Origin of the sequence: Agrobacterium fabrum str. C58 (assembly GCF_000092025.1) — a bacterium.
In the GTDB taxonomy this organism is placed as follows: Bacteria; Pseudomonadota; Alphaproteobacteria; order Rhizobiales; family Rhizobiaceae; genus Agrobacterium; species Agrobacterium fabrum.
In genome coordinates this window covers 796,315-906,503 of sequence record NC_003062.2, presented here as the reverse complement: position 1 = coordinate 906,503, position 110,189 = coordinate 796,315, and the positions used below count along the sequence as shown (strand labels likewise).

Here is a 110,189-nt window from a genome sequence, read left to right as displayed (position 1 = left end):
AAGCGGCAGCAGGATGCGATGAGCCGAAGCGGTCTGGGCGTTTTTCAGTTCATTCATCCCTTCCTCCTTTCATCACGCTGAAAATGCCGACGACAAGCCGCTCCAGCACGGCGACGAACTCATCAAAGGCCGGCTCGTCACGCCGGTCCTCGACCACCTGGCAGGCATGGCCCACCGTCGTTCTGTCCCGGCCAAAACAGGGGCCGATATCCGACATGGGGATGCCGAGCGCGACATGGCAGACATACATCGCGATCTGACGGATGTGGCATTCGATGCGTCGGCGGTCGCGACGCGCCGCAAAGCGATCACCCGTCAATTGCACCATCTCCCCGGTGAGCTGCCGCACCAGACGGCAAAGACGGGCAATCTCCTCCCGTCCGGCAACCGGCGGCCAGTGACGGAAAGGGCGATCGACAGCCTGCATGCGAGGCCGCGCGGCGGCAGACAGAAGCAATGTATCCGACGGCATATGCAACTCCTCTACGAATAGGAATTAATTCATACACCTGTGGACGGATGCGGGGAAGTAAGAATTTGCCCCCGCAAATATACCAATTGATTTCACATCATTTTTTGGATCGCGGCAGCGCCAGAGAAGGATTTTTTTCCTCTATTGAAATTCCGCGCGGCAATAAAAAAGCCGGTCGATGGACCGGCTGGACATTTTCATACGGGAAGAAACGGCCTCGAAGACAGCCAATCCGGGTGAGCGGATGAACCCTGCCGCCTTCTCCCCGCCGGGGAGAAGAACAGACCGGAGCGTCGTGACAATCAGCGGCTGGCCTTGCGGCGCTGGCCGAGACCCATTTCCTTGGCGAGCCGCGAGCGGGCTTCGGCATAGGCGGGAGCAACCATCGGATAGTCGACCGGCAGATCCCATTTTTCGCGATATTCTTCCGGCGTCATGCTGTGATGCGTCGTGAGATGCCGCTTCAGCGACTTGAACGAGCCGCCACATTCCAAACAGACGATGTGATCGTCCTGAACCGACTTGCGGACCGAGACGGCAGGCTTCTGCTTTTCAACATTGACCGCCACCGATGCCGGTGCCGATGTTCCGCTGAGCGCCGTGTGAACATCCGAAATAAGGCCGGGAAGCTCTGTGACCGGAACGACGTGGTTGCTAACATAGGCAGCCACAATATCCGCCGTCAGTTCGACCAGCAGATCCTGGGCGTTACCGTATGCAGTTTCCGTCATTTAAGTATCTCCTGTTTATTGATCCCCTGACGCGGGCGAACGCCGCGTCGAGCGATGTGAAGTTACCCGGTGCCCCACCTTCGCTTTGTTGAAACCAACGTGAAATCTACCCCTAGATTTCAAGCGAAAACCGGAAACGAATTAATCCGAGATTCAACTTACGGCCTGCGACATGGGCAGCAATGGTCCGATGGGCCATAGATTAGACATTAATAAAATGCCCATGCCGACTATGAAGAGGCTAGATGCAAATCGCGATAAGCAACTTTACACTTAATTTGGATAACAGCAAAACAGCAAAAGTCAAATTCCTAGTGTCAATTTTTCAGTTCAAAACAGTCTAATTCGAATACAAAAAATTACGGGTAATAAAATACTATGCCTAGTGGTAATTGAAAATGAATACCCCCCATTATTAGGGGGATTTTCAACTTCACATTTTCTTGAGGTCATCAACTACCGATTTATCGGCCAGCGGATAACCTGCCTTGTGCGCCGCCATCGCAAGAAGATGCGCAGAGACCGGTGCAGTGAGAATGAAGAATAAAAAACCGGCCAGCGCACGCGCCAGCGTCGACAGTTCCATGGAATGGATGCCCACCGCCAGAAGCAACAGGCCGGACCCCACCGTTCCCGCCTTGGAAGCGGCATGCATGCGGGTATAGACGTCAGGCAGGCGATTAAGCCCGATGGCCGCAATCAGCGAAAAGAGGGCGCCGGAGAGCGTCAGCGCCGCAACGAGAATTGCCACGATCCAGCCCATCATCGCCTGCCCCTCCCCTTTTTGCCGCGCGCATCGTTTTCCATAGGTTTTTCAATTACTTCAGATGCCCTGTCCCCATCGAGAACCGTCGCTCTCCTGCGTCGATCGTCGGGACCACGCGACAGCACGAAACGGGCAAAGGCAACCGTCGCCAGAAAACCGACCAGCCCGAGCGCAATGGCGATATCGACATAAAGGGTAAAGCCGGTGCGGATGGCGATAACAGCGATGAAGCCGATGGCGATACCCACCAGCATGTCGAGCGCAACGATGCGATCCGGCAGGGTCGGGCCAACGACGACACGATAGACTGTCAGCAAGAAGGCAGCCGACAATACAACCGTTGCAAGTATAGTTGCGAATGAAACTGTGAGTTCCGGCGTCATATCTGGAACGCCTCCATGATCTTTCTTTCGAAGCCGTTTCGGATGTCGTTTTTCGTGGCTTCGATATCGCTGCAGTCGATCGCGTGCACGTAGAGCGTCTTTCTATCCGCGGAAACATCGACGGAGAGCGTGCCCGGCGTGAGCGTGATGAGATTGGCAAGCAGCGTGATTTCGAAATCCGTCGTCACCGTCAGCGGATAGGCGAAAATGCCGGGCTGCACGTCAAGCTTCGGCCGCGTCACCAGCACCGCCACTTTCCAGGCCGAGAGCGCCAATTCCTTGAAGAACAGCAGCACCAGCGACAGCACGCGGAAAAGCCTGAGCCAGTGGCTGCGCCCGCCCGGAAGCTGGTGGCGGATCAGCCCGAGCGCCAGTGTCGAAACGATGAGGGCGAAGACAATATTCGCCAGCGTGAGGCTGCCCGTCACGGCGAGCCAGACGGCAATAAACACCAATTGCACGGTGTAGAGGCTCATGGCTTTCCCCCTTGCGGAAAGACCGACTGAATATAGGCCTGCGGATTACCAAGACCAGCCGCCGCCTGCTGGCTGAGATTGAGCAGGCTTTCCGGGAACAGGCCGAAGAACACCACCAGCAAAGTCAGCCCCACCAGTGGCGCGACAGACGGGGCCGGCGGACGTGCGGCGGGCTGCAAGGCAGGCTGGCCGGCGGACGTCGTTACTGGGCGCCAGAAACAGAGCAGGAATACCCGTCCGAAGGCGATGGTGGCGATGAAACCGGAGACGAGAATGGCGGCGGCGAGCCACCAGGCGCCGATATCGATGGCCGACTTGACCAGAACCGCCTTCGGCCAGAAGCCGGAAAAAGGTGGCAGGCCGGAACCGGCGAAAAACAGCGCAAGCGCCAGTGCCGAAAACCACGGGGCCTGCCGGTAAAGGTCGCCAAGCGACGTGAGGCTGAAACCGCCGCCGAGGCGGGCGGCATGGCCGGCGGCGAGATAAAGCGCCGTCATCAGGACCATGGAATGCAGGGCATAAAAGATGGCGCCCGATACGCCTGACGGCGTGCCGATGGCGATGCCGGCCATCATGTAGCCGATGCCCGAGATGACGATGTAACCGAGCATGCGGCGGATATCGTTCTGGGCGAGTGCGCCCATGGCGCCCAGCACCATGGTGAGTGCGGCGGAAATGGCGATGACGATGCTCAGTTCTTCCCGCTCGACCGGAAACAGCATGACCATGACGCGCAGCAGCGAATAGATGCCGACCTTGGTGAGCAGGCCACCAAAGAGCGCGGAAACGACGATGCGCGGCGTGTGATAAGAGGCGGGCAGCCAGAAATTCACCGGAAAGGCGGCGGCCTTCATGGCGAAGGCGAGCGCGAAGAGGCTGGCGAGCGTCATCAACGGCGCGGTGCCACGCAGCTCCGTTGCCTTGAGCGCAATATCGGCCATGTTGAGCGTGCCGAAGATGGCATAAAGATATCCGACCGTGATCAGGAACAGGGTCGTGCCGATGAGGTTCAGGATGGCGTATTTCAGTGCGCCATCGATCTGCTCGCGCGTGGAACCGAGCACGATGAGGCCGAAGGACGAGATCAGCAGCACCTCGAACCAGACATAGAGGTTGAAGAGATCACCGGTCAGGAAAGCGCCGGTGACGCCCGCCATCAGCAACATCAGGAAAGGATAGAAGCCATAACGCCTGCCGCTGGCATCGATATCCGCGCCAGCATGGATGGCGCCGGCAAGCGCGACGATGGCGGCGGCGAGCGACAGGAGCGCGCCGGTGAGATCGGCGGTGAAGGCAATGCCGAAGGGCGGCAGCCAGCGGCCCATGACCATGGTGAACGGGCCTTGCGTGGCAACCTTCCAGAGCAGTGCTGCATTAAGGATCACCAGCAAAGAAAGTGCGGCAATGGCGACTGCGGCATGGTGGCGGATGGCGTGGCGCATCATCATCAGCACGGCCCCTGCGCCGATGCACAGCGCGATGGGCAGGATGATCAGCCAGTCGGCAAGCGGCACGGGCGCCATCACAAGCGCTGCGGAAAGATCGGTCACGGTTGATGTGGTGGAGGAAGCCATGTCGTCTCTGCCTCGCCGCTCAATAACCGAGCGGCGGCAAGGGCTCGCCGGCGGGTTCTGCGGTGCGCATTTCGTCCGTATCGTCGGTCTGCAATTCCTGGAAAGCGCGCCAGGTCAGAACCAGAAGGAAACAGAAGAAGGAAAAGGAAATCACGATCGCCGTCAGGATAAGCGCCTGCGGCAGCGGATTGGCGGCACCTGCGGGCAGCGTGTCCATGCCCGCCGGAATGATCGGCGGCACGTCCCGCGTCAACCGGCCGGCGGTGAACAGCAAAAGGTTGACCGCATTGCCGAGAATGGCGATGCCGAGCAGCATGCGGATGCTGTGGCGCGACAGCATGAGATAGATCGCCACCGAAAAAAAGATGCCGACGAGAATGGAGAAAACCGCTTCCATCAGTCGCTTTCCCTTTCTTCCAGCGCCAGTGCAATGGAGGTGATGGCACCAACAACGACGAGATACACCCCGATATCGAAGGACATGACGGTGGAGAGCGGCACCTCGACGCCGAACAGGCTCGGATAGACCCAGAGGCCGGTCATGAAAGGCACGCCTGATGCCATGGAGACGAGGCCTGACAGCATGGCCAGAAGCAGCCCTGCCCCGGCAATCGAGAGCGGATGAAAGACGATGGCGCGCCGGACCGCCGTCACGCCATAGGCGATGCCGTAGATCGAGAGTGCGGAGACGGCAATCAACCCGCCGATAAATCCACCGCCCGGCTCGTTATGGCCCCGCAGCAGAACGAAGATGGAAAACAGCACCATGAGGCTGGTCACGACAGGCGCGACCGTGCGCAGGATGAGCGTGTTCATGTCCGCGCTCCCTTCTTTTTCACCGTCTTCGCCGGCCCCTTGAGGACGGCGGCGGGGCGGATGCGGATGAGCGCGAGGATGGCAAGACCGGTTATCATCACGACGGCGATTTCGCCGAGCGTATCCGTGCCGCGGAAATCGACGATGATGACATTCACCACATTCGCGCCGTGGGCGATGACCTTGGAATAGGTATTGTAGAAGTCGGTCAGGCGGTTGTCGAAGCTCGCTTGCGTCGCCCGCATCAGGAACAGGGCAAAGCCGGTTCCGCAGGCAATGGCGATGGTGCTATCGAGCAGTTTCTGGCCAAGCCCGCGATGGTCCGACGGGGACAGGCGCAGCCGCGTCATGACGAGCGTCAGGATGACCACCGAGAGCGTCTCGACCATGAATTGCGTGAAGGAGAGATCAGGCGCGCCGAACAGCAGGAAGATGACCGCCACCGCAAAACCCTGTATGCCGAGCGCGATGATGGCCGTCAGCCGGCTCGATGCCGTCAGCACCGCGAGGAGACCGGCCACCGCGATGACGATGAAGGTCAGCTCATGGATGGGCATATCATGCGGCCAGGCCGGGATCGACGGCAGTTCGTCATAGAGGAACAGCGGCACCAGCAGTACGGCGGCGATGACGGCGAAGGTGGCGGTGACGTAAAACTCCAGCCGGCCGGGCTGGATAAGCCGCGTGACGTGGAAGGACATCCTCACCAGCGTTTCGATGAAGACGTCAAAGCCCCTGTCCGGCCCGGCCCCGAGCGCCTTGAAGCTGCGGTCCATCAGGCTGCGCACCCTTGAAAGCTGGGTGTAAAGGGTAATGCCGAGCGCGATCGTCAGCAGCGACAGGCCAAGCGGCACGCCGATATGGGGAATGAGCGAGATTTCCACCGGGCGCGGCTCACCCGCAATCGCGCTTGCCATGGGGGTGGAGATGTAAAAATGCGCGATGCCGGCAAAGAGCGCTATGGTGAACCCCTTCAGCGCCAAAAGCGCCGGACCGAGCCAGAGCAGCAGCGGTCCCTCATGCGCGTTTTTCGGCGTTTTCACCGGCTTGCCGAGGAAGGGTTTCAAGCCCACGGCGAAGGCGACGGCGAACATCAGCCCGTTGCCGAGAATGGCAATGCCGGTGAACAGCACGGCGCGCGGATTGCCATGCGCCAGCGCATAATAAATCTCTTCCTTGGCGAGGAAGCCGAAAAATGGCGGCAGGCCGGCCATGGAGATGGCCGCGGCAAGTGCGGCGGCGAAGGTGATGGGCATGGCCTTGCGCAAGCCGGCGAGCTTCGTGACATCGCGGGTGCCGGTCTCGTGATCGATGATGCCAGCGACCATGAACAAGGCGCCCTTGAACAGCGAATGCGCCACCAGATAAAGCACCGCCGCCTCGATGGCGTGGTCCGAGCCGAAGCCCGTGAGCATGACGAGCAGGCCGAGCGAGGAGACGGTGGTATAGGCAAGCATCAGCTTCAGATCGGTCTGGCGCACGGCGAGCAGCGCGCCGGTGAGCATGGTCAGGCCGCCGAAGAAGGGCAGCAGGATCTGCCAGGCGGCAGTATCGCCGAGAACCGGGTTGAGCCTCATCAGGAGATAGACGCCGGCCTTAACCATGGTTGCCGAATGCAGATAGGCCGAGACCGGCGTGGGCGCTTCCATGGCGTTGGGTAGCCAGAAATGGAAGGGAAACTGCGCCGATTTGGTGAAGGCACCGCCAAGGACCAGAAGCAGCGCCGCCAGATAAAACGGGCTGTCGCGCAGAATATCGCCGCCGCGCACCAGCATCGACAATTGCGTCAAACCACTGATGTCCCAGATGAAGATCAGCCCAGCAAGCAGCAGCAGCCCACCACCGCCCGTCACCACCAGCGCCTGTAGCGCAGCCCGGCGCGAGGCGGCGCGCTCGTGGTCGAAGCCGATCAGCAGGAAGGACGTGATTGAGGTGAGTTCCCAGAACACGAACAGCATCAGCACGCTGTCGGAGACGACGACGCCCAGCATCGCGCCCATGAACAGCAGCAGGAAGGACAGGAACCGGCCCTGCTGCGGATGCCCCTTCATGTAACCGCCGGCATAAAGCACGATCAGCACGCCAATGCCTGTTATCAGCAACGCGAAGGTGAGCGACAGGCCATCGATGAACCAGGAGAAGCTGAGATTGAAGCTCGGCACCCAGGCATAACCGCCCGTCACCACGCCGCCCGCCGCAATCTGCGGCAGCATCAGCGCGAAATGCACGAAGGCGAAAGCCGGCGCGATCGCGATGATCCATGCGGCATTATGGCCGAACCTTTTCACGAGGGCCGGCGCGGCAAGCGCTGCCAGAAACGGCAGAAACAGCGACAGGAATGTCAGCGCCGTGACATCTGATGTCATTCACATCTCCTGGGATGTCCCCCATCCCCGCGCGCCAATGAACGGCGTCTTTTTCAAATCGATTTTTCAGTTAAGGCATAGGCACGGTCATCTCAACCCAAATCGGTACTTTCGCCCCATAACGAACGCGTTATGACGCCTCGCCCCTTTCAATCGGCGGCGGCGATGATTATTTGAGGCGGGAACAGAAAGGATCATTCCATGAGCGATCTGACATCCCCCAAAGTCAACAAGAGCGATGCCGACTGGCGTGAACAGCTGACGCCGGAACAATATCACATCCTGCGCGAACACGGCACCGAGCGCCCTTTCACCGGTCCCTACTGGAACTCGACCGAGAAAGGCCTCTACCGCTGCGCCGCCTGTGACGAGCCGCTGTTCCTCTCCGACACGAAATTCGATGCCGGCTGCGGCTGGCCGAGCTATTTCGAGCCCGTGAAGCCAGGTGCCGTAACGGAGCATCGCGATTCGACCCACGGCATGGTGCGCACTGAAATCCGCTGCGCCAATTGCGGCGGCCATCTCGGCCACGTCTTCCCCGACGGCCCGCCTCCCACCGGCCTGCGTTATTGCATCAACGGCCATTCGATGGTGTTCGAGCCGGTTTGAGCGGCAAGACCGTGCCGCGAATTCTTCTCCCCGCCGGGGAGAAGAAACAAGCGGCATAAGCCCGATCCGGAGATGGCGTTAAGCTTTCAGCCCAGCTTCAGCTCCATACAGGTCAAATCCAGCCAGCGGCCGAACTTGGTGCCGACTTCCGAAAATCTTCCGACGACCCTGAAACCGAGGCTTTCATGCAGGCGGATGGAGGCAGTGTTTTCCGCCTCGATGGCGGCGATCAGCACATGGACGTCATTGCCGCCGGCATGGTCGATCAGCGCCTGCATCAGCCGCTTGCCGATGCCGTGCCCGCGGGCATCCTTGTGCACATAGACCGAATGTTCGCGGGTGTGGCGATAGCCGTCAAAGGCGCGCCAGTCGCCGTAGGATGCATAACCGGCAACCTTGCCGTCGAGAATGGCGACGATGACCGGGAAACCGCGTGACGTGCGGGCGGCGAACCAATCCTTGCGGTTCTCCAGATCGACCACGACCTCGTTCCAGATCGCCGTCGTGTTCACCACCGCATCGTTATAAATCTCCATGATGCCGGAGAGATCGTCCACGGTCGCGTCGCGTAGTTCCACGCTCATATTGCTTCGCCCTCATATTTCTAAATGAGCGGCTCCTGAAAGGCGGCGGCTCTGCGACGAGCCTTAAGCGATGACGCGGAGCGATGTCCAGTGCGCCGGTCGTTATGATGCGAGCGGAACGAGGCTGAAGGCGGTGACCACGGCGAAATAATGGACGGCGGCGGCGGAGACGACGAAACCGTGCCAGATGGCGTTCTGGAAGCGTAGCTTTTCCCAGACGTGGAAGATCACGCCGAGCGAATAGATGACACCGCCGGCGACGATGAGCCAGAGCGTGACGGGAGCGAGATGCGACGACAAGGGTTCCACCACCATGATGCCGCTCCAGCCCATGGCGAGATAAAGGCCGATGGCCACCCGGTCGTAGCGGCCGGGAAACAGGCATTTGAGGAGGATGCCGCAGATGGCGGCAAGCCAGATCAGCCCCAGCATCACGGCGATCAGCGGATCGTGAATGCCGCGCATCAGAAACGGTGTATAGGTGGCGGCGATGAGAATGAAGATCGCCGAATGATCGAGCCGGCGCAGGAACCATTTCACCCTGGAATGCGGCCAGATATTGTAGGTGAAGGACACGGAAAGACAGGCGACGAGGCCCAGACCATAAATCCATGCGGCCGCAATCGCACTCAGGCTGCCCCAAGCCATCGCGTAAAAAATCAGCGCCGTCGCGCCGATGAGCGCAAATACAATGCCAACACCGTGGACGATGCCATCGGCGACGATCTCATAAAAATCATATTGGCGCCCGAACCGCCACAAATCACTCATAGTCCAATCCCGTCTGCGTGCTTTCACCAAAGCATGAAGGCAATATTAGACAGGAACAAGACAGCGGCCGGTTAACGGCGATCAAATTGCGTTCGAGGTTGTAGTGAAAGGAGAGGTTTCATTTCGCTTGAGCCATCCAGCGCCGGTATAACGAGTGGTCGCTGCTTGTTTCTTATCCCGGCGGAGAGAAGAAACGGGAGGCGACCTCGCACTCCGGAATTACCCTCACAAAGCCGCAGCGCATTCCTGGCAAAACGGCGTGTAAGGCACCGCCTTCAGCCGATCCTCCGAAATCCTCTTGCCGCATTTGACGCAGGTGCCGAAAGTTCCGCTCGCGATCCGGGCAAGCGCGGCATCGATGGCGCGCAGCTCGTCCTGGCCCACCTGCCCCAGCTCGTCCAGCACCTCGTCATTGCTGCGTTCGCTGGCGCGATCCTCGTCATCGGGATTGCGCGGCTCTTCGAAATCGGCCTCGATTTTGTGCAGGCGGCGATAAAGCTCGCGCTGGCGGTCACGCAGGATTTTTTCGTAACTTTCGACATTCATGGACTTTCCTCCAGCCAATCTTCTTGTTTTGTCGCATTTCCAGGAAAACCGGCTTCCACTTTTCCTGGAAATGCTTGGGGGGGGGGCGGGAAAACCGCCTGCAACCCTAAAACGTCAAACTCTTACCGATCCACCAGCACCGAGCACTTGGCGTGGCGCACCACGCGGTCGGCGGTGGCGCCGATGAAATAATTGCTGAAGTCAGGCGTGTGCGACGCGATAATGATGAGATCCGCCTTGTGTTCCTCGGCGGCGGCGATGATCTCGCGTGCGGGGGCGCCGCTTCTGATTTCCTGACTGCCCTTGAAACCGGCCTTGGTCTTGAGGTCTGAAAGCTTCGCCTTGGCGTCCTTGATGGCGTTTTCGATAAGGTCGACAGGCAGGTCGATCGCCATATACCCCGGCAGTTCCTCCACCACGTTGATGAGAACGATCTCGCCGTCGGGGTCCAGCAGCGCCTTGGCCTTTTCGAGGATCTTTTCCCCCTTGTCGGTGGCGCTGAGGTCTACCGGTACGATGATCTTCTTGTACATGGCTGTCTCCTTTGGCTTGATCCGCCATTTCGCGTGTCGGGTTAGGCTCATATTTCTCCGGCGGCGCCACCTTTGCCTTGATCGAAGTCAAAGCCGCAGCGGCGCCAGCGGGTGATGTTGTCAACGAATAATGAACAGTCAATCGTCGCAATGCGATCTTTGCTGAACGACGAAACCAGCCCATATTCGGCTCTAACAAACGCCGCAAAGCGGCGTCGGCCGATAGCATCGGCGACCGATCCGCCCCTTGGCGCTTCGGATTCAATATGGAGATCAAGATGAGTGAAATCAAACAATTCGCCCTGACGCGGCCGGCCTATGTCGGTCAGGCGCATCTCGTTGTTCACGATCTGCCGCGCGTTTCGGATTTCTACCAGAAGATCATCGGTCTTTCCGTTCTCGAAAAGAACCCGAGCGGCGAAGTGCTTGGCGTAAACGGCCAGCCGTTGCTGACGCTCTCCACCTCCGACACGGCGGAACGTGCGCCGCGCAATGCCGCCGGCTTGTTCCACACCGCCTTCCTGATGCCGAGCCGCAACGATCTCGCCCATTGGCTGGCGCATGCCACCCATCACAATATCCAGCTTCAGGGCGCATCCGACCATCTGGTCAGCGAGGCGATCTATCTCGCCGACCCGGAAGGCAATGGTATCGAGGTCTATCGCGACCGTTCGCCCGACGAATGGAGCTACCAGCCTGACGGCACGGTGGAGATGGCGACGATCGGCCTCAACCTGCAGGCGCTTTACGACAGCGCCCCGAAGACGGCCTTTACCGGTGCGGCTGATGGCACCGCCATCGGCCACATTCATCTGCAGGTCGGCAATATTCCACAGGCGGATGAGTTTTATCAGGATGTGCTGGGGCTTAAGATCATGGCGCGGTATCCGGGTGCGAGCTTCTTCGGCTCGGGGGCCTATCACCATCATGTCGCCGCCAATATCTGGAACAGCCGCGGTGCCTCGACCCGCAAGGACAGCATGACGGGCCTTGCCGGCTATTCGCTGAAGTTCAACGAGAAGGCGGCGCTCGACACGGCGATCGCGGCCCTCGACCGGCTGGAAATCGCCACCGAAAGACAAAGCGATGGCATCGTCCTCAAAGACCCCTGGGGCATCGGCCTGAAGCTCTCGGCGTGAGTTAAAACGGGGCGGCGGAAATTTGCGCCGCCCCGGAACCGCCTGAGGTGTCGGACGTTAAATGCCCTATTGGGGGATAGTCCGATGAATAAGAATGCAAAGCCGGATTTGGCCGGCACGGCGGCCTTGGCGCTAGACAAGGGCGATCCACTTTTGACACCGGCCTCGGTTTCGCAGCGGGATGACGCGCGCAGCCAGCAACCGCTCGGGCGGGAGGCGTTGGATGTCTTCGTTGCCTGGTCGATCATCGGCATTTTCCTGATCATGTCCATGGCGGTCATCCATGAACTGTCGATGATCCTGATGCCAGTGGTCATGGCGGTGGTTGTCGGCATGATCCTCGGGATTTCGGCTGAGAAGCTGGCCTCCTACGGCATTCCGGGCGCAGGTGTCGCCCTCATCCTGTCCACGCTCGTCGCCGCCGTGATCTTTTTCGTGGTGAACTCGCTGATCGACCCCGTGTCGCAGCTTGCAACCGAAGGTCCTGCCCTGATCGAACGCAGTATCGATCGCTTCCTGCCCTATGTCCAAAACCTGCGATGGCTGAATATTTCCGCAGCGACGTTCAGCATGGGTTCGATGTCGATGGAATCGCTGATTTCGCGTAGCGGCGAAATCATCACGCTGCTCGGCGCGAACGTCACGCCTGCGATCGTCCAGGGGCTGATCTTCCTTGCGGCTCTCCTGATGTTTCTCTACAGCCGCCTGCGGCTGCGCAAGGCCCTCATCATGGTCTTCCCTGCGCGCCACCAGCGGCTGAGAACCATCCGCATCATCGGCTCGGTGGAAAAAGTGCTCGGCACCTATTTCGCCACGGCAAGCCTCATCTACGCCGCGCTGGGTGTCACCATGATCGTGATCGCTTATGTTGGCGGCCTTTCCATGCCGCTTCTGTGGGGGCTCTTTGCCTTCCTTTCGAGCTTCGTGCCCTTTCTCGGCATCACCCTCATGACCATATCGCTCACCATCGCCGGCATCATCGCCCATGACAACATGATCCTTGCGCTGCTGCCGGCGGGTGTTTTCTTCACCATTCACCTGTTGATGGAAAATCTCGCCTTCCCGGCAGTCGTCGGCCGCAACATGGAAATCAACCCCTTCCTCGTCTTCGTGATGATCATTTTCTGGACGTGGATGTGGGGCGCGGCCGGTGCCATGCTGGCACTGCCGCTGTCACTGATCGCCATGACGGTGACGCGGGAACTGTTTCCCTCACGCCGGGTGGTGCCCAAGCTGCCGGATTAGATGCCGGGTTTCCGGTGGGAAATGCGAAACCAATCCGCTTGTGGGTTTTAGGGGGCGTATGTCGACGGCAGACGGAGGGCGCGTGTGGTTTTACCCCCCTCTGCCCTGCCGGGCATCTCCCCCTCAAGGGGGGAGATCGGCAGGAGGCCCTTTCGTCGCTTCATCCTCAAAGGTTGAGATGGGCGAAACCTTGCCGCAGATCGATCTCCCCCCTTGAGGGGGAGATGCCCGGCAGGGCAGAGGGGGGGTAAGCCCCACCCACGCCGCTCAACTAAGTGAACGACCTACTCAAACCCAACGGCCAGGCCGCTCAGGAAGCGAGCGGCATTCCCAGCATCTGCCCCCGCGCCATGCGGCGCTCATGCTCAATCAGCCATTTCTTGCGCCACAGCCCGCCACCATACCCCGTCAGACTGCCATCCGCACCGAGCACCCGATGGCAGGGAACGACAATCGCAAGCTGGTTGGCGCCATTGGCGCGGGCAACCGCCCGCACGGCGGTAGGCCTCTCCATCGCGGTTGCGAGCGAGGAATAGCTGACGATCTCACCCGCCGGGATTTCCCGCAGGTTCCGCCAGACATCGCGCTCGAAGGGCGTGCCGTGGCCGGCGAGCCGGGTTTCGAAACTGCCCGAACGGCCGGCGAAATAGGCCGCAAGTTCCGCGGCGATCTGGCCGGTGACCGCGGTGCGGCCCAGCACCATATCCGCGCCGGTGCGGGCCTTCAGCCGTTTCAGCTCGGCGGGAAGAGCCGGCCGGTCGGCGAATTCGAGGAGATGCAGGGCGTGGTCGTCGGCAACGGCCAGCATCGGGCCAATCGGCGTGTCGATCCAGTCGCCCTTCAGGAACCCCCTGCCCTTCATGGCGGCGGGAGAGGTGCCGAACAACTGGTTGATGGCCGAGCGAAAGCCGCTGCCGGATTCATAACCGGCATCGATCTGCGCGCCGATCACCGCCTCGCCGGAGGCAAGGCTTTCCGCCGCGTCCCCCACCCGCCGCAGCCGGGCGATTTCCAGAAAGCTCATGCCGAAACGGCGCTTGAAGCTGCGCCGCACGGTGGAGGGATCATGGCCGAGCGCCACCACATCCTCCTCGCGCCAGCGCCGCGCCGGTTCGTTTTCCAGCGCTGTCAGGAGCGCAGTAACGGTCCCGTCGGGCGTGCCGTAAGACAACATCGGCTTGCAACGCTTGCAAGGGCGAAAACCCGCCTCCAGGCATTCGGTGATGGTCTCCCGGAACCGGCAGTTCTCGATCTTCGGCTTGCGCGCCGTGCAGGTGAAGCGGCAGAAAATCTTCGTGGATGTCACGCAGACATAGGCCACGCCTTCATAGGCGGGATCCTTGTTCACAAGGGCGAAATAGAGTGTTTCAGTGTCGGGGCGTTTGAACAGCATCATGGGAGGGATGCTAGCGCAATTTTGAGAGGCATGCCGCCGAAAAACGGGCATGGATGTGGCTCACGACCTCATTCCTGTGCTTGTCACAGGAATCCAGCAAGCCCAAGTCCTTGGGTTGAAAGGACTCTCTCCGTCGCGCAGACGCGCGTCGACTGGATTCCTGTGACAAGCACAGGAATGAGGAAAGATCTGTCCCCGTTTCAATTCCCCGGTGGCGCGAAGGACGGGTCGTCCAGCCGGGCGAAGATGACGCCGCGGGCTTTCAGCGCCAGAAGGCCTTTCACCACACCCTCGCCCGCCTCATGGGTGGGCTGGTTGATGTGGGAAATGATGACATCGCCATTCTTGGCGGCAGCGATGTGTTTTGCCGTCATGGCTGCACCGAGCAGCGAGCCGCCATCGCCGTTGACGGAATAACCCGCCACCCGCATGCCGAGGCGGTTGATGGTGGCCATGGAGGATGCTGTGTATTTGGCCGTCGCCCCACGAAACCATTGCGGCTGGAGACCGGTGGCCGCGACGATCGCCTGACGACCACCTTCGACTTCCTGCACGACCGCCGCTTCCGATCCGGCAGCCGCGATGCCATAGATGGCAACGGGCTTATCCACCGCCGGCACATGGTTTTCGCCGTGGTTTTCGATCTCGAAGAGGTCAGGATGGGCCATCAGAACCGCCAGCGCCTCGCCATTATGCTTCAGCCAGCGGGCGGTGACGAAGATCGTGGCAGGGATGCGCTCGCGCACCAGCGTATCGAGGATGCGGTGATCGGTCTTGCCCATGCAGGCATCGAGCGTCATCGCCACCCGAACCTTGCCGTCATGCTGCGGCGTCATTTTCAGCGACGGCTCGACCAGGCCGTTCCCCGCAAAGGCGATGGAGGCGGCAGAGGCAAACAGGGCAGCAAGCAGGAGGCGACGCATCATTTTCATTTTCCGCAGTGTCATGCAGTGTATTCCCGTGGCAATCCGCCCGCAAAGCGCCCGAATTATGGCGCGGTTTCTAGCGCGGATAGTGCCTCCAGCGCCTCTTCCACCCGCTGGCGCTCCGCGCTGGTGAGCGGCAGGATCGGCCGGGGTGGTTCGCTGACCGTCAGCGACAGGATGTTGGCGGCGGCATAGATCACGCGGATACTGCCGAATTCCTTAAACAGCGCCCAGAGCGGCTGGAAGGTCGCATCGAGCCTTTTTGCCTCCTCCGCATTGCCGGCCTGAGCCGCCCGCATCAGTTGCAACGCCGGAACCGGGAGCAGACCGGCAACCACGCTGTACCAGGTGTCACCGCCGGCAAGTGTGGCGTCAGTGCAGCCCCAGTCACCACTGTAACCAATGGCGAAATCGTCCGACAGCTTGGGGCGCAGACGTGCAAGCTCGCCGGCATAATCGGCATCGGCCGGCAGCGGCATCTTGATGGCGCGGATATTCGGGATATAGGCCAGCCGCACGAGAAGCTCGTCGCTGAAGGTGAAGCGGGTGGTCGTCGGGTTGTTGTAGATGGCGAGCGGCAGGGCCGTTGCGCCCGCGACGGCGGCGAAGTGGTGATAGGCCTCTTCCTGCGTCAGCGGCGTGTAGGAGACGGGTGCGAGCAGCAGCGCGTCCGCACCGGCTGCTTCAGCGTCTTTCGCCAGCGCCACGGCTTCATCGGTGCGCAACGCGCCGATGCCTGCCATCAGCGTGCGCCTGCCCCTGAGGATCGTGGCGGCTGCCTCGATGGCGCGGCGTCTCTCCTCACGCGTGAGATACATATAGATGCCGGTGCTGCCGAGGATGCCGACGGAATCGACCTCCGCCGCGTCCAGCCGCGCGATCAGGGCGGAGAAGGCCTCAATATCGACTCGCCCGGCCTCGTCAGCCGGCGTGATCGGAAAAGCCGAAAGTCCCTTGAATCGTGTCGCCATGTCCGTCTCCCTCGCTTTGATCGGCAAGCAGGGTTACAGAGCCACTGGCGGAGCGGCAAGAAAAGCGGGGCTAAACTTCCTCAAGACGCCGAAAATTTCGGCGGTCAGTCATAAAGATACAACTTCTTCCACTGCTCTTCGGGAATCTTGTCGCCGACACGGTAATCGAAGGACTGGATGGAGAGGCTGTCGCTTTTCAGCTGGCACTTGTATTTGAGCTTGTACCATTCACCGGCGCTTCTGAAGACTGCACCCGACGCCTTGATCGAATTCTTGCCAACCTCGGGATCACCGAAAGTATAGGCAATGACCTTATCCGGCTTCATACCTTTCTGCTCGGTCGCGATCCGCTCCATCGCCTCTATATCGCAACGCTGCTCCAGACGCTCCTCGGGGGCGAGCACGTTCAGCTGCCTCATGACGTTGGCGTCTATTGCGAAAGCGGGTGTAAAGGCCTGTAAGGCAAGGAAAAACGCAGAAAGAGCAGCGGGAAGGAACTTTCGCATGGGATCCTGTCAGTTTTCGTTTGTTCTTATCGATGGACGGCAGGCCGGTGGCAGGCGCGCATCATCGCTGATTTGCCGGATATTGCCAAAATGTGATCGAAAACTGACGAAATTGTGCCCAAGCCTCATTTCCCCTGTTGAGATTTGAAACTTGATCGGGCGTGAGGGGCACTCTACATCTTGGTCCCGCCCATCGATTTTTCATAGTAAAGCGAGTTTCCCTTGCCTATTTTCAAGAACCTGCCCGCCGCTCCGACCGCCGAAAAACGGCCCGTCCAGGACACGCATCACGGCATCACCCGCACCGACGACTACGCATGGTTCCGGGCCGATAACTGGCAGGCCATGTTCAAGGACCCCACCCTGCTCGACCCGGCCATTCGCGCCCATCTGGAGGCGGAGAATGCCTATATGGAAGCCGCCATGGGCGACACCAGGGCGCTTCAGGAAAAGCTGTTCGAGGAGATGAAGGGCCGCATCAAGCAGGACGATTCCTCCGTTCCGGTCAATGATGGGCCTTATGCCTACGGCACGCTGTTCGTGACCGGCGGCGAGCAGCCGCATTATTTCCGCACCCCGCGTGATGGCGGCGACAAGCATGTGCTGCTGGATGGTGACAAGGAAGCGCAAGGCAAGGATTATTTCCGTCTTGCCGGCCTCAACCAGTCGTCCGATCACAGTCACGGCATCTGGGGTTATGACGACAAGGGTTCGGAATATTTCACACTGCGCATCCGCAACCTCGAAACCGGTGAAGACCTTGCCGATGTCGTGGAAAATACCGGGGGCGGCGGTGCCTGGGCGCCTGACGGCAAGAGCTTCTTCTATACGCTGCAGGACGAGAACCACCGTCCGTCGAAAGTCTTCCACCATATCATCGGCGAGCCGCAATCCGCCGACCGGCTGGTCTATGAGGAAAAGGACCCGGGTTTCTTCATGGGCGTCGGAGCTTCTGTCCTCGACGATTTCATCTTCATCGATATTCACGACCATGAAACCAGCGAATACCGCATTCTTTCCACCAAAGACCTGACGGCTGAGCCAAAGGTGGTGGCGGAGCGCGAAGAGGGCATCGAATATTCGATGTGTGAAGGCGGCGACGTCTTCTTCATCCTTACCAATGATGGTGACGCCAAGGATTTCCGCATCATGGAGGCGCCGGTTACCGCGCCGGGCAAGGAAAACTGGAAAGAGGTGGTACCGCATGAGCCGGGCCGCCTCATTCTTTCCGTCGATGCCTATGCCCGCCATCTGATCTGGCTGGAACGCCGCGACGGCCTGCCGCGCATCGTCATCCGCGATCGCCGCACAGGCGAGGAACATTCCATCGCCTTTGCCGAAGAGGCCTATTCGCTTGGCCTGCACGGCGCGGCGGAATACGACACCGATGTCATCCGCTTCTCCTATTCCTCGATGACGACACCGAGCCAGCTGTTCGATTACAACATGGTGACGCGCGACCGCACGCTTCTGAAGACGCAGGAAGTACCATCAGGCCACAATCCTGATGACTACATCACCCGCCGCATCATGGCCCCTGCCCATGATGGCGAGCTGGTGCCGGTGTCCCTGCTCTACCGCAAGGATGTGCCGCTCGACGGTTCCGCTCCCTGCCTGCTTTATGGTTATGGCGCTTACGGCATCACCATTCCCGCCTCCTTCTCCACCACGACGCTATCTTTGGCCGACCGAGGTTTCATCTATGCCATCGCCCATATTCGCGGCGGCAAGGACAAGGGTTTCGAATGGTACGAAACCGGCAAGATGGAAAACAAGCAGAACACGTTCAAGGATTTCATCGCGGCTGCCGATCATCTGGTTCAGGAGGGTTTCACTTCCTATGAGGGCATCATCGCGGAAGGCGGTTCGGCGGGCGGCATGCTGATGGGTGCCGTCGCCAATATGGCGCCAGAGAAATTCGCTGGCATCATCGCCGCCGTTCCCTTCGTGGACGTGCTGACGACCATGCTCGATGACACGCTGCCGCTCACCCCGCCGGAATGGCCGGAATGGGGCAATCCGCTGGAATCGGAAGAGGAATATGGCTGGATCGCTGCCTACAGCCCCTATGACAATGTCGGGGAAAAATCCTATCCGCCGCTGCTTGCGCTTTCCGGCCTCACAGACCCGCGCGTGACCTATTGGGAGCCGACCAAATGGGTGGCGAAGCTACGCGAGAAGACGACGGGGGAAGCCCCCATCCTGCTCAAGACCAACATGGCGGCTGGCCATGGTGGCAAGTCGGGCCGTTTCCAGCGGCTGGAGGAAGTCGCCTTCGAATATGCCTTCGCCCTGAAGGTCGCGGGCAAGGACGCCGTGTGACACGCTGAATGCAGAAACGGGCGGCGATCCAATCGTCGCCCGATCTTATTTTGGACGAAAATACCTGCAAAAATCTCGTTTCTGAATATTTTTTCCACAAATTATCAACTGCATCTTTTATTTAAATACCATCTTTGCGGCCAGTGAATTTTTATTTTCAGTTGCTGCAACTCAGAATATATCTTGCACAAATACAAATATAGCTCATGTATTATGCGACCGGAAAAAATGTTCCAGAAATCGAATGCATGGCTGCGTTGCGCCGTTTCGCGTTGCAATATCACTTTTTGGCCGTATTATCCGGGCCGTTGACATATTCATGCGCCTTTTCGCCGCCTTTCTCGCGGCAATCCTGCAGCACGTCTTGCGGATAATCTTCTCGCCGGATTTTTTCGGCTTTTCCATGCGCCATGTCAGTCCGCCCTTGGCAATCCGGGCTTTGCAGTGCTCCCGCTTTGCCAAATGAAAACACTGCATCAGACTTGGAGGTCTCCACATGAAGAAACTCCTGGCCTCGACCATTCTCGTAACGGGCTTTATCACCGCTGCCGGTGCAGCAAATTCCGCCAATGCCGCAGAGACATGCGGCAACATCACCATCGCCGAAATGAACTGGGCATCGGCCGGTGTCGCGGCTTACGTCGACAAGTTCATCATGGAAAACGGCTATGATTGCACGGTCAACGTCATCAGTGGCGACACCACTCCGACATTCACCTCGATGAACGAAAAGGGCCAACCGGATATGGCGCCCGAAATGTGGGTGAACACACTTGGCACCCCCTATGAGGAAGCCGTCAAGAAGGGCAACCTCATCCAGGAAGTCAAAATCCTGAGCGAGGGCGGCGTCGAAGGCTGGTGGATTCCCAAATATCTTGCCGACGAACATCCTGACATCAAGACGGTTGAGGATGCACTCAAGCATCCCGAGCTTTTCCCGGCACCTGAAGATGCCAGCAAGGGTGCCGTTTTCGGCTGCCCGCCGGGCTGGGGCTGCCAGCCGACGACCGCCAACCTGTTCAAGGCACGCAAGGCTGACGAAAAAGGGTTCGCCCTGATCGACACCGGCTCCGCGGCGGGCCTCGATGGCTCGATTTCCAATGCCTACGAGAAGAAGCAGGGCTGGCTCGGCTATTACTGGTCTCCGACAGCCATTCTCGGCAAATATGACATGGTGAAGCTGGACGATGGCGTGGCACTCGACCGCGAGGCCTACGACACTTGCATCGCCAAGCCGGATTGCGCCGATCCCAAGCCAAACGCCTATCCGGTAGCCGAGGTGTTCACTGTTGTGACCAAGGACTTTGCGGAAAAGGCCGGTCCGTCCATCGACTATATCCGCAAGCGGCAGTGGGACAACGCCACGGTTGCCGGGGTTCTGGCCTGGATGGATGACAACCAGGGCACCAACGAGGATGGCGCCGAGTATTTCCTCGAGAACCACGAGGATATCTGGACGAAGTGGGTTTCGCCCGAGGTGGCGGAGAAGATCAAGGCTTCGATGTGATTGATCGGGGGCGTCGGCGCCAGCGTCGATACCCCCCTCTGCCCTGCCGGGCATCTCCCCCACAAGGAGGGAGATCGGCTGGGCGCACCCTCCTCACAAATCTGCGACATGCGTGATGGGCGGATCTCTCGCCGCTCGTCGATCTCCCCCCTTGTGGGGGAGATGTCCGGCGGGACAGAGGGGGGTGCCCGCGCACTCGAACCTCGCGCCCATCCCATAACCCAAAGGGAAAACAACAATAATGGCCCTCTGCAATTACCTGCCGGACCTGCTCTGCAAGTTCCCGGCCATCGACAACTCCACGATGCGTGTGGCACGCAAGACCATCGATGACGGTTTTCGCGACATCGTGCGCAATTACGGCGATGCGATCGATGTGATCGTGCATCCGCTGCAACTCTTCCTCAACGCCTCGGAGCGGCTGTTCATCGAGACGCCGTGGATCATCACGATGCTCGTCATTCTGGCCATCGTGCATCTGGCCGGGCGCAGCTTCAAGATCACCGGTGGCACCGCAATCTCCCTCTTCATGATCGGCGCCGTTGGCCTGTGGCGCGACGCCATGACGACGCTGTCCATCGTCACCATCGCCACGCTGATCGCCATCGTCATCGGCCTGCCGCTTGGCATCCTGATGGGTCGTTCCGAACGCCTGCAACGCCTCATCAATCCCGTGCTCGACGTGATGCAGACCCTGCCAAGCTTCGTTTATCTCATCCCCGTGGTGGTGATTTTCGGCATCGGCAAGGTACCGGGCCTGATCGCAGTGGTGATCTACGCCATTCCGCCCGTCATTCGCCTGACGAGCCTCGGCATCCGCCTGGTGGACCGGGAAGTGCTGGAAGCGGCGGATGCCTTCGGTTCCTCCAACGGCCAGAAGCTGTTCAACGTGCAGCTGCCGCTGGCGCTGCCCACCATCATGACCGGCATCAACCAGACCATCATGATGGCGCTCGCCATGGTCGTCGTCGCCTCGATGGTCGGCGTCGGTGGTCTCGGCAAGAATGTGCTGCAGGCCATCAACAACCAGTTTTTCACGGTGGGCTTCCTGAACGGTTTCGCTCTGGTCGCCATCGCCATCATGTTTGATCGGGCAAGCCAGGCTTTCGGCAAGCGCCTGCAGAAATACCGCGAGGTCTCCCATGGCTAAAAGCATCGAAATCAAGAATCTTTACAAGATCTTCGGCAAGCATCCCGAGAAATACCTCGAGGCGGTGCGGTCGGGCATGGACAAGGTCGAACTGAACGACAAACACAACCATGTACTTGGCCTCAACAACATCAACATCACCATGCCGGGCGGCAAGATCACGGTCGTCATGGGATTGTCCGGCTCCGGCAAATCGACGCTGATTCGCCACATCAACCGGCTGATCGACCCGACAGCCGGCGAAGTTCTCTATGACGGCGAGGACATTTGCGGCATGAGCACCTCGGCGCTCCGTAAATTCCGCCGCCACAAGACGGCGATGGTGTTCCAGAAATTCGGCCTCTTGCCGCATCGCACAGTGCTCGAAAACAGCGTCTACGGTCTCGACATCCAGGGCGTGCCGCGCAAGGAAAGCGAAACAAAGGGCCGTTACTGGCTCAATCGTGTCGGCCTTGACGGCTACGAGGATTATTATCCGAACCAGCTTTCCGGCGGCATGCAGCAGCGCGTCGGCCTTGCCCGGGCACTTGCCAATGACGCCGATATTCTGCTGATGGACGAGGCCTATTCGGCGCTCGATCCGCTGATCCGCGTCGATATGCAGACGATGCTGCTCGATCTTCAGCAGGAACTGAAAAAGACCGTGGTGTTCATCACCCACGATCTGGACGAGGCTTTGCGGCTCGGGGACCATATCGCCATCCTCAAAGACGGCGAAGTGGTGCAGCAGGGCGACGGCCAGAGCATCATCCTTTCCCCTGCGGATGGTTACGTCACCGACTTCGTTCGCGACGTGAACCGCAGCCGCGTGTTGCAGGCGACCACTGTCATGGAACCGCTGGACAGCAAGCCGGAAGGCATGTCCGTGCCTGAGAACGCCACGCTCGAAACCATTGCCCGCGACATGTCCGAGGCCAATGAAACCCAGGCCCATGTGGTGGATGAGGACGGCAAGCCGGTCGGCAGCATCGGTCTCGACACGCTGGTGGCTGCCATGGTGACGCCTGCGCCGCAGGAGGCGGTGGCGACAGTTGAGGTGGAGGAGGAAATGCGGGAGCCCGTTGCTCCGGCTGAGAAGGAAACGGCGTGATCCGGGCATTTAAAATGACGGAAACATCGCCTCCGTCATTCCCGGGCTTGTCCCACTGCAGTCCGGTTTAGATTTTCATTAAGGCTGCAATGTCCTTGAGACTGGTTCGAAGGGTAAACATGCCCCCGGCGTCATCCTCGGCCCTGTGCCGAGGATCTAATCACGTCGAATAAAATCAATCTGTTGCACATAACAGGGACAAGCCCGAGGATGACGTCGAATGAGGGTGCAGTCGGCGATCCAATATCACCCGCCCCGCCCCTCCATGCAAAAACGAAGCACTACTTCGCCGACTGTCAACCCTCGACCGTCATTGCAGCGCAGCAGACGCAAGCTTCAGACAAGTCGCCGCCGTTAACTATTCGTTAACTTTTGAACGCGGAATCACCCAAATGCAGATCGAAAGCAATATTGGCGGATATAATTATCAGGGTCGCATCCGCGACCTCGAAAAAGCTGGCAGCGCGCAAAGCACGCCGGAGGAGCAGGCCGTAAAACGCGGTCCCGGCAACCCGACCGTTTCCAGCACCATTCTTTCCCAGTCACTGGCCAATGTGCTGTGGGCTGTTGGCAATGGCAGCGCCCCCGCCTATCAGGATACGCCGGCCGCCTCCGCCGAAGACAAGGCGGAAGCACAGGCAGAATGGGTGCGTGGCGCCTATTCGGAATATACCGAATAGGCGAGTCCCATTAGGCACTTGCCGGGCTGACTTCCACTGTCACATGCGACAGTTCATGTATGGCGGCAAGTTTCTGTTTATAAAAGGCCGGCGCTTTCGGCGCCTGCGAATGGATCGCGACGATGGCCGCATGGTGGCCGGGGCCAACCTGCCAGACATGCAGATCGGTGATGCGATCTTCTTCCGTTTCCACCGTATCACGGATTTCCTGCGGCAGGTCGTCCGTCAGCGGCACCGCATCGACCAGCGTCGTTGCCGTGGAGCGAATGAGCCCCCATGACCAGCGGGCGATGACCAGACCGCCGACGATGCCCATCAACGGGTCGAGAAAGTTCCAGCCGTTCCACTTGCCGAGCAGCAACGCGACGATGGCAAGGACCGAGGTCAGCGCATCCGCCAGCACATGCAGATAGGCGGCGCGCAGATTATTGTCCCGCCCGCCCTTTGCGCCGTGCTGTGCATGCGAACCGTGATCGTGGTGGGCATGGCTGCCGTGGCCGTGATGGGCATGCGAAGCGTGACCATGGCCGTGGCCGTGGCCACGGTCGTGGTGATGGTCATCCTTCAGCAGCACGGCGCTGACGAGATTGACGACAAGGCCGATGACTGCAACGAGAATAGCCTGGTTGAAATCGATCTGGACGGGGCTGACGAGGCGCAAGCCACTTTCTACCGCAATGAGCAGCGCCACCACGGCAAGCACGACGGCACTGGCAAAACCGGCGAGATCACCGAACTTGCCGGTGCCGAAGCTGAAGCGGGGATTGCGCGCCTCGCGCCTTGCATAGAGATAGGCGAGCGCCGAAATCAGCATCGCGCCCGCATGGGTGGACATGTGCCATCCGTCAGCCGTCAGCGCCATGGAGCCGAACCAGTGGCCGGCGACGATCTCTGCCACCATCATGACGGTGGTCAATGCAATGACCATCCAGACACGCCTTTCATTGCGCTCATGATTCTGGCCGAGATAAATATGGTGATGCTCCGCCGCGGCGAAAGGTTCGGAAGTCGTCGTCATGTCGCTCAATCCTCTCTCGAATTTACCGGCCCTTCTCAACTCTGCGGGCTTCTTTCCATTCTGCTGGCCTGCATTGACCTACCGGATGTAGGTCTTCAGCACCTGGGCCAGCTCTTCTGCCGCCCGCGCCCGCTCGTCTTCATTTTCGGCATGGACCACGTGTTCGTGCAGATGCTCCTGCATCACCTCCCCCGTCAGGCCTGAAAGCGCGCCGCGCACGGAGGCGAGCAATTGCAGCACCTCGCCGCAGGGCTTGGCATCGTCCAATGCGCGTTCCACCGCCTCCATCTGCCCTTTCAGGCGGCGGATGCGGGTCAGCAGCTTGTCCTTGTTGCGGATCGTGTGGGACATGTGCACCTCATATACTATAGGGGGGTATACTATATTGCAGTTATTTTTTGCACAAGGCGTGCATGACGCAATCCTCGCGAATGTTTCGGACCTTAAAAATGCTCCATCAGAACTAGGGGATTCACAGTCATGACGACTATCGCAGCAACCAGCAGCATCAATTTCGCCTCTCCGGTCCGCGGCATCGCGCCTGCGCACAGCCGGGAGAGCCAGTCCACCACCGAGGCTTTGCAGGAGCTGACGCGGGCGGCCCATCGCGCCATTTCGGTGGCAGGCAATGTCGCCACAGCCGTCGCTCCGCTGGCCGGTGCCTCCGCCAGCCTGGCCGCTGCTCTCTGGGACATGAACAGCAGCGCTTCCGCCTCCACTGGCGCCAATGCTGACGTGGTCGCTTCCGCCCAGCCGGATATGGCAAGCCTCGAATCGCAGGTTCTGAAGGCACTGGCCCAGGCGCTTGGCGTCAACGATGCCGCTTGAGGCCATTGAATCGGTCGTGAAAAAGCCATATCTCTAGAGACTGGAGATATGGAGAAAGCCATGCTGTCCATCGGTGAACTGTCGAAACGCACCGGCGTGAAGGTGCCGACGATCCGCTATTACGAGCAGATGGGCCTCATCCGCGAGGCGGACCGTTCGGACGGCAACCAGCGCCGTTACGAAAAATCCGACCTCGAAAGGCTGGCCTTCATCCGCCATGCGCGCGATCTCGGCCTGAATATCGAGGCCATCCGCGAGCTGCTTGCGCTCAGCCAGCACCGGCAGATGCCTTGCGAAGGTGCCGACCGCATCGCCGCCGAGCATCTTGCCCATGTGCGCGAAAAGATTGCCAGCCTGAAGAAGCTGGAACACGAGCTGGAACGCATCGTCTCCCATTGCCACGGCCATTCGATCGAGGATTGTTACGTCATCCGCGCGCTTTCCAACCACGGTATGTGCGAGGGCGAGCATTGAACCGCTAAAGCGGGCTTGACAGAATATGGATTCGGGCGCATTGCATTCCCCATGATCAACGAACGCGCACCCATCTCCTGCTCGTATTTTTGGGCCTTCCTTTAAGGGCGGCTCGACAGATCATATTGTCAACAAGCCGCCGTCAGGCGGCTTTGTTGTTTTCAAACGTCCTGACGGCACCGATAAGACCAAAGGACCGAAAAAATGACCGAAGATAGCTCCCTTACACTGGAAAGACCCCCCGTCGTCATCATCCGCGGCGCGCGCAAGACCGATCTGCCCGAGCTCAACGAGATGATCACCCTGCTTGCCTCCTACCACGGCGATGCGGCGGCCATCACGCCGGCCAAGCTGGAGCGCGACCTGTTCGGCCCGCTCCCCTGGGTGCATGGGCTGGTGGCCGAAGCCGATGACGCGCTGATCGGTTACGCCCTGCTTTTGCCGCTCTACAGGGCGCAGGAAGGCCGGCGCGGCCTGGAGCTGCATCATCTCTTCGTGCGTGACGGTCATCGCGGCCATGGCACCGGCCAGCATCTGGTGTCCCGTGCGCGGGATATCGCCAAGCGCCTTGGTTGTGACTATCTTTCCGTCAGCGCCACGACCGGCAATGTGGCGGCGCATCGTTTCTACGAAAACATGGATTTCGCGCCGCGGCCGGTCACCGGCATGCGCTACATGCAGTCCATCGCCTGATTAAAACCCACGGAGACGGCCATGACACGGATCGCCATTGCGCTCGCGCAGGATTTTGCGGACTGGGAACCGGCGCTGCTTGCGGCGGCAGCGCGCAGCTATCTCGGTGTCGAGATCGTGCACGCCACGCCTGATGGCATGCCCGTGACCTCGATGGGCGGGCTGAAGGTGACGCCGGACACATCCTATGACGCGCTCGATCCCGTTGACATCGATGCGCTCGTCATTCCCGGCGGTCTCAGCTGGGAAAAGGGAACGGCTGCCGATCTTGGCGGGCTGGTCAAGCGGTTTCGCGACAGGGACCGGCTGGTCGCCGGCATCTGCGCGGCGGCAAGCGCGCTCGGCGGCACGGGTGTGCTCAACGATGTCGCCCATACCGGCAATGCGCTGGCATCGCACAAGGCGTATCCGGCCTATCGCGGTGAGGCTCATTATCGCGATCAGCCGAGGGCGGTCAGCGATGGCGGCGTCGTCACTGCGGCCGGCAGCGCGCCGGTCAGTTTCGCGGTGGAAATTCTGAAAAGCCTCGGCCTCTTTGGTCCGGAAGCCGAGGCGGAACTTCAGATTTTTGCGGCTGAGCATCGCTGAGGCGTACGCGAATATTGTCGGCCGCTAAGCCCAACACCCTCATTCCTGTGCTTGTCACAGGAATGAGGTAGTGCAAAATACGGACGTCTTTGCACTCTCACTCATTACCCCCGATCCAGCAACCGGCAGACACGCGCAGCAGGCTCCTCACCCTCACCTGAAATCGCACGGCGAATATCGCGGCTGTTTAGATGCAGGCTGCGGCCGGCGGGCAAATTTGCGCGCTTTATCTTGCTGAGCGCCGCAGCGATAAAAGCAGCTTCGTGTTCATGAAAACAGGCGAGAGCCGCCTCGCGCTCCGGGGTTGCCCCAAGAACTGCCTTGAAGGCAAGGCGGTGCACGGCGCAAGGCGCACCGTGACCGGGAACGGCAAAACGCAGCGCATCGAGTTCCTCACTCCACTCCGCTGCGTCCTGCATGGGCTTATGCCTGCTGGAAACGCTTCAGGAAAAACGCGCTCAACGTGCCGATTAGCGCCCAGAAGACGAAGCTGGTGATGGTGGCGGCGACGATGAACTGACGCTCCAGCGGCAACGGTGCCAGCGCGTGTTCGCCTTCCGGCGGCAGGGGTGCGCCGATCACATGCGGCGCGACGATCAACACCAGCGCCAAAAGCACCGCCCAAGGTTCGCGGCGGAAGGCGATCAACGCAATGCCGCCTGCGGTTGCGGCGACGGTCGCGAGCCACCAGATCTGCCGCGCCTCAAGTGCGGCGGCCGGGCTTCCCGGCAGTTCCGGCGGCAGGCCGATCATCGGGGCGAGCATAACGGCGGCAAAGCCGGCGACGCCCCAGAGAAGCCCCTCACGCCAGCCGGTATTGGTGCCACGCAGCGAAATGAGGCCCGTCAGCACCAGCGCGTAGCCGATGGCGGTCAGCACATTGGCGGCGACGGTATAGGCCGTGCGCTCGAAACCATCGGCCGGAGCCCAGGCCTCGTCATTGTGCTCATGGGCGGGAACGGCAGCACCGGGTGCCGGTGCATCATGGCTGTGGGGCGCTTCGCCGGCGCTTTCAAAGGTTTCCGCCTGCAGGATAAGCGGCGTGGTGCCAAAAGCCTGCATGGCAGACACGGCGAAACCGCCGAGAATGCCGACGAGAATGGCGGTGAAGACGATATTGCGAAAAAATGACATGCCGTTTCCCCTCAATGGCAGGGGAAGGCATTGGCATGGCGCGTATCATGCGCGGCATTGTGAACGGCTTCCACATGGGAAAAGCCGACAAAACCGACGACGAACAGGCCAAGCACGATCGCTGTCAGCGACTGCGCGACGCTGGCTGTTTTTACGGAAACGGCTGAATTGGCCGTATTCAGGTTGGTGGACATGGTGACCCCTCTCCCGGCGCGACCCCGCGCCTTTAGACGCGGCCGAACGGCAAACACCGCAGGACCGCATACGATATACTTCACCACGGGGATACGAGACTGATACAGGGAGGCATGATTGCGCCACCCTGAAATTCCGCTCTTCCGGACACCCCGCCGGCATGGATATTTCCGTGATGGCAGGTCTCCTGGCTTACGGGTCAAAACCTGAAACACCTTCCCGGCATTGCCTTCCCCCTTGATGGAGGCGAGATGGCTTGCCAGTGGCATTTCGTTTCAGGCTCTCCGCTCACAGTTGCGGGGGCAGCCACGAATGAGGATTTGTCCCTATCGTGTTCCCTTTTCACCTTCCGGAACGCCCGGAAGGAACCATCACGGACATGTTATCCGTCGGGCAGATGCAGGAGTCAATGGCAGGCCTGCTTTCGACCCGCGTGCCTTGCCTCGGCTGAGGGCTATCGTGCCGGAATGGCCTTGAGATAGGCGGCGATCGCATCACGGTCTTCGGTGGTCAGATGCGCCATGTTCTGCTGCACCTTGACCATGGAGCCGCCGACGCTGTCAAATTCCGGCGTGAAGCCGGTTTCGAGATAGCTGGCAATATCGGCTTCGGCCCAGCTTCCGATGCTTTGCGAACCGGGGGTGATGTCGGGAATACGGCCCTCGCCTTCCGGGTTGGGGCCACCGGCCAGCCATTTATCGGCAAGGAAACCACCGAGCGCGTCGCGGGGCGTATGGCATTCGCCGCAATGGCCCGGCCCTTCCACCAGATATTGGCCGCGCAGCAATTCGGCATTGGCATTGGCGAGTTCGACGCGTGGCGGTGCGGCGGGATCGAAATAAAGGAATTTCCAGCCGCCCAGCGCCATGCGCAGGTTGAAGGGGAAAGGCAGCTCGTGATCCGGCGCATCATTCTGGCTGGCGGGCAGGACCTTCAGATAACCGAAGAGATCGTTGATGTCCTTCTGCGTCATGCGGGCATAGGAAGCATAGGGAAAGGACGGGTAAAGATGTTCGCCGTTCTTGGCGACGCCGCGCGTCATCGCATCGCCGAATTCCGCCAGCGTCCAGCCGCCGATGCCGTGCTGCGGATCAGAGGAAATATTGGGAACGTGAAAGGTGCCGAAAGGGCTTTTCAGCGCCTGCCCGCCGGAAAGCGTCAGCAGCCCCTCGCCCTTGGCATCGGGTGCGGCGTGACAGCTTGCGCAGCCGCCGGCCCAGAACAGGGTTTCGCCATTGGCGAGATCCGGCTCACCGAGGCTCACCCAATGGCTCGGCGCCTGACGTTCTGGTGCGGTAACCCAGGCAAAAATTCCGTAGCCCGCAATGGCCGCAACCACTGCCCCGCCAACAAGCTTCGTCCAGATGGAGGACATACCCCTCTCCCCATTCTCACCTGACCCGGTCAGATGCCTTTCGTGCCGAAAAACGCCGCCGATGGGCGGCGTTTTCAGAGGCTTCGATTATTTTTTCAGACGATAGGTCTGGTGGCAGGTGCCGCAATCGGCGCCGAGCGTCTTCATGGCGGTGGCGACGCCGGCCTGATCGGTGGGGAGATTGGCGAGAACCGCGTCGGCATCCGTTCCGAGCTTCGCGGCCTTGGCCTTGAAGTCGTCGAAGTTTTCCCAGATGGCGGGAGCAGCCGCGCTGCCTGTCTCTGAGCCGACGGGGAACTGGTCGGGGAAAGCCTTGGCATTGGTGCTGATGGTCGTCACGGCAGCCTTGACGGCGGCAGCGTCAAAGGGCTTTTCGCCCTTGGAGATGGCGGCAAGCGCACCCATGGAGCCGCCGATCTGCTTCATCATGCCTTCACGTTTTTCGACTTCGCCGGCAGCATAAACAGCTCCGGCGCAAAGACAGCCGAACAGCATGGCCGCCGTGATGGTTTTCAGTTTCATGCACACTCTCCTTGATTCCGGCATGGACACCGGCGCTTTATCGAACCGGGCGAGGATGCCCTTTCCGGATGGCGAAAAGAAGTCACATTGCGGTGAATTCCGCCGTGAAAACAGAAGTCTAGACGAGGCTCCGGTGCGGGGCCGGGATTGGCTTTATGGCACGTATCTGACGGCTGGCTGAAATTGCGCGACATCCTCAATCATTCGCCCATGCTCCAGGAAAATGCCTCCCAAAAAGTCAAGAGGGCGGCGGCAATCAGCAGAAAGCCTGCGGCGCGGCCGATGAAAATCGTGGCAGCGGGCGAGGAGATAAGCCAGGCGCGGCTTCTGTCGGCCGTCAGGGCCACGGTTCCATAGACGGCAAACTGCGTCACGGCCACCATTGCCCCCATCACCAACCCCTGCATCCAGATCGGCCCGAAGCCGGGTTTGATGAATTGCGGATAGACCGCCATCATGAAAAGATAGGCTTTGGGATTGGAAAGGCAGGTAATCACCGCCCTCCAGAATGCCTTTCTGGCAGAGGTGCTTGCCTGCGCCTCATCGCCATTGACGGTGATGGCGCTGCGCATCAGGCCGAAGCCGATCCAGACCATACAGGCAGCCCCGCCGACAAGAAGCGGCAGAAACAGAGATGGCAGCCAGGTGGCGAGCAACCCGACACCGGCGGCTCCATAAAGAGAATGCACCATGCCGCCAGCACTCATGCCGCTTGCCGCAGAAAGCCCCGTTTTCCTGCCGCCGGTCAGCGCGCTTGCCAGCACAAACATCATGTCCATGCCCGGCAGGATGATGATGCCGAACAGGAGCAGGAAGAAAAGCCAGAGATTTTCAGCGTAATTCATGTCAGGATCCCTTAAAGAAGATGATGACACATTCGGGAAAGCATTTGTTTCTCAATGTGTTTTTCCGCTTATAAAAAATGCCAACTGACAACGTTGTGTCAGTTGTGTCGCCCTATCACATGGAAATGTACAATATGCGCAAGGCGTCGAGACTGTTCGAGATCATCCAGATCCTGCGGCTGGCGCGCCGCCCGGTGACCGCGCAGACAATTGCTGACATGCTGGAGGTGACCGCGCGCTCGGTCTATCGCGATATCGCCGCGCTTCAGACCATGCGTGTGCCGATCGAAGGCGAGCGCGGCGTCGGTTACATCCTGCGTCCCGGCTTCAACCTGCCACCGCTGATGTTTTCCATCGAGGAGACGGAGGCGATCGTGCTGGCGCTCGCCATGGTCGACCGCTCCGGTGACGCGGAATTGCGCCAGGCGGCGAAAAAGGTCAGCGACAAGATCGCCGCCTCCCTGCCCGAACCGCTGTCGAAGACACTTTCCGCCAATGCCCTGCACGCCTGGGGCAGCATCGCCCCCGCGCCCGCCGGCATCGACCTTGCAACGGTCAGGCGGGCGGTGCGCGATGAAGAGCGGCTGGACCTGTGCTATAGCGACGAAAGCGGCGTGGAAACGCAGCGGCGAATCCGGCCGATTGCGGTGATCTATTATTCCGAGACGGTGAATATCGTCGCCTGGTGCGAATTGCGCCACGCCATCCGCAATTTCCGTTCGGACCGGGTGCTTGATTGTGCCGCGACGGGCAGCTTCTTCAAGATGGAAGGCGAGAAGCTGCGGCGATTGTGGATGAGCGGCTGGCAGAGCGGCCAGCCGGGTGGAGAGTTGGGGCGGCCGATCTCAGGCGTCACTTTACCGTAAGTACTGCAACACCCGATCCTCCTCGCGTCCAAAACCGCGAATCGCGATCCGATCGGCGAAGACATCGGCGATGGCAAAGGTGTTCTGGTCGGGCGTATCCACCATGCCCTTGAAATTGACGAAGTGGGTGGTGCCGAGCGTCCCGTAATTACCCTCGTGATTATGGCCGTTGAACCATGCGGCAACGGAGGAGTGAGAACCGAGAAGATCAAGGATGCGCGGCGCATCCCACATGTTGTGGGCGTTTTCCGGATAGACGGGATAGTGGCACAGCACGATTACTCTTTCGCCGGCCGCATCCGCCTGTTGCAGAATGGTGCGCAACCATTCGAATTGCTTGTCACTGAGTGAGGCGTTCCAGTCCTGCGCATTGATCGCATCGACATCCCAGAGGCGCTTCAACCGCTCCTGCGCGACCAGGCGGCGCGGATCATCAGGTGGCGGGGCGAAGAGGCTGACATCGTTGCCGTCAAGCACGACGAAGCGGATGCCGCTCATGGCAAAATCATGCCAGGGGGCCTTCATGCCGAGGCGGGCGTGGATGGCGGAAAGATGCTCGGGGGCGACGGCGAAATCGTGATTGCCCGGCAGCAGCACCGAGGGGTGGCGAAGCGCGTCATAAACGCTGAGGATCGCATCGAAATTTTCAAAGCCGCGATCGATGATATCGCCGAGCGTCACCACGAAGGCGAGGTCCTCGCTGTTGAAGACATTGATCGCCTCAGCCAGCTTTTTCGGGCTTTCGGCATAATAACGGCCCATATCCGGGCGGGGATCGGCGTCGGCATATTGGGGATCGGCGACAATGCCGAAGGAGAAGAGGGGTGTGCTTTTTTCAGTCATGATGCGCCGCGATAAACCCGGCTGATGACAGGCTTGTGACACCGCGCGACATGCCAAAAGCAGAACACCCGGCACGAAGGCCGGGTGTTCGAAAAATTCCGTTCGCCAAGCCTTACTTGGCAGCGGCTTCGTAACGCTCCAGGACGTAGTCCCAGTTGATGAGGTTATCAACGAAGGCTTCGAGGTACTTCGGACGCAGGTTGCGGTAGTCGATGTAATAGGAGTGTTCCCATACGTCGACGCCGAGGATCGGATCTGCGCCGTGAACCAGCGGGTTTTCACCGTTCGGGGTCTTGGAGATTTCAAGCTTGCCGTTCTTGACGGAGAGCCATGCCCAGCCGGAGCCGAACTGCGTGGTGCCGGCAGCGATGAAATCTGCCTTGAACTTGTCGTAGCCGCCGAGATCGGAAGCGAATGCCTGTTCCAGCTTGCCCGGCAGCTTGTTGCCGCCGCCGTCCTTCTTCATCCACTTCCAGAAATGGACGTGGTTGTAGTGCTGGGCAGCATTGTTGAAGAGGCCGGCATTGGTGCCAAACGACTTCTTCACGACTTCTTCGAGCGACAGGTCGGAAAGACCGGCTTCTGCAGCCAGCTTGTTGCCGTTGTCGACATAAGCCTTGTGGTGCTTGTCGTGATGGAACTCGAGCGTCTCGCGCGACATGTAAGGTGCAAGCGCGTCATAGTCGTAGGGGAGTTCAGGAAGTTCGAAGGCCATGGTTTTTACTCCTTTTTGCAGCGGGTTACCGCTCCTAGAAACCGTGTGAGCGGACCATAGGAGCGAACCTCTGTTTGGGCAACCTGTGAAATATCAAAATGTTCCGACAAAAGAGAAAATTCCTCTCAAGCCAGCCGCCACCACATTTGTTTCACAACCCTGGCGTACCGTTTTCCACCCTATCGGTTCGCTTTTGATGACATTGCAGGAAGGAAATTCCATGACCCGCGCTTTGATCCGTCCCCTTATCCTTGCCGCCGCCCTCTCCTCCCTCGCCCTGCCGGCCGCCGCATCGTCGGATGATGCCTGGAAGGAATTCGTGGCGGATGTGCAGACGGCCTGCCTTACAGGGGCCAAGGATATGCTCGAGGATGCCAAGGCGGTGGTCGATCCTGTCGGCAGCGAAAATTACGGTCTCGCCATCCTCACCGGTAAAACGAAGGGTGCCGATGCGACGGTCAGCCATATCTGCGTCTACGACAAGAAGACCAAGGCCGTGGAGCTGGGCAGCGAGCTTGCCGGCGACACGCTGAAGGTGGAAATCCCCGGCTCCACAAAGCCCTGAAAGACTTAGAAACGCGGCGTGGTATCGCCCTCGCCCAAGGCCCGCTGCATCAGCACCGTATTCAGCCATTGGCCATGTTTCCAGCCGATGGATTTGAAGGTGCCGACAAGTTCGAAACCGGCAGCGCGGTGCACGCCGACCGAAGCCGCATTGGCGCTATCGCCGATGACGGCGATCATCTGCCGGAAGCCACGCGCGGTGGCTTCCGCGATCAGCGCATCGAGCAGTTTGCGGCCGATGCCCGTGCCCTTCATGGCCGGATCGATATAAACGGAATCCTCGACTGTCGCGCCATAGGCCGGGCGGGCGCGATAGGCGCCGGCATAGGCATATCCGGCTACCTTGCCATCGTGTTCGGCGACGAGATAGGGGTAATTGCCCTCCACCAGCAGGCGGCGGCGCTCGGCCATGGTCGCCACATCAGGCGGATCGATCTCGAAGCTGGCGCGGCCATGCAAAACGGCATCCCGGTAAATTTCGGTAATGGCTGGAATATCCGCCTCCTCACAGGGGCGGATTAAAAGGCTGGAAACGGTGGAAAGGGTCATTCTCTTGTCCTGCGGATCATTCACGCCCTCATTGTGCATTGCGGCGCAGCCAAAATAAAGATTATCTGTCTTATACAAACGATAAGGTTTTCTTTGATGATCGACCTCGATCTCAGGCAGATGCGCAGTTTCATGGATGTGGCCGATCTCGGCAGTTTTTCCGCCGCCGCCGACAAGGCCGGGCTGACGCAGCCGGCCGTCAGCCTGCATATAAGGCTTCTGGAAAAGCAGCTGGGTGTGCGGCTGATCGAGAGGGTCGGCAGGCGCGCGCAGCCAACGGCGGCAGGGAGGGATTTTCTCATCCACGCAAGGCGCATATCCGAAGAGGTGGCGCATGCGATCGAAACGGTTGCGCCGCACCGCAGCGGGGCGACGGGAAGCCTGCGCATTGGCACCGGCGCCACCGCCTGTATCTATCTGCTGCCGCCGGTGCTTGGCCGCATCCGGCAGGCGATGCCGGGCATCGACATCGTCGTGCAAACAGGCAATACCCACGATATATTGCGGCTTCTGGAGGCCAATACGATCGACGCGGCGGTGGTGGCCCTGCCCGCCAGCGGCCGCAGCCTCGATATCCGCGACATCCATCTCGACGAACTCGTCGCGGTGTTTCCGCGCGGCGCCGTGCCGGCCAGAACCACGCTGACTGCCGAAACGCTGTCGACGCGATCTCTGCTGCTTTACGAGGGCGGCAATACGCGCAAGCTGGTGGACCAATGGTTTTCGGCCAGCGGTCGCACCGTGCAGCCCGCCATGGAACTGGGCAGCGTCGAGGCCATCAAGAAACTGGCGGGCGCGGGTCTTGGCCTTGCCGTCGTGCCGCGCATGGCCGTGGAACATGAAGGAGCCGCATCCGGGCTTGAATGGCGCTCGCTCGAACCGCCGCTCGAACGGCGGATTGCGCTGGCGATGAGGCGTGACAAGCACATGACTGCGCCGCTCAGGGCGCTGGCCGGTGCGTTACCGGATGTGCGGAAAGGGTGAAGTGGAGTGCAGATTTTAGATAAAGGCCAGGCCATCGAAACTGATGGCGAATGATGCGCATTTTCTCGACGGCATCCTTGGGCTTGTCCCAAGGATCTAAACACGCCACCAAAATCAATCGTTTGCAGATCCTCGGGACAAGCCTGAGGATGACGTTGCGGGTGGAGAAAGCCTCGTTAACAACGTAGCCCGCGCCATTCGATGACGCGGGCGTAGCTTCCGAACCTCAGAACTCCGTCCAGTCATCACCCTTCACGGCTAGCGCCGCGTTGCCGCGCGTGGCAACGGGACGGGCCCGTGGCGGTGCTGCGACGGGTGCGGCCGGAGCGCGCGAAGGGTTTGCGACGCGTTGCATATGCCGTGCCGTCTCCCGCAATGCCGAGGCCTGCTGGCCGAGCTGGAACTGCGCAAGCAGGGCCTGGAGATTGGCGCATTCCTGCGCGAGACCGGCACCGGCCGCATTCATTTCCTCGACCATGGCGGCGTTCTGCTGCGTGGCCTGATCCATGTGGTTGACGGCGGTATTGACCTCGGAGAGACCGGCAGACTGTTCCTGCGCCGCCGTGGCGATGGCGTCCATATGGCTGTTGACGGACAGCACCAGCTGCTCGATTTCGGAAAGCCCGACGCCGGTATCGGCAACCAGCTTCACGCCCTCACCTACCGCAACGGCTGAGGTGTTGATGAGCTGCTTGATTTCCTTCGCCGCATTGGCGGAACGCTGCGCCAGTTCGCGAACTTCCTGCGCAACGACGGCAAAGCCCTTGCCGGCATCGCCCGCCCTTGCCGCCTCGACGCCCGCATTCAGCGCCAGAAGGTTGGTCTGGAAGGCGATTTCGTCGATGACGCCGATGATCTGGCCGATCTGGCGCGAGGAATGTTCGATGCGTTCCATGGCGGCGACAGCATCGCGCACCACCTTGCCGGAAAGATCGGCCTTGGTCCTTGCTTCCCGCACCGTGTCCCGGGCCTCGCCAGCCCGCTTGGAGGTGGCGGAGACATTGGCGGTGATCTCTTCCAGTGCCGCCGCAGTCTCTTCAAGCGAAGCGGCCTGCTGTTCGGTGCGGCGGGAAAGATCGTCGGAGGCCGAGGAAACCTCGTGGGCGCCGCCATTCACCGTCTGCACGGACTGGCCGACACTCGTCAGCGCCTCACGCAGCTGATGCACGGAGCTGTTGAAATCGTGCCGCAGCGCTTCGAATTGCGGTGCGAACGGCGTGGCGATCTCGCAGACCATGTCACCGGAGGCGAGACGGCGAAGACCGCCCGCCAGCGAACCCGTGGCCTGGTTGAGCCGTTCTTCGGCCTCGGCCTCAGCGCGCTGCTGCAGCTCGATGCGGTCGCGTTCGGCCTGCTCCCGGTTGGCGACGGCGTCCGCCTCCAGCTGCCGGTTGCGGATGGCCGCCTCGCGGAAGACTTCCACGGCACGGGCCATCTCGCCGATCTCGTCGCCGCGCTTTGCGCCGGCGATATCGATTGCAAGATTGCCGCCCGAAAGCGCCATCATCGCATTGGTCAGGCGGCTGATCGGCCGGGTGACGCGGCCGACGATGACGGCGAGCGAGACAATGCAGAGCGCCAGTGTGGCTATGAAGACCGCCAGATAGACCACCGAACCGATAAAGGCGTCCTGTTTTGCCTTTTCGGCATTGGCATCGAGGACATCCATGGCGGCAGAGGCGATCTTGGCAATCGTGCCGAGATTTTCCGTAACGGTGGTGCGCCAGCTGTCCAAGGTAAAGGTCGGCGTGCGGCCATTGTTGAGGTCTTCGATGAGCTTGGTGCGCTGAGTGTTGAAATCGCCCTTGAAATAGGTCTTGTCCGCAGTGGCGTAGATGTCCTTGAGCGATTGCGGCGTTGATTCATGCGCGACGAGATCACCCGTCGCCTTCCACGCAAATGCCGCGCCGGCATCGAAGGCACCGAGCTGCTGCATTTCCTGGGCGGTGAGCGGCCGGTTCTGCGCCACGGCGGCGTTGAGGACAACGGTGGCGCTGCCGCCAAGCGCACGGGCGGACCAGCCGTAAGAGCGCAGCTGGATGAGACCGGTCTGGCCCTGATCGAGAGAGCGGACAGCCCCCTCCAGCGCCGTCGAACCCGCTTCCAGCGAGGCGAGGAAATCGCCACCGAGCGTCATGACGGTCTTGTCGAGACCGCCCTCGCGCCGGTCGAGCGGCTGCGAGACATTGGCGTCGACCTTCTTTCGCAGTTCAACGAACTGTGCGTAGACATCCTTTACGCGTTTGAGCGGCCCTTGCAGCCTGGCATCTTCAAGCGACGAAGACTGTGTGAGGAATGCCGTCATGGCGGCATCCACCTTCTGGCGTGCCGCCGCAACACTGGCGATGCTGCCAGCCGACTTCGATGGATCGAGCGTCAGCGCCGTGGCGCTGTCGCCACGTTCACTGCGGAAATTCAGGAGTGCGTTGAAAAGAAGCTTGTCCAGCGAGACGAGCTGCGCGACCTCGGAAAAGGCGCTGGCGCGATTGACCGAGCGCCACGATTGCGTGCCGACGAAACCGGCAAGTGCAAGGCTGATGGTGAGGAAAAAACCAACAAGTATATTACGAATGCTGAAAGACATCTGGCGGCCCCCGCTAGCCGGAAATGAAGATGCCGCAAACTAAAATAAGCTTGTCTAAAATTGGATTAAACTCCCCCATCTTTTTGGGGATTTTTTTGCGCCGCAACAAAAACGGCCATGACCGGACGAATGCCTGCCATGGCCGCGTTTAACGCAATGTATGCGGATTTCAGACGTCTGCGCCGAGACGTGCCCAATCCATATAGAGATCAAGCGCCTTGCGCGCGACCGGGCCCGCCTGCAATTCGCGGTCATCCAGCTTCACGACAGGCGAAACCTTGGAATAGTTGCCCGAGCAGAAGATTTCATCAGCCTCGTTGAAATCCTCGACCGACAGCGTGGCTTCCCGAACGTCGAAACCGGCCTGACGCAGAAGACCGATCACACGCGAACGGGTGATGCCGGCAAGAAAGGTGCGGTTGGGCACCGGCGTGAAGACGACACCGTCCTTGACCATGAAGATGTTGGCCGAGGCGGATTCGGCGACATTGCCGTTCATGTCGCGCATCAGGGCATTGTCGAAACCGCGTGCGCGGGCTTCCAGAATGGCGCGGCCGCTATTGGGATAAAGACTGCCAGCCTTGGCGTCGGTCATCGCGGTTTCCGGCGACGGACGACGCAGCGGCGAGACGGTGAGCGTCAGCGGCTTGCCGGCGTCCATCGGCGCTTCGAACAGGCAGAGCGCAAAACGGGTGGAGCTGGCATCCGGCGCGACAACGCTGCCGGGCATGCCGTGTTCGGCCCAATACATCGGCTTGATGTAGATCGCCATCCTGCCGTCGAATTTCCTCACACCCTCAAGCGCAAGCGTCTCGATCTCTTCCGCCGTCATGGTCGGCTTCATGCCCATGTTGGTGGCTGAGCGATTGACACGCTGGCAATGCAGATCGAGATCGGGTGCCACGCCATCAAACCAGCGTGCGCCGTCAAATACCGTGGAGGCCAGCCACATGGCATGCGAGGTCGGGCCGATGAGCGGCGGATTGCCGGGCAGCCATTGACCGTCAACATAGGTCCAGGTGGTTGATCGGGGTGCGGTATCGACGCTCATAACGGTCTCCTGTGTCAAACATTTCCGCCTGGCGAAAACGCTCCGTCTTTTGTCTTGATGCATTTCCGGACGCAAAACGTTTCGCGTTCTTAACCGGCATGTGCTGGAAATCGGCCGGAGTGAATGCCTCTCGCCCAGACAGGTCAAGTTTTAATTGCCGCCATATTTGATTTTGATGGAAAATAACAAATGCAGGCCCTGACAAAGACGTTTTGTGAGGCGAAACAAAAGGTTGATGAATAGAATCATCACAATAATTCATTGATCCGATGATGGCGGGGCCGTTTCGGCTATGCGATGCTGACGATCTGACGGCAGTCCGCAGGAGGAAATCATGGCGTGGTCCGCGCAACAATATCTGAAATTCGAAGACGAACGGACGCGCCCCGCGCGGGATCTTCTGGCCCAGGTGCCGCTGGAGCGCGTGCTGAATGGTTATGACCTCGGCTGCGGCCCGGGCAATTCCACCGAGCTTCTGACCGACCGTTACGGCGTCAACGTCATCACCGGCATCGACAGCGACGACGACATGCTGGAAAAGGCGGCGGACCGGCTACCGAATACCAATTTCGGCAAGGCCGACCTTGCGACGTGGAAACCGGCGCAGAAGGCGGACCTGCTTTACGCCAATGCCGTTTTCCAGTGGGTGCCGGACCATCTTGCCGTTCTGTCACAACTGATGGACCAGCTGGAAAGCGGCGGTGTTCTCGCCGTGCAGATGCCTGACAATCTGCAGGAGCCGACGCATATCGCGATGCATGAAACGGCCGACGGGGGACCGTGGAAGGACGCTTTTTCCGGTGGCGGCCTGCGTCGCAAACCTCTTCCCCCACCCTCGGACTATTTTAATGCGCTTTCGCCGAAATCCTCGCGGGTGGATGTCTGGCACACCGTCTATAATCACCCGATGAAGGATGCGGACAGCATTGTCGAATGGGTGAAGGGCACGGGGCTGCGCCCCTATCTCGCCGCCGCAGGCGAGGAAAACCGCGAAGCCTTCCTCGCCGATTATACGCGACGCATCGCGGCGGCCTATCCTCCCATGGCGGACGGCCGGTTGCTGCTGCGTTTTCCCCGGCTTTTCGTGGTGGCGGTGAAGAAATAGGGTTATCAACCCGCGAAGGCATAGACCCGGAGGCGGTGGCTGTCTGGGTCGGCGGCCGTGAAGGTATAACCGAACTCCATTTTCGCGGGCTGCTGCAGCATGGCGACACCACTTGCCTTCCACCCGGCGAAAGTCTCATCCACCTGCGCGTCGTTTTCGACACGGAAAGCAAGCTCTCCGCCACCGCCCGTCACGGAGGCCTTCGGCTCCACGGTGTGCCGTGACCAGAGGCCGAGCTTCATGCCGTTGGCAAGGACGAAGAGGGAAAAAGTCGGGGAGGATTCGACGGGATCGACACCCAGTAGCGCCTTGTAGAACTGCGTGCTGGCCGGCGGGTTGTCGACATAGAGGATGGTGAAATCGGGGTGGGTCATGGTCGTTCTCCTGTGTTGCGGATGAACGGTTTCTAGACCCGCCTGTTGTCAGTTTTTGTCAGCATGATTGCGTCGCCGCTGTTTCTCCCGCTCGCGCCATTCTTTCATCAGCGCCTGGCGGCGGCGCGGGTAACGGTTGTCGAGAGGACGGAAGCTTTCGATGCGGTCAGCCCGGAAGCTGCGGAAATCCTGCCGGGTTTCGCACCATGCCAGCACCACGCGCACCAGATCGAAAAAAGCGAGCGCAAAGGGCCAGATGACCCGCTCCGTCAGGTCTCCCTTCTCATCACGATAGGTCATCACCGCCTTGCTCTCTTTCCTGATGGTTTCGCGAATGGCGGCCAGATCGACACGGATGGCGGCAAGGCCCTGCCCCGGGCCGACAAGCAGGGTGGAATTATCGAGTTCCTCACGCAGTGCATCGGGCAGAACGGCAGCGATCTTGACGAGTGCGGCACGCGCGGCCTCGGCCAGCCCGGCATCGGCGCGGCCCGCCACCCAGCGTGAACCCAGCACCAGCGCCTCGATTTCCTGCTGCGAAAACATCAGCGGCGGCAACAGGAAACCGGGACGCAGCACGTAACCCACGCCTGCCTCACCCTCGATATCCGCGCCCTGCGCCTGCAGCGTCGCTATATCGCGGTAGAGCGTGCGCAGGCTGACGCCGGTCTCGGCGGCAAGCGCCGCACCGCTGACCGGCATGCGGTGGGAGCGGAGGATCTGCAGGAGATCGAGAAGCCGTTGTGAGCGTGACACGCGAGATTTCCTTCCATCCCTGTCGCCCGACCTGCGCGTTGGCTTTGCGGACATTCAGAGGCGTAGCGCCGTCCGTTATCCCGTGCAACCGCTCAGAGGGGACGGGCAGCCCATGCCGTCGTCCAGATGAGAACTATATACCGATATGATATCTGCCTGCGGTTGAAACCGATCGCGCCGACACCAGTTAAAGAAAGACTGCTTCCCCTAACCGGCCTCTTCCGCCGGCCATGTTTTCAGCAAACAGGAGAGACACCCATGTACGACGTCAGCGCGAATGGCGCGAATATTCCCGCCCTCGGTTTCGGCACCTTCCGCATTCCGGAAGACGATGTCAGGCGCATTCTGCCGGAAGCGCTGAAACTTGGTTTCCGCCATGTCGATACCGCCCAGATCTACAAGAACGAGGGTGCCGTCGGCGAGGTTATCGCGCAATCGGGCATTTCCCGGCACGATATCTTTCTCACCACCAAAGTCTGGGTGGACCGCTACCGCCATGACGATTTTCTCGCCTCCGTCGATGAAAGCCTTGCGAAACTGAAGACCGACTATTTCGACCTGCTGCTTCTGCACTGGCCGAAAAGTGACGTGCCGCTTGCCGAGCGCATGGGCGCGTTGAATGCGGTGCGCAAGGCCGGCAAGGCCCGCAATATCGGCATTTCCAACTTCAACGTGGCGCTGACCGAAGAAGCGGTGAAACTTTCCGACACGCCGCTTGCCACCAACCAGATCGAATATCACCCCTATCTCGACCAGACGAAGGTGATTTCGGCGGCCCGTAAACACGGCATGTCGGTGACGGCCTATTATCTGATGGCCGATGGCAAGGTGCCGAACGATCCCGTTCTCAAGGATATCGGCGCGAAACACGGCAAGACCGCCGCACAGGTGACCCTGCGCTGGGCCGTGCAGCAGCCGGATATCGTGGCGCTTTCCAAGACGGCGACGGAAAGCCGCCTCAAGGAGAATTTCGACATTTTCGATTTTGCGCTCTCGGAAGAGGAAATGCAGGCGATCCATGCGCTTGCCAAGCCGAATGGCCGCATCGTCAGCCCCGGCCACCTCGCGCCCGATTGGGACGACTGAGGCGGCCGGCCATCCGGTCCGGTCTCAACGCTCGGTAAAGGCGAGCTTCGCCCCCAGCGCCACGAAAGCGGCGGCGAAGCTGCGCCTCAACCATGCGAGAACCGCTGGACGCGACACGACCTGCCGCCGGACCGAGGCGGCAAAACAGCCGTAAAGCGCAAATACCAGAAACGTCAGGGCCATGAAGATCAGCCCGAGATCGATCATGCGCCATGTCGGTGATAGCTCGCCGGGCGCGATGAACTGCGGCAGGAAGGCAAAAAAGAAGATCGACAGTTTCGGGTTCAGCAGATTGATGAGGATCGCCTCACCGATGACGCGGGCGGGTTTTTGCGGTTGCCTCGTCTCATCGATCTTCAGCGCGCCATTCTCCCGCAGCGTGTTCCACGCCATGTAGAGCAGATAGGCGACCCCCAGATATTTGACGATGCCGAAGGCCAGCGCACTGGTGTGCAGAATGGCGGCAAGGCCGGTGATGGCGGCCAACAGATGCGGCACGATGCCGAGCGTGCAGCCGAAAGCCGCGATGATGCTCGCCTTTGCCCCCTGCGAAAGACCGGCGGCCAGCGTGTAGACCACGCCAGTTCCGGGAGAAGCGGCGACGATGAAGGATGTGATGAGGAATTCGGGTGTCATGGTGTGGGTCTGTCCTCTTGGGATTGAGGACGAGAGCATGATGATGCGTGGAGTGGGTGTCTTGGATGAAATTGCGGCATTGGTGCTCGGAGGCCATCGCCGAAGCAACGGGCTACGGTGCCGGCCCCTCTCTTCCAGCCTAGCCCACTCCCCTCATTCCTGTGCTTGTCACAGGAATCCAGTCGACGCGCGTCTGCGCGGCGAAATTAGTCCTTTCAGCCCAAGGACTTGGGCTGGCTGGATTCCTGTGACAAGCACAGGAATGAGGGAAGAGAGTGCGGCCTACGCTCCGCAGAACACCAAGGCCGCCGCATAAGGCCATTCCCCATTTGCGCTAACATACCTTACGAAAGTGCCGCCCGGTAAACAGCGGGCGTCACGCCGAATTGGCGCACGAAGAACCGGTTGAGATGGCTCTGGTCGACAAAACCGGCGATGACGGCGGCCTCGGCGGGCCGTGTGCCGTCGGCCAACGCGTGCCGTGCCAGATGGACGCGGCGCTGGAGAAGATAGCTGTGCGGGGTCAGGCCCGTGGCCTTCGCAAAAGCCCGCAGGAAGCGGAACTGGCTCATGCCGGCCTCCTTTGCCAGATCGGCAAGGCGGAACGGTCGGGCGGGGTCATCATCGATGCTGCTTTTCGCGCGCTTAATGGTGTCGGGCGCCGCCACGACAGGCGGGTTGGCCGCCGTCTCCATGGCATCCGCCAGAAACATCAGCAGGGTCTCGTCACTATCAAGGGTTTCGCCCGGTCGTTCCTTCGCAGTGACGGCGGAAAAGACAGCGTTGAACCGCTTCGCCAGAGGTCTCGTATCAACGGGATAAGCGAATTCGAAGGTGCCGCGATCCTTTTCGCTGATATCGGCGATGGCGTCGCGGACGATCTCGATATCGAGATAGAGCATCCGCCACGCGCGGCCGCCCTCTCCGAGCGGAATGCCGTCATGCACCTCACCCGGATTGACGGTGATGACATGACCGGCGCCGGCCTCCACCATGCCGCGGCCGGAGAGCGATTTCTGCGCGCCGCGGGCGATGAGACCGATGCCGAATTGATCATGCATGTGGCGTGGAAAGGAGCGATCGCTATCCGCCACCACGGCGGCAACACCGGGCAGAACCGTCTTCGGCATCAGGAACTGGGCTTGGCCCATGAAAGCGCACGCTCCGCGGATAAGAGCGCGACGCTATCACAGGATGTCCTTGCAAAACAAACGTTGCGCTGTTTACGGGTGCATATGGTTGATCATGGCGAAGACCTGATCGAAATTGCCGTTCTGCGCGGCGAAACGCAGCGGCTTGCAGCGTTCCACCACCACTTCCTTCTCATCCGGGCGGTTCTTGAGAATATCCATCACTTCGGAAATGAAGGCCTCAAGCGGCATGGCCCTTTCGTCATTGGCCTGCCCTTCGCCCATCAGCGTCGTCTGCACATAAGGCGGCACGATTTCGATGACCTCCACGGACGTTTCCTTCAGTTGCTCGCGTAGCGCAACCGAATAGGCATGGATGGCCGATTTGGTGGCGCTGTAAGTGGGGGTCAGCACCATGGGCACGAAAGCGAGGCCGGAGGAGACCGTCAGCACCGTGGCGGCCGGCTGCTTGAGGAAATGCGGCAAAAGCGCCGCCGTCAGACGGATGGGGGCAAGGAGGTTGGTCGCAATGGTTTCTTCCGCCGTGTCGAGATAGTCAGGCGCGGCGGCGATTTCTTCCGGGCGCATGATGCCGGCATTGTTGATGACGGCATTGAGGGTGGGATGGGCCTTTACCAGCGCCTCGGCAAAAGCGCGGATGCCTTCGGCATCGCCGGCATCCATGACCATTGAGGCCATGCCGGGATTGGCGGCCGTTACCTCATCGAGCACAGCCTGACGGCGGCCGGAAATGATGACCCTGTTGCCGGCCTGATGAAACGCTTCCGCCAGCGCCCTACCGATGCCGGAGCCGCCGCCGGTGATGAGAATGGTATTGCCGGTGATTTTCATTGGAACATCCTTTGCTTGTTGGCTGAAAGGAAGTTAGCTATGATACTCTCCAATCGAAAGTAGGCACCCAAAAGATTTATACTTACCCAAAGGAGAGTGTAAGATGAAACGGCACGCCGCCGACCCGGCCATCGAGAGCCGGCGCAAGGTTCCGCCGCCCACGGATACCCATCCGGCGATTGAGGCGCTGGTTCAGGATATCATTGCGAAGGTGGCCGACAAATGGACGATGCTCATTCTGGAAGTGCTGGAAGAGCATGGGACGCAGCGCTTCACGCAGATCGGCAAACATGTGGGCAATATCAGCCAGAAGATGCTGACGAAAACGCTGCGGCAGATGGAAAGCGACGGGCTGGTGCGCCGCACGGTGCACCCCGTCATTCCGCCGCATGTGGATTATGGTCTGACGACCCTTGGCCGCACACTCGGCAGCGCCTTTTGCGGCGTGTGGATCTGGGCGGAGACGCACCATGCCGAAATAGAAGAGGCGCGGCGGCGGTTCAACGAACAGCCGCCGCGCCCTGCGATGGAGTAAACTCGCCTCAAGCGAACTGGCTGAGGCCCGGCACCGAGGCGATCACCTGATCGACGGTCTCATCACCCGCATGCTGGCGGGCAACGGCGATGGTTTCCTTGGCGAGCGTGGAAATCTCGCTCATGCCGAGGCCTTGGCTCATCAGCTGCTGGCCGAGGCCCATGATGCCGCCGCCGCCGAGCGCGCTCATCAGTCCGCCAAGCAGACCGCCGCCGCCACCGGTGCCTTCGCCATTATACTGGGCAACCAGATCGCTGGCGCCGGGAATGGCTTCGATCATCCGGGCGATCGGGCCGTCTTCCGCCTCGCGCTGGAGAAAACCGAGAATCATGCCAATGGCCTTTTCAGCCAGTTCAGGGTCGATCCCCGCCTTTGCGGCGATCTGATCCACGACTTCGTTCATTCTTGCCTCCTGTTGAAAAACGACGCCAACATCGAATAACTGACGTTAACGTCAACGTAAAACAATCCAGTGCCGCATTCAAGCGGCCATGAATGGTGCGGCAACTTTCATCAAGCGGTTTTTCTTCATCGCCATCAAGCAGTTGTTGCGCCTTGAAACTGCCCTTATAAGATCATCACAACCAGACTATGAAAAGGCCGCTTTCGCGAGGAACGGCCAAAGCATGCCAGTTACGCATTCATTCGGACATGACTTTTTACAAAATCCGCGTTGATTTTTAAGGGTCGTGCATCAGCCGCAGGAGAAAATGGTCGATGTTGCAGGACGGACAGCTCTATATCGGCACCAGCCGCAATCCGGACGACAGCCTGAACAAGGGCGAATATCTGGAACTGAAATTCGGCAACCGCCACGGCCTCATCACCGGCGCGACGGGAACGGGTAAGACCGTGACCCTGCAGGTGCTCGCCGAAGGTTTTTCCAAGGCAGGCGTGCCGGTCTTCTGCGCCGATATCAAGGGTGACCTTTCCGGTATCGCACTGGAAGGCGAAGCAAAAGACTGGGTGCAGAAACGCGCCGAACAGATCGGTTTCACCGATTTTTCCTATAGCAAATCGCCCGTGATCTTCTGGGATCTCTACGGTGAAAAAGGCCATCGCGTGCGCGCCACTATCGCCGAAATGGGACCGCTTTTGCTCGCCCGGCTGATGGACGCCTCGGAAGCGCAGGAAGGCGTGCTCAACATCGCCTTCAAGATCGCCGATCAGGGTGGGTTGCCGCTGCTCGATCTGAAAGACCTGCAATCGCTCTTGAACTATATGGGCGAAAACGCAACGGCGCTTTCCAACCAGTTCGGCCTGATTTCCAAGGCCTCGGTCGGTTCGCTGCAGCGTGGGCTACTCGTTCTCGAACAGCAGGGCGCGGCCAACTTCTTCGGCGAACCGGCGCTGAAGATCGCCGACATCATGCGCGTCGGCGCGGATGGGCGCGGCACGGTTTCGGTTCTCGCCGCCGACAAGCTGATGATGAACCCGCGCCTTTACGCCACCTTCCTGCTCTGGATGCTGTCGGAACTGTTCGAGGAACTGCCTGAAGTGGGTGACCCGGAAAAACCGCGCCTGGTGTTCTTCTTCGATGAAGCGCATCTGCTGTTCAACGATGCCCCGCGGGTGCTGGTGGAACGCGTGGAACAGGTCGTGCGTCTTATCCGCTCCAAGGGCGTTGGCGTCTATTTCGTCACGCAGAACCCGCTCGACGTGCCGGAAACCGTTCTTGCCCAGCTCGGCAACCGCGTGCAGCATGCGCTGCGCGCCTATACGCCGCGCGAACAGAAGGCAGTGCGCACCGCCGCCGATACATTCCGCCAGAACCCCGCTTTCAGCACGGCCGATACCATCACCACGCTCGGCACGGGTGAAGCGCTGATCTCCACCCTGCATGACAAGGGTGCGCCTTCCATCGTCGAGCGCACGCTCGTGCGCCCGCCCTCCGGCCGCGTCGGGCCGTTGACTGATTCGGAGCGCAAGTCGCTGATCGATCTCAGCCCCGTCTCCGGCCAGTATGACAAGGATATCGACCGGGAATCGGCCTTTGAAATCCTTAACGCCCGCGCCCAGAAGGCGGCGGAAGCAGAAGCCGCCAAACGCGCCGAGGAAGAAAATGCCGCCAACCAGTCCGACAACGCCTCGGGGCGCTGGCGCCTGCCCGGCTTCGGTGATGAGGAGCCCAAACAGGCCTCGACCACCGGCGCTCGCAAGACGAGCGGTTATCAGCGCGAAACGGTGATCGAGGCAGCAATGAAAAGCGCTGCCCGCTCGGTTGCGACTTCGGTCGGACGCGCCATCGTGCGCGGGATTTTGGGAAGCCTTAAGCGCTAGAAACAAGCGCGCCGCCTACCCGCTCGATGGGCGGGCGGCGCTTTAACGTCGCGGCGGTTACTTCTGACGATAGAAGATCATGCCGCCGTGATGGAGCACATCATCGACGAATTCGCCATCGGCCGTGAAGCCGGTATCGTCCCAATAGTCGATGTGGTTTCCCTTCACCTCATAACGTCCCTGATAGGCGCTTTTGCGTTTGCCCCGCGCCTCGTCATAACGGCCATTGGGCAGAAGTTCCTGACGAATGTGGCCATCGCCGGTGACCCACATGCCGACATAAGGGTGGTTCTCTATTTGAGCCGTCTCCGTCATGTTCACTTCCGTGGCGTTGCTAGATTTGCGGTTCTCTACTTCGGCGGAAGCCGCCGCAAGCAGAAGCGCAACCGATGTCGATACGATGTTCATTTTCTTTCCACTCCCGTTGCGGCATTCGCGCGGCGTTCCTCGAACAGTTCCGCAAGCGTGCGTGATGCGGCGATAGCCTTAGGGAAGCCGGCGGGAACGGTGATGAGATAGATCATCTCCTTCAGTTCCTCGTCGGTTGCGCCCACATTCAGCGCATAACCGGCATGGACCTTCATCAGATCACGCTCACCAAGGGCCGCCATGACAGCAACGGCGGCCAGCTGGCGGGTGCGGTTGTCCAGACCCGGCCGCGACCATACCTCACCCAAGGCATATCCCTCCGTTGCCTGCGCCAGGAACGGAAACTCTTGCCGCATGCGCTCCAGATTGGCTTGCGGCTGGCCATTATTGAGGCTGCGGACAACATCATCGCCGCGTTTCAACCGGTCATCCAGATGCTGTGCATTTGCGAGTGCGAGTGCGGATCCTGCGAACATTGCAATCGCAAACGCGGTCGGAAAAATGGCTTTCATGTCGATCTCCTCAGGCAGCGGTGGGGCGGATGACGATTTCATTGACATCGACATCATCGGGTTGCTCGATGGCGTAACGGACGGCGCGGCCGATAGCGTCGGGCTTCAGGGCGATGGCCCGGTAGCTCTGCATCAGTTCCGCGGCGGCCGGATCGGTGATGGTGTGGGCGAGTTCGCTTTCCACCACGCCGGGGTGAATGCAGGTGACGCGCAGGTCACGGTTTTCCTGACGCAGCCCGTCCGAAATGGCGCGGACCGCAAATTTCGTCGCGCAATAAACGGCAGCCGTCGGCGAGACGGCCAGCGCACCGATGGAGGCGATGTTGATGATGTGTCCGGAAGCGCGTGCCGTCATTTCCGGCAGCACCGCGGCGACGCCGTAAAGCACGCCCTTGATGTTGACCTCTATCATGCGGTCCCATTCGTCGACTTTGAGCGACGACATCAGCGACAACGGCATGATCCCCGCATTGTTGACGATAACGTCGATCTGGCCTAAGGCCTTGCGTCCCGCCTCGGCAAAAGCCTCGACGCTCTGCCTGTCCGTTACATCAAGCGTATGGATAACGACCTCGGCACCCTTCCGACGCAGTTCTTCCGCGAGGGACTGCAAACGGTCCATGCGGCGTGCGCCAAGCACCAGCTTCGCCCCGGCGCCCGCAAGCTCCCTTGCGATGCCCTCACCGATCCCGCTCGATGCACCCGTGATGAGAACGACTTTGTTCAATGCCATGGTTTTCTCCTTGCTGTTACGGCCGGTTTTCTGGAAGCGACCGTTGCGGGCAAGATAAAGTTTTGGCATTGTCGTGATAATCGCCTCAATCATAACCTCGATGGGTAGAATTTCTAACCAATGAATATCGATCTCAACGCGCTGTCGACTTTCTGCCTGGTGGCCGAGGAACGAAACTTCCGGGCGGTGGCGGACAGGCTCGGCGTGACCCGATCCGCTGTCAGCCAGACCATGCGCAAGCTCGAGGAGACCATGGGCATAGCGCTGGTGCGGCGAACGACACGCAGCGTCAGTCTGACGGAAGCGGGACAGCAGCTTTATGCGGATGTTTCGCCGTCAATCGGCGCGATCTCGCAGGCGGCACAGGCCGCGTCGTCCCTGAGCGGCACGGTGCGGGGGCAGCTTCGGCTCGCCGTTTCCTCCATTGCGGAGCGCTTTCTCTCGGGACCGCTGCTTGCGAGTTTTGCCGACGCCCATCCCGACGTACAGCTCGACATCGTCGTGACGGACGAAGAATTCGATATTGTCGCCGAACAGTACGATGCCGGCGTGCGCCTTGGAGAGCTTATCGAACAGGATATGATCGCCGTTCCGGTATCGGTGCCGCAGCGACAGCTGGCCGTCTGTTCCGCTGAATATCGCGACCGTTTCGGCCTGCCGACGCAGCCGCGCGAATTGATCGATCACAGATGCATTGGCTGGCGGGCGCGTCCGGGTGTAGCGCCTTATCGGTGGGAATTTGCCGAGAACGGTCGCGAATTTGCGGTGGCGGTGCAGCCGGACTTCACCACCAACGACATGCAACTGATGATAAAGCTGGCATGCGCCGGTGCTGGCATCACCTTCGGCATGGAAGAGACGTTCCGTCCCCATCTGGAAAGCGGGAAGCTCATTGCGATGCTGGAAGACTATTCGCCTGTTTTTGCTGGGTTTTATCTCTATTATCCCAGCCGCCGCCACATTGCGCCGAAGCTGCGCGCCTTCATCGATCATGTCAGGCTATCGAGAGAGCGGTAATCTGCCGGAGCGGACCCCCGGCAGATCGTTTTCGAGAAGAAGCAAGATTATTTCTTCTGCGAGACCAGCGAGAAATAGGCGCCCTGCGGATCGACGCAGTTGACGATCCAGCTTTCGCCGGGAACTTCCATGGGCCCGTTGACGACCTTGCCGCCGCCGGTGCTGACACGGGTGATCGCGTCCTCGATACCATCGACATTGAAGTAATAACCCCAATGGCAGACGGGAACCTGCGGCATGCGCTTCATGATGCCGCCGACGGCTTTGCCCTTGTGGGCGAAGATGCGGTACGGACCCATCTCGCCCATGTCGAAATCATGGTCCTTGGTCCAGCCGAAGACTTCGCCGTAAAAGGCCATTGCCTCATCGACATTGTCGGTGAAGAGTTCGTACCAGCCGACATGGCCCTTCTTTTCCTGCATATCCTCGGGGAAACCACCGGTCTCCATCGGCAGCGGCGTCATGATGCAGAGCACTGCACCATAGGGATCGGCGACCACGGCAAAACGGCCGATTTCGGGAATATCCTGCGGCGGGCGTCTGATCGCGCCGCCCTTGTCAGCGAACAGCTTTGCCGTGGCATCGACATCATCGACATCGACATAGGCCGTCCAGTTCGGGGGAATGCCCTGCCCCTTATGCTCTTCCGTCAGTTCCATGACGCCGCCCATGCCTTTGCCATCTGCTTCCAGCACCAGATAGGGCATTTCCGGCGAACCGAAATCCTTGGTCTGCCAGCCGACGACATGACCGTAAAAGCGGGCAGCCGCCTCCATGTCGGGCGTCATCAATTCGACCCAGATGAATTTTCCATGTGTATCGGACATTGTCGTCTCCTCTGGAGATTGGGTGCGTGGTGTGGTGTGGCTAAGTGCCCGCCGCAGGACGCGGCGGCGCTTGTCATGCAGACGTTCCCGGCGCAAATTACGTCTTGCGCCGGAACTCCGATGTCATGAAGGTCTTGAAGGTGCCATCCGGCTGCTTGACGCTGCCGGAAAAGCTGCGGTGATTGTCATCATGCAGCACCAGCACGTCGTGGTAGGTGGCGGTGTCTCCGGAACCGTCGAAGGCAGGACCTTCGGCCTCCAGTGTCAGGGTCTTGCCGTCCTCTTCCAGCCAACCCTTGTAAACCCAGAGATTGGTCATCATCGAGCCCACCCAGGTGCCGACGAAATTGCCTTTGGCCGGGTCGAAACCAACCGTGATGACAGCGGTCATGCTGGTACCGTCAGGCATTTTTCCGGTGCCCTCGCCGATGATCCAGAGGCCACCGATGGAGCGCACCTTTTCGATGAATACCTGTTCGGGATCATTGGGGTCGTAGGCCTCATGGCCGGAGCTGGCGGTCATGATCCAGTCTCCGACGATCCTGTTCAGGAACTCGTGTTCCTTCTGCGGCTTGGCGGTTGGAATTTCCATTGTCTTCTCCTCCTATGTCCCGGTTCAATGGCAGCAGGATGCGGCTTTCGGCGCATCCTCATACTGGTCATGGCGGCGCACCCAATCCATTACCTCATCTTCATTACGGCCTTTTGGCACCAGATCGAGAAGCATCAACGTGCCGAGCGTCTGCTCGGCGCCACGGGCGTAAGTGGAATAGGTGTGGTAGATCTTGCCGTCCTCACCCTTGGCGAAAACGCTGATGCCGTGCAGGTCCTTCAGGTCGCCAAAGGGCGCCATGTCGCGGTAATTATAGGTGATTTCACCTTTTTCCACGTCCTCGTCGCGAAACGAGGCCTGGTAATCATAGTTGAAATCGCTGCCCTCGGCCGAAACCCAGGGGAATTTCCAGCCCATGCGGTTTTTATAGCCTTCGATCTTTTCAAGCGGCGCACGCGAAACCGCGACGAAACCCGCATCGCCATGCCTGAGATGAACGAGCGCGCCATCGACATGATCGGCGAAAAAGGAGCAACCGACGCAGCCCTCCTCCCAGTCCGGCGCCAGCATGAAGTGATAAACGATGAGCTGACTGCAATCGCCGAATAGTTCTTGCAGTGACCTGGGGCCGGAAGGTGCATCGAAGATATAGTCCTTCGTCACCTCCTCCCAGGGCAGTGCGCGCCGGGCCTCATTCAGCCTGTCACGGGCGCGGGTCAGTTCCTTTTCCTTCACCAGCAGATCGCGGCGGGCCGCAAGCCACTCCTCCTTCGAAACGACGGGATGAGACATGATCTTTCCTCCTTGGATCCGTCTTTCACCGCGGCACACTCCGCTCCACCGAAGGGCGCCGCTTATTTCTGTGCTGAAAGGCAATAAACAGTCTGCGGAGCAACCAAGTTCCGCTTGACTAATTAGGTTGATATCAACATATTTATTGCATGTCAAACGCCGGCGTGATTCCTTTTTCGACAACCCTTCTCGTGCGAGACTCCTGTCTTTGCCTGCATGCGCAGCGTGCGGCGCGGGCTTTGGCGCGACTTTTCGACAATGCATTGAAGCCAGCGGGAATCACCAATGGCCAGTTTTCCCTGCTGATATCGCTCAACCGGCCGGAGCCGCCGCCGATGGGGCCGGTTGCCAATCTTCTGGCGATGGACCGCACGACGCTGACGGCTGCGCTCAAACCGCTGGAGCGGCGCGGGCTGGTGCGCATCGAGCCTGACCCAAAGGACAAGCGCGGCAAGCGGCTGCGGCTGACGCCGGAGGGCATGGCGGTGCTTGCGGTCGCCTTCCCCATCTGGGAGCAGACCCACGCCGAAGTGGAGACAAAGATCGGCAGCGGCGACCCGGGCCGGCTGCGCCGCGATCTCATCGATCTCGGCTGACGGGATGATTTATCGGTAAAAATGTCATCCGGCCGTCGCGCCGGGGAGCGAAACTGAGCAGAACGCAAATCAAGGAGGAAAGATCATGCGTGCAATCGTTTTTGTAAAAGCCACCAAAAGCAGCGAAGAAGGCGTCATGCCCACGACCGAACTCATGGAGGCCATGGGGAAATTCAACGAGGAACTGGTCAATGCCGGCATCATGCAATCCGGTGATGGCCTTCACCCCTCCTCCAAGGGCAAAAGGGTTGTCTTCGACGGCGACAGCCGCACCGTCGTCAACGGTCCTTTCCCGCACACCAATGAGCTGGTCGCCGGTTTCTGGATCTGGAAAGTGAAGGACATGGACGAGGCCGTGGAATGGGTAAAGCGTTGCCCGAACCCGATGCTGGAGAAGAGCGAGATCGAAATCCGCCCGATGTTCGAGATGGAAGATTTCGGCGATGCGGTGACACCTGAGATCGCCGCGCATGTCGAAGAACTGCGCGCGCGTGTCGGCAAGCAATAGGCCCTTCCGGCCGAAGGAGACCCCTAATTAACGAATAAGGTGCGGCTTTCGTAGTCCCCCACCGGAGACGACATTCGCCGCACTGCCCCTTCCCCCCTGTTCCGGCTTTGCCTACCCGTCAGGCGGGTTGCCACGGACGACGTCCGCTGGTAATGCTCAGAGCGGTTCAACACGTTTCGAGAAAGGAGGCTTCGCATGGATATTTCCTGCTTCTGGCGCAATCGTCAGCTCTGCCACCTTTTTGCCCTGCAGACACGTTTGCAGGGCTGACCGGAACACCAACACTCTGGTTTGCCCAAAAGGCCGCGCAGAATGCAGCTTGTCTGCCATTGCGCCTGTTTTCACGACGGATCACTACGAACCGAAACCCGGTACTGCCTGTGGCAGACCACGGTTCTTGACGGGTCCGTCCTGCCAGAGACGACATCATGACCATCATCACGCTTCGAAACCTCGGAATCATTCTGGGTAAGCCGCTTTTTTCCAATCTCAGCCTCACCGTGAATGCGGGAGACCGCATCGGCATCGTTGCGGCCAATGGCTGCGGCAAATCCACCCTGCTCAACTGCCTCGCAGGAGACATGGAGCCCAGCAGCGGCGATATCACCCGGCTGCGCGGGTTGACGCAGTCGATCGTCCACCAGAATCTGCCCTTCGCGCTGATGGACCACACGATGCGCGACGCCGTGCTTTCCGCCCTGCCGGCGGACACGATCGACAGCGACAGCTGGCGCGCCGACATCATCTTCGACGTCATGCTGGTGCCCGAACCCTTCCGTGAGCGCCGGCTGAAAGAACTGAGCGGCGGCTGGCAAAGGCTCGCGATGCTGGCCAGGGCATGGATCACCGAACCTGACGTGCTGCTGCTCGACGAGCCGACCAACCATCTCGACCTCGAAAAGATCAACGTGTTGGAAAGCTGGCTCGGTGAATTGCCGCGCGATACGGCCGTCATCATCGTCAGCCATGACCGCGCTTTTCTCGACAATGTCACCCGGACCACGCTGTTCCTGCGACCGGAAAACTCGGCGCTGTTCCGCCTGTCCTATGGCCATGCGCGCGCGGCGCTGGAGGAGGAAGATGCCGCCGATGAGCGGCGTTTCCAGCGCGACATGAAAACCGCGCAGCAATTGCGCCGGCAGGCGGCCAAGCTCAACAATATCGGCATCAATTCCGGCAGCGATCTCCTGACCATCAAGACCAAGCAATTGCGCCAGCGTGCGGAAAAGATCGAGGAGAAAGCGCGCCCTGCCCATAGCGACCGATCCGCCGGCAAGATCCAGCTCGCCAATCGCGGCACCCATGCCAAGGTTCTGATGACGCTGGAGGACGTGCCGGTCTCGACGCCGGATGGAACGTTGCTGTTTCGCACCGGCCGGCAATTTATCCGCCAGGGCGACCGCATCGTCATTCTCGGCCGCAATGGCGTCGGCAAGACGCGGCTGATGTCGCTGCTGCAGGCGGCGGTGACGGCTGCTGGCCAGATAGAGGACGGCATAAAGGCCACGCCCTCGCTGGTGGCCGGTTATGTCGACCAGTCTTTGGCCGAAATAGACGATGACAGCACGCCGGCGGCGCTGTTGTCGCGCCGTTTCGACATTGGTGACCAGCGCATCCACGGCCTGCTCGCCGGCGCTGGCATCGACATGGAAATGCAGAAACGCCGCATCGCCACACTCTCCGGTGGGCAGAAGGCGCGGCTTGCCATGCTGGCGCTGCGGCTGGCGGAGCCGAATTTCTACCTGCTGGACGAACCCACCAACCATCTTGATATAGATGGTCAGGAAACGCTGGAGGCGGAAATCATCAGCCGTGAGGCCAGCTGCATGCTTGTCTCGCACGACAGGAGTTTCGTGCGGACGGTCGGAACCCGCTTCTGGCTGATCGAAAAGCGCAAGCTGGTGGAAGTCGACAATCCCGAAGCGTTTTTCGCCTCGGCTTGATGCTCCCCACCAACAATGCCTCGTCAGCCGAGCAGGCTGGCGAGGCGTGGATCGCCGGCGAAATCCGAGACCGCGAAACCGGTTCTGCGCATTGGAAATTCGCACAATGCCTGCACGCCCGTCTTCGACAGGCGGATGCGCCAGCTCATGCGTTCCACCGGCGCTTTTTCGGCAAAGGCTTTGGGAGAAAGGATCGCAATATTGAGGCCAGCGGCGGGATCGCGCACCGAACGGTAGAGGATCGCCTCCACCTTGGCCAGTCGCGCCTGCTCGGCCAGCGCCTGGCACGGCTCGTAATTGGTGAGATCGGTCCACGCGGTTTCGTCGCGGTTCAGGTCCGGTTGCGTCAGGTCAAGCGCCGCATCGGTGGCGATACGGGCGGCGAAGGCGGAATAATCGGCGGGGTTGGCCGGAAGCGGCGTGCCGGGGGATTCGGCATAAAACAGCAGCCGGTAAAAGGCCATTTCGGCGAGCGCCGTTTCCACCTTCGCGGCGGCGTAATAAACGCCCTCGGTATAACCCGCGCGGCGGAAACGCGAGCCATGCGGATAAGCGGCGCCATATCGGAAAGGCGTGGCGAGAAGATAATCGAAACCGGCGCATTCGGGCGGAAACGGCCTTTTGCTCGTCTCCAGAATATCTTCCAGCAGCGATTGCTCCTCCACCGTATCCACCAGCTTCATGGTGGAAACCTGATGCTGCGCTTCCACCAGCCGCCAAAATTTTCCCGATGCGGCGCGTTTTTCAGACAGGAGCGCGTCGGGCGTCCAGATAGGAGAGGACATCGATCAATCCGGTAATGGTGGTGAGCCTTTCGGCAGGCACGGCATCAAGCGCCGTATTGTGATTGCGCAGCCAGTTTTTCGCCACCGCCTCATCGCCGCCGGTAATCGCATCCAGCGAGCGGAAAACCCGGATCAGCAGCACCGCAAGCTCGAAGGACTTGGCGCCCGGCTCCAGGAGGAAATCAAGCCGCCTCATGCGCGAGACCGTTGGCGCGGACACACCCAGAATATCGGCCGTGCGGGCAGCGTTCAGGCCCAGCCGCTCGGCGGCGGCGATGACGGCCTTGGTGACGACCCTGCCCTGCGATGCGGGATCCATGGCGGTCTTGGCGTGAATATTCATGGCACATATCCTTTCCTTGGAAAGAATATAGCATATTTCTTTCTGTAAACAAGAAGGCCGGGATAAACCCGGCCCCAAGATTTATAATCAGGCGCGTAAGCCCGCTTTATCAGGCCACCGAGACCGGCACTTCCGTAGAGGTGCGCATGGCGTGGCTGTATGGGCAAACGATGTGTGCGGCGGCGACAAGTTCTTCGGCTTTCTCACGCTCAAGACCGGGAATGTTGACCTTCAGCGTCACTTCGATGCCGAAGCCGGTGCCGTCTTCGCGCGGGCCGATACCGACGGTTGCCGTCACAGTCGTGTCTTCCGGAATCTTTACCTTGTGCTTGCCGGCAACAGCCTTCAAGGCGCCGAGGAAGCAGGCGGAATAACCGGCCGCGAAAAGCTGTTCCGGATTGGTGCCACGGGCGCCATCGCCGCCCAGTTCCTTCGGAACGGTGAGCGTGACGTCGAGAACGCCGTCTTCCGACTTGGCGTTGCCGGCGCGACCACCGGTGGCGGATGCTTTGGTCGTGTAGAGAATGGGCATGGCATTTACTCCTTCGGGTTGATGTTGGAAGCCTTATAGCGTACAATTAAATTGTACGCAATATAGTTTTGCACATTGAATGACGATTTGTTTTTTGCGATAATTTTCAGGAAATTTCGCCGCGCATTCATGTGGCAGGAACCGAAAGCGGGGGCCGATTGTTCCCTCCCCGGTTGATTTTGGAGCAGGAAAATGGACGCAGAGGGCAACGAGAAGACAATGGAAAGCCTGTTGAGGCTGGACCAGCAGATATGTTTTGCCCTTTACGGCGCAGCGCATGCCTTTACCCGCGCCTATAAGCCGCTGCTCGACCCGATCGGGCTCACCTATCCGCAATATCTCGTCATGATGGCGCTGTGGGAAAAGGAAACATCCACCGTCAAGGCGCTCGGCGAAATGCTGGGCCTCGATTCGGGCACGCTGTCGCCGCTTCTCAAGAGGCTGGAGCATGCCGGTCTGATCACCCGCAAACGGGGCACGGTGGACGAGCGGCAGGTGCTGGTGGCGCTGACGCCTAAAGGCGCCGACCTCAAGAAAGAGGGTGTGAAGATCATGGCCGCCATCGGCGGCGCCACCGGCTGCGGGCTGGAGGAACTGGCGCAGCTGCGCGATCAGGTGAATGCGCTGAAGGAAGGTCTCTCCCGGCCATAGGCCGAAAAAGAGAAAGGCGGCACGAGGCCGCCTTTTTATGCGAGGAGTTTTCGGCTTACTGCCACACCACCACACGCGCCTTCTGCGGCACGCGGTCGTAGAGGTCGATGACGTCCTGGTTCATCAGGCGCACGCAACCGGAGGAGACGGCCTTGCCGATGGAGTTCCATTCCGGCGAGCCGTGCAGGCGGTAGAGCGTATCCTTGCCGTTCTGGAAGATATAGAGCGCGCGGGCACCGAGCGGGTTTTTCAGGCCCGGCGGCATGCCGCCATTCTTGGAGGAATATTTGACCAGTTCCGGCTGGCGGGCGACCATTTCATCCGGCGGGGTCCATTTCGGCCATTTCTGGCGCCACTGGATGACACCTTCGCCCGACCAGGCGAAACCATCGCGGCCGATGCCGACGCCGTAGCGCATGGCGCTGCCGCCCTGCTCCACGACATAAAGGAAGCGCGAGCGCGTATCGACGACGACGGTGCCGGGGCGTTCGCCGGTCGGGTCGACGACCCGCTGGCGATAATAGCGGCGGTCGATCTTCTGATAGGGAACCGCGGGAATGACGTAACCGCCATCCTCGACCGAGCCGTACATGACGGCCAGTTCCGCATCGCTGACGCCTGACGAGAACATCTGGCGGAAATCGCTGCCGATGCTGCTCGCCTGCTGGCGAATGGCTTCACCCGTGCCGGAGGACGCGCAGCCGGCCAGCAATGAAGCGGAGGAAATACCCAGAAGGGAAAGAAAAGTACGTCTGGAAAGATCTGTGTCGGTGCTTGTCATAAGGCCGGATTGTCCCACATTTCGAACGGCTATATCGCCGCTGTACATCGTTTGTTCCACGTGTACAGGCGTATTGCGAAAATAGTTAACCGACCGCTAAAAGCCAGTCGGAAGGCGCTGGCAGAACGACGCCCGCATCTCTTTCTTTTAGAACGTGGTCAGATAACCACAATCTGCGCCCCCTGCGGCACACGTTCGTAGAGGTCGATCACATCCTGATTGAGCATGCGCACGCAGCCGGAGGACGTCGCCTTGCCGACGGACTGCCAGTCAGGCGTTCCGTGCACGCGGTACAGCGTGTCCTTGCCATCCTTGAAGATGTAAAGCGCACGGGCGCCGAGCGGGTTGTTGAGACCCGGCGTCATGCCACCATTGGCGGCCGAGATGGAGGTGAGTTCAGGCTGGCGCTTGACCATTTCGTCGGGCGGCGTCCAGCGCGGCCATTTCGCTTTCCACTGGATCTTGCCGCGGCCCGACCAGGCATAACCATCACGGCCGAGGCCGACGCCATAACGGATCGCCTTGCCGCCGGACTGCACGAGATAGAGAAAATGCTGTCTGGTATCGACCACGATGGTGCCCGGCGCTTCCGCCGTCTGGTAGCTGACTTCCTGCCTGAGATAACGCGGATCGATGCGGCCATAGGGAATGGCCGGCAGCGAGCGGTCCTCGTCGCGGATCGGGCCATACATGACCCGGTGCAGCGGGTTGGAGACAGGCAGGCCATAGGCCATCGTCTGGCCCTGCGCCTGCGGCACATTATAGCCCTGCACCTGCGGTGCTTGCAGCCCCTGCCCGCGCACTGGCGGGCCATATTCCTGATGGAAGCGGGTTCTGAACAGGTCCGGCGGCCGCGTCGAAAGCTGGCCCGGCTGCGGCGGCAGTTCCGGCTGGCGATTGGAACTGACGGAATTAAAATTGAAGACCGGCGCCGTTTCCCTGACGAAGACATCCGGGTCCATCCGGGTCGTATCCGTCACGAAAAGGCAACCGCTCATCAGCGGCAGCAGGGCAAGCCCCAGCAGAGAGGCCGCCCGGCGACCGTTTTTCAAAAGGAGTGCTATCATCTGAACCGCTTCATGGAATCCAATCTGCTGGCATGATGAACCGCGCGGCTGGCGCGAGGCTGGCGTCGGTATTTTCAAAAAAAATCGGAAAACTGCATTTTTCCTCTTGAAGCTCTAGTTGCTAGAGGTGCCAGATTGGCTGTCGACTGGAATTCAGGAGCGAGAACCATGAATATTTCGACACGCGGCAGTTTGAACGGGGAATCAGAGGAACTGACCTTCAAGGTCGGCGGCATGGATTGCGGCAGCTGTGCGGCGAAGATCGAAACCGCGCTCTCGCGCCTGCCCGGCGTTGCAGACGTCAAGGTATCGGTTGCCCGCGAAAGGTTGAACCTGTCGCTTGCCGAGAATAAAACCCCGGTCGAAAAGATCGAGGATACGTTGCGCAAGCTTGGCTTCAAGCCCGCTTTGCTGCCGCGCGACAAGGCTCCCGAGGCAAAGGCGGCCGATCATCACGACCATTCCACCTGCGGCGGTCATCACCATGATGAAGCCGAAATACCGGCTGAAAAGAACAATGCACTGATCTTTTCGGTCGGCGGCATGGATTGCGGCAGCTGCGCGGCCAAGATCGAAACCGCGCTTTCCCGCCTGCCCGGCGTTGGCGACGTCAAGGTCTCCGTGGCCCGCGAAAGGCTGAACCTGTCGCTTGCCGAGAACAAGACCCCGGTCGAAAAGATCGAGGACACGCTGCGCAAGCTCGGCTTCAAACCCGCTCTGCTGCCGCAGGAAAAGACCGCGCGCGAAAAGACGCCTGAGCAGAATCACGACCATGACCACGCGACATGCGGCGGCCATCACCACGATCATGACCATTCCGGGCACGACCACGCAGCGCATGACCATTCGGGACACGATCACCAGTCCTGCAAGGGGCATGATCATGACCATTCCGACCATGATCATTCAGGTCACGACCATTCCGGCCACGATCATGCTGGCCAATCGCACGCTGCCGCACCTGCCGCCGCAAGCCAGAGCGCCGAGATAGGGCACGCCCATGGCGCGGATGAAAAAGGCGCGTGGTGGCGCAGCGCGAAAGCACGCAATACCTTCACCGGCACCGTGCTGGTCGCCATCGCCTATGCGGCGGAACTGACCTTCCCGGCATGGGGCAGCTATGCCTTCATCGTCGCCACGCTGGCCACGCTTTTCCCGATCGCGAGAAATGCCTTCAACGCCGCCCGTTTCGGCGCGGTCTTCACCATCGAGATGCTGATGACGATTGCCGCCATCGGCGCGATCATCATCGGCGAGGCGGAAGAGGCGGCCATTGTCGTGCTGCTGTTCTCCGTCGGCGAATTGCTGGAAGGTTTCGCGGCCGCCCGCGCCCGCTCCGGCATCAAGGCGCTCGGTTCGCTGCTGCCGAAAACCGCGCTGGTGGAAGAAAACGGCTCGCTGCGGCAGATCGCCGCCGATCAGGTGCGCATCGGCCAGGTGGTCGTGGCCCGCCCCGGCGACCGCATCGCCGCCGATGGCGTTGTCATGGAAGGTCAATCCAGCGTCGACGAATCGCCGATGACCGGCGAAAGCATTCCCGTCGCCAAGGAAAAGGGCGCGCGTGTCTTTGCCGGCTCGATCAACCATGACGGCTCGCTGCGCATCCGTGTCGACCGCGCGCCGGAAGACAACACCATTGCCCGCATCATCACGCTTGTCGAAGAAGCCCAGGACGCCCGCGCCCCGACGGAACGCTTCATCCAGAGCTTCTCGCGTTATTACATGCCGCTGATCGTGGCGATTTCCGCGCTCACCATCGTCGTGCCGCCGCTTGTCGGCCTCGGCGACTGGGATACCTGGATCTATCGCGGTCTTGCCCTGCTCCTGATTGGTTGCCCCTGCGCGCTGGTCATCTCCGTTCCCGCAGCCATCGCCTCCAGTCTTTCGGCTGCGGCACGGCACGGCATGCTGGTGAAGGGCGGCGCGGTCATCGAAATGCTGGCGCGCACCGAAACCGTCGCCTTCGACAAGACCGGTACGTTGACGCTCGGTGAACCCGTGGTCACAGACGTGGTGGCGCTTGACGGCAACGAGGCCGAGCTGATTGCGCAGGCCGCGACAATCGAGAACGAATCTAGCCATCCACTTGCCAGAGCCATCGTCAGCCATGCCAACAAGGCAGGCGTAATTCCCCTGCCCGGCTCAGAGATCAAGGCGATTTCCGGACGCGGCATGCAGGGGAATGTCGGCGGCAAGCGCCTGTTCATCGGCGCGCCGCGTTTTGCAACCGACGTCGGGACCGTATCGAATGAACTTGCCGAGCGTATTTCCGCACTTGAAAGCGAAGGCAAGACCGTGGCCGTTGTCATGGCCGAGGGGGTGGCAAGCGGCCTCTTCGCCATGCGCGACGAACCGCGCAAGGATGCAGCCGAAGGCATCAAGGCGCTGAAGGATATGGGCATTTCCTCTCTGATGCTGTCGGGTGACAATGCCCGCACGGCGCGTGCCATCGGCAACAAGCTGGGCCTTGAAGCGCGCGGCGAATTGCTGCCGCAAAACAAGGTCGAGGAAATCCGCAAGCTCGCCGAAAAGAAGACCGTGGTAATGGTGGGCGACGGCATCAACGACGCGCCGGCCCTTGCGGCGGCCAGCGTCGGCGTCGCCATCGGCTCCGGCACCGACGTGGCGATGGAAGCCGCGGATGCGGCGCTGATGCGCAACAATGTCGGCGATGCCGCCCGCCTTATCGGCCTGTCGCGCGCCACCATGAGCAACATCCGTCAGAACGTGACGATCGCACTCGGCCTGAAGGCTGTGTTCCTGGTCACGACCGTCACCGGCGTTTCTGGCCTGTGGCTCGCCGTCTTCGCCGATACGGGTGCCACGGTTCTGGTGACCGCCAACGCCATGCGGCTGCTCGGTTACTTCAACGGCCGCAAAACCTGACCCCAGCTTTTCCGAAAACGGCCGAGCCCCGTTTATCCGGGCTCGGCCGGCTTGTTTTCAGCGTATTGACAAATTAATTGCCTACAATAAATACCGCGTACCGCCGTTTCCACGCGCGTGACAATAGCGACAGGAAGTGCTGGCGATTCCACACGCGGGAGCATTGAACTTGACTAAGCATGGCTACAACCCCATTGCGTACCGCGCGATCAAGATCGGCGGCAACATCGTCAAGGTCATCTTCTCCATCGATCTGTTCCTGCGGCCCGGCACAAGAAAGACGCTTCCAGCGCACCAGCCGGCCCGCCGCCGCCCGAAATCGGAAAAAGCCATTCCACGCATCATCTGGCAGACGAATTACTCCAACCGGGTAACGACGCCGATCTATGCGAATTTCCTGTTCAACCGTTGGCTGACCCCGGAATTCGAATATCGTTATCATGATGACGAGGCGTGCCAGGCCTATATCGACCGGCATTTTCCCGGGCGTTACGCCGATGCCTTCCGCCGGCTGCAGGTGGGTGCCGCCAAGGCGGATTTCTGGCGCATTCTGGTCCTTTTGCAGGATGGCGGTATCTATCTCGACATCGATTCCAATTTCGCGGCCCGCCCGGAAGATGCGATCGGCCCGGATGAAGAAGCCGTCTTCATCGCCATGAAAGATGGCGAAGTGACGAATTATTTCATGGCCTCCAGACCCGGTCACCCGGCGCTGAAGCTGATCGCCGACCGTATTGCCCAGAATATCGAAGAGGGAACGCTCGTCAGCGTTTATGACATGACCGGCCCGACGGTAGTGCATGCCGTCGTCAAGGAGCTTGGTCTGCCGGAGCGCAATTACCGTGAGATGTGCACCCAGGGGCAATTCACCAACAAACGCGCCCAATATGCCGACAAGAAAGATGGTGCCTGGTGGGCGGAGCAGGCGAAGACGTCCATCCTCAAGAGCTAAACCTCACACGTCCTAACCAGCGGCGTCATATCGCGTTTCAAACAAATGCGTTGAAAAGGCGGATGCTCTCCTCCACCGCATGCGGCACCACGCCATTGTGGGTGCCGGGCAGCAGTTTTTTGTCGATCTTGAATCCGGATGTCAGGGCGCGATCCACGAAAAGCTGGTGATCGGCATCAAACGGCCGCTCCTCCGTGCCGCGCAGAAGCAGCGCCGGACATTTGAGGCTGGGGCCGAAGCAGACGGAGGAGCGCATGATGAATTCGCGCTCGTCGGTCTCGTCGAAACAGATCTCGTCGCTATAGCGGTTGAAATAACGCCAGGAATTGACACCGGCGGAGATGGGGGCTGCGGCGCGGAACTTGCGGCTCATGGCGGCCAGAAGCGTCAGCGTGCCGCCATTGGAATGGCCGGCGATGAAGAAGCGGTTTCTATCGATGCCGGGCAGATTTTCCAGATAGGTCGCCGCCGCCAGCGCATCCGCCGTTTCGTTGTAAAAACCGGAATAATGGCCGCTCTGGCCGTTCTCCCCGCGGAAAGACGGTAAAAGCACGACATAGCCCGCTTCCCAATAGGGCTTCATCAGCGCCCAATGGCCATCACCGGTGGCATTGCCGCCGTGGAGAAACAGGACCGCGGGTTTCAACGTTTTTGAGGGCTGGTAATGGGAGAGCCAGGCGACAAGTTCGATCGAACCATCCGGCCCGCCGGGATAGGTGACGCGTTCCGCGCCCGGTGGCGTGCCGAGAACCGATGATTTTTCCGGCGCGGCCATCTTTCGCAGGAGATGGGTGTGGAACCGTTTGCGCGCCTCCGCATAATCCTGCCGTTCCAGTGGCAGCACCTCGGGGGCGACAATGCCCGCTTTCGCGCGGGGTGGTAAAAATGCGGCCGCCGACAGACCCATGGCACCGGCCAGCAGGCTTCGCCGGGTCAGGCTCGGGATGCTCGTGCCGCTCTCTTCCTGTCCGAAGGCTGAGGAAAGAAAGCGTTTGTCTGGCATATGGTCACCTGAGGAGGATAGTTGTAACAGCAGTTCAGCACTGCGGCGGGGAGCTGTCCAATCACGGATTCGCGAATGACAACAATGTATTCGCAGCCATCATGGCAATTTCTGGACCGGGTAAGGTTTACGATCGCGAAGCTGCCTCATTTCCCTAACCTTCCACACCATCGATCATCGCCACCAGCGTCGAGAGCCTGTCGGCCTCGGCTGGCAGCTTGTCGGCGCGCAACCTTGCAATACGCGGAAACCGCATGGCAACGCCTGACTTGTGGCGGGTGGAGCGGTTGATGCCTTCGAAGGCCACCTCCAGCACGAAACCGAAATCCGGTGTGGCGCGCACCGCCCGCACCGGGCCGAAACGCTCGACCGTATTGTCGCGCACGAACTTGTCCAGCACTTCCAGTTCGGCATCGGTGAAACCGAAATAGGCCTTTCCGACAGGCACGAGCTGTTCACCATCCTCGCCTTCCGCCCAGACACCGAAGGTGAAATCGGAATAATAGCTCGATCTTTTGCCGTGGCCACGCTGGGCATACATCATAACGGCGTCGATATTGTAGGGATCGCGTTTCCACTTGAACCAGGGCCCCTTGGCGCGCCCGGCCTGATAGGTGCTGTCGCGGCGCTTGATCATCACCCCTTCGATGACAGGATCGGGCGGTGCGGCGCGCAAAGTGTCGAGTTCCGACCAGCTGGAGAAGCCGATCAACGGCGAGAGGTCGAAGCGATCATGCGGCGCGCGCTCGATGATGTCAGACAGCCGGTTGCGGCGCTCCAGGTAGGTTTGCGCGCGAATGTCGCTCTCGCCCTCGAACAGCAGGTCATAAGCGCGGATGAAAGCGGGATAGTCATCCCGCATCTTCGCCGTTACCGTCTTGCGGTTCAGCCGCTGCTGCAAATCCGAGAAGGTGCGGGTGAGATTGTTGGATCGCGCGGTGCCACCGACCAGCAATTCGCCATCCATCACGCCTTCGAATTCGATGGCGTCAAGCACATCCGGGAAAGCACCGGAAATATCGTCGCCGGAGCGGGAATAGAGCTTTCGCGTTTCGCCGGCCCGGGACAATTGCACACGGATACCGTCCCATTTCCACTCTGCTGCATAGTCGGCGGGATCCAGCGCATCGAGATCGCCATCGGCGACCGGTGTCGCCAGCATCACCGAATGGAAGATGGCGGGCGTTGCCAGCAGCGGGCGGTCGGAGTTGCCCTCCAGCCAGGAGAATAGCGTGGTGTAGGGGGGCGTCAGACCATGCCAAAGGGTCTCGATTTCAGTGATGTCCTTATCCGCGAAATCCGCCAGCGCCTGCCGCGCCAGCCGCGCCGAAACGCCGATACGCAGGCTGCCGGTGGCGAGTTTGAGGAAAGCGAAACGGGAGGAGGTATCGAGCCGGTCAAGCAGATCGCGCACCGCGCCGCGCACCTCGGTACGCCCCAGCGAGTTCATCAGCGTCACGACTTCGCCGAGGCGCGGATCCTGCGCCTCCGCATCATCCACGCCGCCGATATTGCCCCAGACCAGCGAAATGGTCTCGGCCAGATCGCCGACATAATCGTAGGAATAACGGAACAGCACCTCGTCCATGCGCTCCATAACCAGCTCGCGCAGCATGGCCGGTTTAACGCTTTTGAGGTCCAGCGTGCCGGCAATGGCCGCCAACCCGTAGCCCCGGTCGGGATCGGGCGTATCGCGGAAATAATCGGTGAGCAGCTTCAGCTTGCCGTTGCGCGACGGCGTGAGGACAAGGCGGTCGAGAAGGGTGGCGAAGGCTTTCATTTCAGTCCCCCTCATCCTCGTAACCGACGAGATGCAGCGGCTTGGCGGCAATGCCCTGCAATTCGCACCAGCGTACCAGCGCCTCCTCGCGGCCATGGGTGACCCAGACGGCCTGCGGGCCGATTTCCGTGATGGTTTCCAGCAGTTCCGGCCAGTCGCAATGGTCAGATATGACCAGCGGTAGTTCCACACCGCCCTGCTTCGCGCGCTGCCGCACCATCATCCAGCCGGAGGCGAAGGCGATCAGCGGCTCGTTGAAACGCCGCGCCCAGCGCTCCTGAAAGGCCGAGGGCGGACCAACAACGATGGCACCCTTAAAGGCGGCGGGGTTGCTTTTTTCCAGCGTCGCGGGCCTGAGATCACCAAGATCGATGCCCTGCGAGACGTAATAATCACAAAGCCGCGCCAGCGCGCCGTGAATATAGATGGGATCGGCATAACCATTATCGCGCAATAACCGGATAACGCGTTGCGCCTTGCCGAGCGAATAAGCGCCGACGAGATGGGTGCGGTCGGGAAACTGTTTGATGGACGTCAGCAGCTTGCCGATTTCCACACGCGGCAGTGGATGATGAAACACCGGCAGGCCGAAAGTGGCTTCTGTGATGAAGACATCACACGGCACTGTTTCGAAGGGCGCGCAGGTGGGGTCGATACCGCGTTTGTAATCACCGGATGCGACGATGCGCAGGCCATTCATTTCCACGGAGATTTGCGCCGAACCCAGCACATGGCCTGCGGGGTGGAAACCGACGATCACGCCGTTCACCTCCACCGTCTCACCGAAGCCGACCGCCTGCTCGCTGCCGCAGAAATCCTCGCCGTAACGAATACGCATGATATCGAGCGTCTGGCGCGTGGCCAGCACCGCGCCATGGCCGGCGCGGGCGTGATCGGAATGGCCATGGGTGATGAGCGCCCGCGCTACGGGGCGCACGGGATCGATGTAAAAATCGCCCGCCGGGCAATAAAGCCCCTTCGGCGTGGAATTCAACAACTGTTCCGGCTTCATATTCATTGAGATAGGGCCGCCCGCGCGAATGTAAAGTGCTGCGAGCATAACGCGGAACGGGCGTTAAATTTCCCGCAGGGGTGTTTTTGTTTGGCTGAAACTGGTGAGCCACCCGCCTCCTCATTCCTGTGCTTGTCACAGGAATCCAGCCAACGCGCGTCTGCGTGGTGTCAGAGTCTTTCCAGCCCAAGGACTTGGGCTGGCTGGATCCCTGTGACAGGCACAGGGATGAGGGAAGAGCGAGCAGACGGACGAAAGTGCACGCGGGAACCGACACACCTTCGTGCAATCGTTCCTACTCTCCCGCTGCTTCCGCCGGCTTCGCTTCAACCGCCGCCGGCAGGCGCACCGGTTTCAGCATCAACGCCGCGGCAAGACCAATCGCGGCGGTGGCGGCGGCCGCGAAGAATAGCGGCGTAAACGCATCCGAATAAAGCGAGGCGACGGCGGCCTGGGAGGTTGCGGGCAGTTCGGCGAGCATTTTCGGCGTCAGTTCCTCGATCCTGCCGACACCGGGAATATCGATCGCGACACCTTTCAAGCTTGATGACACGATGGCGCCATAGACCGAGATGGCGATGGCGGCGCCGCCCATGCGGGTCAGGGTCACCGCGCCGCTTGCCGCGCCGATATCGGCCTTCGGAGCGGAGTTCTGTACGCCGATGATGGGTGCCTGCTGGCCGAGGCCGACGGCGAAACCCTGCGCCAGCATCAGCACCGCGATCAGCCAAAGCGGCGTTCCGGCATGCATCTGCGTGAAGAGCAGCATGACGAGGACATTGATGGTGAGGCCGGCCACCGAGAAGGGCTTGTAGACGCCGGTAATCGAGATCAGCCGTCCGGCAGACAACGAACCCATGACGATGCCGCCGGTGACGGCGATGAAGAACAGGCCGGCATGGGAGGGCGAAAGCCCGGTCGTGGTCTGCAGGAACAGCGCGTAATAATTGACCATGCCGATACCGATGCCGCCGCTGGTCAGCGAGACGATCATCAACAGCGGAAAGGTGCTGTCCTTGAAGAGACGCAGCGGCACGACGGGTTCCGGCGCGCGACGCTCCACCTGCACCCACAGGAAAGCGGCGATGACGGCAAAGGCGATGATGCCGAGGCTTGGGGCCGCGATCAGCGAGCCGAACAGTTCGCTGCTATCGGCCCAGAACACCACGCTGGCAATGGTGGCGGCCAGAAGAACCGCACCGAGATAATCGATCTTTGGCTGTCTCGCCGGGCGACGATAGGGCAGCATGAGAGCAAGGCCGGCGATGACGATAATACCGAGCGGCAGATTGATAAGGAAGATCGACCGCCAGCCGAACAGGTCGCTCATGGTCCCGCCGAGAATCGGGCCGACACTGCCCGAGGCCATGATGGTGAGGCTGGAATAGCTTTGGTAGCGGGCGCGCTCGCGTGGCTCGAACAGATCCGCATTAACGGAGAAGATCGACACCATGATGCCGCCGCCGCCAAGCCCTTGAAGCACACGGGCCGCGATCAGGCTGTCCATAGACCATGCCAGCCCGCAGGCGAGCGAACCGAGCGTGAAGATGACGACCGCCGCAATCATCACATATTTGCGGCCGAAGAGATCACCGAGCTTGCCATAAACGGGCATGACCGCGCTGGTCGCCAGAAGATAGGCCGAGCCAATCCAGCCGAAACGCTCCAGCGCGCCGAATTCACCGACGATGGTGGGGAGCGCTGTCGAGACGATCTGGTTGTCGAGTGTGGCCATGAACATGGCCAGCATCAGAAACAGAAAAACGATGAGCCTGCGGCGGTGATCCGACACAAGCGGCGCCACGGGGGCGGTGGACATATCCATGAAAAATCTCGTTGAGTTCCGGCGATTTTGCTGCGACAATTTGTGTGCTATTGGCATATATATGTCAATGGCAAGTTTTTGACATCTGTGCTATCAGCGCTAAATGTGATCGGAAACCGGCATCGAAAGGAACGGCTGAGAGTGGCGAGCGAGGAAGACTGGAACGAGGATTTGCCCGAGGACATCAAGCGGATCGGCAATACGATGACGCGTATGCGCATCATGATCGGCCGCCGCATCATCGGCCGAATGGCGCTTGCCAAGCTCGCTCCGGGTCTTGAACTCTCCCATATCGATGTGCTCGATATTCTGCGCCGTGCCGAAGGCGACGTCACCGTGGGTGCGATTGCCGAGGGCATGCGCATTGACCCTTCGCGCGGCAGCCGGGTCGTCGCGGATATGGTCGGGCGCGGCCTGTTGAAACGTGGCGTGTCGCAGGAAGATGGCCGCCGCAGCATCGTCGAAATCACGCCGCTCGGTACCAGCCTTTTGCAGGAAATGCGCCGGACCAAGATGAGCGTCATTGAGGATGTGATGGATGGCTGGCCGGCAGAGGATGTGGAGACATTCGGCCGCCTGTTCGAGCGCTTCATCGACCGTTTTGAAAACCGGCTTTCGCCGGATGCGGACGTGCTCACGGATCAGAAAAAATCATAGTTACCCCTGACATCCACAACTTCACTTTACAACGACGAGACCGTAACGTGCCGGCGATCGAACAGGTTTCAAGGGGTAATTTCGATGTTGACGATTTACGGTGTGTACCGTTCCCGCGCCACGCGCACATTGTGGCTGGCTGCTGAACTCGGCATAGAATTCAAGCATGTGCCTGTCATTCAGGCCCGCCGCCTTGCCGATCCGCTCGCCACTGATGCGCCGCTCAACACGCTGTCGCCGGCATTTCTCGCCGTCAACCCGATGGGCACCATTCCCTGCATCGAGGATGACGGCATGGTGCTTTACGAATCCATGGCCATCAATCTCTATCTCGCCCGCAAATATGGCGGGCCGCTCGCCCCGGTCGATCTGAAGGAAGATGCGGCGATGCTGCAATGGTCCTTCTTCGCTGCCACTGAAATCGAAACGAATTCGCTGAAGATTTCTTCCGCCATCGCCGAAGGCCTTGCGGAAAGCGACGCCGGCAAGGCAGTGATCGATGTCGCCGCGCGTCTGCTGAAACGCCCCTTGCGGGTGCTGGAACAGCATCTTGCCACGCATGATTATCTGGTGGGCGACCGCTTCACCGTGGCCGATCTCAATGTGGCGGAAATCGTTCGTTACGCGCAGGGCCACCAGCCGCTGTTCGATGCCCATCCGGCGCTGAAAGCCTGGCTCGCCCGTTGCCAGGCGCGCACGGCGTTCAAGTCCATGTGGGACAGCCGGACGGCCGAGGCAGCGTAAACGAGAGAAAACTCCGCCGGCACACTCTCTGCGCCCTCATTCCTGTGCTCGTCACAGGAATCCAGCCGACGCGCGTCTGCGCGGCGGAGAGACCCTTTCCCAGCCCAAGGACTTGGGCTGGCTGGATCCCTGTGACAAGCACAGGGATGAGGGAAAGGCAGCCCCTTCTCGAGAAGGCAGGCACGTTAGCGACGGAGCCAGCTTGGAATTTTGTTTGCCTATCGCACGCTCAGCCTCTCTCCCCCTCCAGCGCCCGCTGCACCGCCGGGCGGTCGTTCATGCGGCGGAAGTGGTCGTGCACTTTCGGGAAGCGGGCAATATCCACACCATCGCTTTCCAGCCAGCCGGACATGACGAAGAGATAGGGATCGGCCACCGAATAGGCCGTGCCCAGAACCCATGGGCCGTGCAGCATGCCGTGCTCGATCAGCTCGAAGCACTCGCCCATATTTTTCGGCACCCTGGCCTTCATGTCCGCAAGCGAGCTATCCTCATTCGCCCAGCGGCTGCCGCGCCGGCCATGGGCGTGGGCAACGTGGACGGTGGAGGAAATGAAGGCATTGAAGGACTGCATCAGCGCGAATTCGAAGGGATCGTCAAGCGGCGCCAGCTTCTTCTCGGGCGCCATCTGGGCGATGAAGGCGAGGATGGCGGGTGTTTCCGTCAGCACGCCGCTCGCCGTGGCCAGTGCCGGCACGCGGCCCTTGGGATTGATCTTCAGAAATGCCTCGGAGCGCTGCTCGCCCTCCGCGAAATTGACGCGGTGGGCCTTGTAAGGCAGGCCGGATTCCTCAAGCACGATATGGCTGGCGCGGGAGCAGGAACCGGGGGAGAAAAACAGTGTGAACATGGATATGCGACCTCCAAAGCAATGAGAGCGCCCACCTGTTTCCCATGCGGACGCCGCGCCTGCCGGCGGCCATGGGATAGCCATCACACGCAGGACACCGCATCATCGTGCCGGTAAACGGCCGCGTCAAAGGTTATTTAAAGCCCGATAACGCTGATATCGCCGACATGGATGCCGTTCCAGTTGCGCATCTGGCGGTTCGCCATGCCTTTTAAAGCCTGCTGCTCGGCACTGCCGTCATCAAAATAGCGGGCAAGCAAGGCCGTGACCATGGCTTCTGCCGCGCGTGTCGTGCCGTCTTCGCATTTCACCGCCATGGCAATCCCCTGATTCGGCAGGGCGGCGATGAAAACGCCTTCCGCTCCGGTCTTGGCGAAAATCTTGCCGGGCGCGATCTGCATCAGCTTCGTGCAGGCGCGACCCGTGCCTGCCACGTAAAAAGGTTCGGCCATGCAGGCCTCGATGAGGCGGCGCGAGGCTTTCGCGCGTTCTGCCTCGAGCCCCCTGCCCGTCGCCATTTTGGCGAAACCATGCGCCAGCCCCTTGAGCGGCACGGCATAGGTGGGAATGGAGCAGCCATCCACGCCGCAATTGTCATGGCCGAGCGCCGCGCCCGTCAGGCTCTCCATCGTGGCGCGGATTTGCCGCTGCAGAGGATGATCGTAACCGACATAGCCTTTGGGATCCGTGCCGGTATGGCAGCAGGCGCAAATGAAGCCGGAATGTTTGCCGGAGCAATTATTGTGAAGCGCCGTCGGCTTTTCCAGCGTGCGGGCCTGATGAATGATGGTTTTCTGGTCCGACGACCAGTGCGCGCCGCATTCCAGCGTGTCGACATCCCGGCCCGCTTTCGCAAGCATGGCGGCGGCGAGTTCCGCGTGGGCGTCTTCACCGGAATGGGAAGAGCAAGCCAGCGCCAGTTCGCGGTTGCCGAAACCGTAGGCATCCGTCGCACCGCTCTCCACCAGCGGCAGCGCCTGCATGGCCTTGCAGGCGGAACGCGGGAAGATCCCGCGCTCAATATCGCCGGCCGAAAACAGCACCCCGCCATCGCCATCCACCACCACGGCAAGACCCTGATGGCGGCTTTCCACGAGATTGCCGCGGGTCACTTCGACGGTAACGGAATTGTTCATTCTCTCAGCCTCAAAAAATTCTGATTTTATGTCGTTGATACCGCAACTGATTTTTCGATGCACGGGGCTATCAGTGAAATTTGCGAAACGTCTGCTGCTGGCGATTGCCGTTATCTATCTGCTGCCCGCGCTGGCATCGGCCGGTCTATGGGCCATGAAGGACCATCCGCGCGGCTGGAACGCCGCCAGATGGTCGTCCTCTGGCATGCTGCCGCCAGCGTCGAGCGACGGGCAAGCCGCCATCTACGTCTTTTCCGCCATGACCGGCGGCTTCAAGGGGTCCGTCGCCAGCCATGCCTGGGTCGTGCTGAAGAAGCCTGGTGCCACCGCCTATGACCGGTATGACAAGGTGGGCTGGGGCACGCCGATCCGCCATAACGGGTATGCGGCTGACGCTTATTGGTATTCCAACACGCCGCGTCAGGTGGTGGCCATTCACGGCGCGGCGGCGGAAAAGCTCATCCCGAAAATCGAAAAAGCAATCGCCGACTATCCCTATGGCAAGCCGGGTGGTTATCGCATCTATCCCGGCCCCAACTCCAACACCTTCGTTGCCCATGTGCTGCGCAGCGTGCCGGAACTGGGCGTCGTGCTGCCGCCGGATGCGGTCGGCCGCGACTATCTGCCGGACGGCGCGTTTTACCACATTGCCGATGACTGGAAGGATGCAAGCGTCTCCCTTGGCGGGCTGTTCGGCGTTTCGGCCGGCGCGCGCAGCGGTTTCGAGGTCAATTTCCTCGGTCTCGTCGCCGGCATCGATTTCGTCCAGCCGGGAATTAAGATACCGGGGCTCGGTTATTTCGGCGTCGCGGGAATCCGGGCGTAAGCCATTACGTTTCGCTGGCCTGAGCGGCGCGCCGGGCGCGGATGCTCTGGGCAATGAAGACCCGCGACAGGCCGTGATAAAGCGGCTCCCGCGAGAAAAGACGCGAGGTCAGATATCCGAGCATTGCCGCAACCATGATGGGAATGACGCCTTCATGATTGCCGGTCATTTCAAGGATGATGACAAAGGCGGTCATCGGCGCCTGCACGACGCCGGCGAAATATCCCGCCATGCCGACGATGGCGCCAAGGCCGATGCTGGTGCCGAGCAGGCCGGCCATGGTGCTGCCGAAACCGGCACCCACCGACAGCGACGGCGCGAAGATACCGCCGGGAATGCCCGACATCATGGCGAGAAACGTCGCCGCCAGCTTTTCGATGAAGAAGAAGGCCGGCGCAGCCTCACCTTCGATTGCGGCGCGTGCCTGTTCATAGCCCGTTCCGAAGGTCGCTCCGCCTGTCGCAATGCCGATGACGGCGGAAGCAAGGCCGCAGGCGGCGGCGACCGCGAGCATGCGTTTCAACGGCATGGTTTGGGCAAAACGGCGAATGCGTGCTGACAGACGCAGGGCGCCGGCGCTGAACAGCGCCCCAAATGCGCCGCCGCCGACACCGCAGATCAGCACCAGCAGCCAGTCCATCATCGTTTTCGCCATGACCGAACTGGTGCCGAAATAGGTATAGCTGCCAACCAGCGCCAGCGATGCAAGACCGGAGAGAATGACCGCGGTCAGTACCAGGCCGTTGGCGCGGGATTCGTAGGTCTTGCTCATTTCCTCGATGGCGAAGACGATGCCTGCAAGCGGCGTATTGAAGGCCGCCGCAATGCCGGCCGCCGAGCCGGCGAGGATGAGGCCCTTGGCCTGCGCCATACCGCCCCAGCGGGCAGCCTGCAGCATGATGGAGGCCCCGACCTGAACGGTCGGCCCCTCACGGCCGATGGACGCGCCGGAGAGAAGGCCGGCGACCGTCAGCACCACCTTGCCGAAAGCGAGTTTCAGCGACAGAAGCCGCGAACGATCCGCGTCGTCGCGCAGGTGCCGCGCGGCAATCGCCTGCGGAATGCCGCTGCCACCGGCATTGGGAAAAACCGAGATCGCAAGCCAGGCGCAGAGCGTGAAACCGAGCGGCGTGATGAGGAGCGGCAGCAGAAACGCCCATTCGCCTGCGGATGTCACTGCCGAGAAAAGATGCTGAGCGCGATCCGCCGCCCAGGCAAAAGCGACGCTGATAATGCCGACCGCAATCGCGCCAACCCAGAAAACCGCCCTCGGCCTCCACACCCGCCACGACCCCCAGACAACGCGGGACCGGCGGAGCATCTTCAGCTTCTTGTAATCGGCGGGCATGGCGATCCGGATCGGTGATTTGGTGTTCGGCAGACGTTAAGCCCGTTTATCTGCCTCAAGGCCCGCGATTGCAAGGTTTTGCATTTGACTTATCACTGCCGATGACCGATCTTATGCATCGCAATTGCAACGCAGGAAGACGATCCATGAAAACGGCAACAATTCCTTCGCTGCGGGTGACAGCGGATTTTCGCGAGGCAGCCGAAAGCGTGCTGAAGGACGGCGAGACGCTTTCGGCATTTATGGAAGAAGCCGTGCGCAAGCAGGTGGAAATCCGCAAATCTCAGGCGGAGTTCATCAAGCAGGGGCTTGCAGCGCGCGAAGAATCCAAGCGAACGGGCGTCTATCACAAAGCCGAGGACGTTCTTGCAGAGCTGAAAGCTATGCTTGACGAAAAGCTTGCTGAAGACAACGACAAGTGACATTTCAGGTTTTTCTTGCCGACAGAGCGCGCGACAATATAACACGCCTCTATGCACATCTCCTTCGCCAGGACAAATATGCGGCGAAGCGAGCCTACAGGGCCATCGAAAAAGGAATTGCCGCACTTGCGGATTTTCCGCTGAGCTGCCGGAAAGTAGATGCAGAAAATCCCTTTCTGAGGGAGTTTCTTATTCCATTTGGCTCGTCAGGCTATGTCGTTCTTTTTGAGATAGAAAGTGCCGAGAAAGTAACAATCCTCGCGATCCGCCACCAGCGCGAGGATGATTACCATTGACCCTCAGCGGTCGCTGACGGCCGCACGCGGGTTTACCCACGGCTCCTGATTGGAGCGGGGCAGCGGGGTTTTGCCAAGGATGTGATCAGCCGCTTTTTCGCCGGTCATGATCGACGGGCCGTTGAGGTTGCCGTAGGTCACATGCGGGAAGATCGAGCTGTCGGCGACCCGCAGCCCCTCCACGCCGATCACCCGGCATTCCGGATCGACGACCGCCATGGGGTCGTTGCGGTCTCCCATCCGGCAGGTGCCGCAGGGGTGATAGGCGCTTTCCAGATGCTCGCGCAAAAAGGCGTCGATCTGTTCGTCCGTCTCGATGTTTTCACCCGGCTGGATTTCCGGCCCGCGAAAATCGTCGAAGGCTTTCTGGCCGAAAATCTCGCGCGTCAGGCGCACGCAATGGCGGAATTTTTCCCAGTCTTCCGGGTGGCTCATGTAGTTGAAGCGGATTACCGGGTCGTCATGCGGATCGGCGGAGCGCAGGGTGACGTTGCCGCGCGATTTCGACAGGTTGTAACCGACATGCGCCTGAAAGCCATGGCTTTTCGCCGCCGCCTTGCCGTCATAAGAGATGGCGACGGGCAGGAAATGATACTGGATGTCAGGCTGTTTCAGACCGGGTGCGGAGCGCAGGAAGGCGCAGGCCTCGAACTGGTTGGAGGCACCGAGCCCGCCTTTCGACAGCAGCCATTGTGCACCGGCAACCCCCTGCCAGAACCATGGCAGCCATGAATAAAGCGAGACCGGCTTGGTGGAGACTTGCTGGAAATAAAACTCCATATGGTCCTGAAGATTGGCCCCGACACCGGGACGATCCGCCTTCACCTCGATGCCCATGTCTTTCAGATGCGCGGCGGGGCCGATGCCTGAGAGCATCAGCAGTTTCGGCGAGTTGAAGGAGGAGGCCGAAACGATGACCTCGCGATTGGCCTTTACGGTTTCAACCCGACCCCTGCGCTCGATCTCGACGCCGACGGCACGGCCATTCTCGATGATGACCTTGCGGGCAAACCCATTGACCAGCGTGACGTTGCCGCGTTTCAGCGCCGGTTTAAGATAGGCATTGGCGGCGGACCAGCGGCGGCCATTGTGGATAGTCTGCTCCATCAGGCCGAAACCTTCCTGTTTGGAGCCGTTATAGTCGTCCGTCAGTTCAAAGCCCGCCTGTGCGCCCGCCTGAATGAAGGCGTGGAACAGCGGATTGCTGACCGGCCCGCGCTGCACATGCAGCGGCCCATCCGTGCCGCGCCAGCCTTCCTCGCCGCCGTGGCTGTGTTCCATTCGCTTGAAATAGGGCAGCACATCCGCATAGGCCCAGCCCTGCGCGCCAAGCTCCTCCCAGCGGTTGAAATCCTCGGCATGGCCGCGAACGTAAACAAGGCCGTTAATGGAGGACGAGCCGCCGATGACCTTGCCGCGCGGCGCAGTGATGCGGCGGTTGTCAAGATTGGGCTCGGGCTCGGAGAGATAACCCCAATTGTAGCGCTTCATGCTCATCGGCCAGGCAAGTGCCGCCGGCATCTGGATGAAGGGGCCGAAATCCGAACCGCCAGCTTCGATGACGATGACAGAATAACGGCCGTCTTCCGACAGGCGGTAGGCGATGGCGGAGCCCGCAGAGCCGGAGCCGACGATGACGTAATCTGCTTGCATTGTTTGCTCCACTGGGGGCTCGGTTCCGATGAATGTATTCGATTGGGGCTCACCCCCCTCTGTCCTGCCGGACATCTCCCCCTCAAGGAGGGAGATCGGCAAGACGCTCTTTCGTCACTTCAATCTCAAACGTCGAGATGGGCGGGACTTCGCCTCGGGTCGATCTCCCCCCCTTGAGGGGGAGATGTCCGGCAGGACAGAGGGGGGTAAGCCCCATCCGCCGAACCTAATTAATAAGGCGCGTCCACCTTCCCCGTGCTGACATAAACGGTCTTCAATTCGCTATAATGCTCCAGCGCCGCGGCGGAATTCTCCCGTCCGAAACCGGATTGCTTGGAGCCGCCAAAGGGAATTTCCACCGGGCAGAGATTGTAGGTGTTGATCCAGAGCGTGCCCGCCTCCAGCCCATCCACCACACGGTGGGCGCGGGCGAGGTCGGCGGTAAAGACGCCGCCGGCAAGGCCGAATTCGGTGGCGTTGGCGCGGGCGAGAACCTCGTCCTCATCGTCGAAATCCAGAACGCACATGACAGGCCCGAAGATTTCCTCGCGGGCGATGGTCATGTCGTCGGTGACATCGGCAAAGACAGTCGGCTGAACATAGGCGCCCTCACCCGCGACATTATTGGGAATGCCGCCGCCGGTGATCAGCGTTGCACCCTCTGCCTTGCCCTTTTCGATATAGGACAGAACCTTTTCCTGCTGGGCCTTGGAGACCAGCGGGCCGAGATGGGTGGCGTAATCCAAGGGGTCGCCGAGGATCATCGCCTCGGTGCGGCGTTTCAGGTTTTCGAGGAAACGCGCCTTCGCCTTTTTCTGCACGAAGACACGCGTGCCGTTCGAGCAGACCTGGCCGGAAGAATAGAAGTTGCCGAGCATGGCCCCACCGACGGCACTTTCAATATCGGCGTCGTCGAAGACGATCATCGGCGACTTGCCACCGAGTTCCATCGTCACATGTTTCAGATGCCCGGCAGCGGCGGCCGCCACCTTGCGACCGGTCGGCACCGAGCCGGTGAGAGAGACCTTGGCGACATCGGGATGATTGACTAGAAGTGGGCCGGTATCGCGATCACCCTGAATGACGTTGAAGAGGCCTTTTGGCAGGCCCGCCTCGATCAGGATTTCGGCGATCTTCAGGGCACCGAGCGGGGTGTTTTCCGAGGGCTTGAAGACCATGGCATTGCCGGCGACGAGGGCCGGTGCAGCCTTCCAGCAGGCAATCTGCTGCGGATAGTTCCAGGCGCCGATACCAACGCAGACACCGAGCGGCACGCGCTTGGTATAGGCGAAATCGCCGCCGAGGGGGATATAATCGCCATTCAGCGCGGAAGGTGCGATGCCGCCGAAAAACTCGAAGGCATCGGCGCCGGAGGTGGGATCGGCGACGATGGTTTCCTGGATTGGCTTGCCGGTATCCAGCGTCTCGAGCGTGGAAAGCGCATCGTTGCGTTCGCGCATGATATCGGCGGCGCGCTTGAGGATGCGACCGCGGGCCATGGGGCTCATCGCCGCCCATTCCTTCTGGGCGCGCTTGGCCGAGGCGATGGCGCGCTCGACGATGGCGGGCGTTGCCGCATGCAGTTTTGCAATCATTTCGCCCGTTGCAGGGAAGATGCTCTCGAACGGCGTGCCGGTATTGTCCTCGACATAATCCCCGTCGATGAAATGCGAGGCTTTCGGCTGCGCCTTGAGCGGCGTCGCAATGGTCATGTCGAAGTCTCCTAGAGAGTGCGGATGGACGGCTTGGCGCGCTGTCCATCGGGAAAAGATTTGAGCTGCATGTCGAAATAATCCTCGACAAGCGCCGGCGCGGAAGCGAGGCCAAGCGGGGCGGAACGCAGGCTGTGGCGGATATAAAGCCCGTCGATCAGGGCGGCTGCCCCTTCGGCGATGCGCGCGGCATCGTCGGGTGGGCAAAGCCGGTTGAGGCTCGCCATGAGATTGGAGCGCAGGCGGCGGGAATAAATGACCAGCAGGCGGCGCGTTTCTTCCGAGCGCTGCGCCTCGACGTAAAAGGCAAGCCAGGCCGCTACCGTTTCGGGCGTGAACTGGTCGCTCTGGAAGGAGACGTGCACGATGGCGCTCAGCTTTTCACGCGGACCGGAGGCACGGATCAGTGCCGCCACGGCATCGCGCCTCAGATCACGCAGCAGGCTGCGGATGGTTTCCAGAAGCAGCTGCTGCTTGCTGCCGAAATAATGATGCGCAAGCGCTGCCGACACGCCCGCTTCCCGGGCGATATCAGACATTGTCACATTCAGTGAACCATGGTGGCCTATGGTGCGCAACGCCGCATCCACAAGCGCCTTGCGGCGCAAAGGCTCCATTCCGATCTTGGGCATAAGCGTCTCCTTGACGGACGGCAAATTATTCTTGATTGAGTGATCAATCAATAAAAAATGCGCCATTTTATGTCGCGGATTTGCGATGGATCATATTTTCCGCCGCGGGCCGTCGCTATGATCGTCAGGAAGCACGCGAGGCGGCTTGAAATCTCCGTGCCCCGGCGGGCTCACGGGGGAAAAACTAAACCGTGATATACTGCGAATTGGGAATGAGACGCGTTTCGTGGTATGGTGTCTGATGATATAAATTTCGCTGGAAGCGGCGCCAGACGAAAACATAAGAACGCCCGCACATAGACCGTAATGGCAGCCTTCTCAAAAAGTTTGCCGGAATTCTAAACGACGGTTAAGGGAGTGATATCATGCCAATGGTGACAGTATCGATTTCCCCGGAACAGGCAGCAAGAATGCGCGAAGCCGTGAACTGCGGGGCTTATGCTTCCGGCAGCGAGGTTGTGAGGGAAGCGCTGAGATTATGGGCGGCATCGGCCGCACATGGCACAGGCGCAAAGTCCACACAACCCGTCGAAGCGGACCGGGAACGTCTGAACGTGGCGGAACTTTATGCCGCGCATAGCGGGCATATCCGCCGGGCATGAGACCCGGCACTGCGGCCCTATGTAATTGCACGGGGCCGTTACAAAACCTTCATTAAAGCTTCACAGTCGTGAAAGCTTTTGTTGACCTGTAATCTGCAATTGTTCACCGCAAAAGAGACGGGATCCCCCAAGGTTAGCCATCGAGGGGACGGACAATAGCGGAGAAACAGAAATGCAGGCCGTCGCGCTAGAGAACGATGTCATCAGGCGTTTTGCCTCCGGGCAGATGTTTCCGATGGCGAAACTGGTGCTGGAAACGGCGTTCCAGCCGATTGTGGAAGCGACGACGGGCACGATTTTCGGTTATGAATCGCTGATGCGCGGCCATGACCGGCTTGGTTTTTCCAGTCCGCTGGCGCTTCTCGACCAGGCCGCCGCGGATGGCGAGTTGAAGGCCTTCGAGCAGATGCTGGCAAGCCGGGCGCTCGCGAAATTTTCCACCCTGCCCGACTTCTCCTCCGCCACGCTTTTCCTCAATCTCGATGTGCGGCTCATTCCGCATGGCGATGTCATTCTCGACAAGCTCGTCGGCCATCTGGCCCGGGCGGGCATTCCCGCCTCCTCCATCTGCTTTGAGCTTTCCGAACGGTTCGACAATACCAGCGTGCCGGAATTTACGTCGCTGATCGCCCGCATGCGCAAGGAAGGCTTCAAGCTGGCGATCGACGATTTCGGCGCCGGCCACGGCGAGATGAAGCTGCTCTGCGACTTCCCGCTGGATTACCTCAAGATCGACCGGCATTTCATCTCCGGTATCGACCATTTGCCGCGCAAGCAGCATCTGGTGCGCAACATCGTCAATATCGCCCATGTTCTCGGCGTCAGGGTGATTGCGGAAGGTATCGAAACGGAAGCTGAGTTCCTCTCCTGCCGCGAATTCGGCGTCGATCTGGTGCAGGGCTGGCTTATCGCCAAGCCGACGGTCTTCACCAGCGAATTGCCCGAGAGCTTTCCGCACCTCAACCGCGTGGGCGTGGCGCGACGCAACAGCCAGACGCTGGACGAGATTCTGATCCGCCGGGAAATCGAGCGCCTCCCTACCGTGTTCGAACATGACAGCGTCGACAGCGTCTTCGAACTCTTTCGCAGAAATCCGCAGCAGGCCTTCTTCCCGGTTCTCAACGCCAATGGCGAACCGCGCGGCGTCATCAACGAATATCACCTCAAGGAATATATCTACCGGCCCTTCGGCCGCGATCTGCTCAAGAACAAGATCTATGAGCGCACCATTTCCCATTTCGTCGATCCTGCGCCGATCGTCGGCCTCGATGCGGATGCGGACCAGCTGATGAACATGTTCGCCAGCATGGGTGGCATGGGTGGCAGCGCCTGCATCATCCTGACCGAAAACATGCGATATGCCGGCATCGTTTCGGCCGCGTCGCTGATCAAGGTGATCAATGAAAAACAGCTGAAGATGGCGCAGGACCAGAACCCGCTGACGGCGCTGCCCGGCAACCGCGCGATTGGCGGCTTCATTGCCGACAGTTGCAGCGACGGCGACGAGACGCGCTTCTTCTGCTACTGCGACTTCGACAATTTCAAACCCTTCAACGACAAATACGGCTTCAACGCCGGCGACCACGCCATCACCCTGTTTTCGGCGCTGATGCGCCGTTATTTCTTCGCCGGTGACTGCTTCCTTGGCCATATTGGCGGCGACGATTTCTTCATCGGTGTGCGTGACTGGTCGGTGGAGGAACTGATGGAAATCCTGGAGCGGCTGCTCAGCGATTTCCACGACGACGTCGCCGGGCTTTATTCGGACGAAGACCGTGCCGCCGGATGCATGAAGGGCCAGGACCGCAACGGCAATGAACGGGATTTTGCGCTGCTGCGCTGCTCCATCGGCGTTCTTACTTTGCCGAAGGGATCGATCATCGCCAATCCCGAGCGGATCGGCAGCGAGATTGCCAGCGTCAAGGCGGCCGCGAAGGAGAACGAAGGCGGCCTCGTCGTCAGGGTATTCGGCGAGGCAAATTGACACCAGCGACAAACGGACTCCTTCCCTCAAGCGCACATCTGACCTACATCTTCAGGTGACGCCGACAAGTGAGGAGTTGCCCCTACCCATGTCCGACACCAAGACCCTGCCCGAAACAATGCGCTTCATCGATCTTCCGTCCCATGGTGGCCCGGAAGTGATGCAGTCTTCAAAAGCACCTTTGCCGAAACCCGCCCGCGGGGAGATTCTCGTTAAGGTCGAGGCGGCGGGGGTTAACCGTCCAGACGTCGCGCAGAGACAGGGCATCTATCCGCCACCCAAAGGTGCAAGCCCCATCCTCGGGCTGGAAATCGCCGGCGAGGTCGTTGCACTCGGAGAGGGCGTCGATGAGTTCAAGCTCGGCGACAAGGTCTGTGCGCTCGCCAATGGCGGCGGTTACGCGGAATATTGCGCCGTTCCCGCCGGGCAGGCCCTGCCCTTCCCCAAAGGTTACGACGCCGTCAAAGCTGCCGCACTGCCGGAAACCTTCTTCACCGTCTGGGCCAATCTCTTCCAGATGGCTGGCCTGACGGAAGGTGAGACCGTGCTCATCCACGGCGGCACCAGCGGCATCGGCACAACGGCGATCCAGCTTGCGAAAGCCTTTGGCGCTGAGGTTTATGCCACGGCGGGCTCGGCGGAAAAATGCGAGGCCTGCGTGAAGCTCGGCACTAAGCGCGCGATCAACTACCGCGAGGAGGATTTCGCCGAAATCGTGAAATCCGAAACCGGCGGCAAGGGCGTCGATGTCGTTCTCGACATGATCGGTGCGGCCTATTTCGAAAAGAACCTTGCGGCCCTCGCCAAGGATGGCTGCCTTTCCATCATCGCCTTTCTGGGTGGTGCGACAGCCGAGAAGGTCGACCTGCGGCCGATCATGGTCAAACGCCTCACCGTCACCGGCTCCACCATGCGCCCCCGAACGGCCGACGAGAAGCGCGCCATCCGCGATGAGCTTGTCGAGCAGGTCTGGCCGCTCATCGAAAGCGGCAAGGTCGCGCCTGTGATCAACCGGGTGTTCACGCTGGAAGAGGTCGTGGACGCGCACCGGTTGATGGAAAGCAGCAATCATATCGGCAAGATCGTGATGAAGGTGTCGTGACGAGTGCCTCTTGCATTAATGACGAATCGTACTACCTTCTAGTTATGTTCAACGTATCGGAAGGAGGTGATCCAATGTCTAGTGAGATTTCGGTCTCTGGTGCAGGCAATGGAAAGGGTGGTTTTGCGACGGGGCAACCCTCGGCGTAAACTTCTTTGCCTTCGGAACGTTGAGAAACAGTCCCGGGTTTGTAAACAGGACCAAACTCATGGAAGGGTCGCTTTGGCGGCCCTTTTCCGTTTGTGCATATTGCTTCGTCGATTGGAGAAACCCGCGCCTCGAATGACGGTGCGGCTCTCTCGCGACGAGAAGAACTCCTTTCAGCCCAAGGACTTGAGTTGGCTGGATACCAGCTCAAGGCCGGTATGGCGGAGAACTAAAGGATGTCTGCCTAAACTGTGCAGCGGTTTTGGGAGACATGCAAAAAAAGATCTGAAGCGTGTCGCATAAATCACATCACAGTACACCGCAGTGAAATCATCGACGGTGCTGGGTGTCGTTACCCCCCTCTGTCCTGCCGGACATCTCCCCCCTCAAGGGGGGAGATTGGCAAGAGGCTTTCTCGCTGCTTCATTCTCAACCGTCGAGAGGTGCGAAACCTTGCCACGGAACGATCTCCCCCCTTGAGGGGGAGATGTCCGGCAGGACAGAGGGGGGTAACGACACCCAGCACCGTCGATGATTTCAACCGCGGTGTACTGTGATCTGATTTATGCGACGCGCGTTAGAGAGCGACAAATCAGCGACCGTCGTTTACGGTCACCTCTCCCTATTTCTTGCCAAACACCTTCCACCGGGTCGGGCGAAAACGCAGCTCCGCACCAACGGCCACGGCAGCGTTGAGCGGCACCTCGATTTCGAGATGATAGGGCTCATGGCCGTTATTGGCGATGTCGATTTCGGCGATGCGGGTGCCCGCGAGGCGGCGACAGGTGGTGACCTTGCCGTAAAGCGCATCCTTTTCGTCCGTCAGCACCACATCTTCCGGGCGGAAGAACAGCTCGCCCTCGCCTGTGCCGCCCTCGTTTATGCCGATGCTTTCGCCCTGGAACAGCACATGGCCGTCCCGGATCGTCACGGGCAGGCTGGAGGATTCGCCAATGAAGGAGAAAACAAAAGGAGAGTTGGGCGTATCGTAGACATCGTCTGCCGTGCCGACCTGTTCGATTTTGCCCTGGCTCATGACGACGACGCGGTCGGCGAGTTCGAGTGCTTCTTCCTGATCATGGGTGACGAAGACGGTGGTGTGGCCGGTGCGGTCGTGGAATTCGCGCAGCCAGCGGCGCAACTCCTTGCGCACCTTGGCGTCGAGAGCACCGAAGGGTTCGTCCAGAAGCAGCACCTTCGGCTCGATGGCGACGGCGCGCGCCAGCGCCACGCGTTGGCGCTGGCCGCCGGAAAGCTGGGTCGGATAGCGCTTTTCGAGGCCGGTCAGATGGACCATGTCGAGAAGTTCCGAAACCCGCCGGCGGATTTCCGCTTTCGGCGGGCGGGAGGCGGAAGGGCGCACCTTCAGGCCGAAGGCGATGTTGTCGGCAACCGTCATGTGGCGGAACAGCGCATAGTGCTGAAACACGAAACCCACATTGCGCTCCTGCACCGTGCGGTGCGAGGCATCCTCGTCGCCGAAGAAAATCTGGCCCTGCGTTGGCTGTTCGAGGCCGGCGATCAGACGCAATAGCGTCGTCTTGCCGGAACCGGAAGGACCGAGCAGTGCGATCAGCTCGCCCGAGCGTATATCGAGCGACACGTCGTTCAGCGCCGGAAACCGATCGAACTGCTTGGTGATGCCGGAAACTTTCACTTCCATGAAGATGCCTTTCAATGCTTGCCGGCTGCGTTGCCCGCGCCAAAGCGTATTTCGAGAATGGTTTTGAGAACGAGCGTCACCAGCGCGAGGCCTGCAAGCAGTGTCGCTACGGCGAAAGATGCGCCGATATTGTACTCATTATAGAGTATCTCGACATGCAGCGGCATGGTGTTGGTCTCGCCGCGGATGTGGCCTGATACGACGGACACGGCGCCGAACTCGCCCATGGCGCGGGCGTTGCAGAGCAGCACACCGTAAAGCAAGCCCCATTTGATATTGGGCAGCGTCACATACCAGAAGGTCTGCCAGCCGGATGCGCCAAGCGAAATCGCCGCCTCCTCGTCGCCATTGCCCTGATCCTGCATCAGCGGGATCAGTTCGCGCGCGACGAAGGGAAAGGTGACGAAGATGGTAGCCAGCACGATGCCCGGGACCGCAAAGAGGATTTCGATGCCGTAACTCTTCAACCATGGTCCGAGCACGCTGTGAGCGGAAAACAGGATGACATAGACGAGGCCCGATATGACCGGCGAGATCGAGAACGGCAGGTCGATCAGGGTGATCAGGAACGCCTTGCCCTTGAATTCGAATTTGGCGATCGCCCAGGCGGCGGCAACCCCGAAAACGACGTTGAGCGGCACCGAAATGGCGGCGACGAGCAGCGTCAGGCGGATGGCCGACAGCGCATCTGGTTCGACGATGGCATCCCAGAAGGAATCCGCGCCCTTGCGGAAGGCTTCGAAGAAGACCGAGACAAGCGGCAGCACCAGGAAGGCCGCGAGGAACAGGAAGGCAACGGCGATCAGCGCCAGCCGCGCGGGAAGGCTTTCGCTTGCGGGATCGCGGAATGGCCGGGGCGAGGTGCGGGAAGCGGTCTCAGACATAACCGTACCTCTTGCGGCTCCAGGCCTGAATGAGATTGATGAGGAACAGCATGGCAAACGAGATGATCAGCATGATGGTGGCGATGCCGGTGGCTGCCGCATAATTGAACTCCTCCAGCCGGATGACGATGAGGAGCGGTGCGATTTCCGAGACGTAAGGGATATTGCCGGCGATGAAGATAACCGAACCATATTCGCCAACGCCACGCGCGAAGGCGAGCGCAAAACCCGTGAGGATGGCGGGCGTGAGGCTCGGCAGCAGAACACGGGTGATGGTCTGGAAACGGTTGGCGCCAAGCGTCGCCGCCACTTCCTCCACCTGACGGTCGATCTCTTCCATGACCGGCTGCACGGTGCGGACCACGAAAGGCAGGCCGATGAAGATCAGCGCGATGACGATGCCGGTTGGCGTAAAGGCGATCTTGATGCCGAAAGGTTCGAATAGCGAGCCGACCCAGCCGCGATTGGCATAAAGCGTGGTGAGTGCAATACCTGCCACCGCCGTCGGCAGGGCGAAGGGCAGATCGACGATGGCATCGACGAAACGGCGACCGGGGAAACGATACCGCGTCAGCACCCAGGCGACGATGACGCCGAAAACGGCGTTGACCAGCGCGGCAATGAAGGCCGTGCCGAAGCTGACACGCAGCGCATTCAGCGTGCGGCTATCGGTGGCAATCGCAATGAAATCTGCAAAACCGAGTTTCGCCGTGGACCAGACAAGGCCGCCGAGCGGAATAAGAATGATGAGAAACAGATAGGTGACAGTGTAACCAAACGTCAGGCCGAAGCCGGGTATGACGCTCGACTGCCGCCATTTCCACCTGTTTCCGGATGTATTATTGCTCATCAAGGCTCCGGATAATCTTTGTTTTGTACATTTTCAGGACAGGAAACCGGGGTCCACTTTTCCTGGAAATGCCCTCTGGGAGCCGGTGTTCCCCGGCGTTTATTATAAAGTATCGACCGGAACAATTGTCCGGTCGATCAGGTTCTTTTCTCTTGTCCCTGCGGACGGGGTGATCGCGTTTCACCCCATCATCCGCTTACTTCGCGGGCTTGTAAATCTGGTCGAAGATGCCGCCGTCACCGAAATGTTCTGGCTGCGCCTTGGCCCAACCGCCGAAGATCGGATCGTCGATGGTAACGAGCTTGATATCAGGCAGCTGCTTCAACAGGTCCTTGGAGACGACTGCAGGGTTGGACGGACGATAGAAGTGCTTCGCCGCAATATTCTGGCCCTCGTCGGAATAGAGATATTGCAGATAGGCTTCCGCCGCCTTGCGGGTGCCCTTGGCGTCGACGTTGGCGTCAACCACGGCGACCGGCGGTTCGGCGAGGATCGAGATCGGCGGCACGACGATATCGAAGGCGTCAGCGCCGAATTCCTGACCGGCGAGATAGGCTTCGTTTTCCCAGGCCAGCAGCACGTCACCGATCTGGCGCTGTGCGAAAGTGACGGTGGAGCCACGGGCGCCGGTATCGAGAACCGGGGCGCGCTTGTAGAGATCACCGACATAGGCCTTGATCTTGTCCTGATCGCCCTTGAACTCTTCGTTCGCCCAGGCCCAGGCGGCGAGATAATTCCAGCGCGCGCCGCCCGATGTCTTCGGGTTCGGCGTGACGATCTGGATATCGCCCTTCACCAGATCGCCCCAGTTATGGATACCCTTGGGGTTGCCCTTGCGCACCAGGAAAACGATGGTCGAGGTATAGGGCGAGGAATTGTGCGGCAGACGGGTGCGCCAGTCCTTGTTGATCTTGCCGGAATTCTGGACGATGGCGTCGATATCGCTCTGCAATGCGAGCGTGACCACATCCGCTTCCAGACCGTCGATGACCGAGCGCGCCTGCTTGCCGGAACCGCCATGCGACTGCTGGATGGTGAGGTCTTCACCGGTGTCGGCCTTCCACTTCTTGGCGAAGGCTTCGTTGAAATCCTTGTAGAGTTCACGGGTCGGATCATAGGACACGTTGAGCAGCTTGGTCTGCGCGGCGGCCGAGCCAACGCCGCCGAGTGCCAGTGAAAGGCCGAGAGCGACAGCGCTCAAACCGGACAGAAGTTTGGACATCGGTATTCCCTCCTGATTGCGATGGTTTAACTCTACTGGACCGGTAGAGTTGGTCAATGAGGCCGAATACGATCGAAAAAGTGTTTCCCGAGAGCGTTTTCCCGGGCAACAAATACAGCGCAGCATAAGCGAAAGGCGCAACAAGCGTCGTGTAAAACTTTGCTGAATGCAAAACCGTTTCACATTTTTGACGATTTTTTGCCGTGATGGCGAAAAATATTATGGGGTTTTAGACAATTTTTTCGTCAGGCCGTCAAAAGCTCGGGCACTTCGACACCCGCCACCGCATCGGCAACGGTGGTGTTGAACAGGATGTTGCGGGTGGCATCGGCCACGCGGGCGAAAACGTGGCGGATCTCGCACTGCTTTTCGCCATCGCAATCCTCACAACGGCGATAGGCGGTCTGCGACAGGCAGGGCAAGGGCGCAAGCGGCCCGTCGATGAGGCGTAGCACTTCGCCAAAGGTGATGTCTGACGCCGGGCGCGCCAGAAGATAACCGCCCTGCTTGCCGCGCCGGCTTTCGACGATCCGTTCCTTCTTCATTTCGAGAAGGATCTGTTCGAGAAACTTTTTCGGAATGGCCTGTTCGCGGGCAATGTCGGAAATCTGCACGGGACAGCCGCCGTCGGCCTTTGCCAGCGAAAGAAGCGCCCTCAGCGCATATTTTGCCTTCTGCGAAATCATCGTAAAACCAGTAGACCACAAGCCCGGATACCCGGCAATTCCCGCTTAGCGCAGAAGTTGTCACAATTCAAATCCAAGCTGCAAAGAAGGTGAACGGGCATCTTTTGCTCATAGATCGTGCGCGTGAGGCATTTTTGCTCTGAAGTGCAGCGCACAAAGACTGTCATTTCTGTTCGCATAGCCGGATTTCAACAATAATCGGCCATGGAAATCCCGGACGTGACAATGACCATCAATTCAACAAATGCTTCTGCCGATACCGCATCCCTCGACGCCACGCTTGCCGGGCTCGATCTTGCCGGACGTCTTTCTTTCGTTGCCGGCCTCGGCGGGCGCGCGGTCTTCACCACCAGCCTCGGCATCGAGGATCAGGTCATCACCGCCGCCATCGGTACGCATCGTCTGCCGATTGACGTCGTGACGCTGGAAACCGGGCGGCTGTTCAAGGAGACAGTCGATCTCATCGATGAAACCGAAGAACGTTTCGGCATCGAAATCCGCCGCTTCCGTCCCGAACAAGACGATATCGACGCCTATGCAGCGAAGTATGGTCTCAACGGCTTTTACGAGAGCGTCGAAGCCCGCCACGCCTGCTGTCATGTCAGAAAGCTGATCCCGCTTGGCAAGGCACTGGAGGGTGCAGCTTTCTGGATCACCGGGCTCCGTCGCGGCCAGTCCGGCAATCGCGCCGCGACCCCATTCGCCGAGTTCGACGCTGAGCGTAATCTTATCAAGATCAATGCTTTGGCCGACTGGGACATCGAACAGATCAGGGCCTATGTCGCCGAGGAAAACATCCCCGTCAACCCGTTGCATCAGCGCGGTTACCCCTCCATCGGCTGCGAGCCGTGTACGCGCGCCATCAAGCCCGGCGAGCCTGAGCGCGCCGGACGATGGTGGTGGGAGAACGACGAGAAGCGCGAATGCGGTCTTCACGTCGCCGGTGCGGAGCAGACACCCCCCGTTTCCGCCATCCCGCAACGATAATCATTCAGTTCATCTCCCGGAGTTCACAATGTCCAACGCAGTCCACGAGACGGACAGCAAGAATACTGTCGCATCCAAGCCGCCGCTCGATCCGCATCTGAAGGCGCTTGAAAACGAAGCTATTCATATTTTCCGCGAAGTCGCCGCCGAATTCGATAACCCTGTGATGCTCTATTCCATCGGCAAGGACTCATCCGTGCTGCTGCATCTGGCGCGCAAGGCATTCTTTCCCGGGCGCATTCCCTTCCCGCTCCTGCACGTCAATACCGGCTGGAAGTTCAAGGAAATGATCGAGTTCCGCGACAATATCGTGAAGGAATACGATCTCGACCTGATTTCCTACACCAACCCTCGCGGCGCGTTGGAAAACGTCACCCCCTTCTCCCATGGATCGGCGCTCTACACCGACATCATGAAGACGGAAGCGCTGCGTCAGGCGCTGGATGCCGGCCAGTTCGACGCGGCATTCGGCGGCGCACGACGCGACGAAGAGGCGAGCCGCGCCAAGGAACGAATCTATTCCTTCCGCACGCCCGACCATAAATGGGATCCGCGCAACCAGCGCCCGGAGCTGTGGAACATCTATAACGGCATGGTTCGCAAGGGCGAAAGCGTGCGCGCCTTCCCGCTTTCCAACTGGACCGAAGTCGATATCTGGCGTTACATCGAGGCGGAAAACATTCCGCTGGTGCCGCTCTATTACGCTGCCGAGCGCCCCTATATCGAGCGCGACGGCATGATGATCCTTGCCGAGGACGAGCGCCTAGAACTTCTGCCCGGTGAAGAGATCAAGCATGGCTCGATCCGCTTCCGCACGCTCGGCTGCTTCCCGCTGACCGGCGCCATCCGCTCCGAGGCCGCAACGCTTCAGGACGTCATCGCCGAACTGGAAATCGCCACCGTCTCCGAGCGGCAGGGCCGAGCGATTGACCGCGACCAATCCGGCTCCATGGAGAAAAAGAAGCGCGAGGGCTATTTCTGATGAGCGCTGCAGCTGCCAACACCCCCTCCTCTTCCGCCACCATCCTGCCCTTTGCAGAACATTCGAAGGTGGCGCGCGACACGCGTCCGCTGCGCCTTATCACCTGCGGCAGCGTGGATGATGGCAAATCGACCCTGATCGGCCGTCTCCTCTGGGACACCAAGGCCGTCAAGGAAGATCAGGCCGCCACGTTGCACCGTGACAGCGGCAAGCAGAACGATCTCGGCCTGCCCGATTTCGCACTGCTGCTTGATGGTTTGCAGGCCGAGCGCGAACAGGGCATCACCATCGATGTCGCCTATCGTTATTTCGCCACCGACCGGCGCGCCTTCATCGTCGCCGATACGCCCGGCCATGAACAATATACCCGCAACATGGCGACCGGCGCTTCCACGGCCGATCTCGCCGTGCTGCTGGTCGATGCGCGCACCGGCATTCTGGAACAGACCCGCCGCCACGCCACCATTGCGGCGCTGATGGGCATCCGGCAATTCGTGCTGGCGGTCAACAAGATCGACCTGACGAATTACGACAAGGCCGGTTTCGAACTGATCGCCCACGAGTTCCGCGATTTCGCCTCCGATCTCGGCATCAAGCAGATCACCGCGATTCCGATGTCGGCGCTGAAGGGTGAAAACGTCGTGCTGTCCGGCAAGGCCTCCATGCCCTGGTATGAAGGCCCGACGCTGGTGGAGACGCTGGAGCTTGCCACCGTCCGCTCCACGCAGTCCGGTGGCTTCCGCCTGCCCGTACAGCGCGTGTCGCGGCCAGGTGAAAGCTTCCGCGGTTATCAAGGCACGGTTGCCGGCGGTTCGGTGAAGCCCGGCGACAGCGTTGTCGTCCTGCCCTCGGGCATGGTCGCCAATGTCAAGCAGATCGTCACCTTCGATCTAGTGCGCAATGCCGCTGTCGCGGGTGATGCCGTCACGCTCGTGCTCGACCGTCAAGTGGATGTCTCCCGCGGCGACATGATCGTTTCCATCGAGGCACAACCGCTCACGGGACTTGCTTTTGACGCGCAGATCGTCGCCCTGCAGCCGGGCGGCATCGAGGCCGGCAAACGCTACTGGCTGAAAAGCGCCAGCCGCCGCCAGCGCGTCAGCGTCCAGCCTGTTAGCCAGCTCAACCTTCGGGAAGGCGAATGGCAGGCGCATGAGACCTCGCTGCCGATGAACGCCATCGGCAAGGTGCGTCTCTCCTTCGACGAGACGGCGATCTTCGATCCCTATGAACAGAACCGGGCGACCGGCTCCTTCATCCTGATCGACCCTGACACCAACAATACGGTGGCGGGCGGCATGATCTCGGCCAAGCGCAGCACAGGTGCGACGGAGGAACAGGGCGACCGCGTCATCCTCTCCCTGCCTGCCGGTCTGGCGGAAAAGCTGCTGGCCGGAGAACTGCTCGCCAAGCACCGCGACGAGATCGACATCCGCCGCACGGATGCGGCGACAGCTTCACGGCTCATAGGCGATCTCGACTGAAAACGCCCACATGAACGGCAAAAGGCGACCACGGTGTGGTCGCCTTTTTGTTTGGTCTGTCGTCCAGATGCGACTTAAAACACGAACATATAAAGCAGAATGATCACGACAACCGGAACGCCCATCGCCCACAGTGCAATACCCTTCAGCATGTTATCCTCCATTGTTGTTATGGATAGATAACGGCTGAGCGCGCTTTCCGATCCATCAGCCCCTGATTTTTACAGGTTGTTTCTCAGTCTTTGGGAAAGCCGTTCGTTCATTTGACGTTCATGTGCAAAAAGCGAATTTGCGCGCGGTCGCTCCGCCAGGCGACCCAACAGAGGCTCGTTGTTCGAGAGAACAGCGGGCCTCTTTTTTGATCGCGACAAATTGATGACCACGACAGCCCCTGAAATTCGGGGCGCAAGGCGATGACGGGTAACTTCTGAGGTTGTGGATCGGAATCGAGGCTTTTAAGACTTTCAGATGTCGCGCGTCCCCTGAAACAAGGCCGCCGCGACATTGAGGCCTGGCGCTTGGCGGAGCGACGGGCCTCTTTCGTTCGGGTGACCGGCTGCGGCGTTTAAAAGCCGGCCGAAACGGGCTTGTTGGCGTGCCCATGCTGGCGTTGATGTTCATGAGGCCGCTGCATGCTCGGCACTACCAGCGATGAATTCGAAAGAACATATCTGCACAACGCTCCAGAATTCCAGCAAGTGCTGCAAACGCATTCTGAAACCGTGCGCATTCTGTGCGCATAGGCAAAAACGGCTATATTTAAATAAGAAGATAAAACGCCAGAAAGCCTGACACACAAGGCTTCAAGCTGGTCGGAGTGAGAGGATTCGAACCTCCGACCCCGTCGTCCCGAACGACGTGCGCTACCAGACTGCGCTACACTCCGTGACCAGCAGCGCGTCTATAGACCAGCCTCCGGCATTCGACAAGCGGCTTATTGCATTTTTTATGACAAGTTTTTGCCGTCCCGTGCAACAGCCCCGTCAAGCACCCGCAGAGTGCGGCGGAAGGGCAGAAAACGTTACAAAAAAGCAATTGTGGCAGGAAATTTTCGTCAAGCCGCACACCTCCCCTGCCCCCCGCCGCCAAATCTGCTAGGGGAACGGAATGACCGGCGGGAAGCCGGACACGGCACAAAGGACATTTCACCATGCTATTTCGCAGCGTAACGCTCGCAGCGTTTGCCATTGCGCTCTCCGCCTGCACCACCTCCACCGGTGGCTCCGCCCCCACATTTGCTCAGAAGAGCCCGGTCGAGACCCGCTGGGTCGGCCAGTCAGCCGGTATTTTCTTCGCAAAATTCGGCCCGCCGCTGAGCGACACGGAAACCGGCAGCTCCACTGTCTATAACTGGCGCGGCGGCTACAAGAAGGCCACCATTCCGGCCAAGTTCGAAGAAGGCAAGGATGGCAAGAAGGGTCGCCAGATCTCGCCGGCCCGCAGCGCTTCGCTCTCCTGCACCGTGCAGCTGGTTGTTTCCAGCGACTACAAAATCACTGCCGTACGCACGGTCTCCGACCGCCCCGGCGTCAACGGCCCGAGCTATTGCGCGGAATTCCTCGCCGCAAACTGAGCTGTCGGCTCCAGACCGAACACAACAAGGCCCGCCCGAAACGGCGGGCCTTTCACTTTTCCGGGATTATCGTCATTTTTTCGGAAATAAATCGGCACGCAGTAGCGCCGCGCCACCCATCCTGGCCGGCAAAATACGGCCGGGCGCGCTTTTCGCCATATCCGGCCGATAGAACTCTTTCAACCGTTTGAAAGCATCGCCTAATCTTCACCGTGCTGAAAATGACAATTCGCAAACGGCCAAAATTCGCCCCAGCGACCATATGTCCCGGTCAAATTCCCGCAAAAACGCTTGAACTGGAGTAAATGGGCCCGGGTTGTGCCGCCATGCGCTTTGCTATAACGGAGCGATCGGGAGGAGTGTTTTTAACACAAAACAAGAATCAGGTATGGCCGTGACTCCCATCGATCAAGACAAATCCCAGCTCACTGATCTCTCCCATGCATTTCCGCTGAACCGCCGACAGGTTCTGGGCGGCGCGCTCGCCGGAATTGCCGCAGCGGCACTGCCCTCTGCACCGCTTCTCGCCAATATGGCTGCCAAGAAGGTCGATGTGCTCCTCATCGGCGGCGGCATCATGAGCGCGACGCTCGGTGTGTGGCTTCGCGAACTGGAGCCCACCTGGTCGATGCAGATGCTGGAGCGGCTGGATGGCGTGGCGCTTGAAAGCTCCAACGGCTGGAACAATGCCGGCACCGGTCACTCCGCGCTTGCCGAACTGAATTACACGCCGGAAGACGACAACGGCAACATCAAGATCACGCAAGCCGTCAACATCAACGAATCCTTCCAGATTTCCCGGCAGTTCTGGGCATGGCAGGTGCGCAACGGCGTTTTGAAGAACCCGCGCTCCTTCATCAACCACACACCGCATATGAGCTTCGTCTGGGGTGACGAGAACGTCGCCTATCTGGAAAAGCGTTATCAGGCACTGAAGGCCAGCCCACTTTTCGCCGGCATGGAATTCTCCACCGATCCGGAACAGATCAAGAAGTGGGTGCCGCTGATGATGGAGGGCCGTGATCCTTCCCAGAAGCTCGGCGCGACCTGGTCGCCGCTCGGCACGGACATGGAATTTGGCGAAATTACCCGCCAATTCGTATCGCATCTGCAGAGCGACCAGAATTTCGACCTGCAGGTCAATAGCGAGGTTTCCGACATCCAACGCAATGCCGATGGCAGCTGGCGCGTGACCTATACCAACACCAAGACCGATGCCGAACAGGTGGTGGACGCGAAATTCGTGTTCATCGGCGCCGGCGGCGGTGCGCTGCATCTTTTGCAGATGTCCGGCGTTCCCGAGGCCGATGACTATGCCGGTTTCCCCGTGGGCGGCTCGTTCCTCATCAACGAGAACCCCGACGTGACGATGCAGCATCTCGCCAAGGCCTACGGCAAGGCCTCTGTCGGCTCGCCGCCCATGTCGGTGCCGCATCTCGATACCCGCGTGCTGGGCGGCAAGCGTGTCATCCTGTTTGGGCCTTTCGCCACCTTCTCCACCAAGTTCCTGAAGGAAGGCTCCTATTTCGATCTCGTCTCCTCCGTCACGACCAGCAATGCCTGGCCGATGGTGCGGGTGGGCATCGATGAATATCCGCTGGTGGAATATCTCGCGGGCCAGCTGATGATGTCGGATGACGACCGTTTTGCCGCGCTGAAGGAATATTTCCCCAATGCCAAGCAGGGCGAATGGCGCCTGTGGCAGGCCGGCCAGCGCGTGCAGATCATCAAGCGCGACGAGGAAAAGGGCGGCGTGCTGCGGCTCGGCACCGAAGTCGTCGCTGCCAAGGACGGCAGCATCGCCGGCCTGCTCGGCGCTTCGCCGGGTGCCTCGACCGCAGCACCGATCATGCTCAGCGTTCTGGAAAAGGTCTTCAAGGACAAGGTGGCAACGCCGGAATGGCAGGCGAAACTGCGCCAGATCGTGCCGAGCTACGGCACCAAGCTCAATGACGACCCGGAAAAGGTGCGTGAGGAGTGGGCTTACACCGCTGAACACCTGCAACTGCCGACGCCGCCGCAGATCGATCTCGAGGCGCTGAAGGGTGCCGGCGCGGCGCCTGCGGGTGCGCCGGTGAAGAAGGTGCCGGATATCGCGCTTTAAGGTTTAGCTGCGAAATTTAAGATTGGACGCCGCGTGTCTCTGGATGCGCGGCGTTTTTGTTGGAGGCGACTTCTTAATATCCAACGCATCCGGTTCCATTTACAGTCGCACGGTCCCTGCAGGCGCCGAAAATGATGGAATCGCAATCCAGCTAGTAGTAATAATTGCTACCAACTGCGAAGGAGATCATAGATGGCCAATGTGGAGAAGATCAGCGTTTCGATGACGCCGCAGCACGCCGAAATATTGCGGGATGCCGTGGAAAGCGGCGCTTACGCCAGCAGCAGCGAAGTCATCCGCGAAGCAATGCGGGACTGGTCGGCAAAATGGGTTCAGCGACGCAACGACATCACCAAGCTGCGCGCATTATGGAGTGAGGGCAAAGCCAGTGGCAATTCAACCGAAGTGGATTTTGACGAAACGCTCAATGAAGCGCGGGCGGAACTTGCTTCGTTGAAGAATCGTGACCACTAAGCTTGTCTGGACGCCCCGCGCACGCAGCGACGTGAAGAAAATCTATGTCGATATCGGCAAGTCACAGCCTTTGGCTGCGGAGCGGTATTTTGCCCGTTTCCGCGCCAAAGCGGAGAGCCTGATCGACCATCCCCATCTTGGCGAACGCCATCCGGAAATTTTTCCGTCTGCCCGCATGCTCGTCGAAGCACCTTACGTCATTCTCTACGAAACCGTGCCGGATACGGATGACGACGAAATACGTTGCGTGGAAATCGTTCGTGTGAACGACGGTCGCCGGGACCTGCGGACACTGTTCTGACTTTGGAAGTGATGGCTGGGGCGCCAGGATTCGAACCTGGGAATGCCGGTACCAAAAACCGGTGCCTTACCGCTTGGCGACGCCCCAACAGGGCAGCGAGAGCGAAACGCCGCTGCCTGAACCGCGCCTGATTAGCAAAGCCTGCCCGGCGCGGCAATGACCCGGCGACCAATTTTTTCACAAAACCCAAGCTTTTTGGGTGCCGGGCCGCAGGCGGCATGATAGGGCTTGGCGATTGTGCGGCGGGTGCCGCCGGCATTTTCGGCATGGCATTCATTCAGGAGGTCTCGATGGCGGACCCGGCATTCGATCTCGATTTCAAGCCGGCCTATGGCGAGGCGGTTCCTGTCGCCCCGCTCATCCAGCGCCTCACCGTCAACAATCCTTCCGCCTTCACCTTCCATGGCACGAATTCCTATATCGTCGGTGACCGCTCCGTTGCCGTCATCGATCCGGGTCCGGAGGATGAGGCGCATTTTCAGGCTTTGATGGCGGCACTTGATGGGCGCGAGGTGACCCATATCTTCGTCAGCCACACCCATCGCGATCATTCGCCGCTGGCCAGCCGGCTGGCACAGGCGACCGGGGCGCTGACGGTGGCGGAAGGTCCGCATCGCGCTGCCCGGCCGCTGCATGTGGGCGAAACCAATCCCTTTGCCGAAAGTTCCGATACGGCTTTCGCGCCGGACATTACGCTTGGCGACGGGCAGAGCCTTTCCGGCGACGGCTGGAGGCTGACCGCGCTGCATACGCCGGGCCACACCGCCAATCACGCCGCCTTTGCGCTTGAGGGCAGCGGCATCGTCTTTTCCGCCGATCACGTCATGGCCTGGGCCACCACCATCGTCGCACCGCCTGATGGCGCGATGAGCGACTACATGGCCTCGCTGGAGCGGCTGCTCGCCCGCGACGACCGGCTGTTTCTGCCCGGCCATGGCGGACCGGTCACCGACCCCGCCGCCTTCATGCGCGGGCTTCGCGCCCACCGCCGCATGCGGGAAAAAGCGGTTCTGAAGCGTATCCGCGACGGCAACAGGCGGATCGCCGATATGGTGAAGGTGATCTATGCCAGCACCGACAAGCGCCTGCACGGCGCGGCCGCCCTTTCCGTGCTGGCGCATATCGAGGATCTGATCGAAAAGGGCCAAGTGCGCACAGACGGCGCGCCTTCGCTGCTGGGCGAGTATTTTCCGGTCTGACGAGGGTTTTGGCGCGAGACATCTTCGAGGATCGACCGCCTCATCTCTTTGCTGCGCCGTTTGACGGAATGAGCGGATACCGCCTGTTCTTCTCCCGGGCGGGGAGAAGAAACAGAGGCGATGCAAAGCCCCAATCTTGCCGAAGCTTAGCGGCAGCCAAGCTTTCGGCGTCACGAACTCAATTGTCGTTCAACCCTTGCATTTCCGCATCCAGCGCATCGAGATAAGCCTCGGCAATCACCGCACCCATGCCGAGATCATGCGGGCCGTAGCGGGAGGCCACACGCACGTCGACGATGGTGGTTTCCGCCTCTTCCTTGAGCCGGATGAGGATATCGAAACGCAGGCCCCAGACGCGGGTGCGGGTTTCGCCCTGCATCAGCACCACGCCACTGCCATTAAAGAAGGTGGGCTGCGGCGCTTCTGCCGGGCGGGCCATGGGCACGGGCACGATGGAGGGCAGGTCTTCCACCGGCGCATCTTCCGTGGGCTGCGTCCTGTCCTGCGGCGGCACGCCGACGGAGGGGGCATCTTCCGCGCCGATCACACCCTTCGTATGGATAATGCGGATGGACTGGGCTGCGGCCATTTTTTTGGCGGCGGCATAGATACGGTCGATTGCACCTTCATAACGACGGCCGGCTAGGCTCGCATAAGCCTCCATCTGCGCATCGCGGTCGGCTTTCGTCACGGCCACCGGCCGCACCAGCCATTGCTGGTTGGCGGCGGGTGTGGCCAGCCATTCCGGCACGTCGGTCAGATCAGTGGAAATGTCGTAAATCTTCGGCTGCTGCCAATAAAGAAAGGCACCATAACCAACGACGCCGAGTGGCAGGGCGGAGAGAAGCAGCGCGGCCAGCGCCGAAAGCCCGCCGCGCGCGCCCGTGGTCCACAGCCGCTCCAGGCCGATCAGCGCCAGAAGCACGGCCACGAGAGCAATGCCGGCGGCAATGATGAGCAGCCCGACAAGATCCGGCGTCGTCAACGGCCCGAAGCGATGGATGCCGGCGGCGACAAGAAAAAGCGCCAGCGCCGCAAGACCGAGATAGCGGGAAAGATAGGCTGCCACCGAAAAAGGCCGGACGAAACGCACAGTCATGGAAGCGGATATCCGTTAGATCGCATTGGCTTGAAAGCGTTGCACCCGAATTCTGGCAGGGAATCACCTGCATATGATGTCATAGACCGGATTTGCGGCGAGGAAAACAAAAGAGGGGTTTGATCTGCGGGTAAAGCGTGCTCACAACCTCCGAAGACCTCTCTTCCGTCATGCCGGACATGATCCGCTGCTGTCCGGTTTAAATTTCGAGGCAGAATGCAGTCCCCTTGAAGTCGGTGATAAAGGGTGAACATTCACTCAACGTCATCCTCGGCCTTGGGCCGAGGATCTAACCACGTCGAATAAAAACAATACGTTGGCAGATCCTCGGGACAGGCCCGAGGATGACGTCGGCGCAATTGGCATGACTTTCCTTCCCATCGAACGACGCCGCTCTTCTTTGGTCTCCGGTTAAGGCGAAAATCCGGAAAGCCTATTCGAATGAGAGTCTTGTGCCTTGTCCAGAAACTTAAACCGGACCGTAGTGGACATGGTCCGCGGTACGCAACGCTCCTGCCAAATGCAGATGCTCTCCGGGCTTCCGATATTGCCCCGACCGACGGACAGGCTACGGCAACAAGAAACGAGAATATTTTTCCGCATTCCTGCCGATTAAGAGAATAATTACCCGACAATGCAACAAATACGCAAGTCCATCCCTTAATTGCTGAGGAAATCGGCGTATCCTCGGCGACCTCCCTCGAGAATGCGTGTAAAAAGTGCAACATTCTCGTTTTCTTGCACAATAAAGAGACAGATCATGTCACAGGCAACGACGTCCGCCGGCTCCTCCGGGTCGAAACCCTTTTATCGCAATTTCGGCTTTCAGGTTCTGATTGCCATGGTCATCGGCCTGCTGCTCGGCCTTGTTGCCCGCAACATCGGCCCCGATGCAGCCGGCAATCCGAACTGGCTTTCGGTCACGCTGCAGACCATCGGCAGCATTTTCGTGCAGCTTTTGCGCGCGCTCGTACCGCCGCTGATCTTTACGGCTATCGTCGCTTCCATCGCCAATCTCAAGAATCTTTCCAATGCGGCAAAGCTCGTCTGGCAGACGCTTCTGTGGTTCGCCATCACCGCCCTGATCGCCGTGGTCATCGGCATCGTGCTCGGCCTCGTCATTCAGCCGGGCGTCAACACGGCAATTGCCAACACGGCAGCGGCGGCCCCTTCTTCCACCGGCTCCTGGCTGGATTTCCTGAAGGGTCTCGTTCCGGCCAACGTCTTCGGCCTTGAGGCGTCTACCAAAATCACCAACGGCGCCGGCAGCACCTCGCTGAACTTCAACGTGCTGCAGCTGCTCGTGGTTTCCATTGCTTTTGGTGTCGCAGCCCTCAAAGCCGGCAAGGCGGCGGAACCCTTCCTCGCCTTCAACCAGTCGCTGCTCGCCATCGTGCGTAAAATCCTGTGGTGGGTCATCCGCCTCACCCCCATCGGCACCATCGGCCTGCTCGGCCGCGCGGTTGACCAATATGGCTGGACGACGCTGTCGCAGCTCGGCTGGTATGCGGCGGCCGTTTATATCGGTCTCGCGCTCGTGCTCTTCGTCGTCTATCCGGCGCTGCTTCTCGCCCATGGTCTGAAGCCTTCGCGGTTCTTTGCGGGCGCATGGCCGGCCATCCAGCTGGCCTTCGTGTCGCGCTCCTCCATCGGCACGCTGCCCGTCACCGAAACCGTGACGGAAAAGAGCCTTGGCGTGCCGCGCGAATATGCCGCCTTCTCCGTGCCGCTCGGCGCTACCACCAAGATGGATGGCTGCGCCGCGATCTATCCGGCAATCTCGGCGATCTTCATCGCGCAGTTCTTCCAGGTGCCGCTCGGCATTCAGGAATATGTGCTGATCGTCTTCGTGTCCGTGCTCGGTTCCGCCGCAACGGCGGGCCTTACAGGCGCGGTTGTGATGCTGACGTTGACGCTTTCCACGCTCGGCCTGCCGCTTGAAGGTGTCGGCCTGCTGCTCGCAATCGATCCGATCCTCGACATGGGCCGCACGGCGGTCAACGTCGCCGGCCAGGCACTGGTGCCCACCATCGTCGCCAAGCGCGAAGGCATTCTCAATGAGGCGGTTTATAACAACGCCAAGGATATCGACACGCTCGATGACCGTGAGGCCGTGACGGCCTGACGGAGAACTGGTCAAAAAGATACGGTGCGCTCCACTTCGAAGCGCACCGTAAATAACGTGCGCCACCCGGCTTCTCGCCAGAATATCCACATTTTTGACAAAATATAAAACAAAATAAGTAAATATAACTGAATATTAGATTAATTATACTTCAGTTATATTTAAGATAAAACTCCACAACGTCAAAAATTTGGAAAATAAAAATATGAAAATATTGTATTTTACAATCATGAGCATACTGGCACTTAATGCCCATGTATCGTCAGCAGCGGCCGGTTCCACGACGGTCGACGCCGTGTCTTACGCCTGTGCAAACAATGAAACGATGCGTGTGGTCTACGTCAACGGCGCAGACGGAAAAAGTTTTGCAATCCTTTTGCAGATGGACGAAATGATCCCGATGGCGGAGCAGAGAACCGCTTCCGGCGCCGTCTACAAGGCGATCGATCGAAATTACACCTATGTTCTGCGCACCGAGGGCAACAGTGCCACTCTGAGCGACAGCCGGGAAACGCTGCTTTCCGGCTGCACTGAGTGACGGCTCGCACGCGAGAGGCGCTTGCAGCGTGACCGAGGTCTTTGTGCATGGAAGCGAGGCGCGGCGGCAACTTTCCGCGCCAGCGCGACTTTTCCCCAAATGCAAACAGGCGTATCAATCGCGGCGATAAAAGTGCCGTACGGCTGTCATATCAGGGAGAAACAAGATGCGTGTTTCCATCGTCCTCGGTTCGCTTGCCGCCCTCGTGGCGCTCACCGCCTGCCAGACGCTGACACCGGAAGAGCGCCGGGCGCGGGATGAAGCAACATGCAGGGGTTATGGTTTCCGCCCCGGCACGGACCCGATGGCCGGTTGCCTTCTCGATCTGGAGATGGACCGCCGCGCCGACAACCGCGCCTGGCAGGCGCAGATGAACCGCGACATGTTCTACCGGCCGGTCGTTGTCGAGCGTCAGATCATCGTCCGACAGAACCCCTGACGGGAATGAAGGCGACGTTGCTTGGTGTTTCCCCCTGCTTTGCCTTTGCAGCGAGCGTCGCCTGCGCCGCCGCAAGCCGGGCGATGGGCACGCGGAAGGGTGAGCACGACACGTAGTCTAGATCCGCATCCTCGCAGAAATGGATCGAGGCCGGATCGCCGCCATGTTCACCGCAGATACCGAGCTTCAGTTCCGGCCGCGTCTGGCGGCCGCGTTCGGCGGCAATGCGGATCAGTTCTCCCACACCGTCGAAATCGAGCGAGATGAACGGATCGCGTTCGATGATGCCCTTGCGCTGATAGGTATTGATGAAACGCGCCGCATCGTCGCGCGAAATGCCGAAAGTCGTCTGCGTCAGGTCGTTGGTGCCGAAGGAGAAGAATTCCGCCGCTTCTGCAATGACATGGGCACGCAGGGCCGCACGCGGCAGCTCGATCATGGTGCCGGTCAGATATTCGATGCTCATGCCGGTCTCTTCAGCCACCTCCGCGGCCACCGTGTCGATGACAGCCTTGACGTAATCCAGTTCGGAGCGGAGGCCGACCAGCGGCACCATGATCTCAGGCACAACAGGCGCACCGGTGATGCGCGCCGCAGCCACAGCCGCTTCAAAAATGGCGCGTGCCTGCATTTCGGCGATTTCGGGATAGGAAATGGCCAGCCGGCAGCCGCGGTGGCCGAGCATGGGGTTAAATTCGTGCAGCGCATCCAGCCTTTGGCGGAACACCGTCTGCGGCATGCCCATGGCGGCTGCGACCTCGACGATCTCACCATCGCTCTTCGGCAGGAATTCGTGCAGCGGCGGATCGAGCAGGCGGATCGTGACCGGCAGGCCGTGCATGATCTGGAACAGCTCGGTAAAATCCGAACGCTGCATCGGCAGAAGCTGATCGAGCGCTGCCCGCCTGCCCTTTTCGCTTTCGGCAAGGATCATCTCGCGCATCACATGGATGCGGTCGCCTTCAAAGAACATGTGTTCGGTGCGGCAGAGGCCAATACCCTCAGCGCCGAAGGCACGGGCGGCGCGGGCATCGGCCGGCGTATCTGCATTGGTGCGCACGGTCATTCGGCGCAGATTGTCCGCCCATTGCATCAGCTTGCCGAAATCGCCTGACAGTTCCGGCTGCGTCATCGGTACTTCGCCCTTCAGCACCCGGCCGGAAGAGCCATCGATGGTGATGACATCGCCGCGCTTCAGCATACAGCCGACGCCGATCAGCACCTTGTTACGCATGTCCACGCGCATGGAGCCGGCGCCGGTGACGCAAGGGATGCCCATGCCGCGTGCCACCACGGCGGCGTGGCTGGTCATGCCGCCACGCGTCGTCAGAATGCCTTCGGCGGCATGCATGCCGTGAATATCTTCCGGGCTGGTTTCGATGCGCACCAGAATGACACGACGCCCCTCGGCTTCGGCGGCGACCGCCTCTTCCGATGTGAAGACGATCTCACCGGTCGCCGCACCAGGCGAGGCCGGCAGGCCGGAACCGATGATAGGGCGGGAAATGCCGGGATCGATGGTCGGGTGCAGCAGCTGGTCGAGCGACGACGGCTCGATGCGGCAGACGGCCTCCTCCTGCGAAATCAGCCCCGCTTCCACCATATCGACGGCGATTTTCATGGCGGCGCGGGTGGTGCGCTTGCCGGAACGGGTCTGCAGCATCCAGAGCTTGCCGCGCTCGATGGTGAATTCCAGATCCTGCATGTCACGGTAATGCGTTTCCAGCCGCTTGCAGATCGCAAGAAATTCGGAAAACGCCTCCGGCATCAGCTTTTCCATGGAAGGCTTGTCGGAACCCGATACCAGCCGCGCGGCTTCCGTGATGGATTGCGGCGTGCGGATGCCCGCAACCACGTCCTCCCCTTGCGCATTGACGAGGAATTCGCCGTAAAGCTCCGCCTCACCGGTGGAGGGATTGCGGGTGAAGGCGACGCCGGTTGCCGAGGACGAACCGAGATTGCCGAAGACCATGGCCTGCACGTTGACGGCTGTACCCCAGTCACCCGGAATATTGTGCAGATGCCGGTAGGTCACGGCGCGATGATTGGTCCAGCTGGCGAAAACGGCGCCGATCGCGCCCCAGAGCTGGACATGACAATCCTGCGGGAAGGCTTCGCCGAGCTCGTCCTCGATCAGCTTCTTGTAAAGCGAAACGACGTGCTGCCATTCGACCGCCGACATGTCGGTATCGTATTCATGGCCGAGGCGGCCTTTCTCATCTTCGAGAATTTCCTCGAACATTTCATGATCGAGGCCCATGACGACATCGCCATACATCTGGATGAAACGGCGGTAGCTGTCCCAGGCAAAACGGGCATCACCCGCATCATGGCCCAGCGCCTCGACCGTGCGGTCATTGAGACCGAGGTTGAGGACGGTATCCATCATGCCGGGCATGGAGGCGCGGGCGCCGGAGCGGACGGAGATCAGCAGTGGCGAATGGCTGCCGCCGAAGGTCTTGCCGGTGACAATCTCCATGCCGTGCAGCCCGGCCATGACCTGCAGCTTCAGCTCTTCGGGAAGATCGCGGCCATTCTTGTGATAAAGCGCGCAGGCATCGGCTATAATCGTGAGGCCGGGGGGAACGGGTAGGCCGAGACTTGCCATTTCGGCAAGGTTCGCGCCCTTGCCGCCCAATATAGCAACGTCACCTGCCCCGCCTTCGGCAGCACCATTGCCGAAGGTATAAACCCACTTTTTCATTCCACGCTCTCCACCCAGAAGCGTTGTCATTTTTCTATCATCTACAGCATTGCCAGCATGTTGGGAACGCCGCAACGTGCAGTTTACATCGCAGTGCAGCATAATTGCGGCAAATTGCGCGCAAGAATTGCCGCAAAGGCCAAATACGGCATGATTGACGCATTCGTGTAGTGCGCTGAAACGGAGTGTTGCCTAAGCCATTCAAATCGCTGCAAAGAGATTATTCATGCAATTTACCCGCCGCCATACGTTGAAATTTGCCGGAATTTCCTGTGCCGCCACCGCTCTTGCCGGTGCGCTCAAAGCAGAAGGGGGTGCAGCCCCCGCAAATGCCGCCCTGCCCTTCGCCTTAACGACACCGATACATGTGGGTCAGGCGGCGCTGCGCGTCCGCGATCTCGATCAGATGATCGATTATTACCGCTCAGTACTCGGCATGAACGAGGTGGAACGCACGGCAAGGGGCGTGACGCTCGGTGTCGGCGCCGTGCCGCTGCTCGATCTCGTACACAAGCCGGCGGCAGATTTCGAAAGCCCAACCTCCGCCGGCCTGTTCCACATCGCCTATCTGATGCCCTCTCGCAAGGATCTGGCCCGCTGGCTGGTGCATGCGGCGCTGAAGCAGGTGCCTCTGTCAGGTTTTGCCGATCACAATGTCAGCGAGGCGATCTATCTCAATGATCCCGAAGGCAACGGTATCGAGGTTTACAGCGACCGGCCGAAAGATACATGGGTCTGGAGCGGCAACGTGGTGAAGATGGGCACCGAACCACTCGACGTCGATGATCTCGTGACGCTGACCGATACCAGAAAAAGCGATTATGAGGCAGCCCCGGCCGGCATGCGCATTGGCCACATACACCTGCGGGTCGGCGAAATCGCCACCGCCCGCGCCTTTTACGAATCGGCCGTCGGCCTGCGACCGACGCAGGATGCGCGCTCGGACGCCTCTTTCCTCTCCTCCGGCGGCTATCATCACCATCTAGCGGTGAATAGCTGGAGCAGCCGTGGTGCGAAGGAACGCAACGCCATGGAAACCGGTCTCGACTGGTTTTCACTCGCCGTTCGCAATCCCGCCGATCTCGAGGCGCAGAAAACACGGCTGCGGGCCGCCGGTTACGTGCTGGTGGAGATGGAGAATAATGTCGTGGAAGCGATCGATCCCTGGGGCACGCGGCTGCGGCTTGTGCCGGGGTGAGGTTTGAGGCTTAAATTTTGCGACGAATAGATGCCGAGAACGCCTGCGCCACATGGTTCGAATTCCGCAAAGCAAAGCATCCGCATTCCCTCATTCCTGTGCTCGTCACAGGAATCTAGCCAGCCCAAGTCCTTGGGCTGGGAGGACTCCTCTCGCCGCGCAGACGCGCGCCGGCTGGTTTCCTGTGACGAGCACAGGAATGAGGAAAAAGGAGGCGCATGCACCCCAAAAAGAAAGCCTTGCGAGGCCACGGCAGCGGCCTCGCAAGGCATTCCATCCGGTACAGGAAACCGGATGGTGGGGTCTGGAGAGAGCCCTAGACTTATAGGCAGACCATAACAAAATGCCGCGTGATGTCGCTCACCCGAATGGGTGAGATAGCAAGATAAATTCAAAATGAGCATAATTGGCGAAGAGAACCGGAAAAGGCGCCTCAGACGGCTTCGCGCAGCTGTTCGGCAGTCTGCAAATCCACGGAGACGAGTTGCGAGACGCCCTGTTCGGCCATGGTGACACCGAACAGGCGGTTCATGCGCGCCATGGTGATGGGATTATGGGTGATGATAACGAATCGCGTCTCGGTGGAGGCCACCATCTCATCCATCAGGTTGCAGTAGCGCTCGACATTGTGGTCGTCGAGCGGCGCATCCACCTCGTCCAGCACGCAGATGGGCGCGGGATTGGTGAGGAAGACCGCAAAGATCAGCGCCATCGCCGTCAGCGCCTGCTCGCCGCCGGAAAGCAGCGTCATGGTCTGCGGCTTCTTGCCGGGCGGGCGGGCGAGGATTTCGAGGCCGGCTTCCAGCGGGTCGTCGGATTCGATCAGCTGCAATTCTGCCGTGCCGCCACCGAAAAGATGGGTGAACAGCCGCTGGAACTGTGAATTGACCACGTCGAAGGCGGCAATCAGCCTCTCACGACCCTCGCGGTTGAGGCTCTGGATGCCGGCGCGCAGCTTGCGCACGGCATCGATGATATCATCCCGCTCCTTGATCAGCGCCTCGAGCTTGCCGGAAAGCTCCGCCTGTTCCTCCTCGGCGCGCAGATTGACGGCACCAAGCCTTTCGCGCTCGATCTTCAGCCGGTCGAGATCGCGCTCGACATCGCGGATATCGGGCTTCGGCTGATCCGGGCCAAGGCCGGTCAGGCGAAATGCCATATGAGGCTCGGTATTCAGTGTTTCGCGGATGCGGTGTTCGGTTTCCAGCCGTTTCTCGCGGGCGGAAACCAGACGTTCTTCGGCACGGCCGCGCTTTTCGCGGGCTTCGGCCAGTTCGGAAAGCGCCGTTGCCGCCACCCGATCGGCGGCACGCTGCAGGTTTTCCGCCTCGGCCAGCCGGTCGGCGGCGGCGCGGCGGGCGTCTTCGGTCTTTTGCAATTCGTTGAGGAGGTTGCGGCGTTTCTCGTCGAATTCCTCCGGCGCTATATCAAGCTCGGCGATTTCCTCGCGCGCCTCTTCCTCGCGTTCGCGCAATGTGGCGATATGATCGGCCGCACTTGCAGCGCGCGATGCCCAGGTGGAACGCTCCTGCCCTATGGCCTGAATTCTGCGCTGGCGGCTTTCCGCCTCGCGACTCACGCCTTCATGGCGAGCGCGGGCCTCCGCCAGCAGGCCGCGGTCGGTCGCGACTTCCAGCTGGCTTTCACGCAGCCGGAGATCAAGCACGGAAAGATCCGGCGCATCTTCCATTTCGATGCGGGCATTTTCTTCCTGAACGGCGATCTCGTCGATCTGCGCGCCGATCTGGTTCTGCGCTTCGGAAACGACATCCCGGCGGCGCAGCAGATCGCCCGAGGCCCGTTCGGCGGATGTCAGCGCCTCGCGTGCCTCGGCAAGCTGACGGGTCGCGAGCCGGCTCCGGTCACGCACCTCCGAGAGCCGCAATTCACTGCTTCTGATGTCCTCGGTTTTCGCGGCAAGCTGGTCTTCGGCCTCTTCCAGAATGGAGCGGGCCTCGTCCAGTTCGGCTTCGATTTCGGCGAGGCGGTTCTTCTGCGACAGGCGAAGGGCCGCAGCACCCGGCGCATCGGCGCTGGCGATATGGCCGTCCCAGCGGAACAGCGCGCCTTCGCGCGTTACCAGCCGCTGGCCGGCTTTCAGCGACGGCAGAAGGCGTCGGGCCTCCGATACGTCTGCAACGACACCAATCTGTGCAAGGGCGCGCCGGAGGGCATCCGGCGCCTGCGCATAGTCCAGAAGCGGTTTAGCGCCCTGCGGCAGGCCGGGATCATCCGCACCGTTTCCATTGCCGCCCCAATAGGCGGGGGCGCTCGCATCGAGCGGGCTTTCGAGATCGTCGCCAAGCGCCGCGCCAAGTGCGGCCTCATAACCGCGCTCCACCGTCATTTCTTCCGCCACCGGCGTGAAACTACCATTGGCGGCAGCGCTGGTGGCGAGCATTTTGGTGATGGTGCGTGCTTCGGTATCCAGCGCATTCAGCCGGTTCTTCGCCGTTTCCAGCGGCCCGCGCGCCAGCGCTTCGGCGGAACGCGCCTCGGCAACGGCGGCCTCGGCCTCCTCCGCCACGATCAACGCGTCCTCGACGGCAATCTCAGCCGCTTCCACCGCTTCGCGCCGCTCCGCGGGGTCGGGAAGACCGGAGAGTTTTTCGTCGATGGTGTCAATCTCGGCAGAGGCTTCCTGCGATTGCCGCTCCAGCCGCAGCTTGCGGTCAGAAAGATCGCGGATCGCCCGCTCCAACTGCTGACGGCCGGCCGCCGCCTCGGCGCGTTCGGCGGTGATTGATGTGAAAACGGCTTCGCTTTCCGCCAGCTTGACGGCCGCAGCCTCGAAGGCTTCGCGCATCTCATCCGCATGACGACCGGAATCGGAGAGGATGTCGAGAAGTTCGGCCTCTTCTTCGTCCAGCCGTGCGAGTATCTGGGCATTATCGGCGACCAGCCGTTCCTCGCGGACGATATCCTCGCCAAGCTGCGAGAGACGGCGGGCCAGTTCGTCACGACGGCGCAGCAGGCGGTTTGCCTCGTCATCCAGCTGGGTGCGGGCGATCTGCAGGCGTTGCAGGGCGGCGGCCACGCGGGCCTCGTCCTCGCGCAGTTCCGGCAATTTCAGGCTGGCGATGCCCTGCTGCTTGGCCGCTTCCATCTGGCCTTGAGCCTTTTCGGCGACGATGTTGGTCGCCTGATTGAGCGCGCTTTCCGCCTCGCCTTCCGCTTCCTTCGCCTCCACCCAGCGGATGTGCAGAAGGGTCGCCTCGCGAGCGCGGATATCGGCGGACAGCATCTTGAAGCGGTTGGCCTGGCGCGCCTGACGTTTCAGGCTTTCGATCTGGCTTTCCAGCTGGGCAGTCACGTCTTCCAGACGCTCCAGATTGGTCTCGGCGGCGCGCAGGCGAAGCTCGGCCTCGTGGCGGCGCGAATGCAGGCCGGAAATGCCGGCCGCCTCTTCCAGCAGCTGGCGACGGGCTTGTGGCTTGGCATTGATGAGCTCGCCGATACGCCCTTGCCCCACCATGGAGGGCGAGCGGGCGCCGGTGGAGGCATCGGCAAACAGCAGTTGCACATCCTTGGCGCGGGCTTCCTTGCCATTGATGCGGTAAACGGAGCCGTTTTCGCGCTCGATGCGGCGCGTCACCTGAATTTCATCGGCATCGTTGAAAGCGGCGGGCGCGGTGCGGTCGGAATTGTCGAGATAAAGGCCGACTTCGGCGGTGTTTCTGGCCGGGCGGTTGCCGGAGCCGGAAAAGATGACGTCATCCATGCCGGATGCGCGCATGTTCTTGTAGGAATTCTCGCCCATCACCCAGCGCAGCGCTTCGACCAGATTGGACTTGCCGCAGCCATTCGGGCCGACAACGCCGGTCAGACCGGGCTCGATGATGAATTCGGAGGGTTCAACGAAGGACTTGAAACCGACGACGCGGAGCTTGTTGAACTTCATGCCGTCACACCCCAGCAAGAAGATGGGCAATAAAAAACGGGCGTGCGGAAATATCCG

The 110,189-nt window shown here is 60.3% G+C and carries 114 protein-coding genes, 2 tRNA genes and 1 riboswitch (1 of these 117 running past the window's edge); of the genes, 46 read left to right on the top strand and 70 right to left on the bottom strand.

Going from position 1 to position 110,189, the window contains the following annotated elements:
- The 10 genes from ATU_RS04525 to ATU_RS04480 form a co-directional block, all read right to left on the bottom strand.
- Positions 1-57: the beginning of a DUF6456 domain-containing protein gene (locus ATU_RS04525; protein ID WP_010971251.1), read on the bottom strand. The gene continues 780 nt to the left of window position 1, outside the view; only the first 57 of its 837 coding nucleotides appear in the window; its start codon is at positions 55-57; the stop codon falls past the left edge of the window.
- Positions 50-472, bottom strand: a complete 423-nt coding sequence (locus ATU_RS04520) for a helix-turn-helix domain-containing protein (protein WP_010971250.1) — start codon at positions 470-472, stop codon at positions 50-52. Before ATU_RS04520 ends, ATU_RS04525 begins: the two co-directional genes overlap by 8 nt.
- 302 nt (positions 473-774) lie before the next feature.
- Positions 775-1,203, bottom strand: coding sequence for a MucR family transcriptional regulator Ros (ros, locus tag ATU_RS04515; protein WP_003509257.1), 429 nt, complete (start codon positions 1,201-1,203; stop codon positions 775-777).
- 433 nt (positions 1,204-1,636) lie between these two features.
- The gene (gene mnhG / locus ATU_RS04510) at positions 1,637-1,969 is read right to left on the bottom strand and encodes a monovalent cation/H(+) antiporter subunit G (RefSeq protein ID WP_010971249.1); all 333 of its coding nucleotides are present in this window, start codon (positions 1,967-1,969) and stop codon (positions 1,637-1,639) included.
- Complete coding sequence (locus ATU_RS04505; RefSeq protein ID WP_010971248.1) at positions 1,966-2,352, bottom strand: cation:proton antiporter; 387 nt, start codon at positions 2,350-2,352, stop codon at positions 1,966-1,968. The genes mnhG and ATU_RS04505 overlap by 4 nt, the downstream gene beginning before the upstream one ends.
- Positions 2,349-2,828 carry a Na+/H+ antiporter subunit E gene (locus tag ATU_RS04500; protein ID WP_010971247.1) on the bottom strand — a complete coding sequence of 160 codons (480 nt, stop codon included), beginning with the start codon at positions 2,826-2,828 and terminating at the stop codon, positions 2,349-2,351. Before ATU_RS04500 ends, ATU_RS04505 begins: the two co-directional genes overlap by 4 nt.
- Positions 2,825-4,402 (bottom strand): Na+/H+ antiporter subunit D, encoded by a 1,578-nt coding sequence (locus ATU_RS04495; RefSeq protein WP_010971246.1) that lies wholly within the window; start codon positions 4,400-4,402, stop codon positions 2,825-2,827. The genes ATU_RS04500 and ATU_RS04495 overlap by 4 nt, the downstream gene beginning before the upstream one ends.
- Positions 4,403-4,421: 19 nt before the next feature.
- Positions 4,422-4,799, bottom strand: a complete 378-nt coding sequence (locus tag ATU_RS04490) for a Na+/H+ antiporter subunit C (protein WP_006316622.1) — start codon at positions 4,797-4,799, stop codon at positions 4,422-4,424.
- Positions 4,799-5,218: a Na+/H+ antiporter subunit B gene (locus tag ATU_RS04485; protein WP_006316621.1), complete on the bottom strand. Its 420-nt coding sequence runs from the start codon at positions 5,216-5,218 to the stop codon at positions 4,799-4,801. Before ATU_RS04485 ends, ATU_RS04490 begins: the two co-directional genes overlap by 1 nt.
- A complete protein-coding gene (locus ATU_RS04480; protein ID WP_010971245.1) occupies positions 5,215-7,584 on the bottom strand; it encodes a putative monovalent cation/H+ antiporter subunit A in 2,370 nt (789 codons plus the stop codon). The genes ATU_RS04485 and ATU_RS04480 overlap by 4 nt, the downstream gene beginning before the upstream one ends.
- Before the next feature lie 201 nt (positions 7,585-7,785).
- Between ATU_RS04480 and msrB the strand changes: the two genes are divergently transcribed.
- A complete protein-coding gene (gene msrB / locus ATU_RS04475; protein WP_010971244.1) occupies positions 7,786-8,193 on the top strand; it encodes a peptide-methionine (R)-S-oxide reductase MsrB in 408 nt (135 codons plus the stop codon).
- Positions 8,194-8,279: 86 nt separating this feature from the next.
- Here the strand turns inward: msrB and ATU_RS04470 are convergent, their stop codons facing one another.
- The 5 genes from ATU_RS04470 to ATU_RS04450 form a co-directional block, all read right to left on the bottom strand.
- Positions 8,280-8,777, bottom strand: a complete 498-nt coding sequence (locus tag ATU_RS04470; RefSeq protein WP_006316616.1) for a GNAT family N-acetyltransferase — start codon at positions 8,775-8,777, stop codon at positions 8,280-8,282.
- 102 nt (positions 8,778-8,879) lie between these two features.
- Positions 8,880-9,548 carry a PAQR family membrane homeostasis protein TrhA gene (gene trhA / locus ATU_RS04465; protein ID WP_006316615.1) on the bottom strand — a complete coding sequence of 223 codons (669 nt, stop codon included), beginning with the start codon at positions 9,546-9,548 and terminating at the stop codon, positions 8,880-8,882.
- A 225-nt stretch (positions 9,549-9,773) separates the two neighbouring features.
- Positions 9,774-10,094, bottom strand: coding sequence for a TraR/DksA family transcriptional regulator (locus ATU_RS04460; RefSeq protein WP_010971243.1), 321 nt, complete (start codon positions 10,092-10,094; stop codon positions 9,774-9,776).
- A 122-nt stretch (positions 10,095-10,216) separates the two neighbouring features.
- Complete coding sequence (locus ATU_RS04455; RefSeq protein ID WP_010971242.1) at positions 10,217-10,627, bottom strand: universal stress protein; 411 nt, start codon at positions 10,625-10,627, stop codon at positions 10,217-10,219.
- A 47-nt stretch (positions 10,628-10,674) separates the two neighbouring features.
- Positions 10,675-10,923: a hypothetical protein gene (locus ATU_RS04450; protein WP_035256404.1), complete on the bottom strand. Its 249-nt coding sequence runs from the start codon at positions 10,921-10,923 to the stop codon at positions 10,675-10,677.
- Here ATU_RS04450 and ATU_RS04445 point away from each other — a divergent pair.
- Both ATU_RS04445 and ATU_RS04440 read left to right on the top strand, forming a co-directional pair.
- The gene (locus ATU_RS04445) at positions 10,906-11,766 is read left to right on the top strand and encodes a VOC family protein (protein ID WP_010971241.1); all 861 of its coding nucleotides are present in this window, start codon (positions 10,906-10,908) and stop codon (positions 11,764-11,766) included. The genes ATU_RS04450 and ATU_RS04445 overlap by 18 nt on opposite strands.
- A gap of 84 nt (positions 11,767-11,850) precedes the next feature.
- Positions 11,851-13,011, top strand: a complete 1,161-nt coding sequence (locus ATU_RS04440; protein ID WP_010971240.1) for an AI-2E family transporter — start codon at positions 11,851-11,853, stop codon at positions 13,009-13,011.
- A 310-nt stretch (positions 13,012-13,321) separates the two neighbouring features.
- On the opposite strand, the gene ATU_RS04435 is transcribed toward ATU_RS04440, so the two are convergent.
- From ATU_RS04435 to ATU_RS04420, 4 genes are all read right to left on the bottom strand, one after another.
- Positions 13,322-14,407, bottom strand: coding sequence for a bifunctional transcriptional activator/DNA repair enzyme AdaA (locus ATU_RS04435; RefSeq protein WP_035256399.1), 1,086 nt, complete (start codon positions 14,405-14,407; stop codon positions 13,322-13,324).
- Positions 14,408-14,607: 200 nt separating this feature from the next.
- A complete protein-coding gene (locus tag ATU_RS04430) occupies positions 14,608-15,333 on the bottom strand; it encodes a polysaccharide deacetylase family protein (RefSeq protein ID WP_035256397.1) in 726 nt (241 codons plus the stop codon).
- Between the two features lie 62 nt (positions 15,334-15,395).
- Positions 15,396-16,304, bottom strand: coding sequence for a dihydrodipicolinate synthase family protein (locus ATU_RS04425; RefSeq protein ID WP_010971237.1), 909 nt, complete (start codon positions 16,302-16,304; stop codon positions 15,396-15,398).
- 104 nt (positions 16,305-16,408) lie between these two features.
- The gene (locus tag ATU_RS04420; RefSeq protein WP_010971236.1) at positions 16,409-16,810 is read right to left on the bottom strand and encodes a DUF930 domain-containing protein; all 402 of its coding nucleotides are present in this window, start codon (positions 16,808-16,810) and stop codon (positions 16,409-16,411) included.
- A gap of 222 nt (positions 16,811-17,032) precedes the next feature.
- Between ATU_RS04420 and ATU_RS04415 the strand changes: the two genes are divergently transcribed.
- A complete protein-coding gene (locus ATU_RS04415; protein ID WP_010971235.1) occupies positions 17,033-19,132 on the top strand; it encodes a S9 family peptidase in 2,100 nt (699 codons plus the stop codon).
- A gap of 280 nt (positions 19,133-19,412) precedes the next feature.
- Here the strand turns inward: ATU_RS04415 and ATU_RS04410 are convergent, their stop codons facing one another.
- A complete protein-coding gene (locus ATU_RS04410; protein WP_162180286.1) occupies positions 19,413-19,628 on the bottom strand; it encodes a hypothetical protein in 216 nt (71 codons plus the stop codon).
- Between ATU_RS04410 and ATU_RS04405 the strand changes: the two genes are divergently transcribed.
- The 4 genes from ATU_RS04405 to ATU_RS04390 all read left to right on the top strand — a co-directional run bounded on the left by ATU_RS04405 (position 19,629) and on the right by ATU_RS04390 (position 23,559).
- On the top strand, positions 19,629-20,639 hold the full coding sequence (locus ATU_RS04405) for an ABC transporter substrate-binding protein (RefSeq protein ID WP_010971233.1): 1,011 nt from the start codon (positions 19,629-19,631) through the stop codon (positions 20,637-20,639).
- A gap of 241 nt (positions 20,640-20,880) precedes the next feature.
- Entirely contained in the window at positions 20,881-21,789 is a 909-nt protein-coding gene (locus tag ATU_RS04400; RefSeq protein WP_010971232.1) for an ABC transporter permease, read from the top strand.
- Entirely contained in the window at positions 21,782-22,879 is a 1,098-nt protein-coding gene (locus tag ATU_RS04395) for a quaternary amine ABC transporter ATP-binding protein (protein ID WP_010971231.1), read from the top strand. Before ATU_RS04400 ends, ATU_RS04395 begins: the two co-directional genes overlap by 8 nt.
- Positions 22,880-23,271: 392 nt before the next feature.
- Positions 23,272-23,559: a hypothetical protein gene (locus ATU_RS04390; protein WP_006312179.1), complete on the top strand. Its 288-nt coding sequence runs from the start codon at positions 23,272-23,274 to the stop codon at positions 23,557-23,559.
- Between the two features lie 10 nt (positions 23,560-23,569).
- Here ATU_RS04390 and dmeF read toward each other — a convergent pair whose 3' ends face one another.
- Positions 23,570-24,577, bottom strand: coding sequence for a CDF family Co(II)/Ni(II) efflux transporter DmeF (dmeF, locus tag ATU_RS04385; protein WP_010971230.1), 1,008 nt, complete (start codon positions 24,575-24,577; stop codon positions 23,570-23,572).
- Positions 24,578-24,655: 78 nt separating this feature from the next.
- Positions 24,656-24,928: a Ni(II)/Co(II)-sensing transcriptional repressor DmeR gene (dmeR, locus tag ATU_RS04380; protein WP_010971229.1), complete on the bottom strand. Its 273-nt coding sequence runs from the start codon at positions 24,926-24,928 to the stop codon at positions 24,656-24,658.
- A gap of 129 nt (positions 24,929-25,057) precedes the next feature.
- On the opposite strand from dmeR, the gene ATU_RS04375 reads away from it, so the two are divergent.
- The 4 genes from ATU_RS04375 to ATU_RS04360 all read left to right on the top strand — a co-directional run bounded on the left by ATU_RS04375 (position 25,058) and on the right by ATU_RS04360 (position 27,160).
- Positions 25,058-25,405, top strand: coding sequence for a hypothetical protein (locus tag ATU_RS04375; protein WP_035256392.1), 348 nt, complete (start codon positions 25,058-25,060; stop codon positions 25,403-25,405).
- 60 nt (positions 25,406-25,465) lie between these two features.
- Positions 25,466-25,879 (top strand): MerR family transcriptional regulator, encoded by a 414-nt coding sequence (locus ATU_RS04370; protein WP_010971227.1) that lies wholly within the window; start codon positions 25,466-25,468, stop codon positions 25,877-25,879.
- Positions 25,880-26,083: 204 nt separating this feature from the next.
- A complete protein-coding gene (locus ATU_RS04365) occupies positions 26,084-26,572 on the top strand; it encodes a GNAT family N-acetyltransferase (protein WP_006312187.1) in 489 nt (162 codons plus the stop codon).
- A 21-nt stretch (positions 26,573-26,593) separates the two neighbouring features.
- On the top strand, positions 26,594-27,160 hold the full coding sequence (locus tag ATU_RS04360) for a type 1 glutamine amidotransferase family protein (protein WP_010971226.1): 567 nt from the start codon (positions 26,594-26,596) through the stop codon (positions 27,158-27,160).
- Positions 27,161-27,264: 104 nt separating this feature from the next.
- Here the strand turns inward: ATU_RS04360 and ATU_RS04355 are convergent, their stop codons facing one another.
- From ATU_RS04355 to ATU_RS04330, 6 genes are all read right to left on the bottom strand, one after another.
- Complete coding sequence (locus tag ATU_RS04355; protein ID WP_010971225.1) at positions 27,265-27,579, bottom strand: hypothetical protein; 315 nt, start codon at positions 27,577-27,579, stop codon at positions 27,265-27,267.
- A gap of 4 nt (positions 27,580-27,583) precedes the next feature.
- Positions 27,584-28,294, bottom strand: coding sequence for a CbtA family protein (locus tag ATU_RS04350; RefSeq protein ID WP_010971224.1), 711 nt, complete (start codon positions 28,292-28,294; stop codon positions 27,584-27,586).
- Between the two features lie 11 nt (positions 28,295-28,305).
- Positions 28,306-28,488, bottom strand: coding sequence for a CbtB domain-containing protein (locus tag ATU_RS04345; protein ID WP_010971223.1), 183 nt, complete (start codon positions 28,486-28,488; stop codon positions 28,306-28,308).
- A gap of 161 nt (positions 28,489-28,649) precedes the next feature.
- Positions 28,650-28,877: riboswitch (cobalamin riboswitch) on the bottom strand.
- A 66-nt stretch (positions 28,878-28,943) separates the two neighbouring features.
- The gene (locus ATU_RS04340) at positions 28,944-29,864 is read right to left on the bottom strand and encodes a c-type cytochrome (protein WP_010971222.1); all 921 of its coding nucleotides are present in this window, start codon (positions 29,862-29,864) and stop codon (positions 28,944-28,946) included.
- Positions 29,865-29,951: 87 nt separating this feature from the next.
- The gene (locus ATU_RS04335) at positions 29,952-30,386 is read right to left on the bottom strand and encodes a c-type cytochrome (protein WP_006312193.1); all 435 of its coding nucleotides are present in this window, start codon (positions 30,384-30,386) and stop codon (positions 29,952-29,954) included.
- Positions 30,387-30,586: 200 nt separating this feature from the next.
- Positions 30,587-31,231, bottom strand: a complete 645-nt coding sequence (locus ATU_RS04330; protein ID WP_010971220.1) for a LysE family translocator — start codon at positions 31,229-31,231, stop codon at positions 30,587-30,589.
- A 134-nt stretch (positions 31,232-31,365) separates the two neighbouring features.
- On the opposite strand from ATU_RS04330, the gene ATU_RS04325 reads away from it, so the two are divergent.
- A complete protein-coding gene (locus ATU_RS04325) occupies positions 31,366-32,097 on the top strand; it encodes a helix-turn-helix transcriptional regulator (RefSeq protein WP_010971219.1) in 732 nt (243 codons plus the stop codon).
- Here the strand turns inward: ATU_RS04325 and ATU_RS04320 are convergent.
- Together ATU_RS04320 and ATU_RS04315 are read right to left on the bottom strand one after the other, a co-directional pair.
- A complete protein-coding gene (locus ATU_RS04320; protein WP_010971218.1) occupies positions 32,089-32,940 on the bottom strand; it encodes a manganese-dependent ADP-ribose/CDP-alcohol diphosphatase in 852 nt (283 codons plus the stop codon). The two genes, ATU_RS04325 and ATU_RS04320, sit on opposite strands and share 9 nt — an antisense overlap.
- Before the next feature lie 112 nt (positions 32,941-33,052).
- Positions 33,053-33,655 carry a superoxide dismutase gene (locus ATU_RS04315; protein WP_010971217.1) on the bottom strand — a complete coding sequence of 201 codons (603 nt, stop codon included), beginning with the start codon at positions 33,653-33,655 and terminating at the stop codon, positions 33,053-33,055.
- 220 nt (positions 33,656-33,875) lie between these two features.
- On the opposite strand from ATU_RS04315, the gene ATU_RS04310 reads away from it, so the two are divergent.
- A complete protein-coding gene (locus ATU_RS04310; RefSeq protein WP_197541447.1) occupies positions 33,876-34,220 on the top strand; it encodes a hypothetical protein in 345 nt (114 codons plus the stop codon).
- 5 nt (positions 34,221-34,225) lie between these two features.
- Here ATU_RS04310 and ATU_RS04305 read toward each other — a convergent pair whose 3' ends face one another.
- Positions 34,226-34,768, bottom strand: a complete 543-nt coding sequence (locus ATU_RS04305) for a GNAT family N-acetyltransferase (RefSeq protein WP_010971215.1) — start codon at positions 34,766-34,768, stop codon at positions 34,226-34,228.
- A 96-nt stretch (positions 34,769-34,864) separates the two neighbouring features.
- Here ATU_RS04305 and ATU_RS04300 point away from each other — a divergent pair, with 96 nt between their 5' ends.
- A complete protein-coding gene (locus ATU_RS04300) occupies positions 34,865-35,752 on the top strand; it encodes a LysR family transcriptional regulator (RefSeq protein WP_010971214.1) in 888 nt (295 codons plus the stop codon).
- Positions 35,753-35,978: 226 nt separating this feature from the next.
- On the opposite strand, the gene ATU_RS04295 is transcribed toward ATU_RS04300, so the two are convergent.
- Together ATU_RS04295 and ATU_RS04290 are read right to left on the bottom strand one after the other, a co-directional pair.
- On the bottom strand, positions 35,979-38,336 hold the full coding sequence (locus ATU_RS04295) for a methyl-accepting chemotaxis protein (RefSeq protein WP_010971213.1): 2,358 nt from the start codon (positions 38,334-38,336) through the stop codon (positions 35,979-35,981).
- A gap of 169 nt (positions 38,337-38,505) precedes the next feature.
- Positions 38,506-39,387, bottom strand: coding sequence for a branched-chain amino acid aminotransferase (locus ATU_RS04290; RefSeq protein WP_006312205.1), 882 nt, complete (start codon positions 39,385-39,387; stop codon positions 38,506-38,508).
- Positions 39,388-39,721: 334 nt separating this feature from the next.
- Here ATU_RS04290 and tam point away from each other — a divergent pair, with 334 nt between their 5' ends.
- Complete coding sequence (gene tam, locus ATU_RS04285) at positions 39,722-40,492, top strand: trans-aconitate 2-methyltransferase (protein WP_006312207.1); 771 nt, start codon at positions 39,722-39,724, stop codon at positions 40,490-40,492.
- A gap of 5 nt (positions 40,493-40,497) precedes the next feature.
- Here the strand turns inward: tam and ATU_RS04280 are convergent, their stop codons facing one another.
- Together ATU_RS04280 and ATU_RS04275 are read right to left on the bottom strand one after the other, a co-directional pair.
- On the bottom strand, positions 40,498-40,866 hold the full coding sequence (locus ATU_RS04280) for a VOC family protein (protein WP_010971212.1): 369 nt from the start codon (positions 40,864-40,866) through the stop codon (positions 40,498-40,500).
- A 48-nt stretch (positions 40,867-40,914) separates the two neighbouring features.
- On the bottom strand, positions 40,915-41,622 hold the full coding sequence (locus ATU_RS04275; RefSeq protein ID WP_010971211.1) for a helix-turn-helix transcriptional regulator: 708 nt from the start codon (positions 41,620-41,622) through the stop codon (positions 40,915-40,917).
- Between the two features lie 258 nt (positions 41,623-41,880).
- Between ATU_RS04275 and ATU_RS04270 the strand changes: the two genes are divergently transcribed.
- Positions 41,881-42,708, top strand: coding sequence for an aldo/keto reductase (locus ATU_RS04270; protein ID WP_010971210.1), 828 nt, complete (start codon positions 41,881-41,883; stop codon positions 42,706-42,708).
- A gap of 24 nt (positions 42,709-42,732) precedes the next feature.
- Here the strand turns inward: ATU_RS04270 and ATU_RS04265 are convergent, their stop codons facing one another.
- From ATU_RS04265 to ATU_RS04255, 3 genes are all read right to left on the bottom strand, one after another.
- Positions 42,733-43,344, bottom strand: coding sequence for a LysE family translocator (locus ATU_RS04265; RefSeq protein ID WP_010971209.1), 612 nt, complete (start codon positions 43,342-43,344; stop codon positions 42,733-42,735).
- 344 nt (positions 43,345-43,688) lie between these two features.
- Positions 43,689-44,495 carry an AraC family transcriptional regulator gene (locus tag ATU_RS04260; protein WP_010971208.1) on the bottom strand — a complete coding sequence of 269 codons (807 nt, stop codon included), beginning with the start codon at positions 44,493-44,495 and terminating at the stop codon, positions 43,689-43,691.
- Between the two features lie 72 nt (positions 44,496-44,567).
- Positions 44,568-45,326 (bottom strand): SDR family oxidoreductase, encoded by a 759-nt coding sequence (locus ATU_RS04255; RefSeq protein ID WP_010971207.1) that lies wholly within the window; start codon positions 45,324-45,326, stop codon positions 44,568-44,570.
- Between the two features lie 103 nt (positions 45,327-45,429).
- Between ATU_RS04255 and ATU_RS04250 the strand changes: the two genes are divergently transcribed.
- Positions 45,430-45,861 carry a winged helix-turn-helix transcriptional regulator gene (locus ATU_RS04250; protein WP_010971206.1) on the top strand — a complete coding sequence of 144 codons (432 nt, stop codon included), beginning with the start codon at positions 45,430-45,432 and terminating at the stop codon, positions 45,859-45,861.
- 7 nt (positions 45,862-45,868) lie between these two features.
- On the opposite strand, the gene ATU_RS04245 is transcribed toward ATU_RS04250, so the two are convergent.
- A complete protein-coding gene (locus ATU_RS04245; RefSeq protein WP_006312217.1) occupies positions 45,869-46,264 on the bottom strand; it encodes a hypothetical protein in 396 nt (131 codons plus the stop codon).
- A 314-nt stretch (positions 46,265-46,578) separates the two neighbouring features.
- Between ATU_RS04245 and ATU_RS04235 the strand changes: the two genes are divergently transcribed.
- Positions 46,579-48,141 carry a helicase HerA-like C-terminal domain-containing protein gene (locus ATU_RS04235; RefSeq protein ID WP_010971205.1) on the top strand — a complete coding sequence of 521 codons (1,563 nt, stop codon included), beginning with the start codon at positions 46,579-46,581 and terminating at the stop codon, positions 48,139-48,141.
- Positions 48,142-48,198: 57 nt separating this feature from the next.
- Here the strand turns inward: ATU_RS04235 and ATU_RS04230 are convergent, their stop codons facing one another.
- The 3 genes from ATU_RS04230 to ATU_RS04220 are packed head-to-tail and all read right to left on the bottom strand — an operon-like array spanning position 48,199 to position 49,755.
- Entirely contained in the window at positions 48,199-48,549 is a 351-nt protein-coding gene (locus ATU_RS04230) for an Atu4866 domain-containing protein (RefSeq protein ID WP_010971204.1), read from the bottom strand.
- Positions 48,546-49,022, bottom strand: a complete 477-nt coding sequence (locus ATU_RS04225; protein ID WP_035256381.1) for a carboxymuconolactone decarboxylase family protein — start codon at positions 49,020-49,022, stop codon at positions 48,546-48,548. The genes ATU_RS04230 and ATU_RS04225 overlap by 4 nt, the downstream gene beginning before the upstream one ends.
- Positions 49,023-49,032: 10 nt before the next feature.
- Positions 49,033-49,755, bottom strand: a complete 723-nt coding sequence (locus ATU_RS04220; protein ID WP_010971202.1) for an SDR family oxidoreductase — start codon at positions 49,753-49,755, stop codon at positions 49,033-49,035.
- 120 nt (positions 49,756-49,875) lie between these two features.
- On the opposite strand from ATU_RS04220, the gene ATU_RS04215 reads away from it, so the two are divergent.
- Positions 49,876-50,772, top strand: coding sequence for a LysR family transcriptional regulator (locus ATU_RS04215; protein ID WP_035256378.1), 897 nt, complete (start codon positions 49,876-49,878; stop codon positions 50,770-50,772).
- Between the two features lie 47 nt (positions 50,773-50,819).
- Here the strand turns inward: ATU_RS04215 and ATU_RS04210 are convergent, their stop codons facing one another.
- From ATU_RS04210 to ATU_RS04200, 3 genes are all read right to left on the bottom strand, one after another.
- Complete coding sequence (locus ATU_RS04210; RefSeq protein ID WP_010971200.1) at positions 50,820-51,599, bottom strand: VOC family protein; 780 nt, start codon at positions 51,597-51,599, stop codon at positions 50,820-50,822.
- 97 nt (positions 51,600-51,696) lie between these two features.
- Positions 51,697-52,191 (bottom strand): DUF1579 domain-containing protein, encoded by a 495-nt coding sequence (locus ATU_RS04205; protein ID WP_010971199.1) that lies wholly within the window; start codon positions 52,189-52,191, stop codon positions 51,697-51,699.
- 24 nt (positions 52,192-52,215) lie between these two features.
- On the bottom strand, positions 52,216-52,944 hold the full coding sequence (locus ATU_RS04200; protein ID WP_010971198.1) for a DUF899 domain-containing protein: 729 nt from the start codon (positions 52,942-52,944) through the stop codon (positions 52,216-52,218).
- Between the two features lie 149 nt (positions 52,945-53,093).
- Between ATU_RS04200 and ATU_RS04195 the strand changes: the two genes are divergently transcribed.
- From ATU_RS04195 to ATU_RS04185, 3 genes are all read left to right on the top strand, one after another.
- Positions 53,094-53,540 (top strand): MarR family winged helix-turn-helix transcriptional regulator, encoded by a 447-nt coding sequence (locus ATU_RS04195; RefSeq protein WP_010971197.1) that lies wholly within the window; start codon positions 53,094-53,096, stop codon positions 53,538-53,540.
- Positions 53,541-53,625: 85 nt separating this feature from the next.
- Positions 53,626-54,048: a YciI family protein gene (locus tag ATU_RS04190; protein ID WP_010971196.1), complete on the top strand. Its 423-nt coding sequence runs from the start codon at positions 53,626-53,628 to the stop codon at positions 54,046-54,048.
- Positions 54,049-54,476: 428 nt separating this feature from the next.
- Positions 54,477-55,991 carry an ABC-F family ATP-binding cassette domain-containing protein gene (locus ATU_RS04185; RefSeq protein ID WP_035256372.1) on the top strand — a complete coding sequence of 505 codons (1,515 nt, stop codon included), beginning with the start codon at positions 54,477-54,479 and terminating at the stop codon, positions 55,989-55,991.
- A gap of 23 nt (positions 55,992-56,014) precedes the next feature.
- Here the strand turns inward: ATU_RS04185 and ATU_RS04180 are convergent, their stop codons facing one another.
- The 3 genes from ATU_RS04180 to ATU_RS04170 form a co-directional block, all read right to left on the bottom strand.
- A complete protein-coding gene (locus tag ATU_RS04180) occupies positions 56,015-56,776 on the bottom strand; it encodes an RES family NAD+ phosphorylase (RefSeq protein WP_006312232.1) in 762 nt (253 codons plus the stop codon).
- Positions 56,736-57,119, bottom strand: a complete 384-nt coding sequence (locus ATU_RS04175; protein ID WP_010971193.1) for an MbcA/ParS/Xre antitoxin family protein — start codon at positions 57,117-57,119, stop codon at positions 56,736-56,738. Before ATU_RS04175 ends, ATU_RS04180 begins: the two co-directional genes overlap by 41 nt.
- A 109-nt stretch (positions 57,120-57,228) precedes the next feature.
- Positions 57,229-57,651, bottom strand: coding sequence for an organic hydroperoxide resistance protein (locus tag ATU_RS04170; protein WP_010971192.1), 423 nt, complete (start codon positions 57,649-57,651; stop codon positions 57,229-57,231).
- A 192-nt stretch (positions 57,652-57,843) separates the two neighbouring features.
- On the opposite strand from ATU_RS04170, the gene ATU_RS04165 reads away from it, so the two are divergent.
- Positions 57,844-58,302 (top strand): MarR family winged helix-turn-helix transcriptional regulator, encoded by a 459-nt coding sequence (locus ATU_RS04165; RefSeq protein ID WP_006312236.1) that lies wholly within the window; start codon positions 57,844-57,846, stop codon positions 58,300-58,302.
- A gap of 55 nt (positions 58,303-58,357) precedes the next feature.
- Here the strand turns inward: ATU_RS04165 and ATU_RS04160 are convergent, their stop codons facing one another.
- A complete protein-coding gene (locus tag ATU_RS04160; protein ID WP_013635657.1) occupies positions 58,358-59,083 on the bottom strand; it encodes a L,D-transpeptidase in 726 nt (241 codons plus the stop codon).
- A 158-nt stretch (positions 59,084-59,241) separates the two neighbouring features.
- Positions 59,242-60,150 carry a L,D-transpeptidase gene (locus tag ATU_RS04155; RefSeq protein WP_010971191.1) on the bottom strand — a complete coding sequence of 303 codons (909 nt, stop codon included), beginning with the start codon at positions 60,148-60,150 and terminating at the stop codon, positions 59,242-59,244.
- A 168-nt stretch (positions 60,151-60,318) separates the two neighbouring features.
- Here ATU_RS04155 and ATU_RS04150 point away from each other — a divergent pair, with 168 nt between their 5' ends.
- Positions 60,319-63,036, top strand: coding sequence for a heavy metal translocating P-type ATPase (locus ATU_RS04150; RefSeq protein ID WP_010971190.1), 2,718 nt, complete (start codon positions 60,319-60,321; stop codon positions 63,034-63,036).
- Positions 63,037-63,205: 169 nt separating this feature from the next.
- Complete coding sequence (locus tag ATU_RS04145) at positions 63,206-63,988, top strand: glycosyltransferase family 32 protein (protein ID WP_035256367.1); 783 nt, start codon at positions 63,206-63,208, stop codon at positions 63,986-63,988.
- Between the two features lie 37 nt (positions 63,989-64,025).
- Here the strand turns inward: ATU_RS04145 and ATU_RS04140 are convergent, their stop codons facing one another.
- From ATU_RS04140 to ATU_RS04125, 4 genes are all read right to left on the bottom strand, one after another.
- Positions 64,026-64,991: an alpha/beta hydrolase family protein gene (locus tag ATU_RS04140; protein ID WP_010971188.1), complete on the bottom strand. Its 966-nt coding sequence runs from the start codon at positions 64,989-64,991 to the stop codon at positions 64,026-64,028.
- Between the two features lie 154 nt (positions 64,992-65,145).
- Positions 65,146-66,771, bottom strand: coding sequence for a cisplatin damage response ATP-dependent DNA ligase (locus tag ATU_RS04135; protein ID WP_010971187.1), 1,626 nt, complete (start codon positions 66,769-66,771; stop codon positions 65,146-65,148).
- 1 nt (position 66,772) lies between these two features.
- Positions 66,773-67,789 (bottom strand): ligase-associated DNA damage response exonuclease, encoded by a 1,017-nt coding sequence (locus ATU_RS04130; protein WP_035256729.1) that lies wholly within the window; start codon positions 67,787-67,789, stop codon positions 66,773-66,775.
- Positions 67,790-68,078: 289 nt separating this feature from the next.
- Positions 68,079-69,608: an MDR family MFS transporter gene (locus ATU_RS04125; protein ID WP_035256364.1), complete on the bottom strand. Its 1,530-nt coding sequence runs from the start codon at positions 69,606-69,608 to the stop codon at positions 68,079-68,081.
- Between the two features lie 141 nt (positions 69,609-69,749).
- Here ATU_RS04125 and ATU_RS04120 point away from each other — a divergent pair, with 141 nt between their 5' ends.
- Together ATU_RS04120 and ATU_RS04115 are read left to right on the top strand one after the other, a co-directional pair.
- Positions 69,750-70,265: a MarR family winged helix-turn-helix transcriptional regulator gene (locus tag ATU_RS04120; protein ID WP_010971184.1), complete on the top strand. Its 516-nt coding sequence runs from the start codon at positions 69,750-69,752 to the stop codon at positions 70,263-70,265.
- 84 nt (positions 70,266-70,349) lie between these two features.
- Positions 70,350-71,009, top strand: a complete 660-nt coding sequence (locus tag ATU_RS04115; protein WP_006312247.1) for a glutathione S-transferase family protein — start codon at positions 70,350-70,352, stop codon at positions 71,007-71,009.
- A 229-nt stretch (positions 71,010-71,238) separates the two neighbouring features.
- On the opposite strand, the gene ATU_RS04110 is transcribed toward ATU_RS04115, so the two are convergent.
- Positions 71,239-71,859 carry a glutathione S-transferase family protein gene (locus tag ATU_RS04110; protein WP_010971183.1) on the bottom strand — a complete coding sequence of 207 codons (621 nt, stop codon included), beginning with the start codon at positions 71,857-71,859 and terminating at the stop codon, positions 71,239-71,241.
- 137 nt (positions 71,860-71,996) lie between these two features.
- Positions 71,997-72,995, bottom strand: a complete 999-nt coding sequence (locus ATU_RS04105) for an asparaginase (RefSeq protein WP_010971182.1) — start codon at positions 72,993-72,995, stop codon at positions 71,997-71,999.
- Between the two features lie 73 nt (positions 72,996-73,068).
- Between ATU_RS04105 and ATU_RS04100 the strand changes: the two genes are divergently transcribed.
- Positions 73,069-73,821: a DUF3750 domain-containing protein gene (locus tag ATU_RS04100; protein WP_035256361.1), complete on the top strand. Its 753-nt coding sequence runs from the start codon at positions 73,069-73,071 to the stop codon at positions 73,819-73,821.
- A 4-nt stretch (positions 73,822-73,825) separates the two neighbouring features.
- Here the strand turns inward: ATU_RS04100 and ATU_RS04095 are convergent, their stop codons facing one another.
- A complete protein-coding gene (locus tag ATU_RS04095; protein ID WP_035256358.1) occupies positions 73,826-75,169 on the bottom strand; it encodes a chloride channel protein in 1,344 nt (447 codons plus the stop codon).
- 146 nt (positions 75,170-75,315) lie between these two features.
- On the opposite strand from ATU_RS04095, the gene ATU_RS04090 reads away from it, so the two are divergent.
- Together ATU_RS04090 and ATU_RS04085 are read left to right on the top strand one after the other, a co-directional pair.
- Complete coding sequence (locus ATU_RS04090; RefSeq protein WP_006312252.1) at positions 75,316-75,591, top strand: YlcI/YnfO family protein; 276 nt, start codon at positions 75,316-75,318, stop codon at positions 75,589-75,591.
- The gene (locus ATU_RS04085; protein WP_006312253.1) at positions 75,588-75,887 is read left to right on the top strand and encodes a type II toxin-antitoxin system RelE/ParE family toxin; all 300 of its coding nucleotides are present in this window, start codon (positions 75,588-75,590) and stop codon (positions 75,885-75,887) included. The genes ATU_RS04090 and ATU_RS04085 overlap by 4 nt, the downstream gene beginning before the upstream one ends.
- Positions 75,888-75,890: 3 nt before the next feature.
- Here ATU_RS04085 and betA read toward each other — a convergent pair whose 3' ends face one another.
- The 3 genes from betA to betI form a co-directional block, all read right to left on the bottom strand.
- Entirely contained in the window at positions 75,891-77,540 is a 1,650-nt protein-coding gene (betA, locus tag ATU_RS04080) for a choline dehydrogenase (protein ID WP_010971180.1), read from the bottom strand.
- A gap of 230 nt (positions 77,541-77,770) precedes the next feature.
- Positions 77,771-79,252, bottom strand: coding sequence for a betaine-aldehyde dehydrogenase (gene betB, locus ATU_RS04075; protein WP_010971179.1), 1,482 nt, complete (start codon positions 79,250-79,252; stop codon positions 77,771-77,773).
- An 11-nt stretch (positions 79,253-79,263) separates the two neighbouring features.
- On the bottom strand, positions 79,264-79,884 hold the full coding sequence (betI, locus tag ATU_RS04070) for a transcriptional regulator BetI (protein WP_010971178.1): 621 nt from the start codon (positions 79,882-79,884) through the stop codon (positions 79,264-79,266).
- A 365-nt stretch (positions 79,885-80,249) separates the two neighbouring features.
- Here betI and ATU_RS04065 point away from each other — a divergent pair, with 365 nt between their 5' ends.
- The 3 genes from ATU_RS04065 to ATU_RS04055 all read left to right on the top strand — a co-directional run bounded on the left by ATU_RS04065 (position 80,250) and on the right by ATU_RS04055 (position 83,572).
- Positions 80,250-80,486: a ribbon-helix-helix domain-containing protein gene (locus ATU_RS04065; protein WP_010971177.1), complete on the top strand. Its 237-nt coding sequence runs from the start codon at positions 80,250-80,252 to the stop codon at positions 80,484-80,486.
- 172 nt (positions 80,487-80,658) lie between these two features.
- Positions 80,659-82,470: a GGDEF domain-containing protein gene (locus tag ATU_RS04060; RefSeq protein WP_010971176.1), complete on the top strand. Its 1,812-nt coding sequence runs from the start codon at positions 80,659-80,661 to the stop codon at positions 82,468-82,470.
- Between the two features lie 88 nt (positions 82,471-82,558).
- Positions 82,559-83,572, top strand: a complete 1,014-nt coding sequence (locus tag ATU_RS04055) for an NAD(P)H-quinone oxidoreductase (protein WP_035256352.1) — start codon at positions 82,559-82,561, stop codon at positions 83,570-83,572.
- Between the two features lie 769 nt (positions 83,573-84,341).
- On the opposite strand, the gene ATU_RS04050 is transcribed toward ATU_RS04055, so the two are convergent.
- The 5 genes from ATU_RS04050 to ATU_RS04030 all read right to left on the bottom strand — a co-directional run bounded on the left by ATU_RS04050 (position 84,342) and on the right by ATU_RS04030 (position 89,024).
- Positions 84,342-85,382: a sulfate/molybdate ABC transporter ATP-binding protein gene (locus tag ATU_RS04050; RefSeq protein WP_010971173.1), complete on the bottom strand. Its 1,041-nt coding sequence runs from the start codon at positions 85,380-85,382 to the stop codon at positions 84,342-84,344.
- 11 nt (positions 85,383-85,393) lie between these two features.
- Positions 85,394-86,266, bottom strand: coding sequence for a sulfate ABC transporter permease subunit CysW (gene cysW, locus ATU_RS04045; RefSeq protein ID WP_006310269.1), 873 nt, complete (start codon positions 86,264-86,266; stop codon positions 85,394-85,396).
- Positions 86,259-87,116 carry a sulfate ABC transporter permease subunit CysT gene (gene cysT, locus ATU_RS04040; protein WP_010971172.1) on the bottom strand — a complete coding sequence of 286 codons (858 nt, stop codon included), beginning with the start codon at positions 87,114-87,116 and terminating at the stop codon, positions 86,259-86,261. Before cysT ends, cysW begins: the two co-directional genes overlap by 8 nt.
- 196 nt (positions 87,117-87,312) lie before the next feature.
- Positions 87,313-88,338, bottom strand: coding sequence for a sulfate ABC transporter substrate-binding protein (locus ATU_RS04035; RefSeq protein ID WP_006310267.1), 1,026 nt, complete (start codon positions 88,336-88,338; stop codon positions 87,313-87,315).
- 245 nt (positions 88,339-88,583) lie between these two features.
- A complete protein-coding gene (locus ATU_RS04030) occupies positions 88,584-89,024 on the bottom strand; it encodes an RrF2 family transcriptional regulator (protein ID WP_003509013.1) in 441 nt (146 codons plus the stop codon).
- Between the two features lie 204 nt (positions 89,025-89,228).
- On the opposite strand from ATU_RS04030, the gene ATU_RS04025 reads away from it, so the two are divergent.
- From ATU_RS04025 to cysN, 3 genes are read left to right on the top strand one after another with little or no spacing between them, the layout of a single operon-like run.
- Positions 89,229-90,011: a phosphoadenylyl-sulfate reductase gene (locus ATU_RS04025; protein ID WP_006310265.1), complete on the top strand. Its 783-nt coding sequence runs from the start codon at positions 89,229-89,231 to the stop codon at positions 90,009-90,011.
- A 28-nt stretch (positions 90,012-90,039) separates the two neighbouring features.
- Complete coding sequence (cysD, locus tag ATU_RS04020) at positions 90,040-90,993, top strand: sulfate adenylyltransferase subunit CysD (RefSeq protein ID WP_006310264.1); 954 nt, start codon at positions 90,040-90,042, stop codon at positions 90,991-90,993.
- Positions 90,993-92,477, top strand: a complete 1,485-nt coding sequence (gene cysN / locus ATU_RS04015) for a sulfate adenylyltransferase subunit CysN (RefSeq protein ID WP_010971170.1) — start codon at positions 90,993-90,995, stop codon at positions 92,475-92,477. The genes cysD and cysN overlap by 1 nt, the downstream gene beginning before the upstream one ends.
- An 809-nt stretch (positions 92,478-93,286) precedes the next feature.
- On the opposite strand, the gene ATU_RS04010 is transcribed toward cysN, so the two are convergent.
- Positions 93,287-93,363: transfer RNA gene (locus ATU_RS04010), tRNA-Pro, on the bottom strand.
- 264 nt (positions 93,364-93,627) lie between these two features.
- Here ATU_RS04010 and ATU_RS04005 point away from each other — a divergent pair.
- The 4 genes from ATU_RS04005 (at position 93,628) to ATU_RS03990 (ending at position 96,929) form a co-directional block, all read left to right on the top strand.
- On the top strand, positions 93,628-94,050 hold the full coding sequence (locus tag ATU_RS04005) for a hypothetical protein (RefSeq protein ID WP_006310261.1): 423 nt from the start codon (positions 93,628-93,630) through the stop codon (positions 94,048-94,050).
- 388 nt (positions 94,051-94,438) lie between these two features.
- Positions 94,439-96,154, top strand: a complete 1,716-nt coding sequence (gene mqo, locus ATU_RS04000) for a malate dehydrogenase (quinone) (protein WP_035256346.1) — start codon at positions 94,439-94,441, stop codon at positions 96,152-96,154.
- Positions 96,155-96,346: 192 nt separating this feature from the next.
- Positions 96,347-96,628 (top strand): type II toxin-antitoxin system ParD family antitoxin, encoded by a 282-nt coding sequence (locus ATU_RS03995; RefSeq protein ID WP_010971166.1) that lies wholly within the window; start codon positions 96,347-96,349, stop codon positions 96,626-96,628.
- Positions 96,618-96,929, top strand: a complete 312-nt coding sequence (locus ATU_RS03990) for a type II toxin-antitoxin system RelE/ParE family toxin (RefSeq protein ID WP_010971165.1) — start codon at positions 96,618-96,620, stop codon at positions 96,927-96,929. The genes ATU_RS03995 and ATU_RS03990 overlap by 11 nt, the downstream gene beginning before the upstream one ends.
- Before the next feature lie 12 nt (positions 96,930-96,941).
- Here ATU_RS03990 and ATU_RS03985 read toward each other — a convergent pair.
- Positions 96,942-97,016 (bottom strand) — tRNA-Gln (locus ATU_RS03985).
- A 203-nt stretch (positions 97,017-97,219) separates the two neighbouring features.
- On the opposite strand from ATU_RS03985, the gene ATU_RS03980 reads away from it, so the two are divergent.
- Positions 97,220-98,128, top strand: coding sequence for an MBL fold metallo-hydrolase (locus ATU_RS03980; RefSeq protein WP_010971164.1), 909 nt, complete (start codon positions 97,220-97,222; stop codon positions 98,126-98,128).
- A 178-nt stretch (positions 98,129-98,306) separates the two neighbouring features.
- Here ATU_RS03980 and ATU_RS03975 read toward each other — a convergent pair whose 3' ends face one another.
- Positions 98,307-99,227 (bottom strand): DUF1499 domain-containing protein, encoded by a 921-nt coding sequence (locus tag ATU_RS03975; protein WP_010971163.1) that lies wholly within the window; start codon positions 99,225-99,227, stop codon positions 98,307-98,309.
- Between the two features lie 760 nt (positions 99,228-99,987).
- Between ATU_RS03975 and ATU_RS03970 the strand changes: the two genes are divergently transcribed.
- The 3 genes from ATU_RS03970 to ATU_RS03960 all read left to right on the top strand — a co-directional run bounded on the left by ATU_RS03970 (position 99,988) and on the right by ATU_RS03960 (position 102,329).
- Complete coding sequence (locus ATU_RS03970; RefSeq protein ID WP_010971161.1) at positions 99,988-101,352, top strand: dicarboxylate/amino acid:cation symporter; 1,365 nt, start codon at positions 99,988-99,990, stop codon at positions 101,350-101,352.
- Positions 101,353-101,557: 205 nt separating this feature from the next.
- On the top strand, positions 101,558-101,890 hold the full coding sequence (locus ATU_RS03965) for an MliC family protein (protein WP_006310255.1): 333 nt from the start codon (positions 101,558-101,560) through the stop codon (positions 101,888-101,890).
- A 166-nt stretch (positions 101,891-102,056) separates the two neighbouring features.
- Positions 102,057-102,329, top strand: a complete 273-nt coding sequence (locus ATU_RS03960) for a hypothetical protein (RefSeq protein WP_006310254.1) — start codon at positions 102,057-102,059, stop codon at positions 102,327-102,329.
- On the opposite strand, the gene ppdK is transcribed toward ATU_RS03960, so the two are convergent.
- Positions 102,307-105,033 (bottom strand): pyruvate, phosphate dikinase, encoded by a 2,727-nt coding sequence (ppdK, locus tag ATU_RS03955; RefSeq protein WP_010971160.1) that lies wholly within the window; start codon positions 105,031-105,033, stop codon positions 102,307-102,309. The genes ATU_RS03960 and ppdK overlap by 23 nt on opposite strands.
- 226 nt (positions 105,034-105,259) lie before the next feature.
- Here ppdK and ATU_RS03950 point away from each other — a divergent pair, with 226 nt between their 5' ends.
- The gene (locus tag ATU_RS03950; RefSeq protein ID WP_010971159.1) at positions 105,260-106,231 is read left to right on the top strand and encodes a VOC family protein; all 972 of its coding nucleotides are present in this window, start codon (positions 105,260-105,262) and stop codon (positions 106,229-106,231) included.
- 433 nt (positions 106,232-106,664) lie between these two features.
- Here ATU_RS03950 and ATU_RS03945 read toward each other — a convergent pair whose 3' ends face one another.
- Positions 106,665-110,132: a chromosome segregation SMC family protein gene (locus ATU_RS03945; RefSeq protein WP_010971158.1), complete on the bottom strand. Its 3,468-nt coding sequence runs from the start codon at positions 110,130-110,132 to the stop codon at positions 106,665-106,667.
- Between the last annotated feature and the right edge of the window lie 57 nt (positions 110,133-110,189).

Excerpts from the sequence above, each read along its gene's own strand:
- ATU_RS04210 (WP_010971200.1), bottom strand. The coding sequence starts at position 51,599 with ATGTCCGATACACATGGAAAATTCATCTGGGTCGAATTGATGACGCCC.
- ATU_RS04365 (WP_006312187.1), top strand. The coding sequence starts at position 26,084 with ATGACCGAAGATAGCTCCCTTACACTGGAAAGACCCCCCGTCGTCATC.
- ATU_RS04330 (WP_010971220.1), bottom strand. The coding sequence starts at position 31,231 with ATGAATTACGCTGAAAATCTCTGGCTTTTCTTCCTGCTCCTGTTCGGC.
- ATU_RS04250 (WP_010971206.1), top strand. The coding sequence starts at position 45,430 with ATGAAACGGCACGCCGCCGACCCGGCCATCGAGAGCCGGCGCAAGGTT.
- cysN (WP_010971170.1), top strand. The coding sequence starts at position 90,993 with ATGAGCGCTGCAGCTGCCAACACCCCCTCCTCTTCCGCCACCATCCTG.
- ATU_RS04420 (WP_010971236.1), bottom strand. The coding sequence starts at position 16,810 with ATGCGAAAGTTCCTTCCCGCTGCTCTTTCTGCGTTTTTCCTTGCCTTA.
- ATU_RS04030 (WP_003509013.1), bottom strand. The coding sequence starts at position 89,024 with ATGATTTCGCAGAAGGCAAAATATGCGCTGAGGGCGCTTCTTTCGCTG.
- ATU_RS04150 (WP_010971190.1), top strand. The coding sequence starts at position 60,319 with ATGAATATTTCGACACGCGGCAGTTTGAACGGGGAATCAGAGGAACTG.
- ATU_RS04245 (WP_006312217.1), bottom strand. The coding sequence starts at position 46,264 with ATGAACGAAGTCGTGGATCAGATCGCCGCAAAGGCGGGGATCGACCCT.
- ATU_RS04435 (WP_035256399.1), bottom strand. The coding sequence starts at position 14,407 with ATGATGCTGTTCAAACGCCCCGACACTGAAACACTCTATTTCGCCCTT.
- ros (WP_003509257.1), bottom strand. The coding sequence starts at position 1,203 with ATGACGGAAACTGCATACGGTAACGCCCAGGATCTGCTGGTCGAACTG.
- ATU_RS04290 (WP_006312205.1), bottom strand. The coding sequence starts at position 39,387 with ATGAGCGTCGATACCGCACCCCGATCAACCACCTGGACCTATGTTGAC.
- ATU_RS04235 (WP_010971205.1), top strand. The coding sequence starts at position 46,579 with ATGTTGCAGGACGGACAGCTCTATATCGGCACCAGCCGCAATCCGGAC.
- ATU_RS04205 (WP_010971199.1), bottom strand. The coding sequence starts at position 52,191 with ATGGAAATTCCAACCGCCAAGCCGCAGAAGGAACACGAGTTCCTGAAC.
- ATU_RS03970 (WP_010971161.1), top strand. The coding sequence starts at position 99,988 with ATGTCACAGGCAACGACGTCCGCCGGCTCCTCCGGGTCGAAACCCTTT.
- ATU_RS03995 (WP_010971166.1), top strand. The coding sequence starts at position 96,347 with ATGGCCAATGTGGAGAAGATCAGCGTTTCGATGACGCCGCAGCACGCC.
- ATU_RS04340 (WP_010971222.1), bottom strand. The coding sequence starts at position 29,864 with ATGTCCTCCATCTGGACGAAGCTTGTTGGCGGGGCAGTGGTTGCGGCC.
- ATU_RS04135 (WP_010971187.1), bottom strand. The coding sequence starts at position 66,771 with ATGAAAGCCTTCGCCACCCTTCTCGACCGCCTTGTCCTCACGCCGTCG.
- ATU_RS04355 (WP_010971225.1), bottom strand. The coding sequence starts at position 27,579 with ATGCAGGACGCAGCGGAGTGGAGTGAGGAACTCGATGCGCTGCGTTTT.
- ATU_RS04495 (WP_010971246.1), bottom strand. The coding sequence starts at position 4,402 with ATGGCTTCCTCCACCACATCAACCGTGACCGATCTTTCCGCAGCGCTT.
- cysW (WP_006310269.1), bottom strand. The coding sequence starts at position 86,266 with ATGTCTGAGACCGCTTCCCGCACCTCGCCCCGGCCATTCCGCGATCCC.
- ATU_RS04395 (WP_010971231.1), top strand. The coding sequence starts at position 21,782 with ATGGCTAAAAGCATCGAAATCAAGAATCTTTACAAGATCTTCGGCAAG.
- ATU_RS04265 (WP_010971209.1), bottom strand. The coding sequence starts at position 43,344 with ATGACACCCGAATTCCTCATCACATCCTTCATCGTCGCCGCTTCTCCC.
- ATU_RS04105 (WP_010971182.1), bottom strand. The coding sequence starts at position 72,995 with ATGAACAATTCCGTTACCGTCGAAGTGACCCGCGGCAATCTCGTGGAA.
- ATU_RS04295 (WP_010971213.1), bottom strand. The coding sequence starts at position 38,336 with ATGTCTTTCAGCATTCGTAATATACTTGTTGGTTTTTTCCTCACCATC.
- ATU_RS04455 (WP_010971242.1), bottom strand. The coding sequence starts at position 10,627 with ATGTACAAGAAGATCATCGTACCGGTAGACCTCAGCGCCACCGACAAG.
- ATU_RS04170 (WP_010971192.1), bottom strand. The coding sequence starts at position 57,651 with ATGCCCATTCTCTACACGACCAAAGCATCCGCCACCGGTGGTCGCGCC.
- ATU_RS04280 (WP_010971212.1), bottom strand. The coding sequence starts at position 40,866 with ATGACCCACCCCGATTTCACCATCCTCTATGTCGACAACCCGCCGGCC.
- ATU_RS04430 (WP_035256397.1), bottom strand. The coding sequence starts at position 15,333 with ATGATGCGTCGCCTCCTGCTTGCTGCCCTGTTTGCCTCTGCCGCCTCC.
- ATU_RS04360 (WP_010971226.1), top strand. The coding sequence starts at position 26,594 with ATGACACGGATCGCCATTGCGCTCGCGCAGGATTTTGCGGACTGGGAA.
- trhA (WP_006316615.1), bottom strand. The coding sequence starts at position 9,548 with ATGAGTGATTTGTGGCGGTTCGGGCGCCAATATGATTTTTATGAGATC.
- ATU_RS03950 (WP_010971159.1), top strand. The coding sequence starts at position 105,260 with ATGCAATTTACCCGCCGCCATACGTTGAAATTTGCCGGAATTTCCTGT.
- ATU_RS04095 (WP_035256358.1), bottom strand. The coding sequence starts at position 75,169 with ATGCCCGCCGATTACAAGAAGCTGAAGATGCTCCGCCGGTCCCGCGTT.
- msrB (WP_010971244.1), top strand. The coding sequence starts at position 7,786 with ATGAGCGATCTGACATCCCCCAAAGTCAACAAGAGCGATGCCGACTGG.
- ATU_RS04400 (WP_010971232.1), top strand. The coding sequence starts at position 20,881 with ATGGCCCTCTGCAATTACCTGCCGGACCTGCTCTGCAAGTTCCCGGCC.
- ATU_RS04375 (WP_035256392.1), top strand. The coding sequence starts at position 25,058 with ATGACGACTATCGCAGCAACCAGCAGCATCAATTTCGCCTCTCCGGTC.
- betA (WP_010971180.1), bottom strand. The coding sequence starts at position 77,540 with ATGCAAGCAGATTACGTCATCGTCGGCTCCGGCTCTGCGGGCTCCGCC.
- ATU_RS04425 (WP_010971237.1), bottom strand. The coding sequence starts at position 16,304 with ATGGCGACACGATTCAAGGGACTTTCGGCTTTTCCGATCACGCCGGCT.
- ATU_RS04190 (WP_010971196.1), top strand. The coding sequence starts at position 53,626 with ATGCGTGCAATCGTTTTTGTAAAAGCCACCAAAAGCAGCGAAGAAGGC.
- ATU_RS04160 (WP_013635657.1), bottom strand. The coding sequence starts at position 59,083 with ATGACAAGCACCGACACAGATCTTTCCAGACGTACTTTTCTTTCCCTT.
- betB (WP_010971179.1), bottom strand. The coding sequence starts at position 79,252 with ATGACCATTGCGACGCCGCTCAAGGCGCAGCCGAAAGCCTCGCATTTC.
- ATU_RS04220 (WP_010971202.1), bottom strand. The coding sequence starts at position 49,755 with ATGGCATTGAACAAAGTCGTTCTCATCACGGGTGCATCGAGCGGGATC.
- ATU_RS04110 (WP_010971183.1), bottom strand. The coding sequence starts at position 71,859 with ATGTTCACACTGTTTTTCTCCCCCGGTTCCTGCTCCCGCGCCAGCCAT.
- ATU_RS03965 (WP_006310255.1), top strand. The coding sequence starts at position 101,558 with ATGAAAATATTGTATTTTACAATCATGAGCATACTGGCACTTAATGCC.
- ATU_RS04370 (WP_010971227.1), top strand. The coding sequence starts at position 25,466 with ATGCTGTCCATCGGTGAACTGTCGAAACGCACCGGCGTGAAGGTGCCG.
- ATU_RS04520 (WP_010971250.1), bottom strand. The coding sequence starts at position 472 with ATGCCGTCGGATACATTGCTTCTGTCTGCCGCCGCGCGGCCTCGCATG.
- ATU_RS04345 (WP_010971223.1), bottom strand. The coding sequence starts at position 28,488 with ATGTCCACCAACCTGAATACGGCCAATTCAGCCGTTTCCGTAAAAACA.
- ATU_RS04440 (WP_010971240.1), top strand. The coding sequence starts at position 11,851 with ATGAATAAGAATGCAAAGCCGGATTTGGCCGGCACGGCGGCCTTGGCG.
- ATU_RS04325 (WP_010971219.1), top strand. The coding sequence starts at position 31,366 with ATGCGCAAGGCGTCGAGACTGTTCGAGATCATCCAGATCCTGCGGCTG.
- ATU_RS04490 (WP_006316622.1), bottom strand. The coding sequence starts at position 4,799 with ATGGAAGCGGTTTTCTCCATTCTCGTCGGCATCTTTTTTTCGGTGGCG.
- ATU_RS04485 (WP_006316621.1), bottom strand. The coding sequence starts at position 5,218 with ATGAACACGCTCATCCTGCGCACGGTCGCGCCTGTCGTGACCAGCCTC.
- ATU_RS04005 (WP_006310261.1), top strand. The coding sequence starts at position 93,628 with ATGCTATTTCGCAGCGTAACGCTCGCAGCGTTTGCCATTGCGCTCTCC.
- ATU_RS04115 (WP_006312247.1), top strand. The coding sequence starts at position 70,350 with ATGTTGACGATTTACGGTGTGTACCGTTCCCGCGCCACGCGCACATTG.
- ATU_RS04315 (WP_010971217.1), bottom strand. The coding sequence starts at position 33,655 with ATGGCCTTCGAACTTCCTGAACTCCCCTACGACTATGACGCGCTTGCA.
- ATU_RS04350 (WP_010971224.1), bottom strand. The coding sequence starts at position 28,294 with ATGTCATTTTTTCGCAATATCGTCTTCACCGCCATTCTCGTCGGCATT.
- ATU_RS04335 (WP_006312193.1), bottom strand. The coding sequence starts at position 30,386 with ATGAAACTGAAAACCATCACGGCGGCCATGCTGTTCGGCTGTCTTTGC.
- ATU_RS04035 (WP_006310267.1), bottom strand. The coding sequence starts at position 88,338 with ATGTCCAAACTTCTGTCCGGTTTGAGCGCTGTCGCTCTCGGCCTTTCA.
- ATU_RS04175 (WP_010971193.1), bottom strand. The coding sequence starts at position 57,119 with ATGAATATTCACGCCAAGACCGCCATGGATCCCGCATCGCAGGGCAGG.
- betI (WP_010971178.1), bottom strand. The coding sequence starts at position 79,884 with ATGCCCAAGATCGGAATGGAGCCTTTGCGCCGCAAGGCGCTTGTGGAT.
- tam (WP_006312207.1), top strand. The coding sequence starts at position 39,722 with ATGGCGTGGTCCGCGCAACAATATCTGAAATTCGAAGACGAACGGACG.
- ATU_RS03980 (WP_010971164.1), top strand. The coding sequence starts at position 97,220 with ATGGCGGACCCGGCATTCGATCTCGATTTCAAGCCGGCCTATGGCGAG.
- ATU_RS04065 (WP_010971177.1), top strand. The coding sequence starts at position 80,250 with ATGCCAATGGTGACAGTATCGATTTCCCCGGAACAGGCAGCAAGAATG.
- ATU_RS04300 (WP_010971214.1), top strand. The coding sequence starts at position 34,865 with ATGATCGACCTCGATCTCAGGCAGATGCGCAGTTTCATGGATGTGGCC.
- ATU_RS04125 (WP_035256364.1), bottom strand. The coding sequence starts at position 69,608 with ATGGATATGTCCACCGCCCCCGTGGCGCCGCTTGTGTCGGATCACCGC.
- ATU_RS04255 (WP_010971207.1), bottom strand. The coding sequence starts at position 45,326 with ATGAAAATCACCGGCAATACCATTCTCATCACCGGCGGCGGCTCCGGC.
- mqo (WP_035256346.1), top strand. The coding sequence starts at position 94,439 with ATGGCCGTGACTCCCATCGATCAAGACAAATCCCAGCTCACTGATCTC.
- dmeR (WP_010971229.1), bottom strand. The coding sequence starts at position 24,928 with ATGTCCCACACGATCCGCAACAAGGACAAGCTGCTGACCCGCATCCGC.
- ATU_RS04025 (WP_006310265.1), top strand. The coding sequence starts at position 89,229 with ATGGAAATCCCGGACGTGACAATGACCATCAATTCAACAAATGCTTCT.
- cysT (WP_010971172.1), bottom strand. The coding sequence starts at position 87,116 with ATGAGCAATAATACATCCGGAAACAGGTGGAAATGGCGGCAGTCGAGC.
- ATU_RS04180 (WP_006312232.1), bottom strand. The coding sequence starts at position 56,776 with ATGTCCTCTCCTATCTGGACGCCCGACGCGCTCCTGTCTGAAAAACGC.
- ATU_RS04130 (WP_035256729.1), bottom strand. The coding sequence starts at position 67,789 with ATGAATATGAAGCCGGAACAGTTGTTGAATTCCACGCCGAAGGGGCTT.
- ATU_RS04060 (WP_010971176.1), top strand. The coding sequence starts at position 80,659 with ATGCAGGCCGTCGCGCTAGAGAACGATGTCATCAGGCGTTTTGCCTCC.
- dmeF (WP_010971230.1), bottom strand. The coding sequence starts at position 24,577 with ATGACGACGACTTCCGAACCTTTCGCCGCGGCGGAGCATCACCATATT.
- ATU_RS04320 (WP_010971218.1), bottom strand. The coding sequence starts at position 32,940 with ATGACTGAAAAAAGCACACCCCTCTTCTCCTTCGGCATTGTCGCCGAT.
- ATU_RS04260 (WP_010971208.1), bottom strand. The coding sequence starts at position 44,495 with ATGGGCCAAGCCCAGTTCCTGATGCCGAAGACGGTTCTGCCCGGTGTT.
- ATU_RS04230 (WP_010971204.1), bottom strand. The coding sequence starts at position 48,549 with ATGAACATCGTATCGACATCGGTTGCGCTTCTGCTTGCGGCGGCTTCC.
- ATU_RS04470 (WP_006316616.1), bottom strand. The coding sequence starts at position 8,777 with ATGAGCGTGGAACTACGCGACGCGACCGTGGACGATCTCTCCGGCATC.
- cysD (WP_006310264.1), top strand. The coding sequence starts at position 90,040 with ATGTCCAACGCAGTCCACGAGACGGACAGCAAGAATACTGTCGCATCC.
- ATU_RS04500 (WP_010971247.1), bottom strand. The coding sequence starts at position 2,828 with ATGAGCCTCTACACCGTGCAATTGGTGTTTATTGCCGTCTGGCTCGCC.
- ATU_RS04215 (WP_035256378.1), top strand. The coding sequence starts at position 49,876 with ATGAATATCGATCTCAACGCGCTGTCGACTTTCTGCCTGGTGGCCGAG.
- ATU_RS04305 (WP_010971215.1), bottom strand. The coding sequence starts at position 34,768 with ATGACCCTTTCCACCGTTTCCAGCCTTTTAATCCGCCCCTGTGAGGAG.
- ATU_RS04310 (WP_197541447.1), top strand. The coding sequence starts at position 33,876 with ATGACCCGCGCTTTGATCCGTCCCCTTATCCTTGCCGCCGCCCTCTCC.
- ATU_RS04445 (WP_010971241.1), top strand. The coding sequence starts at position 10,906 with ATGAGTGAAATCAAACAATTCGCCCTGACGCGGCCGGCCTATGTCGGT.
- ATU_RS04165 (WP_006312236.1), top strand. The coding sequence starts at position 57,844 with ATGGACGCAGAGGGCAACGAGAAGACAATGGAAAGCCTGTTGAGGCTG.
- ATU_RS03975 (WP_010971163.1), bottom strand. The coding sequence starts at position 99,227 with ATGACTGTGCGTTTCGTCCGGCCTTTTTCGGTGGCAGCCTATCTTTCC.
- ATU_RS04270 (WP_010971210.1), top strand. The coding sequence starts at position 41,881 with ATGTACGACGTCAGCGCGAATGGCGCGAATATTCCCGCCCTCGGTTTC.
- ATU_RS04390 (WP_006312179.1), top strand. The coding sequence starts at position 23,272 with ATGCAGATCGAAAGCAATATTGGCGGATATAATTATCAGGGTCGCATC.
- ATU_RS04505 (WP_010971248.1), bottom strand. The coding sequence starts at position 2,352 with ATGACGCCGGAACTCACAGTTTCATTCGCAACTATACTTGCAACGGTT.
- ATU_RS04225 (WP_035256381.1), bottom strand. The coding sequence starts at position 49,022 with ATGAAAGCCATTTTTCCGACCGCGTTTGCGATTGCAATGTTCGCAGGA.
- ATU_RS04055 (WP_035256352.1), top strand. The coding sequence starts at position 82,559 with ATGTCCGACACCAAGACCCTGCCCGAAACAATGCGCTTCATCGATCTT.
- ATU_RS04195 (WP_010971197.1), top strand. The coding sequence starts at position 53,094 with ATGTCAAACGCCGGCGTGATTCCTTTTTCGACAACCCTTCTCGTGCGA.
- ppdK (WP_010971160.1), bottom strand. The coding sequence starts at position 105,033 with ATGAAAAAGTGGGTTTATACCTTCGGCAATGGTGCTGCCGAAGGCGGG.
- mnhG (WP_010971249.1), bottom strand. The coding sequence starts at position 1,969 with ATGATGGGCTGGATCGTGGCAATTCTCGTTGCGGCGCTGACGCTCTCC.
- ATU_RS04185 (WP_035256372.1), top strand. The coding sequence starts at position 54,477 with ATGACCATCATCACGCTTCGAAACCTCGGAATCATTCTGGGTAAGCCG.
- ATU_RS04200 (WP_010971198.1), bottom strand. The coding sequence starts at position 52,944 with ATGTCTCATCCCGTCGTTTCGAAGGAGGAGTGGCTTGCGGCCCGCCGC.
- ATU_RS04480 (WP_010971245.1), bottom strand. The coding sequence starts at position 7,584 with ATGACATCAGATGTCACGGCGCTGACATTCCTGTCGCTGTTTCTGCCG.
- ATU_RS04460 (WP_010971243.1), bottom strand. The coding sequence starts at position 10,094 with ATGAATGTCGAAAGTTACGAAAAAATCCTGCGTGACCGCCAGCGCGAG.
- ATU_RS03960 (WP_006310254.1), top strand. The coding sequence starts at position 102,057 with ATGCGTGTTTCCATCGTCCTCGGTTCGCTTGCCGCCCTCGTGGCGCTC.
- ATU_RS03945 (WP_010971158.1), bottom strand. The coding sequence starts at position 110,132 with ATGAAGTTCAACAAGCTCCGCGTCGTCGGTTTCAAGTCCTTCGTTGAA.
- ATU_RS04405 (WP_010971233.1), top strand. The coding sequence starts at position 19,629 with ATGAAGAAACTCCTGGCCTCGACCATTCTCGTAACGGGCTTTATCACC.
- ATU_RS04050 (WP_010971173.1), bottom strand. The coding sequence starts at position 85,382 with ATGGAAGTGAAAGTTTCCGGCATCACCAAGCAGTTCGATCGGTTTCCG.
- ATU_RS04155 (WP_010971191.1), bottom strand. The coding sequence starts at position 60,150 with ATGATAGCACTCCTTTTGAAAAACGGTCGCCGGGCGGCCTCTCTGCTG.
- ATU_RS04090 (WP_006312252.1), top strand. The coding sequence starts at position 75,316 with ATGAAAACGGCAACAATTCCTTCGCTGCGGGTGACAGCGGATTTTCGC.
- ATU_RS04140 (WP_010971188.1), bottom strand. The coding sequence starts at position 64,991 with ATGCCAGACAAACGCTTTCTTTCCTCAGCCTTCGGACAGGAAGAGAGC.